Origin of the sequence: Sporomusa sp., from assembly GCF_035561155.1 — a bacterium.
Classification (GTDB): Bacteria; Bacillota; Negativicutes; order Sporomusales; family Sporomusaceae; genus Sporomusa.
This window is the reverse complement of sequence record NZ_DATMYD010000096.1, coordinates 1-92197: the sequence shown is the minus strand read 5'-3', so window position 1 is coordinate 92197 and position 92197 is coordinate 1. Positions and strand designations below refer to the sequence as shown.

General features: G+C 46.6%; 85 protein-coding genes, 8 tRNA genes and 1 riboswitch. Of the genes, 19 read left to right on the top strand and 74 right to left on the bottom strand.

Annotation, left to right across the window (positions count from 1 at the left end):
• Positions 1 to 167: 167 nt before the first annotated feature.
• From VN447_RS13480 to VN447_RS13460, 5 genes are all read right to left on the bottom strand, one after another.
• Positions 168 to 253, bottom strand: a tRNA-Leu gene (locus VN447_RS13480).
• 9 nt (positions 254 to 262) lie between these two features.
• A tRNA-Cys gene (locus tag VN447_RS13475) sits at positions 263 to 337 on the bottom strand.
• Positions 338 to 346: 9 nt separating this feature from the next.
• Positions 347 to 421 (bottom strand) — tRNA-Gly (locus tag VN447_RS13470).
• Between the two features lie 5 nt (positions 422 to 426).
• Positions 427 to 502, bottom strand: a tRNA-Phe gene (locus VN447_RS13465).
• A gap of 106 nt (positions 503 to 608) precedes the next feature.
• A tRNA-Asp gene (locus VN447_RS13460) sits at positions 609 to 685 on the bottom strand.
• Positions 686 to 961: 276 nt separating this feature from the next.
• Between VN447_RS13460 and VN447_RS13455 the strand changes: the two genes are divergently transcribed.
• Genes VN447_RS13455 through VN447_RS13445 form a run of 3 tightly spaced genes read left to right on the top strand, consistent with a single transcriptional unit; the run spans position 962 to position 4069 of the window.
• Entirely contained in the window at positions 962 to 2677 is a 1716-nt protein-coding gene (locus VN447_RS13455; protein ID WP_325525856.1) for a histidine kinase, read from the top strand.
• Complete coding sequence (locus VN447_RS13450) at positions 2661 to 3395, top strand: LytTR family DNA-binding domain-containing protein (RefSeq protein WP_325525855.1); 735 nt, start codon at positions 2661 to 2663, stop codon at positions 3393 to 3395. Before VN447_RS13455 ends, VN447_RS13450 begins: the two co-directional genes overlap by 17 nt.
• Before the next feature lie 17 nt (positions 3396 to 3412).
• Positions 3413 to 4069: a cache domain-containing protein gene (locus tag VN447_RS13445; RefSeq protein ID WP_325525854.1), complete on the top strand. Its 657-nt coding sequence runs from the start codon at positions 3413 to 3415 to the stop codon at positions 4067 to 4069.
• 76 nt (positions 4070 to 4145) lie between these two features.
• Here VN447_RS13445 and VN447_RS13440 read toward each other — a convergent pair whose 3' ends face one another.
• From VN447_RS13440 to selA, 43 genes are all read right to left on the bottom strand, one after another.
• Complete coding sequence (locus VN447_RS13440; protein ID WP_325525853.1) at positions 4146 to 5492, bottom strand: L-lactate MFS transporter; 1347 nt, start codon at positions 5490 to 5492, stop codon at positions 4146 to 4148.
• A 474-nt stretch (positions 5493 to 5966) separates the two neighbouring features.
• Positions 5967 to 6042, bottom strand: a tRNA-Val gene (locus VN447_RS13435).
• 177 nt (positions 6043 to 6219) lie between these two features.
• Positions 6220 to 6294, bottom strand: a tRNA-Glu gene (locus tag VN447_RS13430).
• A 6-nt stretch (positions 6295 to 6300) separates the two neighbouring features.
• Positions 6301 to 6376: transfer RNA gene (locus VN447_RS13425), tRNA-Lys, on the bottom strand.
• Positions 6377 to 6606: 230 nt separating this feature from the next.
• Positions 6607 to 7890, bottom strand: a complete 1284-nt coding sequence (locus tag VN447_RS13420) for an adenylosuccinate synthase (RefSeq protein ID WP_325525852.1) — start codon at positions 7888 to 7890, stop codon at positions 6607 to 6609.
• 193 nt (positions 7891 to 8083) lie between these two features.
• Positions 8084 to 9376, bottom strand: coding sequence for an adenylosuccinate lyase (purB, locus tag VN447_RS13415; RefSeq protein ID WP_325525851.1), 1293 nt, complete (start codon positions 9374 to 9376; stop codon positions 8084 to 8086).
• 252 nt (positions 9377 to 9628) lie between these two features.
• The gene (gene ptsP / locus VN447_RS13410) at positions 9629 to 11344 is read right to left on the bottom strand and encodes a phosphoenolpyruvate--protein phosphotransferase (RefSeq protein WP_325525850.1); all 1716 of its coding nucleotides are present in this window, start codon (positions 11342 to 11344) and stop codon (positions 9629 to 9631) included.
• Between the two features lie 3 nt (positions 11345 to 11347).
• Complete coding sequence (locus tag VN447_RS13405; RefSeq protein WP_325525849.1) at positions 11348 to 11614, bottom strand: HPr family phosphocarrier protein; 267 nt, start codon at positions 11612 to 11614, stop codon at positions 11348 to 11350.
• Positions 11615 to 11666: 52 nt separating this feature from the next.
• Positions 11667 to 12059 (bottom strand): dihydroxyacetone kinase phosphoryl donor subunit DhaM, encoded by a 393-nt coding sequence (dhaM, locus tag VN447_RS13400; RefSeq protein WP_325525848.1) that lies wholly within the window; start codon positions 12057 to 12059, stop codon positions 11667 to 11669.
• A 3-nt stretch (positions 12060 to 12062) separates the two neighbouring features.
• Positions 12063 to 12698 (bottom strand): dihydroxyacetone kinase subunit DhaL, encoded by a 636-nt coding sequence (gene dhaL, locus VN447_RS13395; RefSeq protein WP_325525847.1) that lies wholly within the window; start codon positions 12696 to 12698, stop codon positions 12063 to 12065.
• Between the two features lie 17 nt (positions 12699 to 12715).
• Positions 12716 to 13714, bottom strand: coding sequence for a dihydroxyacetone kinase subunit DhaK (gene dhaK / locus VN447_RS13390; RefSeq protein ID WP_325525846.1), 999 nt, complete (start codon positions 13712 to 13714; stop codon positions 12716 to 12718).
• 142 nt (positions 13715 to 13856) lie between these two features.
• Positions 13857 to 15968: a sigma 54-interacting transcriptional regulator gene (locus VN447_RS13385; RefSeq protein WP_325525845.1), complete on the bottom strand. Its 2112-nt coding sequence runs from the start codon at positions 15966 to 15968 to the stop codon at positions 13857 to 13859.
• A gap of 745 nt (positions 15969 to 16713) precedes the next feature.
• Positions 16714 to 17343 carry a PAQR family membrane homeostasis protein TrhA gene (gene trhA, locus VN447_RS13380; RefSeq protein ID WP_325525844.1) on the bottom strand — a complete coding sequence of 210 codons (630 nt, stop codon included), beginning with the start codon at positions 17341 to 17343 and terminating at the stop codon, positions 16714 to 16716.
• Between the two features lie 310 nt (positions 17344 to 17653).
• The gene (gene dnaB / locus VN447_RS13375) at positions 17654 to 18988 is read right to left on the bottom strand and encodes a replicative DNA helicase (protein ID WP_325525843.1); all 1335 of its coding nucleotides are present in this window, start codon (positions 18986 to 18988) and stop codon (positions 17654 to 17656) included.
• A gap of 87 nt (positions 18989 to 19075) precedes the next feature.
• A complete protein-coding gene (gene lonC, locus VN447_RS13370) occupies positions 19076 to 21019 on the bottom strand; it encodes a Lon family ATP-dependent protease (RefSeq protein ID WP_325525842.1) in 1944 nt (647 codons plus the stop codon).
• A gap of 76 nt (positions 21020 to 21095) precedes the next feature.
• The gene (rplI, locus tag VN447_RS13365) at positions 21096 to 21542 is read right to left on the bottom strand and encodes a 50S ribosomal protein L9 (protein WP_325525841.1); all 447 of its coding nucleotides are present in this window, start codon (positions 21540 to 21542) and stop codon (positions 21096 to 21098) included.
• Positions 21502 to 23505 (bottom strand): DHH family phosphoesterase, encoded by a 2004-nt coding sequence (locus tag VN447_RS13360; RefSeq protein ID WP_325525840.1) that lies wholly within the window; start codon positions 23503 to 23505, stop codon positions 21502 to 21504. Before VN447_RS13360 ends, rplI begins: the two co-directional genes overlap by 41 nt.
• A gap of 14 nt (positions 23506 to 23519) precedes the next feature.
• Positions 23520 to 24479, bottom strand: coding sequence for a YybS family protein (locus tag VN447_RS13355; protein ID WP_325525839.1), 960 nt, complete (start codon positions 24477 to 24479; stop codon positions 23520 to 23522).
• 3 nt (positions 24480 to 24482) lie between these two features.
• Positions 24483 to 24791, bottom strand: a complete 309-nt coding sequence (locus VN447_RS13350; protein ID WP_325525838.1) for a MazG-like family protein — start codon at positions 24789 to 24791, stop codon at positions 24483 to 24485.
• A gap of 164 nt (positions 24792 to 24955) precedes the next feature.
• Positions 24956 to 27244, bottom strand: a complete 2289-nt coding sequence (locus tag VN447_RS13345) for a PAS domain S-box protein (protein ID WP_325525837.1) — start codon at positions 27242 to 27244, stop codon at positions 24956 to 24958.
• Positions 27245 to 27435: 191 nt separating this feature from the next.
• On the bottom strand, positions 27436 to 27666 hold the full coding sequence (gene rpsR / locus VN447_RS13340; protein WP_325525862.1) for a 30S ribosomal protein S18: 231 nt from the start codon (positions 27664 to 27666) through the stop codon (positions 27436 to 27438).
• 21 nt (positions 27667 to 27687) lie between these two features.
• The gene (locus tag VN447_RS13335) at positions 27688 to 28086 is read right to left on the bottom strand and encodes a single-stranded DNA-binding protein (protein ID WP_325525836.1); all 399 of its coding nucleotides are present in this window, start codon (positions 28084 to 28086) and stop codon (positions 27688 to 27690) included.
• Between the two features lie 27 nt (positions 28087 to 28113).
• Positions 28114 to 28398, bottom strand: coding sequence for a 30S ribosomal protein S6 (rpsF, locus tag VN447_RS13330; protein ID WP_325525835.1), 285 nt, complete (start codon positions 28396 to 28398; stop codon positions 28114 to 28116).
• 151 nt (positions 28399 to 28549) lie between these two features.
• The gene (locus VN447_RS13325; RefSeq protein WP_325525834.1) at positions 28550 to 29758 is read right to left on the bottom strand and encodes an MFS transporter; all 1209 of its coding nucleotides are present in this window, start codon (positions 29756 to 29758) and stop codon (positions 28550 to 28552) included.
• A gap of 42 nt (positions 29759 to 29800) precedes the next feature.
• Positions 29801 to 30910: a redox-regulated ATPase YchF gene (gene ychF / locus VN447_RS13320; protein ID WP_325525833.1), complete on the bottom strand. Its 1110-nt coding sequence runs from the start codon at positions 30908 to 30910 to the stop codon at positions 29801 to 29803.
• Between the two features lie 123 nt (positions 30911 to 31033).
• Positions 31034 to 31243, bottom strand: coding sequence for a DUF951 domain-containing protein (locus VN447_RS13315; protein ID WP_325525832.1), 210 nt, complete (start codon positions 31241 to 31243; stop codon positions 31034 to 31036).
• Between the two features lies 1 nt (position 31244).
• Positions 31245 to 32096 (bottom strand): mechanosensitive ion channel family protein, encoded by an 852-nt coding sequence (locus tag VN447_RS13310; protein WP_325525831.1) that lies wholly within the window; start codon positions 32094 to 32096, stop codon positions 31245 to 31247.
• Position 32097: 1 nt separating this feature from the next.
• Positions 32098 to 32355, bottom strand: coding sequence for a DUF3343 domain-containing protein (locus VN447_RS13305; protein ID WP_325525861.1), 258 nt, complete (start codon positions 32353 to 32355; stop codon positions 32098 to 32100).
• Between the two features lie 39 nt (positions 32356 to 32394).
• Positions 32395 to 33000, bottom strand: coding sequence for a sulfurtransferase-like selenium metabolism protein YedF (gene yedF / locus VN447_RS13300; protein WP_325525830.1), 606 nt, complete (start codon positions 32998 to 33000; stop codon positions 32395 to 32397).
• Positions 32990 to 34018 carry a selenide, water dikinase SelD gene (selD, locus tag VN447_RS13295; RefSeq protein WP_414714910.1) on the bottom strand — a complete coding sequence of 343 codons (1029 nt, stop codon included), beginning with the start codon at positions 34016 to 34018 and terminating at the stop codon, positions 32990 to 32992. The genes yedF and selD overlap by 11 nt, the downstream gene beginning before the upstream one ends.
• Before the next feature lie 80 nt (positions 34019 to 34098).
• Positions 34099 to 35025, bottom strand: a complete 927-nt coding sequence (locus tag VN447_RS13290) for a cation diffusion facilitator family transporter (protein WP_325525829.1) — start codon at positions 35023 to 35025, stop codon at positions 34099 to 34101.
• Positions 35026 to 35077: 52 nt separating this feature from the next.
• Positions 35078 to 35157: riboswitch (NiCo riboswitch) on the bottom strand.
• A 53-nt stretch (positions 35158 to 35210) separates the two neighbouring features.
• Positions 35211 to 35855 (bottom strand): CBS domain-containing protein, encoded by a 645-nt coding sequence (locus tag VN447_RS13285; protein ID WP_325525828.1) that lies wholly within the window; start codon positions 35853 to 35855, stop codon positions 35211 to 35213.
• Positions 35856 to 35918: 63 nt separating this feature from the next.
• Positions 35919 to 36623 carry an ABC transporter ATP-binding protein gene (locus tag VN447_RS13280; protein ID WP_325525859.1) on the bottom strand — a complete coding sequence of 235 codons (705 nt, stop codon included), beginning with the start codon at positions 36621 to 36623 and terminating at the stop codon, positions 35919 to 35921.
• Between the two features lie 9 nt (positions 36624 to 36632).
• Positions 36633 to 37397 (bottom strand): ABC transporter ATP-binding protein, encoded by a 765-nt coding sequence (locus VN447_RS13275; RefSeq protein WP_325525827.1) that lies wholly within the window; start codon positions 37395 to 37397, stop codon positions 36633 to 36635.
• On the bottom strand, positions 37375 to 38343 hold the full coding sequence (locus VN447_RS13270) for a branched-chain amino acid ABC transporter permease (RefSeq protein ID WP_325525826.1): 969 nt from the start codon (positions 38341 to 38343) through the stop codon (positions 37375 to 37377). Before VN447_RS13270 ends, VN447_RS13275 begins: the two co-directional genes overlap by 23 nt.
• A gap of 10 nt (positions 38344 to 38353) precedes the next feature.
• On the bottom strand, positions 38354 to 39250 hold the full coding sequence (locus VN447_RS13265; RefSeq protein ID WP_325525825.1) for a branched-chain amino acid ABC transporter permease: 897 nt from the start codon (positions 39248 to 39250) through the stop codon (positions 38354 to 38356).
• Between the two features lie 111 nt (positions 39251 to 39361).
• Positions 39362 to 40549, bottom strand: a complete 1188-nt coding sequence (locus VN447_RS13260) for an ABC transporter substrate-binding protein (RefSeq protein ID WP_325525824.1) — start codon at positions 40547 to 40549, stop codon at positions 39362 to 39364.
• 351 nt (positions 40550 to 40900) lie between these two features.
• Complete coding sequence (locus tag VN447_RS13255; protein ID WP_414714912.1) at positions 40901 to 42031, bottom strand: ABC transporter substrate-binding protein; 1131 nt, start codon at positions 42029 to 42031, stop codon at positions 40901 to 40903.
• 395 nt (positions 42032 to 42426) lie between these two features.
• Positions 42427 to 44736, bottom strand: a complete 2310-nt coding sequence (locus VN447_RS13250; RefSeq protein WP_325525822.1) for an FAD-dependent oxidoreductase — start codon at positions 44734 to 44736, stop codon at positions 42427 to 42429.
• Positions 44737 to 44748: 12 nt separating this feature from the next.
• Positions 44749 to 46386 carry a glutamate synthase-related protein gene (locus tag VN447_RS13245; protein ID WP_325525821.1) on the bottom strand — a complete coding sequence of 546 codons (1638 nt, stop codon included), beginning with the start codon at positions 46384 to 46386 and terminating at the stop codon, positions 44749 to 44751.
• A complete protein-coding gene (locus VN447_RS13240; RefSeq protein WP_325525820.1) occupies positions 46374 to 47480 on the bottom strand; it encodes a glutamate synthase in 1107 nt (368 codons plus the stop codon). Before VN447_RS13240 ends, VN447_RS13245 begins: the two co-directional genes overlap by 13 nt.
• 329 nt (positions 47481 to 47809) lie before the next feature.
• Complete coding sequence (gene selB, locus VN447_RS13235) at positions 47810 to 49690, bottom strand: selenocysteine-specific translation elongation factor (RefSeq protein WP_325525819.1); 1881 nt, start codon at positions 49688 to 49690, stop codon at positions 47810 to 47812.
• A 19-nt stretch (positions 49691 to 49709) separates the two neighbouring features.
• Entirely contained in the window at positions 49710 to 51095 is a 1386-nt protein-coding gene (gene selA / locus VN447_RS13230; RefSeq protein WP_325525818.1) for an L-seryl-tRNA(Sec) selenium transferase, read from the bottom strand.
• A 226-nt stretch (positions 51096 to 51321) separates the two neighbouring features.
• Here selA and yyaC point away from each other — a divergent pair, with 226 nt between their 5' ends.
• On the top strand, positions 51322 to 51942 hold the full coding sequence (yyaC, locus tag VN447_RS13225; RefSeq protein ID WP_325525817.1) for a spore protease YyaC: 621 nt from the start codon (positions 51322 to 51324) through the stop codon (positions 51940 to 51942).
• Between the two features lie 69 nt (positions 51943 to 52011).
• Here the strand turns inward: yyaC and VN447_RS13220 are convergent, their stop codons facing one another.
• The 9 genes from VN447_RS13220 to VN447_RS13180 form a co-directional block, all read right to left on the bottom strand.
• A complete protein-coding gene (locus VN447_RS13220; protein ID WP_325525816.1) occupies positions 52012 to 52395 on the bottom strand; it encodes a polymer-forming cytoskeletal protein in 384 nt (127 codons plus the stop codon).
• Positions 52396 to 52412: 17 nt separating this feature from the next.
• Positions 52413 to 53339 carry a peptidoglycan DD-metalloendopeptidase family protein gene (locus VN447_RS13215; RefSeq protein ID WP_414714909.1) on the bottom strand — a complete coding sequence of 309 codons (927 nt, stop codon included), beginning with the start codon at positions 53337 to 53339 and terminating at the stop codon, positions 52413 to 52415.
• 71 nt (positions 53340 to 53410) lie between these two features.
• Entirely contained in the window at positions 53411 to 53929 is a 519-nt protein-coding gene (locus VN447_RS13210) for a DUF4446 family protein (protein WP_325525814.1), read from the bottom strand.
• 43 nt (positions 53930 to 53972) lie between these two features.
• Complete coding sequence (locus tag VN447_RS13205) at positions 53973 to 54668, bottom strand: DUF554 domain-containing protein (protein WP_325525813.1); 696 nt, start codon at positions 54666 to 54668, stop codon at positions 53973 to 53975.
• A gap of 3 nt (positions 54669 to 54671) precedes the next feature.
• A complete protein-coding gene (locus VN447_RS13200) occupies positions 54672 to 55823 on the bottom strand; it encodes an aminotransferase class V-fold PLP-dependent enzyme (RefSeq protein ID WP_325525812.1) in 1152 nt (383 codons plus the stop codon).
• 6 nt (positions 55824 to 55829) lie between these two features.
• Positions 55830 to 57053 (bottom strand): [FeFe] hydrogenase H-cluster maturation GTPase HydF, encoded by a 1224-nt coding sequence (hydF, locus tag VN447_RS13195; RefSeq protein ID WP_325525811.1) that lies wholly within the window; start codon positions 57051 to 57053, stop codon positions 55830 to 55832.
• Positions 57054 to 57074: 21 nt separating this feature from the next.
• A complete protein-coding gene (locus VN447_RS13190) occupies positions 57075 to 58472 on the bottom strand; it encodes an aspartate ammonia-lyase (RefSeq protein WP_325525810.1) in 1398 nt (465 codons plus the stop codon).
• A 74-nt stretch (positions 58473 to 58546) separates the two neighbouring features.
• Positions 58547 to 59470 carry a ParB/RepB/Spo0J family partition protein gene (locus VN447_RS13185; protein ID WP_325525809.1) on the bottom strand — a complete coding sequence of 308 codons (924 nt, stop codon included), beginning with the start codon at positions 59468 to 59470 and terminating at the stop codon, positions 58547 to 58549.
• Positions 59463 to 60224 (bottom strand): AAA family ATPase, encoded by a 762-nt coding sequence (locus tag VN447_RS13180; RefSeq protein WP_325525808.1) that lies wholly within the window; start codon positions 60222 to 60224, stop codon positions 59463 to 59465. The genes VN447_RS13185 and VN447_RS13180 overlap by 8 nt, the downstream gene beginning before the upstream one ends.
• Before the next feature lie 214 nt (positions 60225 to 60438).
• On the opposite strand from VN447_RS13180, the gene VN447_RS13175 reads away from it, so the two are divergent.
• The 3 genes from VN447_RS13175 to VN447_RS13165 are packed head-to-tail and all read left to right on the top strand — an operon-like array spanning position 60439 to position 64461.
• A complete protein-coding gene (locus VN447_RS13175) occupies positions 60439 to 61125 on the top strand; it encodes a methionine synthase (RefSeq protein WP_325525807.1) in 687 nt (228 codons plus the stop codon).
• The gene (locus VN447_RS13170) at positions 61125 to 63497 is read left to right on the top strand and encodes a homocysteine S-methyltransferase family protein (RefSeq protein ID WP_325525806.1); all 2373 of its coding nucleotides are present in this window, start codon (positions 61125 to 61127) and stop codon (positions 63495 to 63497) included. Before VN447_RS13175 ends, VN447_RS13170 begins: the two co-directional genes overlap by 1 nt.
• A gap of 40 nt (positions 63498 to 63537) precedes the next feature.
• Positions 63538 to 64461: an ADP-ribosylglycohydrolase family protein gene (locus VN447_RS13165; RefSeq protein WP_325525805.1), complete on the top strand. Its 924-nt coding sequence runs from the start codon at positions 63538 to 63540 to the stop codon at positions 64459 to 64461.
• Positions 64462 to 64556: 95 nt separating this feature from the next.
• Here VN447_RS13165 and VN447_RS13160 read toward each other — a convergent pair whose 3' ends face one another.
• From VN447_RS13160 to mnmE, 5 genes are all read right to left on the bottom strand, one after another.
• Positions 64557 to 64832 (bottom strand): hypothetical protein, encoded by a 276-nt coding sequence (locus VN447_RS13160; RefSeq protein ID WP_325525804.1) that lies wholly within the window; start codon positions 64830 to 64832, stop codon positions 64557 to 64559.
• A gap of 126 nt (positions 64833 to 64958) precedes the next feature.
• Positions 64959 to 65915 carry a nucleoid occlusion protein gene (noc, locus tag VN447_RS13155; protein ID WP_325525803.1) on the bottom strand — a complete coding sequence of 319 codons (957 nt, stop codon included), beginning with the start codon at positions 65913 to 65915 and terminating at the stop codon, positions 64959 to 64961.
• A gap of 77 nt (positions 65916 to 65992) precedes the next feature.
• Complete coding sequence (rsmG, locus tag VN447_RS13150; protein WP_325525802.1) at positions 65993 to 66712, bottom strand: 16S rRNA (guanine(527)-N(7))-methyltransferase RsmG; 720 nt, start codon at positions 66710 to 66712, stop codon at positions 65993 to 65995.
• A gap of 15 nt (positions 66713 to 66727) precedes the next feature.
• Positions 66728 to 68602 (bottom strand): tRNA uridine-5-carboxymethylaminomethyl(34) synthesis enzyme MnmG, encoded by a 1875-nt coding sequence (gene mnmG, locus VN447_RS13145; RefSeq protein ID WP_325525801.1) that lies wholly within the window; start codon positions 68600 to 68602, stop codon positions 66728 to 66730.
• A gap of 78 nt (positions 68603 to 68680) precedes the next feature.
• Positions 68681 to 70069, bottom strand: coding sequence for a tRNA uridine-5-carboxymethylaminomethyl(34) synthesis GTPase MnmE (mnmE, locus tag VN447_RS13140; RefSeq protein ID WP_325525858.1), 1389 nt, complete (start codon positions 70067 to 70069; stop codon positions 68681 to 68683).
• Between the two features lie 264 nt (positions 70070 to 70333).
• On the opposite strand from mnmE, the gene VN447_RS13135 reads away from it, so the two are divergent.
• A complete protein-coding gene (locus tag VN447_RS13135) occupies positions 70334 to 71236 on the top strand; it encodes a chemotaxis protein (RefSeq protein ID WP_325525800.1) in 903 nt (300 codons plus the stop codon).
• Positions 71237 to 71285: 49 nt separating this feature from the next.
• Here the strand turns inward: VN447_RS13135 and VN447_RS13130 are convergent, their stop codons facing one another.
• Positions 71286 to 72053, bottom strand: a complete 768-nt coding sequence (locus VN447_RS13130; RefSeq protein WP_325525799.1) for a sulfite exporter TauE/SafE family protein — start codon at positions 72051 to 72053, stop codon at positions 71286 to 71288.
• Between the two features lie 143 nt (positions 72054 to 72196).
• Between VN447_RS13130 and VN447_RS13125 the strand changes: the two genes are divergently transcribed.
• Positions 72197 to 72961, top strand: a complete 765-nt coding sequence (locus tag VN447_RS13125) for a hypothetical protein (protein ID WP_325525798.1) — start codon at positions 72197 to 72199, stop codon at positions 72959 to 72961.
• 19 nt (positions 72962 to 72980) lie between these two features.
• On the opposite strand, the gene jag is transcribed toward VN447_RS13125, so the two are convergent.
• From jag to rpmH, 5 genes are all read right to left on the bottom strand, one after another.
• Positions 72981 to 73616 (bottom strand): RNA-binding cell elongation regulator Jag/EloR, encoded by a 636-nt coding sequence (gene jag / locus VN447_RS13120; RefSeq protein WP_325525797.1) that lies wholly within the window; start codon positions 73614 to 73616, stop codon positions 72981 to 72983.
• A gap of 3 nt (positions 73617 to 73619) precedes the next feature.
• On the bottom strand, positions 73620 to 74249 hold the full coding sequence (locus tag VN447_RS13115; protein WP_325525857.1) for a YidC/Oxa1 family membrane protein insertase: 630 nt from the start codon (positions 74247 to 74249) through the stop codon (positions 73620 to 73622).
• Between the two features lie 55 nt (positions 74250 to 74304).
• Complete coding sequence (yidD, locus tag VN447_RS13110) at positions 74305 to 74523, bottom strand: membrane protein insertion efficiency factor YidD (RefSeq protein WP_325525796.1); 219 nt, start codon at positions 74521 to 74523, stop codon at positions 74305 to 74307.
• Positions 74520 to 74882 (bottom strand): ribonuclease P protein component, encoded by a 363-nt coding sequence (gene rnpA / locus VN447_RS13105; RefSeq protein ID WP_325525795.1) that lies wholly within the window; start codon positions 74880 to 74882, stop codon positions 74520 to 74522. Before rnpA ends, yidD begins: the two co-directional genes overlap by 4 nt.
• Positions 74883 to 74990: 108 nt before the next feature.
• Positions 74991 to 75125 (bottom strand): 50S ribosomal protein L34, encoded by a 135-nt coding sequence (gene rpmH, locus VN447_RS13100; RefSeq protein WP_325525794.1) that lies wholly within the window; start codon positions 75123 to 75125, stop codon positions 74991 to 74993.
• A gap of 508 nt (positions 75126 to 75633) precedes the next feature.
• Here rpmH and dnaA point away from each other — a divergent pair.
• The 7 genes from dnaA (at position 75634) to gyrB (ending at position 83022) form a co-directional block, all read left to right on the top strand.
• Positions 75634 to 77223 carry a chromosomal replication initiator protein DnaA gene (gene dnaA, locus VN447_RS13095; RefSeq protein WP_325525793.1) on the top strand — a complete coding sequence of 530 codons (1590 nt, stop codon included), beginning with the start codon at positions 75634 to 75636 and terminating at the stop codon, positions 77221 to 77223.
• A 283-nt stretch (positions 77224 to 77506) separates the two neighbouring features.
• Positions 77507 to 78640, top strand: coding sequence for a DNA polymerase III subunit beta (gene dnaN / locus VN447_RS13090; RefSeq protein ID WP_325525792.1), 1134 nt, complete (start codon positions 77507 to 77509; stop codon positions 78638 to 78640).
• A 35-nt stretch (positions 78641 to 78675) separates the two neighbouring features.
• Positions 78676 to 78897 carry an RNA-binding S4 domain-containing protein gene (locus VN447_RS13085; RefSeq protein ID WP_325525791.1) on the top strand — a complete coding sequence of 74 codons (222 nt, stop codon included), beginning with the start codon at positions 78676 to 78678 and terminating at the stop codon, positions 78895 to 78897.
• Positions 78894 to 79991 carry a DNA replication/repair protein RecF gene (gene recF, locus VN447_RS13080; protein ID WP_325525790.1) on the top strand — a complete coding sequence of 366 codons (1098 nt, stop codon included), beginning with the start codon at positions 78894 to 78896 and terminating at the stop codon, positions 79989 to 79991. Before VN447_RS13085 ends, recF begins: the two co-directional genes overlap by 4 nt.
• Before the next feature lie 4 nt (positions 79992 to 79995).
• Positions 79996 to 80862 (top strand): DUF721 domain-containing protein, encoded by an 867-nt coding sequence (locus VN447_RS13075; protein WP_325525789.1) that lies wholly within the window; start codon positions 79996 to 79998, stop codon positions 80860 to 80862.
• Positions 80840 to 81103, top strand: a complete 264-nt coding sequence (gene remB / locus VN447_RS13070) for an extracellular matrix regulator RemB (RefSeq protein ID WP_325525788.1) — start codon at positions 80840 to 80842, stop codon at positions 81101 to 81103. The genes VN447_RS13075 and remB overlap by 23 nt, the downstream gene beginning before the upstream one ends.
• Positions 81104 to 81108: 5 nt before the next feature.
• The gene (gene gyrB / locus VN447_RS13065) at positions 81109 to 83022 is read left to right on the top strand and encodes a DNA topoisomerase (ATP-hydrolyzing) subunit B (RefSeq protein ID WP_325525787.1); all 1914 of its coding nucleotides are present in this window, start codon (positions 81109 to 81111) and stop codon (positions 83020 to 83022) included.
• Positions 83023 to 83307: 285 nt separating this feature from the next.
• On the opposite strand, the gene VN447_RS13060 is transcribed toward gyrB, so the two are convergent.
• Positions 83308 to 83634, bottom strand: coding sequence for a YnfA family protein (locus VN447_RS13060; RefSeq protein WP_325525786.1), 327 nt, complete (start codon positions 83632 to 83634; stop codon positions 83308 to 83310).
• A gap of 283 nt (positions 83635 to 83917) precedes the next feature.
• Here VN447_RS13060 and VN447_RS13055 point away from each other — a divergent pair, with 283 nt between their 5' ends.
• Complete coding sequence (locus tag VN447_RS13055) at positions 83918 to 84508, top strand: CBO0543 family protein (protein ID WP_325525785.1); 591 nt, start codon at positions 83918 to 83920, stop codon at positions 84506 to 84508.
• Positions 84509 to 84616: 108 nt separating this feature from the next.
• The gene (locus tag VN447_RS13050) at positions 84617 to 84904 is read left to right on the top strand and encodes a hypothetical protein (RefSeq protein ID WP_325525784.1); all 288 of its coding nucleotides are present in this window, start codon (positions 84617 to 84619) and stop codon (positions 84902 to 84904) included.
• Positions 84905 to 85378: 474 nt separating this feature from the next.
• Here VN447_RS13050 and VN447_RS13045 read toward each other — a convergent pair whose 3' ends face one another.
• On the bottom strand, positions 85379 to 86458 hold the full coding sequence (locus VN447_RS13045; protein ID WP_325525783.1) for an FUSC family protein: 1080 nt from the start codon (positions 86456 to 86458) through the stop codon (positions 85379 to 85381).
• Positions 86459 to 86878: 420 nt separating this feature from the next.
• On the opposite strand from VN447_RS13045, the gene VN447_RS13040 reads away from it, so the two are divergent.
• Positions 86879 to 87874 carry a beta-ketoacyl-ACP synthase III gene (locus VN447_RS13040; RefSeq protein ID WP_325525782.1) on the top strand — a complete coding sequence of 332 codons (996 nt, stop codon included), beginning with the start codon at positions 86879 to 86881 and terminating at the stop codon, positions 87872 to 87874.
• Positions 87875 to 87978: 104 nt separating this feature from the next.
• Here VN447_RS13040 and VN447_RS13035 read toward each other — a convergent pair whose 3' ends face one another.
• The 4 genes from VN447_RS13035 to VN447_RS13020 are packed head-to-tail and all read right to left on the bottom strand — an operon-like array spanning position 87979 to position 91908.
• Entirely contained in the window at positions 87979 to 89121 is a 1143-nt protein-coding gene (locus tag VN447_RS13035) for an ABC transporter permease (protein WP_325525781.1), read from the bottom strand.
• Complete coding sequence (locus tag VN447_RS13030) at positions 89118 to 90272, bottom strand: ABC transporter permease (protein ID WP_325525780.1); 1155 nt, start codon at positions 90270 to 90272, stop codon at positions 89118 to 89120. The genes VN447_RS13035 and VN447_RS13030 overlap by 4 nt, the downstream gene beginning before the upstream one ends.
• A complete protein-coding gene (locus VN447_RS13025) occupies positions 90272 to 91294 on the bottom strand; it encodes an HlyD family secretion protein (RefSeq protein ID WP_325525779.1) in 1023 nt (340 codons plus the stop codon). Before VN447_RS13025 ends, VN447_RS13030 begins: the two co-directional genes overlap by 1 nt.
• A gap of 35 nt (positions 91295 to 91329) precedes the next feature.
• Positions 91330 to 91908: a TetR/AcrR family transcriptional regulator gene (locus VN447_RS13020; protein WP_325525778.1), complete on the bottom strand. Its 579-nt coding sequence runs from the start codon at positions 91906 to 91908 to the stop codon at positions 91330 to 91332.
• Between the last annotated feature and the right edge of the window lie 289 nt (positions 91909 to 92197).

The following is a 92197-nucleotide window of genomic DNA, read 5'->3' as shown; positions in this document are numbered from 1 at the left end:
CTTATCCCCTGCCAAAAACCTTAATTAACCCGTTCTGGAGGCTGAAGTTCTCTAGTCTACATCTGACCGCAAATACCTCCTTTCTCAAGACCTTTATCGTAGCGCAAAGAAAAACAACAAAAAAGGACTATGTGATCCAATCACACAATCCTAAATGTCTTACCTGATGGTGCCCGGGGCCGGACTCGAACCGGCACGGAGTTGCCCCCGAGGGATTTTAAGTCCCTTGTGTCTGCCATTCCACCACCCGGGCGGAATAATATGGAGGCGGCACCCAGATTCGAACTGGGGGATAAAGGTTTTGCAGACCTCTGCCTTACCACTTGGCTATGCCGCCATTTGATTATGGAGCGGATGACGAGATTCGAACTCGCGACCCTCGCCTTGGCAAGGCGATGCTCTACCACTGAGCTACATCCGCAAATATGGTGCCTCAGGGCAGAATCGAACTGCCGACACGAGGATTTTCAGTCCTCTGCTCTACCGACTGAGCTACCGAGGCATAAGCAGCGAACCATGTCGTCGCGAGCCGTTAGGCGAAACGAACAACATACGTGAGTCGCTTAGTTCTGAACGTAGTGAAGAACATCCACTACATGTAGGTAAATTGGCGACCCTGAACGGATTTGAACCGTCGATCTCCGCCGTGACAGGGCGGCATGTTAGACCGCTACACCACAGGGCCGCTTTTACTAACAAATGTTATTATATATTACGTCAGATTATTAGTCAAGCAACTATACATAAGTAATTGTCGAATTTCGCGTCCAATCCGCAGCCTTCCACAATACAACTACACCTTATGTTTCATCCACAAATTACCAATTCAAGGCCAAATTATAACACAATGTGCCCACAATAGTGAGCTATATTTATAGTTTTTTCTGATAATCCCGTGGAATATAAAGGAAATATCCGCTCTACGCCGAATACACTCCGATAGACTTAGCCGGAGGATTATATGACTGTTTTTGCGCTATTAGAATTGTTTAGCGATTTAGCCTTCATTGCCATGACAGCCTATTTAACCGGACGCAGCCGGTTTATCATGCGCTGTATCCGCAGACCTTTCAATCCTTTAAGCCAGTTTGTTTTAGTTGTCTTATTCGCCTTTTTGGCAATAACAGATGCCTTTAACACAATTCCCTGGGGCGCAGCACCGCTCATCACCGTTCAGCTCACCGGAGTTTTACTGGCTGGCATTACTGGCGGAACTGCGGCCGGCTGTAGCGTCGGCCTTATCATTAGCCTGTTTATAATCTTGGCTGACAACTCAGCAGCAATGCTTCAAGCAATTTTCACTATAGTGGCTGGAATACTGTCCGGCACAATTAGGTTTCGCCTCGACATTCATCAAATCAGTCCAGCAATCGGGGCCAGTTTGGCTGCGATTGCCGAAATAAGCCAAGTATTGTTCATCATGCTGGTTTCACCGGCGACCGAAGTTAAACTTACAGCAACTGCTCTCAGCATACTAATGAGCGCGTCTAGCGTAGCACTGTTTCTCTGGATTATCAATTGGATAGAGGCAGAGCAGGATATCTACGGTGCTAGAGCCGCACAGTTATCACTAGATATCGCCAGCCGCACGCTTCCGTATCTTAGGCTCGGTTTTAATACTCACTCAGCCACAGTAACCGCGCAGATCATTTTTGAACTCACCAAAGTAGATGCTGTCTCTATCACAGGCCGGTACAAAATCTTAGCCTTTGTCGGACAAGGCGCTGATCATCACAAACCCGGCGATCCAATTATTTCAATAGCCGCAAAACAGACGGTGGCCAGTAAGGTTATGAAGGTCATAAATTGTCCCGAAGACCGAGATTGCCCTGTTCCTCACTGCCCCCTCAGATCAGGAGTGGTTGTGCCCCTCTTTTCCGGCAACAAGGTAATTGGGACTATTGAGCTGGCCAGAGTCAACAACGAAGCACTTTCAGAACTGGACATTCGTATTGCCGATGGATTAGCTAATTTGCTGTCAGTGCAAATCCAACTGGCAGAAATAGACCAGCAGCGGAAAATGCGGGAAAAGGCTGAGTTAAAAGCACTGCGGGCGCAAATTAACCCCCACTTTCTTTTTAATACTATCAGTATTATCATGTCTTTTTGCCGAACCGACCCAGACAAAGCCCGCACACTCCTCGGAAGTCTTGCTACCCTAATGCAACAGGGGTACTCGCATAAAGGCGACTTTATCCCTCTAGAAGATGAACTAGCAGCTGTGGACGCTTATCTGGAAATCGCCAAGTCCCGTTTCGGCGATAGGCTGGAAGTGGCAGTCAACGTAGAGAACAGCGTTATGGACTGCCTTATACCGGTTTTATCGCTCCAACCATTAGTTGAAAATGCACTCCATCACGGTCTTTTTCATAAGCTCGGCAATTGTCTCTTATGTATTGACGCCTACCGCGAAGGTGATACGGCCATTATTAGCGTGACAGACAATGGGGTGGGCATTCCCCCGGATAAATTGGCCCTCATTGAGGCATCAAAATCAGACGGCGTGGGCATCAACAATGTTCGCAACAGGCTGTCCAGCTTCTACGGCTCCAAATATGGGTTGACTATTACCAGCCAACCCTCTGTCGGCACTGAGGCCAGGATTTGTCTACCCATAGATCAGATACTTCCTGAAAAAAGTGGGGAGGTAAGCAATGCTAATGAACACCAAAATTAGAGTGGTAATCATTGATGACGAACAACCTATTTGTGATGAGATTGAGTATCTGATAAGTCAGCACTCCGATATTGATACCGCAGCAAAGTTCACCAACTGCGTTGACGCCTTAGTATACACCCTTGAAAACAAGCCTGATCTAGTATTGCTCGATGTGAAAATGCCTGGTATGACGGGCCTTGACATTGCACATAAATTGGGAAACACCAAGCAACCACCCTTCATTGTCTTTATCACAGCTTTTCCCGAACATGCAGTGGAGGCTTTTGATACCCCAGCTGTTGGTTATATTACCAAACCTGTGACCCAGGAGAAATTATCCAAAGTATTAACAAAAGTCCGCAACCTTTCGGGTAAAACACAGCCGGAAAAACGAACACAGATTTCTAAAGTCTGCGTACTGTCAGGCGGCAAAATTGTCCCATTAAAAAAAGCAGATATTGTTTTTATCTATGTCAAGGAGAAAGACGTCTTTGTACGCACCCGGACAGGTGAGTGTTCAGCCATGCTGACGCTGCAGGAGTTTGATAATTTACTGACTGAAGCGAATTTTCTCCGCGTCCACCGCCAATATATTATTAATCTGGATGAAATACTTGAGGTCACTCCCTGGTTCCATGGCTCATATTATTTACGCATGAATGACCCCCAAAAGCAAGAAGTTCCGGTTAGCCGCAACCGGGTAAGACATCTTAAAACTGCGCTAGGCCTAAAGTAGGTTGAGGGGGAGATGTCATGCAGGTTGGCCTGAAAACTAAAGTTACCGTATGGTTTCTCGGTATGGTTCTCCTAATCTGTCTCGCTGTCGGCATTATGGTCATTAGAGACATGAAGATTCAAATTGACTTAGCGATTGCCGAAAAAGCCAAGTCTGACCTGGCAACAGCTGTCGAGATTGTCGACCATATGTACCCCGGCCACTGGCAGGCTAAAGACGGCGTACTGTACAAAGGTACTACAATAATTAATGACAACACTGCTATGGTTGATAAAATCGGGAATCTGACTGATGATACTGTTACCATATTTCTAGGCAACACCAGGATGGCTACTAACGTTATGCGTGATGGCAGCCGGGCAGTAGGCACGCATGCGGCGCCTTATGTGGTTGACACGGTGCTAACCGAGGGTAAAATCTACCTGGGCGAGGCTGAGGTTGTCGGCATCAAGTATCAAACCTGCTATGCGCCACTCAAAGACGCTTCCGGCCAAATCATTGGTATGTTCTATGTGGGTGTATCTAAAAAATTTGCTGACCAACTGCAGCAGAGCTTTACCGCCGTAGCGGTGCTGTCAGCACGTATTGCTCTTTTGTTCGCCTTAGCCACTACCTGCTTTATCCCGGTCGACACCTGGTCGACCTCATTTACCACCAAGGCATCTTCCCGGTGATCACCCACGCAGCCACCTAAATAAGCAAAAAAGACCGGCATAAAGCCGGTCTTTTTCATAATATTACCCTTCTGTACTACTTTACTGTCTTTCCATGAGTGGAAACCGCAAGGGCTTCCTGGTCAGCTCCATTTGGATCGAATTTCTTATTACTCAGTGCAAATGTAATGAGCAGGCCAAGCAGCAGCAGTACCGAAGCGGACACGAAGGTATACTGGGTAGCCTGACTGGCAAAATTGTCCTTCAGAAAAGCTACGATCTGGGGACCCACGATTCCACCGCAGCCCCATGCGGTGAGGATGGTGCCGTAGACAACCGGCATCAGTTTTTGGCCGAAGACGTCGAGGACGAACGAAGGCATGGAGCCAAAGCCGCCACCGTAGCAAAGCAGGATGTAGCAGACGAGCACGCCGAAAACGAGCGGGCTGCTAACAAACATCAGGGCAATGAAGACCACCAACTGACTGCCGAGAATGAGGCGGAAGGTCTGAACGCGGCCGATTTTGTCGGACAGCCCACCCCAGAAGAAACGACCTACGCCGTTAAAAATAGAGCTGACGGCAATCAGGGTAGCACCCGAAGCCGCTAGACCAGCGACCACTTTCGGATCGGTCAGAGTGGCCGGGTCCATAGTCTTTTTCAAAAGGTCCTGCAGCAGGGGAGATTGGAAGCTGATAAACATGATGCCGGCTATAATGTTGAAGAAAAACACAGTCCACATCATCAGGAATTTACTGGATAGGACACACTGTTTAGCGGTAATGGCATCCTGTGAGGCCTGAGCCGCAGCAGAAGTTGCAGGAGGAGTGTAACCTTTCGGTACGAAGCCAGCGGGTGGGTTAACCAGGAAGTAGCCTGCCGGCAAGGTGATGATAAGCATGCTCACGCCTACATAGGAAAACACCATGACTAGATTACCGCCGGTGATGGACATGAAGATCGGGGCAAGAACCTTGGACATAATGAGTGCGCCGAAACCGAAGCCCATGACGACCATGCCGGTAATGAATCCTTTTTTGTCGGGGAACCACTTGGCAGCGGTTGCTACCGGTGTTACATAACCTAAACCCAGACCAATTCCGCCGACGAGGCCGTAGCCAATATATAGGAGCGGAAGACTTTTGATATCAAGCGCATAGGCAGCGATCAAATAGCCAAGGCTGAAGAGGAAGCCGCCTGTCATGGCAAGCTTACGTGGTCCGTATTTGGGAAGATTAATACCACCCCAGGCTGCAGCCAGCCCGAGGAAAAAAATAGCTAGGCTAAAGGCCCAGGCAGCCTGGGAGTTGGTCCAGTTGTTGGCAGCCATGACCGGATTCTGGAAAAAGCTCCAGGCGTAAACGGTCCCTAGACAAACCTGCAGTAAAGTTCCCATGATGGCTACCAGCCACCGGTTTGGCGTGTTTTGTAGTTCTTTTCCCATAGTCTCGTCTCCTTTTTTTGGCATATTTCGGGAAGGCTTATATAGTTAATAAGACCGGACACGTGAAAAAATTCACCTGAATTCTAATAAGTAATTGATTTGCTAAAAGCTGAAGAAACAAATTGGGATGGCTGTCTTTTTCAACACACTTGTGACCAGCTCTCCTGGCCATAAGACTTTTCACCCTTCTCGGAATGCGAAAATCATGCCGAATATTCGCACTAATCATGCGGCACGCTCCCGGCGCCTCAGAAGCATACCATCCCTGCCAGGGAGGTCTCTTTCACACTACTATTATAAACACCAGCAAAATAATCTTGCTACATTATCCTGCTGAAAGGTAAAAACTAGGTGCCGAAATGCGGTATTTAATGTTTAAAGTGTAAAATAATACCAATCAATACAAAGAATATTTTTACATTTCAGTCATAATAAAAAAAAATAAGCCTCGAAATTTCGGAAGCTTATTTTTTGTGGTGGGCGATGACAGGATCGAACTGCCGACATCCTGCTTGTAAGGCAGGCGCTCTCCCGGCTGAGCTAATCGCCCGAATAATACTGATTTAGGATGTTCCTGTATAGGATGTTCTTCGCTATCGCTCAGAACTAAGCGATTCGCACAAGTTTCCGCGTCACTTTCGCTCCTAAAAACTTGGCTCTCTGCTTAAAGCGACTTACTCAGGTTCTCATTTCGCCTATCGGCTCGTGAGAACCTGGTCGCTGCTTATGGTGACCCGTAAGGGAATCGAACCCTTGATACCGCCGTGAAAGGGCGGTGTCTTAACCGCTTGACCAACGGGCCAAAAGTTGGTGATCCACGATGGACTCGAACCATCGACACCCTGATTAAAAGTCAGGTGCTCTACCGACTGAGCTAGTGGATCATCTTCACAAGATAGAATTATACAAGATATTGGCGGGGTTGTCAATCACATTCTACTTAGTTTCACACCATTCGACAAGGCAAGCGGGTATAAAGAAAACACGGCTTGCGCCGAGCCTTTGGCGAAAGCGGAAGCCGATGTTGCCCTTATCCAGCAGAAAGTTATACTTTCTGTCAGGACAATAAAAGCAACCTGCGACCATGGTCGCAGGTTGCTTTTATTGTATAGTTTTAAAACATATTTTCAAGAATAATGGTCTGCTCGCGGCCAGGTCCAACCGAAACAATGCCAATGCCAATACCGCTAGTCTCACTTAACCGCTCAATATAGCGGCGAGCATTAACCGGAAGGTCTTCATATTTGCGGATATCAGGTGTAGGCTCATCCCAACCTGGCAGCTCTTCATAGATCGGTTCTACCTGAGCCAGTACCTTGAGACTGGCAGGGAATTCATTTAAGATCTCACCTTTATACTTATAGCCGGTACAAATTTTGAGGGTTTTCAAGCCGTCAAGAATGTCCAGACGGGTAATTGCCATATAATCAATACCGCTGACATAACCCGCATAACGTACCACACAAGCGTCCAGCCAGCCGCAGCGGCGCGGTCGGCCAGTTGTTGTACCATATTCATGGCCCCGCTCACGGATGGTCTGACCGATCTCATCATGAAGCTCAGTTGGGAACGGCCCCTCACCCACTCGAGTTGTATAGGCCTTAACAACACCGATAACTTTATTGATTTGCGTTGGTCCTACCCCGGCACCGATACACGCCCCACCAGCGATAGGGTGTGAAGAGGTTACATAGGGGTAAGTTCCATGGTCTAAATCAAGCAGTGTCGCCTGCGCACCTTCAAATAGTACTTTTTCACCATTCTTGATAGCAGCATGCAGCACTGCCGCAGTATCTGTTACATAGGGTTTAAGCTGACGGGCATACTCGAGATACTCTTGTTTCACTTGCTCATAATCAAAGCCCTCAACACCATATACAGCCTTGAGTAAATGATTTTTAGCCTCTAAATTATATTCAAGCCTTGAGCAGAATTCTTCTTCATCCATCAAGTCAACCATCCGGATGCCTGCACGGGAGTTTTTATCCATATAGCAAGGGCCAATGCCCCGTTTGGTTGTGCCAATTTTACGGTCGCCACGGGATTCTTCTTCCACTTCATCAAGCAACCGGTGATAAGGCATAATTACATGTGCACGGTTGGAAACTTTAAGTCCTGAAGTGTCAATGCCTTTATCCTTCATGCCTTGAAGCTCTTTAAGCATAACGGCCGGATCAACGACTACGCCATTGCCAACTACGCAGGTTTTACCGGAATACAGTATCCCAGACGGTAAAAGATGCAGTTTAAATTCAGTGCCGTTAACAACAACCGTGTGCCCGGCATTATTACCACCCTGATAGCGGACAACAACATCGGCTTGTTCAGCCAAGAAATCAACAATCTTGCCTTTACCTTCGTCACCCCATTGAGTGCCGATAACAACTACAGAAGACATATAATCAATCCTTTCATACGCAATTGTATATAAACGGCCATCTGCTTCGTTGCTCCTCAAAACGTTTGCTTGCGTACAAATAGTACGCGGCGCTGCACATCTTTCCGGTGCGCCTCGCAACGACCATTTCTATCCAGTTGCGGCGGTGTTCACTTATATAATTACATACTACATTGGCTGGATGAATTCTCTTCTACAACCCGAAGCGGGCCATGATGGTATCTACATGCCGGAGATAATAGGTATACTCAAAGCATTCTTCGATATCTTCGGCTGTAAGATATTTTTTAATATCAGGATCAGCGATAACATTGGTCTTAAAGTCTGCGCCTTCCAACCATCTGGCCATGGCGTTTCGCTGTACCCAGCGGTAAGCGTCCTCCCGCACGGCCCCTTTATCAACAAGCTTTAATAACACGCGCTGACTGAAAATCAGGCCACCGGTTTTTTCAATATTGGACTTCATGGCTTCAGAGTAAACCAGCAGACGGTCAACAACGTCAGTAAAAATTCTTAGCATGTAATCAACCAGGATGGTACTATCAGGTAAAATAACACGCTCAACTGAAGAGTGGGAAATGTCCCGTTCATGCCACAGTGGCATATCTTCGAGGGCAGCCAGCGCATGACCGCGCACTACCCGGGCCAAGCCAGTGACGCGTTCGCACGTAATTGGGTTGCGTTTATGCGGCATAGCCGAGGAACCTTTTTGACCTGGATGGAAGTATTCTTCAGCTTCCCGGATATCGGTACGCTGCAAATTTCTGATCTCTGTAGCAAATTTGTCCAGCGAACCGGCGACAATGGCCAGCGTGGTCAGAAACTCCGCATGACGGTCGCGCTGAATAACCTGGGTGGCCAGCTTAGCAGCTTTAATGCCCATTTGCTGGCATACATGGGTTTCTATGTATGGATCAATATTGGCATAGGTGCCTACAGCCCCGGACAGTTTGCCAATGGCTACAGCGTCCTTAGCCCGTTTTACACGCTCAATATTGCGTTCGGTTTCGTCCATCCACAAAGCAAACTTCAGACCTAAAGTAAGCGGTTCGGCATGAATGCCATGCGTACGGCCAATCATGGCCGTGTACTTGTGCTCTGCCGCCCGGCGTTTTAGTATATCGCGAAACTTAATAAGATCGTCAATGATAATATCGGCAGCCTGTTTCATCATCACGCCTAAGGCTGTGTCTTTTACATCACTTGAGGTCAAGCCCATGTGAATGTATTTAGCAGGCTCACCCACATTTTCAGCCACAGCGGTCAGAAATGCTAAAATATCGTGGCGGGTTTCCTTTTCAATCTCACGTATGCGTTCTACCGAAAACTTAGCCTTTTCCTTAATAACCGGTACGGCTTCAGCCGGAATTTGCCCCAGCTTGGCCATAGCCTCACACGCCGCGATTTCAATGTCAAGCATTGTTTGGAATTCATTTTCGTCAGTCCAGATACGTCCCATCTCGGGATACGTATAACGTTCAATCATGATACCACTTCGCTTTCCGAACTGTTCTGAGTGTTAGCAGCCAGTCCTATATTTTTCACATAATCAAAATAAACACTTCTGATTATTGCAAGAGTAACCCTATCTAGTTTTTCCCCTTTTTTCCCTTGTTTATCATAGCATTAGCATATAATGACTGTCAATAAAAATCGAATGATTATATTAATAACAAAATTAATGTTCGGAAAATCAGCCAAGCCTGCAGTATCCATTACTGCAGGCTTGGGTTACTGATTATTGCCGGGAAATATATTCTGCCATTAGGCTGCGAATCGCTTTGGCGTCTTTCATAATAAGCGCTTGATTGAGCATTTCCCGCGCTTGGCCGTTTTTTAGCTTACGGATTACCCCTTTCACCCGGGGAATTGAGGGAGCGCTCATACTAAGCTCGTCAATCCCCATCGCGGAAAGCAGCGGGGCAGCCAATGGATCGCCGGCCATTTCTCCACACATACCGACCCAGATGCCATACTCATGACCGGCTTTGATCACATTTTCAATCAGTTTGAGCACTGCCGGGTGAAAATGACTGTAAAGTGAACTGACTGCCGGATTTCCCCGGTCAACAGCCAGCGTATACTGCACCAAATCGTTGGTGCCAATACTGAAAAAGTCACATTCAACAGCCAGTTGCTGCGCCATAACGGCAGCCGCCGGTGTTTCAACCATAATACCCACCGGCACATTGGACGCAAATGTTTTACCCTCTCTCGCCAGCTCGGCTGCCGCTTGCTCTACACACTTTCGCGCTGCTGTTATTTCCGTTGCGCTGATAATCATCGGCAACATAATAGCAACCTTGCCAAAAGAACCTGCTCTCAGAATGGCCTTAAGCTGAGTAATAAACAAATCAGGCCGCTCCAGGCTAATGCGGATGGCCCGCCAACCCAGAAAGGGGTTTTCTTCTTTTTGTATATTCAGGTAGTGCAGCGGCTTGTCACCGCCAATGTCCATCGTCCGGATCACGCACAGATGTCTGCCACATTGCTCCACCACTGCTTTATAGGCAGTAAACTGTTCCTCCTCACTCGGCGGAACCTCCCGCCCCAGAAATAGGAACTCGCTTCTGAACAACCCTACACCCTCTGCGCCCTGCCTGACGGCCATCGGCATATCTGACGGAGAGCCAACATTTGCTGCCAGTTGAATTTTGCTGCCGTCTAACGTGACAGCAGCAAGGGCAGCCAGCTCACTGTCAAGCCGTCGCTCAACCGCTTCAGCGTCAGCCTTACGCTGATACTCTGCCACTTGCTCAGCAGTAGGCTCCACCAGCACCTGCCCTGCGCTGCCATCTACAATAAGAGTAGTGCCGTCGGTGATGCTGCTTAAGGCATTGCCCAGACCAGCAACAACCGGTATCCCGCGCGCTTTAGCAATAATAACAGTATGGGATGTTATGCTGCCCTGTCCCAATATAATGCCGAATACTTGGCCTTCAGGCATACTGGCGGCCACTGACGGCTCTATCTCCTCTGCACACAACACAATTGGCTCAGCACCGTAATCTATGTGTCCCGTCCCCAGTAGAAGCCTGGCAAGCCGGCGGCCTACGTCCCTCACATCTGCAGCCCGTTCTTTTAAATAGGGATCAGGCATTGAGTCAAACAGGGAGGCAAACTCTTCTGCGGCAGCTAAGGCTGCCTGAGGTGCAGCTGTCTCTTGCTCAATTTTTCCGTGCATATTGGCGATAAGCCCTGGATCATTAACCATAGCATAATGGGCATCCATAATATCGGCCTGACTTTCTTGACCGGCCTCTTTAGCAGCTTTCTTTAAGTGAGCAAGTTCTGCTGACGCTGCTTTAATCGCCTCTTCAATTTTCCCTGACTCGATATCCGGCGTACCGGCGTTATATTTAGCTAAGTGTCCTGTCAGGTCATTTGATAATACCATTGCTTTGGCGATGCCAATGCCTGATACTGCTCCGATTCCGCGCAAGATTTCTCCCATTTTTTATCCCTCGCCAAAATTGCGTTCAACCAGCGCTTTTAATGCTGCTACACATTCGGCTTCATCCGGGCCGTCAGCGTTCAGTAAAAACGTAGCACCCTGCCCCAGGCCCAGGCCCATTACTGCCAGAATGCTTTTAGCATCAGCGGACTTGCTGCCAGCCTGAATAGCTACCTTGCTTTTAAAGGCTGCTGCTGTTTGGATAAACTGCGCAGCCGGCCTGGCATGCAGCCCGGCCGCATTGGTTAACACCAGTTCAAGTTCTATCATATATGATCCTCTTCTCCGAAACCGCTTCAAGCTCCAGATGCTAGGCGGTCTCTTAGCGTTTTCTTAGATCGCGGGCACCTTCGGCAGTCGCCAGCACCGCCACAAGCGGTTGACCGACAGAGGCTTCCACAGTAGCAGCAATCGCCCCTTCGAGAATGGGTGCATCGGCAATTCTCACTTGCTCTTTTAGCTCTTCGTTCAGCAGATCCAGTGCCAGTTCGGCGCTGAGAACAGCACTGCCCAAATCCACTATGACAAGGACCCCATCCCCGGTATTGGCCGCTTCGATAGCTGCCTGAATCCGGATGGCATCTGTGCCGATACTTCCGTCAGTCATGCCGCCTGCGGCAATCAGTTTTTGTCCGGGGGCCGCCATCTGACCGGCCAATTCGCATATTCCCTCGGCGACTTTGGCACTGTGCGAAACCACAACAATTCCTACCATGGCTTACTCCCCCTGACTATGTTGCTTGGCTAACGCCGTTAGTGCCGAAAGCATAAGATAGCACGAAGTTGCCCCTGCATCCTGGTGTCCGATACTACGTTCTCCCAGATAGCTGGCCCGCCCTTTAGTGGCAATGATTGTCTTGGTATATTCGATACCGGCGGCGGCGGCTTGCGTTGCAAGCTCCAAGCACTCCGGCAACGCTTCACCTTCAGCTATCCCTTGAGTAAAGGCTTCATAGGCAGGCTCTAAGGCGTCAAGCATAGTTTTCTCGCCGCGAACGGCCTTACCCCGGTCTTTAATACCGCCAATAGCGGCCTTAAGCATTTCAGCGGCTGTATTAGTATCGACAACTGCTTGACCTTGCGCAACAGCCGCCGCCCGCATAAACGCAGTTCCGTACAGTGGGCCTGAGGCCCCCCCAACCGTCGATATCAGCGTCATACCCACCAATTTCAGTACAGCGCCGATATCCTCCGGATTAGCTGCAGCCAGCTTACCGCGCACAGCTTCAAAGCCCCTTGCCATATTGATCCCGTGGTCGCCATCACCGATAGCGGCGTCAAGATCAGTCAGTGTTTCCTTGTTGGCTATTATTACATCTGCCAGTGCTTCTATTGCCGCAATTACATTTACCATCTTTTACTTCCCTCCGCTTAGAATTGCACCAACGCCGGGGTATCTGCCGGGGCGAAGAGCAGTTCCTTCAGCTCGCCGTCTAGTTTCAGAACAGACACTGAAAAACCAGCCATTTCGAGCGAAGTCATATAGTTGCCGACAAACGTTTTGGCGATTTTGATATTTTTCTCAGCAAGCATGGCTGCTACTTTGCGGTTAACAACATACAGTTCCATAAGCGGCGTACCGCCCAAACCATTCACCATGACAGCCACTTCATCGCCAGCAGCCAGCGCAATATCGGCAAAAATCTTGTTCAATAAATGCTCAGCTGTTTCGTCGGCAGTACGGAGGGTCTCACGATGAGTACCGGGTTCACCATGGATGCCCATACCGATTTCCACCTCGTCCTCAGCCAGGGTAAAGCTCGGTTTACCAGCTGCCGGTACAGTACAAGGTGATAATGCCATACCCATTGATCGCACGTGGGCAATTACTTTTTCGGCAGTTTTTTGCACTTCATCCAAATCAGCGCCGGTCTCGGCCTTGGCACCGGCGATCTTATGCACAAACACAGTACCGGCAATACCGCGACGGCCGGTAGTCCACGTACTGTTTTCTACTGCTACATCGTCATTAACAACGACTTTGGCCACCTTGATACCATCAGCATCTGCCATTTCCGCAGCCATTTCAAAGTTCATTATATCGCCGGTATAATTTTTGATAACCAAAAGAACACCTTTGCCGCCATCTACAGCCTTAACAGCCTCATACACCTGATCAGGTGTCGGCGAAGTAAACACAGCCCCGGCAACTGCACCGTCTAGCATCCCGCGTCCAACATAACCGCCGTGCGAAGGTTCATGACCACTGCCGCCGCCTGATACTAACGCAACTTTACCTTGTACCGGCGAATTCGCCCGCACCAGCACATCAAAACCTTGCACCCTCTTAACATATTGGGGATGAGCTAGTACAACCCCTTGCAGCATTTCCTCAACAACTTGCTCGGCATTGTTAATTACCTTTTTCATTCAATTACAGCCTCCTCACTATCAATTGGTGTATCGGTATTCGGTTGATACCTTATGTATAAAGCAAGAAACGTGCCAGCAAAGAAAGAGGCAAGGGTACGCTTCCCTTGCCTCTTTCTTTCGCGCTCTTTGTACAAAAGTATCAACAAGGCTCAACATCATTGATACTTTTTACCATATTGTCACCATTTTCCCAAGAGACTGCTTTTACTATACCGTATTTCTGCGCCTTTGCCGCCACTGTTTTATGTGTTAGACCCAGCGCTTTGCCCGCTGCATTGAAACTGCCGTATTTAGCCAGAGCCACGGCTATGATTTTCTTTTCATATTCTACCCAGGGCAGGATGGCCGCTGGGCTTACGTTTGATAGCAACACCACATCTTGCTGTGCTGGGGCTTGCGTAGCTCCCTTGCCACCTTCCCGGAGATACAGCGGCAAATCTGCAACGGTTAACAAAGCACTCTCCGCCAATGTGACCATCCGTTCAATGACGTTTTCCAGTTCGCGTACATTGCCAGGCCAGCCATATCCCATCAGTCCGGCAAGCGCCGCCTCGGTAATGCCGGTAATGTCTTTTCCCTGCTCGGTAATGACCTTATGTAAAAAATGATCAACAAGCAGTGGTATATCTTCTGCCCGTTCCCTTAAAGGCGGCAGCAAAATAGGTATGACATTGAGGCGATAATACAGGTCTTCACGAAACTGTCCTTCGGCCACCATCTGTGCCAAGCTGCGGTTAGTGGCGGCAATAATCCGGACATCGACCTTAATAACGGCCTCACCGCCCACGCGGGTAAATTCTTTCTGTTGCAGTACCCGGAGCAGCTTGGCCTGCATGCTTTTATTTAGTTCACCAATTTCATCAAGAAATAGAGTACCCTTGTCAGCCAGACTAAACTTGCCGGGTTTTTGCCGTACAGCCCCGGTAAAAGCCCCTTTTTCGTGACCGAAGAGCTCGCTCTCCAGCAGGCCTTCCGGAAGTGCGGCGCAGTTAACCCGGATAAAAGGTCCAGCCGCACGGTGGCTGGTATAATGAATGCCTTCAGCCACAAGTTCTTTGCCTGTACCGCTTTCCCCGGTAATGAGTACGGTTGCCCCACTACCAGCAGCCTTAGCGGCAATAGCCAGCGATTCGCGCACCTTGCCACTCTGACCAATAAACCGCTTAAACGCCGGACCCGGTTTCTGCGTCCGCCGAAGTTCTTGTTCCAGGTATTCAGCCTTAGCTGAGACCTGGCTCAGCTTATCTGTTAACTTATGTACTTCGCTGAGATTTTTTACAACAGATACTGCGCCGGTTAATTCGCCGTCAACCACAATAGGACTGACATTAGCCACCAGCGTTACCCCGCCTGGCTTGGCGGCGATACTACCGACCACAGGCCTTCCGGTTGTTAGCACCTGGCTGCGAGCACCCTCGGGCGACAAATTGCGTACATTCTGCCCGATCAGCTCGCTGCGCGACTGGTTGACAAGCTCTACATAAGCCGGATTAACATAAGTAATTAAACCGTCTTTATCGACAACACAAATACCATCCTGCACTGACTCGAGTACCAGTTGCAGGCGCTCTTTAAGTTCTTTTACCTCCTTAAGCTCGCCTGTTACTGTTTCCAGCACTGATATATCTTCAAAAATGGCCATTGCGCCACATACTTGCCCATCAGCAATAATCGGGGTACGGTTGGTTAGGATAGTCAGCTGGCCGATGGTCTGACGGAAACCTAGTTCAGGCTGTCTGGTTTTGGCAACAATATGCAGTCGCGAACCCGGAATAATATCCTGGGCCATCCAGCCGATGGCTTGGTTTGCCGGAATGCCCAAAATCCGCTCAGCCGCCGGATTTAATACTGTGATTACATCGTTTGCATCAGTCACCATTAAGCCGTTAGCCATGCTGGTAAATATCTGTCCGGCAGTAAGGGCGTTATCCTGCAGCAAATTGTCAATTTGACTAATAGTAGCAGCATCAGCCAGCAGAAAGTCACTCTCCAGGAAAGCTGCCATCTCGGCAGCTGCCGTCTCGGCCGACCGGCCTACAGCCTCCACCCAAACTGTATCACCCTGCTTAACCCTAAGGGACACCAGCGGCATAAGGCTGACTGCCGGAACGGCCGACCCGCTCTGATGCCGGAAATATAGTTTACTCTGCCATTTGCGTTCAAGCTCATAGGCCTTTTGCACAATCATCGCCGCCACCCGGGCATGTAACCCCTTGTCGTGATTTATAACAGCTTGCTTTCCGGTTTCCACTCTGTCACCCCATCTTGACCTGAGTTCTATCTTAGCTATATTCTTCGAATAAAACTCCGTTACCTCTAATGAGCACATTCATTTCTTCAAGCATACAATAGAATAACTATACCTTTAAAAAGGGGGAGTTTTTATGGATTTACGGCAAATCTTTACCGATGAAGAAGACAACTTTTGCGATAACTTGATTTGGATTATTATTATCGTTCTCAGCTTTATTTTCTTATTCCGTGGAGACCGCTCAGCTCTCTAGTGTCTACCATTGGTGTGCCTGCTACCACTTCCCCGCAACCAGAGTAAACTTATACCTCCTTTAAAATAAGCTTAGCGACTCTGTAGTTTGCTGAACTCTTGTTTTTCTTGCCAACGTTACTTACATTTTAGGTAATCACTTCTTTCTTTTTTCGAGTAAAAAAGTGGGTTCCTATTCTGTGGTGTTATGCGGGGTAGTTACCGATTGTAACATGAGTATCAGATGTCGAATAGTATAGAGTAGAATTATTTAAGTTGAGGAAATAAGGAGGAGTTAGTATGTTTTTTGGGAATACTAATAGAGAGTTATGGTTTATCGTTCTTGTTATCGCCCTATTCATCTTATTATTCCCTGGATTCTTTGATACTGATATTGACTGTTCTACCACCTAATCTTTCATTAATAAACGTTCTGAATAAGGAAGCTGTTTACCGTCCCTCCAGAGGATCGCTACATAAAAGAGGCCGCGCTGGAACTTCAGCGCGGCCTCTTTTATGAACCGATTGTGATAGGGAGTATATAGCAATAGACAGTTATAAAATGACAAACACTCCCAGACAAAACAAATAAATGCCAAACTGCATGATTATAGGGCAACCTGCGCCAAAGGTAGAAACCAGCACCTACCGTGTAGAAAAGCCCACCGGCAACTAACCACCCAATCCCCATAGTTGGCAGAACAAGCACGAGCGGTTTTATGCAGATTATCATAAGCCATCCCATAACAAGGTAGCATATAGTAGATAGAATCTTAAACCTCTGAGCATAAAAGATTTTATAAAGGACTCCGATTAAGGCGAGTCCCCAAACCACACCAAAAATGGTCCATCCCAGTACACCGTGAAGTACCACTAGTGTAAATGGCGTATACGTACCGGCAATTAGCAAATAAATTGCAGCATGATCGATAATCTTAAAGATATACTTGAGTTTTTCGTCGGTGAAGCTATGATAAAGCGTTGACGCAAGATATAGCAATACCAGCGAAACGCCATAAATGCTAAAGCTTACCAGGTGCCATATACTACCATACAACTGAGCTGCGGCAACTAGTACTACAAGTCCGCCAACAGCCATTGCTGCTCCTACACCATGCGTTACAGCATTCAATTTCTCTTCCATTCAACCCTCTCCATTTCCCAGATTTCTAGATATAGGCTTCTTCGGCCTTTACGCTTAACAAATGCTTTCTCCATCCATTATACACCCCTCCGATGTATTTGAAATACTTTAATTTATCCCACCATTAATTATCAACCTATCCTTAGTGTTCCATCATGTTGCTTAATTCTATGCCATGATCATCTCTTGGTTCTGGGCCAAGTGATGGAACATTAGTATTAGCCAAACATTAGGGGTTATCCATCAAAAAAAACACTATCCACCGATAGTGTTTTTTTATTTGAAATTATGTCTCTGATTCAATTCACCCTTAACCAGGCATCTTAGATAAATCACTAAACTTAGTAAATTGCTTATGGAAAAAGAGCTGGACACTATCAACAGGCCCGTTACGGTGTTTGGCCACAATAATATCTGTAATGTTCTTACGCTCGGTCTCAGGTTCATAGTAGTCTTCGCGATATATGAAGGCAACAATGTCGGCGTCCTGCTCGAGTGAGCCTGATTCCCGGAGGTCACTCAGCATTGGTTTCTTTACCTGGCGGGATTCTACGCCCCGGCTGAGCTGGGATAAAGCGATGACAGGCACTTTGAGTTCACGGGCCAAGGCCTTTAAGGAACGCGAGATTTCGGAGATTTCCTGTTGGCGGTTTTCACTGCGGGAACTGCCTGCACTGCCCTGCATGAGCTGCAGGTAGTCGATGATAATGAGCTTTAAATCGTGCTCAATCTTAAGTCGCCTGGCCTTAGAGCGCATCTCCATGACTGTGATACCGGCAGTATCATCAATAAAAATCGGGGCCGCTGCCAAACGGTCGGCAGCTCGTACCAGCTTGTCCCAATCGTTGTTTTCCAACTCGCCGATCCGGAGACGCTGGGCGTCAATTGGGGCTTCAGCGCATAGCATCCGCTGTACCAATTGTTCCTTAGACATTTCCAGGCTGAAAAAGGCGACTGACTGCTTTTCCTTAATGGCGATATTCTGCGCAATGTTGAGTACAAATGCCGTTTTACCCATACTGGGGCGGGCAGCAATCAGAATCAGGTCTGATGGCTGCAGGCCTGAGGTCAGCTTATCTAAATCTTTAAAGCCTGTCGACAGCCCGGTAATCCCGCCTTTTGAGGAATACAGCTCAGACACTTTGTCAAAAACATCAAAAATGATATTTTTAATCGAAGCAAACTCCTGCCCAGCCTTGCGGCTGGATACTTCCAAGATCATTTTTTCAGCCTTGTCCATAATGACAGCCACTTCTTCGTTGGCTTCATACCCCATACCGGCTACATGGGTGGCTGTATTGATTAGATTGCGCAGTAGCGCTTTTTCTTCAACAATCCTGGCATGGTACATCACATTGGCAGCGGTCGGTACACTATTGGCCAAAGCGGAGACATAGGCTATGCCACCGGCCGGTTCCAGCTTTTCGTCACGACGCAATACTTCTACTACAGTTACCAGGTCGACGGCATCGTTTTTATTGAACAGCTCCAGCATGGCTTTATAAATGAGGCGGTGGGCTTCCCGATAAAAGTCTTCCGGTCTTATGATTTCAGAAACTTTAGAGATAGCCTCGCGTTCAATCATCATGGCGCCCAGCACCGATTGCTCGGCTTCTACGTTTTGGGGGGGAACGCGGTCGATCATGTAATTTTCTCCCTCACTTAAATACCGCGCTCGCCCAGGAAAGTTAAATCAATCCTTACGGGCGAAGCGCGGCAATATATCTTACTTTTACGCGCTGGCGGCCTGGTTTTCATCAAAAAGTATGGCCAACGCTTCTTCTACTGTTGTAACCGGACGGATGTCCAGACCTAAGTGGCCTTCTGGGATATCTGCCTTATTTTCGTGGGGAATAATCATGGTAACAATACCGGCCTGTTTGGCTCCATATGCTTTTTCGAATACACCGCCGACAGCCTTAACCCGGCCTTGGATGGAGATTTCACCGGTAATAGCAACATCCTGACGGATAGGTTTGCCAGTAATAGCTGAAACAATGGCCGATACTATTGCTGTACCAGCTGACGGACCATCAATGCGTCCGCCGCCAATAATGTTGACATGCAAATCATAGCTGGCTAAATCCTGACCTGTCAGCTTCCTGACAACAGCGGCAGCGTTAAATACAGAGTCTTTCGCCATGCTTCCGGCCGTGTCGTTAAACCGGATGCTGCCTTTGCCCTTTTCAGCAGGGAAGGCGACTGCCTCAATCTCCAGTACCGAACCAAGATAGCCGCTTACACCAAGGCCAAATACCTTGCCGGCTTCGAGCGTTGCCGACGCCTTGCGATTAACATAGGGCGACAGGCGGCTGACTTGCGCCACCCGGTACACATCCTCACTGGTAATTATGACAGCTTCCTGGGCATTACCACCACGCAGAAGTGCCATACTGTACGCGTCAGATAAGATATTCACCGCTTTCCGGCCTTCAATGGTGTAATCACTGATGAGGTGCGGTACTTCTGGTTCAATGACTACATCCAGCTTGATAGCTGCGTTATAGACTATTTCTTCGATATGCTTGGGGGTCAGCGGTTCGAAATAAATCTCAGCGCAGCGCGAGCGTACCGCAGGCGTAATATCGCCCGCCTCGCGGGTAGTCGCGCCAATTAAGACAAAGTCAGCCGGCGCGCCCTCTTCAAACAATTTTTTAATATATTTCGGCACACTGGTGTCTGAAGGATCATAATAGGCGGAGTCAAAAAAGACCCGCTTATCTTCAAGTACTTTTAATAGCTTGTTTTGCAGCATGGGATCCATCTCGCCAATTTCGTCAATAAACAAAATGCCGCCAGTGGCATCTGTCGCTAAACCAGGCTTAGGTTCAGGTACACCGCTTTCGGCCAAATCGCGGCGTGCGCCCTGGTAAATTGGGTCATGCACTGAGCCTAAGAGCGGGTTGGTAACATCACGCGGATCCCAACGGAGGGTTGTGCCGTCAACCTCGATAAACGGAGCATCTTGGGAAAACGGTGTATTTCTTAGCTTCTTGGCTTCTTCTAGCACAAGGCGGGCGGCAGTTGTTTTGCCGACCCCAGGCGGTCCGTACAGGATGAGGTGCTGCGGATAGGGTGAAGCTAGTTTGGCTCTGAGTGCTTCAACTGCCCGTTCCTGGCCGACAATCTCATCAAGGGTAGCCGGGCGCAAGAGCTCCATGGCTGAGCGGGTTAATTTGCGAGTCTCCAGTTTTTCCAGGAGCGCATATTTCTTGAGTGTCTGCGGATTCTCAGCATTGGCATCGCTTTCTTCCTTGATGACCTGCATGCGGATTTCCTGCACATATTCCTGATGGCGTTCTTCCATCTTCTCGGCAATTTTCTTTTCAATCCGTTCTTCCAAAGTGCGCCGGGCGCACAAGTCAGCCAGTTCTTCCTCAATATCTCCTAAAATTCCAGGAATGTCTTGAGCAGATGGCAACGTATCGATGGTAGGATCTTCAAACACCAGCTTCTGTAACGCCAGTACTCGTTCAGGCAACTCATTGGAGCGCATAAGTTCCAGTGCTCCCAGTTTGCCGGCTTTGAGTACAACTTTTTCTGCGCCCATGACACCGGTGTACAAACCGTACAGCGCGGCTACTTGGCGTTTGAGCTGATCTTCTTGCGTGCCGAGACCGCTAGCAGCGCGTTCCCGGCTGCCACTACGTACAAGTTTGTTAAAAAAGTCTTTCATTTTATAATACCTTTCTAATTTTAAGGTTTGAACAGCCGCAGGAGTAACAACGCAGATGAGCGTTCTAATACAGCAGTTACTCAGGCTTAACTGTTACTTGGATCTGGGTACCAACTTCCTGATGCAGTTTAATGGGTACAGTAAAGGTTCCCAGTGACTTGAGCGCATCTTTAAGCTCAATTTTACGTTTATCAATCTCAAGTTTGTGCTGGGTGGCCAAGGCATCGGCAATGTCCTTGGCCGTTACTGAGCCGAAGAGTCGGCCGCCTTCCCCCATTTTTACAGGGATGGCAACAGTAATTTTGGCCATTTGAGAAGCCAGCAGTTTGGCCTCATCCAGGATGCGCTCTTTTTTGCGCTCCTCTGACGCCTTTTGCTGGGTGGCAGTATTGACATTATTAGCAGTGGCCGGAATAGCCAGTTTTTGCGGCAATAGATAATTACGGGCATAGCCCTCAGACACTTCAAGGATCTCACCTTTTTTACCGAGTTTTTTCACTTCTTGCTGCAGAATTACTTTCATGTATTACACTCTCCTTTATGTAGCTATCGACTATTTCAATAAGTTTAGCTTTAACTTCATCAGCATTGACGTTTTTGACTTTGGCCCCGGCAACTGACTGATGTCCGCCGCCACCCAACTGTTCCATAATGACCTGGACGTTAATATCACCATGTGACCGCGCACTGACACCAATGCCGTCTTCAGTTTTAAATAACACAAAGCTTACGCGCACACCTTCGATATTAAGCAGCATATCAGCTGTCTGAGCAGCAGCCACCTGAGCGTTTTTAACTTCGACCGGACATACGGCGATGACTACGCCTTCGTGTGGCATATCGGTATTCTCAATAATGGCTGCCCGGCTTTTGATTGTTTCAAAATCTACCCGGAACAAATGCCGGACCAGAGTGGGGTCTGCGCCTGCCCGGCGCAAATAGGAAGCAGCCTCAAACGTGCGTACGCCTGTCTGCACAGCAAAGTTCTTGGTGTCTACAACAATACCGGCATACAGTGCTGATGCCTCTAAACGATTCAATTCCAGTTTATCATCAAAGTAGCCCAACAGTTCGGTAACCAGTTCACTGGCTGACGAGGCTGACGGTTCAAGGTATACAAGCAGGGTGTTAGCGATAATGGTCTCGGCCCGGCGATGATGGTCAATAATAACCGTACGCTCGGCTCTGGCTAAAACATCAGGAGCCGCTGCCAGTTCTGGGCGATGAGTATCCACAACAAAAACCATAGTTTTGGCATTAACTAACAGTGCCGCCTGCATCGGGGATATAAATAAGTTGCGATATTCTTCGTAGTCGAGTAAGAGCTCTGATAATTTATCAATAGCCACTCCCGGCTGACTAACAACAATATGCACTTGTTTCTTCATATGGCGGACCATTTTGGCAACACCCAGTGCTGCTCCCAAACTATCAAAATCTTCGCCGGTATGACCCATAACAACAATACTGTCCGCCTGCTCAATGAGTTCCCGGATAGCCTGAGCCACAATCCGTGCCTTGACTCTGGTATTCTTCTCGACTGCCTTGGCTTTGCCGCCAAAAAACTGCACCTTGCCGCTGATATTGACTGCAGCCTGATCGCCGCCGCGGCTTAATGCCAAGTCCAGACCTGCCTGGGCCCGCTGGCCAAGCTCAGCTACCGAGTTTTCTCCTGTAGCTGCACCAAGGCTTAACGTCACAGGGATCTTATTACCGGCCTGGATACTACGGATGCGGTCCAGAATATCAAATTTGTCGCCTGTCATTAATCGTTCAAGGGCACAGCGGTTTAATACCGCTATATAGGTGTCCTCGCTGTATTTCTTGAGGTACCCGTCAAGCTCGGTGATCCAGTCTGCCAGCAACCGGTTGACTTCACCTAGAATCGCCGTTCGCTGACTTTCACTCAGCCCTGTCAAAGCATCATCATAATTATCAATCTGGATGTATGCCAGCACTGTCTGGACGCGGCAGCTTGCCGCCCTGTCAGATTCATGTCCGGTAACATCGGAAAGGTAAAGGACTGTCCGCGCTTTATCAACAGCGCGATAGATGATATCAAAGTGACGGTTCCCAGCCTCAAACCTGATCTGACCATCTTTATCGACCATTTTCTCGATAGGCAGTGCCGGCCAAATTTTGGCAAGCGACTGGCCCGGTTCAGTCGAATCAGCAACCCATTCTGTGAGTAACTGATTGCGCCACTGTATAATGCCCTGCTGATCAATGATCACGATGGCCAGCGGCAGGTTATTGAACGCCTGGGCCGCCGCGGTATCAACGCAGCGTCCGATTGTGTCCAGGTAGTCGTTAACCGCTCTTTGGCGTGCGGTGGAACGCTCCCGCCCATATAAATAGAGTGCATACAATAAGACCGCCCCCAGTGCGGCGGCATAGAAATTATAGTAACTGATAATAAGCAAAAAAGTTGCTGTTACTGCCAGGTAAATACGGGTGTCAAACCAAAATGATGGACCTTGAGGCATTGCAATTCCTCCTGTTACTCCAAACGTGGCGCACGCAGTTGACGATAGTCGAAAATCAGATCGAAGGCGCCGCCGATAATAATGGCCTGCATGAAGATCCCGTTAGAAAAGATCAAGAATAGTATAATCCCTCGAACCAATCTTGACAAATTGTATTTATCGGCAAGAAAGTAAAAGACAGCCATTCCCTGGACGGCCAGCAGCATGGTAGTAATTACCTGAAGGTTCATGCCGGCATTATATAAGAGTTCAAGCTCGCGGGATTTCCCCCAATAGAGGGCGACTAGTGCTACCGCCAGAGCGTATAATGTAATGCGGGGCACTGACCAATGACGAAACGGCGGGAATGGCTCGATGCGCTGCCCGAGTCTTCCTAATACAGCCTTTGCCACCTGGAAGTTTAGAAAAGTATCGACAACAGCTGCCAGTACAAAACCAGCAGGTAAAATGATCTTCATAAGATCAATCATCGGTCGCATAGTTGCTTCCAGCTGGGCCAAGTCTTCGGCCTTCATTCCCATGCTCCGGTAAAATTCCATTGCTTGCTCAAGTCCTTTGACCATGGCCTCAGTCTGCAGATTGAGCGGATTAAAGCCCATAACCGCCGCACTGATCGCAATAACGGCAGCTTTTGACACAAGTGACGCCGCCGATCCCAAAGCAAGCGCCTTAGCGGGGGAAAAACCCTGCCTGAGCGCATATCCCAGCGCAATACCGATTAAGCCAAAGCCAACGACGACTGAGATGGCGGTAAGCGGGTGCATAAGGAGTGCAATAATAATACCTGACGCCACTACAGCCAAAATACTCCATTTATAGCCATGCCGTACCCCGAGGAGTACGATAGGAACAGGCCAGATTAGGTTGACAAAGGCCCCAATAACAGGCACGTAGGTGCTGATAAGAGCAAATAGTATAGCAACAGCGGTAAGTACCCCGCCTTCAACGATCGGTCTGACTGGAGCTTTTTGCATAGTTCACCTCTTCTGGCGGAGATGGCGGCGGTATTCGCTCATATCTCCAAACCAACGTTCTACTTCAGGTTCCTGGTTTATATTGTGTCCAAGCCTGGTATTTACAATCTCATCCATTTCAGGATAATCAATGCCCAGCCTGCGCCCTAAAACGTAAGCTGAAATAACTACTTGGGCCAGCGCATCGCCGATAGCCTCCCGCTTGTTGCGGGCCATCGCCTGATATAGTTTACCCACTTCGGCCAAAAGATCAGCTTTTAGCCCTTCAATTAACCTCAGCTTTCGCAAGATATCCGATTCCTGGGAGAACACTAAACCCCCTCCTTAGTCCATCTTATTATATTCGAAGGAGGCGGCGTTATTTCCTTCTTTACAACTAGGGAAAATCAGTTAAAGCCCCGGCGTAAGCACCGGGGCGTAATATAAATAGATGAATTATACTATAATTGCCAAATACATAATTAATGCTTATAAAATTAAACCAGTTCTTTATTAAACCTTACATATACCGTAGTGCCTTTCGCACTTGTTGTTACGTCAATTTTGGCATTGTGCCTGCCGGCAATTGCATAACATACGGCCAAGCCCAGGCCGGTCCCATTGACCTTACTGGTTAGAAACGGTGTACCTAATCGGGTTATAATATGGGTGGGAATCCCCTCCCCCTCATCTTGTACAACCAATACTACTTGCTCTTTTTCCTCATATGTCTTAATCGTGATACTGCCTGTTCTCGGCATAGCCTCCAGGCCATTTCGCACTAAATTAAGCAGCAGCTGACGAATTTCCTTTTCATCTAAGCGCAGATTGTGAACAGCGCCCAGTTCTAACACTACATATTTACTTGAAGCCAAGGCATCGGTTGTTAGCAGTGGTTCAATCGCCCGGATAATGTTGTTTATATTTGTCTCTATGCAATCTGACTTCCTGGTCCTAGCCACCGACAAAAACTCGGAAATGATCGAGTTGGCGCGATCTAGCTCGCTAATCATGAGTTCAAAATATTCTTGATATTGTAGGCAGCCGTCTTTCTTCATCAGCATTTGTAAAAATCCCCGAACAGTAGTCATCGGATTTCGGACTTCGTGGCTGATACCTGCTGCCATCTGCCCGACCAAATTTAACCGGTCAAGGTGTTGCATCTCTTTTTCCATAAGTTTTATTTCAGTAACATCGTTAATAAGCGTAAGAATATGGGCTTTTCCATCCAATACTATGCCTTCGGCTGAAAACAAGCCAGTCCTCGCTTGCCCATCTTTTGTACAGAATTGCATCTCTCTATTTTTTAAACGGCCTTCCTGGCGGAAGCCTTTTCGGACCTCATAGACAAACTCTGGTGAACAAAGGTTAATTTCCGACATGGTCCGCCCGATGACTGCTGCTTTACTCCACCCGGTTCCCTTCTCAAAACCGGCATTGATATCGACAATTTTTCCTTCCCTATCATGAATCGCCATCAAGCTGGGACTGGCATTAAATGCAGTATAAAAACGTTCATTGGCACGCAGGAATTCACTGGTGCGCGCCTGCACAAGCTGCTCTAGTTTTCTGCGGTATTCTTCCAACTCGCTTTGCAACTGGACATGTTTAGAGACATCAATGCCTGTCAACAATAAGCCAATGGGCACACCATCTACCTCGATTCTCTTTAACACCCAGTCGCTATAATAATTAGAAGTCAGCGACAAATACGCATTAACCGCATAGGTCTCGCCTGTTTTAAGTATTTGCTTGTAGATGCCAGTTATTTGCTCAGCGGGGGCGTACCCCAGTTTCTCTGTGGCCACTTCCCTGACTGTACGGCCAATAAGCTCATCCGGGGTTGTTTTCAGCCTGTCGGCAATCCACTGGTTCACCTGAGTATATCTCATGCTGGTGTCAAACAGAGCTATCCCCATAGGAGCTTGGTCAAGAATCGCCCGGAAAGTAGCCAAGTGTCTTCTATCTTGAATCTCGAGAACAACATTAGTTAAGAGTGGTTCAACAAACTCAATCGCCCGTTTGGCAAACTCAATTTGGGCTTCACTAAAGCCTACGGTTAAGTTATTAAAAAATAAGCAGCCTAGCGAGCACTCTCCTTGCACAAATAACGGCATAACCAGAGTAGAGCCTGTAGCACGGCCATGTGTAACAAAACTATCAGCCGACTCAAATATATCTCCACGCTTAAACACTACCGGCGTCCGCCTAAAAATTGATTCCATTAGATGTGGCATAATACTCTTAGGTAGGTTTCCTCCAATGATGCCCGGTGGCTTGTTGCAAACATACTTTATTTGCCAACTGTTTTGCTCATATTTGCAACCCACTGCTGAATGACAGTCAAGCCCTTCCATTAAGGCAGCAATAATTACCTGGATAAAATGATCCATATCGGTTATCAGGTCTGAGGATTTCCTGATACTATTTAAGGTTTCATGTAGCTTGCGCAAATATTTCTCGGTAGTAATATCATGACAAAATACTAATAGTCCCTCTGGGCAGGGTACAGCCCTAACTTTTACCCATGAATTGTCGGACCTGACAAAAGCCTCAAACTCAACCGGCCGTCCTGTTGCCACAGCCTCCTGATATTTGGGCAGAAAAGGGGATTCCTTACCTTCTCCCAACACAACGAAGATATCCTGTCCAATAAGCTCATCCCAGGTTTTTCTCAACAGTTTTTGCGCTTTTTCATTGATGTACGTAAACCGCCAATTAGTATCTAGGGCAAAATATCCATCGCTTATGTTTTCAAGAAATTTAGCCGGATTGACATACTGCACAGACTTTCCTCCCCTGGTACTGAGCCTGCCAGACATTCTTGCTGAGCTATGCCTAGCCTAGCATCAACTTTTGCCATGGATATATATTCCATATTACTTAACATATTCCTTTTTTTTTGCTCAATAAAAAAAGAGCAAGAAGCCTTATCGAAAGGCGTTCTTGCTCTTTTATGACACTATTATCGTTCTGTTTATTCTGCAGTAAACGGCAGAAGAGCGATATTACGAGCCCTTTTAACAGCTAATGTCATTTGACGCTGATGTTTGGCGCAGTTACCAGAAATGCGGCGTGGCAGAATTTTGCCCCGCTCGGTGGTGTACCGGCGCAGTTTCGGAAGATCTTTATAGTCGATAGAGCTTACTTTATCAACACAAAAGCTGCAAACTTTTTTCTTCGGTTTACGGCCTCTTTCACGTTTCATAGCCATTTGTTTACCCCCCTTTTAAAATGGGATTTCCTCGTCAGGGAAGACATCTTTGCCGAAAGAATTTACATCTATATTCCCAGCGTCACCACTTGACGCCTGTTTACGTTCCAGGAATTCGATGGACTGCGCCACCACTTCGGCGATGCGACGTTTCTGCCCATCATTGGCTTCGTACGAGCGAATCTGCAGACGGCCCTCGACTAATACCCTCTGACCTTTAGTGAGGTTGTTGCCACACGTCTCGGCCAGTTTCTCCCAAGCTACAACCGGGATAAAATCGGCATTATTTTGCCCCTGAGCGCCACCGCCAAATCGATTGACGGCCAGCGAAAAGGAAGCAACAGCTTTGCCGCTCTGGGTATATCTCACTTCTGGATCTTGCGCCAAGCGGCCGACAAGGATGACTTTATTCATATATCCTCACACCTCCTGGCTACAAAATTAGTCTTCCAATCTAATAACCATGTGCTTAAGAATTTCATCGGTAATCTTCAGCACGCGCTCCAGTTCGAATACAGTAGCTGGCTCAGCAGTGAAGTTAATCAGGGTATAATACCCTTCCATGAAATCTTTTACTTCATAAGCCAGACGCTTTTTGCCCCAACGGTCAACCTTGTCGATTGTGCCGCCAGTGTTCTTAATAATATTCTCGAACTTGGCAAGGGTTGCATTAGTAACCTCTTCGTCACTAGGCTTAACGATAATCACGACTTCGTATTTTCTCACGAAATCACCTCCTCCTTTGGACTATTGGCTCCCATTATGGGAGCAGGGAAGGTTTTGAATAACAAAACCAATGTCACACTATGTATCGTTGCGACTAAATTATTATATCACTAGTTGTCTCGCAAATGCAAGAAAAATACCGGTTAAATTGTTAAATGTTCAAGATTTGATTACTAACAGGCTTCTTTTCTGGCTGTGGGATGGCAAATGCCAAAATAAGGGCCAAACCAAGGGAAAAGAGCGACCACATCAACGCGCCTTCAATTCCAATACGATCTCCCATTGCCCCCGTTATCGCCGCACCGACACCACCCAATCCAAAAGACAGTCCTAGCATCATACCTGATGCCATAGCGGCATTACCGGGAATAAGCTCCTGAGCCCAAACAACCGAGGTTGGCGCGGTGCTTTGGAGCAACGCACCGCTAAGGGCAAGCAGGCTGTAGCTTAGAAGCGACGGGCTCAAATCAGATAAGAACAAGTAGGTAACAGGTATACACAGTATCAAGGACCCAATAAAACCGGCCTTACGGCCGATTTTGTCGCCTAGCCAGCCGCCAAACAGCGCACCGCATGCGCCACTTAACAAAAATACGGTAAGCATACTGGCGGCTACAGCAGGAGGCTGTCCGGCTCCAGCCAGAGCTACAGGCAAAAAGGTAGGCAAAGCAACTTGCATCCAAGACCGCAGAGCATTCGCAACGTTCAGGAGAATAAGGCCACGTGACTTATACCACGGCTCTGCCTGCTCATTAACAGCCTCTTGCTCGCGCGCCGCTGCCGGACTTATATCAACTTTGTGCAGACCCGCCAAGTAAGAAGCCCCTGTCACAAGGAGACCAGGGAAGATTAGCCAGATCAGGCTGGCTGTACCGGCAGCGTTCAATAAATACATGATAACAGCCGGTGCCACGGCATAACCGACATTGCCGCCAAATACAAAAATGGACATGGCCGTCCCCTTCGTCTCTGCCGTTACCACTCTGCCCATTAGGCTGGCAGCCAGCGGATGGAAGACAGAGGCCCCCAGCCCTGCCAAACCTACCAGGAGAAACAAGGTAAACTTGCTGTCAGCTAAACCTGCCAAACAGATAAAAACTGCACTTACAGGAATAGTAACAAGAATAAGCCAGGCATAGCCGCGCTTATCAATGATATAGCCGCTGATAGGCTGCAATACACTTGAAATTATCGAATAGGCCATGACCAGCATTCCGCTCATGGTCAGTGATAGCCCCAGCTTAACCATAACAATCGGTAGTAGGGCCGGTAAAAAATTAGCATAAAAATCACTAAAAAAATGCCCGGCCCCCAATAAAGATACGTTAAAGAAAATTGAGTTGTTCATTCTTTTACTCACGCCGATACCTCCAAAAAAGGAAAAGAGCGGTAGGCAACCGCTCTATACGTTAAATCTAAAGTAGGTTACATCGCCGTCCTGCATGACATACTCTTTGCCCTCAAGACGCACCCATCCTTTTTCCTTAGCGGCGCCGTGTGAACCGGCTGTCATCAAATCAGTATATGATACAATCTCGGCCCTGATGAAGCCGCGCTCAATGTCGCTGTGAATTTTCCCGGCAGCTTGCGGCGCTTTAGTACCTCGCACAATAGTCCAGGCCCGTACTTCCTGCTCGCCTGCTGTAAAGAACGTCATAAGCCCTAACAGTTTGAAACTAGCCCGAATCAGCTTATCAAGACCAGATTCCTCCAATCCCAGATCAGCTAAAAATTCGCTGGCTTCCTCGACAGGCAGCTCGGCGATTTCCGACTCGACTTTAGCTGAAACAACAATCACTTCAGCCCCTTCGCGAGCGGCATATTCTTGCACTTTAGCCACATGCGGGTTGGCGCTGGCGTCAGCCGCTTCCTGCTCACTCACGTTTGCAACAAACAGAGTAGGCTTTAAGGTCAGCAAAAACAGATCGCTGAGCAGTTCTGCCATATCCCCATCGTTTACAACACTGCGCGCAGGCTGGCCATCTGCTAAAGCATGGTGCACGGTTTTCAAAGCTTCAAGCTCGGCCTGGGCTTTTTTATCGCCGCCTTTAAGCATTTTTTGGACACGGTCAATGCGTTTCTCGACAGTTTCCAAGTCAGCCAGACACAGCTCGGTATTGATAATCTCAATATCTCTTAGCGGGTCCAGACTGCCTGCCACATGGGTAATGTTATCGTCAGAAAAACATCTGACTACCTGGGCTACGGCATCGACCTGACGGATATGTGATAAAAATTTATTGCCAAGCCCCTCACCCTGGGCTGCGCCCTGTACCAGACCGGCAATGTCCACAAACCGCATGGCTGCAGGCAATGTCCGCTGCCTAGGTTTATACATCTCGGTCAGCTTTATCAGTCGATCATCGGGAACGTCAACCACGCCGACATTAGGTTCAATAGTGCAGAAGGGATAGTTTGCCGCCTCGGCCCCGGCTTTGGTAATAGCATTAAACAGGGTACTTTTGCCAACATTAGGCAAGCCGACAATACCCACTTCAAGATTAGTGCTCATGAATGTTACTCCACCTTTAAGGCTGGTTAAAACTTCAGCCAGAATGTTTAAATAAGAACAGTTAACTTATATATTGTAAGATATTGCCGGATGAAATACAAGTATAGCCACACGTATCTTACGTTATTTGCCTGCTGGTTGACCTGCCGGAACAACGGCCTTGACACCCTTTTCAAACTTAGGCCGCGGAATCATGACCTGCCGGCCGCATTGCAGGCATTTAAGGCCAAAATCGATCCCGGTACGGGTAATCTCCCAGCGATCACCGCCGCAGGGATGCGGTTTTTTCATTTTGACAATCTCGCCGATTTTATAGTTGTACCTCTCGTTCATGTCATCCTCCTGTCTTGGCCGCTGTTATTGGGGGCAGAGAACTTAGGTTCAATGGCTGCGGCGGGGGAATCTTAGCTTCGGTAAACCGCTCTTTGATCAAGCGGCGCAACGTCGTTTCCACTTTTACCTGCTCTAACGGCACCGTTTGGGCAGTTATACGGATAACCACCTCTCCCGGTCTGAGATCAACCACACCTACGACATTCGGCCCCACTATCACTTCCGGCATACTTTTGCCGACTGTAATGCAGGCCTCCTCCAGAATGTTAAAGATCTCGCCAATATCAGCCTCATAGGGTACAGGCACATTGACGACAGCCTGCATATGCCCTCTAGTGTGATTGCTCACCTTGATAATGGAGCCGTTAGGTACTATGTGGAGTATGCCATTCCCATCCCGCAGTTTGGTAACACGAAAGCCTAGCTCCTCGACGGTACCGGCCATATCGCCAATAACTACATAGTCCCCTACACCATACTGGTCTTCCAGAATGATAAAAAAACCTGTAATAAAATCTTTTATCAGGCTCTGGGCGCCAACGCCTACGGCCAAACCGATAATGCCGGCGCCTGCCACAATCGAGGTTGTATCAATTTTGAACTCCTGGAGTATCATTACCGCGACAACAAAATAAATGGTGTACCTGATAATACTATGCAGAAGACTGCTTAGCGTCCTGGCCCGCTTTTCTTCCAGGTATATTGTCTTAGCCCCTGGCTTAGGGATAAAAAATTGTTCGACAACCATATTGGTAAACCTGAGCAAAAGGAGGCCACCTATACCAATGGTCACCAGTCGGATGATTTTCACAGCCATCCCCAGCCAAAATTCAGGTGTCAGCAGTTGTTCCACACTAACCTCCATACTCAGTTATTTTTTCAAAAATATACACGCTGTCGCCCGCCGAAGTCCGGCTAAACAGTTTAGACCAGCGAACCTTGGTGGCGGCAAACAGGCTAAGCAGCGTGTCTTGCTGCTTAGCCGCAAATAGCAGGCACTGGCCGCAGCTAATATCGATCTCACGGGGTGTCGGCAAAGCATAGCTCGGGATACCGTTTTGTGCTAATATCTTTTCGGCCTTGATTGCCTGATGTATTGACGCAAAAGAAATCAGCCGGTCATAACTCTGATATGTAATAAAATCACCTGCTTACAAAGTCACCGTTTTAGAGTTTGAGATTGTCTCAACAATGGTATACATATTAGTTACTTCGCCTACTGCCAGATTGGCTTTGACCTGATAATAGTCAAGGCAGGTGCCGCACGATAGGACGGTGACACCCCGCTCAGCCAGCGTTTGCAGTTGCTCCAGCACCGGTGAACCTTGCACAGTCAGCCTAACGCCGCTGTTGATAAAGAGCAGCGCCTCGGGCTGAGGCTTGGTCTCAAGCACGGTAGTCATAAAAGCCTTCATCAATACGGCTCCCAACTCCGGCGCTCCATGGCCTAAGGTATCCTGAGTAATCAGGTACACCTGACGGCATGGACCCGGACCAACGCCTGCTGCCGGTTCCGCAGTGGGCGCTAGCTGCTGGCTTGTACCTTTAATGATCGTAATGTAGTAGTGCCCGCTCTTTTCCTCTACGGCCGCGCCCAGACCATTGGCAGCAGAAAACTTAACGACATTGGTCTTAGCCACATCATTGTCAACAATGATGGTAATCCGGCCTGCATCGGCTGCTTCAATTGCCTTTTTAGTCTGAATCACCGGCTGAGGACAAACCAGGCCTCTGCAATCAACAATTTTATCTGACATAAATCTCTCCCCTTTCGTCTGCCGTAACTTGTCCAATCAGGCTGGCTTCCACCAGGCCTGCGGCCTGTAGGGCAGCAGTTAACGCTTCCGCTTGATTTCCCGGTACGGCAAACAATAAACCCCCCGAGGTTTGCGGGTCAAAACAGATGTCTCTGATATTCTCCGGAACATTCTCAGCAAAGGTCACTGTCTTTAGATAGTTCCGGTTAGCGTAAGCGCCGCCCGGGACCAGCCCCATATTAGCCGCTTCGGCTGCTTCAGGCAAAAGCGGTAATGCAGCGCTATCAATGGTTATTGTCACGTTACTGCCTGTTGCCACTTCGTAAACATGTCCCAATAGTCCAAAGCCAGTAATATCTGTGCAGGCATGAACACTAAAGCCTGCCGCAATTTTCGCTGCCACAGCATTAAGTGCCGCCATACTGGCCGTTGCGGCTGCTACACCGCGCGGGAATAATGAGGCTCGTGCTGCTGACGCCAAAATACCGGTGCCTAGCGCTTTTGTTAATACCAGACTGTCCCCTGGCTGCGCCCCGGCATTTGTCCAAATCTTGTCCGGGTGAGTAAGGCCGGTGACAGACAATCCATATTTAGGTTCATTGTCATCAATGGTATGCCCGCCGATAATAACGGCCCCAGCCTCAGCTACCTTGTCCTGGCCACCTTGTAAAATAGCCAATAGTACTTCTCCCGGAAGCTTGCAATTGGGGAAAGCCACTAGATTGAGCGCTGTTAAGGGCGTTGCCCCCATCGCATAGATATCACTCAAACTATTCGCAGCGGCAATTTGCCCAAACATATACGGATCATCCACAATGGGTGTAAAAAAATCCACAGTCTGCACCAGGGCTGTTGTTGCATTTAGTTTATATACCCCAGCATCATCTGACGTAGTAATTCCAACAAGCACATTGGGATTATGCATTACCGGCAACTGATTCAAAATTCCGGCCAGGTCCCCTGGCCCCACTTTGGCAGCTCAGCCGCCGCGCTGAGTGTACTCTGTAAGTTTTACCACAGGTAATGCACCTCCTTTTGTTAATATCTTACTATATTATATCCTAGATATATTATAACCTGCCTAGACAAAATCCTTCTTCACTCATGCTTACAGTTTTCTCCGCATTCTGGCGGGCAGAAGCCAAAGCCGTCGTTGTAGTCACATGGTTCCAAATGGATAATAACATCACAGGGAGCAAACTGCGTTTTTATTGTTACTTCAATCTCATCACAAACGTCATGCGCTTTGTCGAGATGCATATCCTTTTTTAGCACGATATGCATGTCAATCAGCCGGAAGCTGCCTGACCGCCTGGTTCTAAGCTTGTGAAAAGCAATGACTTCCGGATGCTGGTGAACAATCGCTCTAATTTCTTCTTCTTCTGTTTCAGGCAAAGTGACGTCAGTCAGTTCATAGATACTTTTCATGGTCATAGTAAAGCCAGCCTTAAAAACGATAACGGCCACAGCAATGGCAATCATCGGGTCAAGCCAGTATAGACCTGTCAGCTTGATAATCGCCAACCCGACAAAGACGCCTGCACTTGACCAGATATCAGCCCTCAGGTGGAGCGCATCCGCCTCTAAGGCATGGGAACCGGTAAGGCGTGCCACATAATAGAGTTTATTCGACACCCAATAGTTAACAGCCACCGACAGGGCCATTACGATTAGGCCATACTCCAAATACTCCGGAGCATGCGGATGATTTATCTTGTCTACTGACTCGTAAACGATCCATAGCGCTGCCAATACAATAAGTACAGCTTCTAATGCCGCTGACAGGTTTTCGATTTTGCCGTGACCGTACGCATGCTGACTATCAGGCGGCTTGCTAGATTTTTTAACAGCGAAATAGGCCACTAATGCTGCAATTAAATCAACGGCAGAATGAGCAGCTTCAGAAACAATACTGACCGCCCCTGTAAATAAGCCGACAACTAGTTTAAGAACCACTAAAAGCGTATTCGATATAACCGATAACCGCGCCGTTTGCTGCTTTAGTTGGTTATAATTAGTTTCCAAGGCTTTCCCCCCAAAAAATAAAATAAACATAATAAAAAAACCTGCAGGCCTGATAGGTCCCGCAGGTTTAACCTGCTGCTTGCGCTGCCCGGCTGCACCGACGTGGTCGGCCGCCTGTTCCTACGCTTATTATATTAGCACAGCAAACAAAATGTGTAAAATTCAGGGGCAGGTTTAGACAAAATTTAGCCGATCTGAGCGACGTGCTGCACAGGATAGCCCAGAGCCGCTAAGCGATCGGTCAATATTTTGACATCGTTAATCTCGGCACGAATAACCACTTCATATTGACCATCCTCAGTTGGGAAGCTGACAAAACTGCCAATACTGACGCCTTGCTCCTTAAACACACCGGAAATATCATTGATAACACCTAGCCGGTCCGGAACAATCAGGCTCAGGCGAGTTTTACCCTGAGGCAGTCCCATAGCGTCAACAAAGGCCTTAAATATATCGGTCTCTGTCAGGATGCCGACAACGGCCTGATTGGCGTCAACAACGATTAAGCCCCCGATTTTATTGTTGTACATTAAGAGCGCCGCTTCTTCCACAGTAGCGTCTGCGCTTATTGTCAGTACCTTCCTGGTCATGATGTCTTTTACCTGCATTTTGGCCAAGAGGTAATTTAGTTCAAAGACGGAAAGCGACGTCGCCGGCGAAGCCGATACTTCCCTGAGATCTCGATCAGTAACAATACCAACCAGCTTGCCATTATCCACCACCGGCAAGCGGCGGAACTTGTTGCTGCGCATAATCTGCAGCGCATCCACAATGGTCATGGCTGACGTAATGGTAGTGGGGTTGGCTGTCATTCGTTTGGATACGATCATGCATAACACTCCCCTACATATAGATTTCTGATGTTGGATTTTAGATATGTATTGGGGCGGTTGTTAGCCGCCCAGATATGCTTTTCTAATCTCTTCACTCTCAGCCAGTTCCTTAGCATCACCTGATAAGATAATGCGTCCGGTCTCCAGTACATAGGCTTTATTAGCAATAGACAGCGCCATATGAGCGTTTTGCTCAACTAAAAGAATAGTGGTACCTGTCTGATTGATGTCTTTAATAATCGAAAATATTTCCTTTACCAAGAGCGGTGCCAAGCCCATAGAGGGTTCATCCAAGAGCAAAATACGCGGACGGCTCATGAGCGCCCGTCCCATAGCCAGCATCTGCTGCTCGCCACCTGACAGTGTACCCGAAAGCTGGCTGCGCCGTTCGCCCAGACGTGGGAAGCGGGTAAATACTTTATCCATATCCTCTTTTATTTCTTTAGTATCAGAGCGAAGATATGCACCTAATTCAAGGTTCTCAAGTACCGACATATGTGCAAATACGCGGCGCCCTTCAGGAACCTGCGAAATACCAAGTTTAACAATATTCTGTGCAGGCACACCGGCAATATTTTGCCCCTCAAAAGTGATTTGACCTGTTTTAGGCTTTAGGAGACCGGAGATAGTCCGAAGCGTAGTACTCTTACCAGCACCGTTAGCGCCAATGAGCGTAACTATTTCGCCCTGATTTACCTCAACACTGATCCCTTTAAGTGCATGAATGGCACCATAATATACATTGATGTTATCAACTTTTAACATAACCATGATCTAAACCTCCTCACCGAGGTAGGCCTCGATAACCCGTGGATTATTTTTAATCTCCTGTGGCGTTCCTTGAGCGATAATACTGCCATAATCGAGTACATAGATCCGCTCACATACACCCATTACCAGGCTCATATCATGTTCAATCAGCAGGATCGTCAGGTTAAATTCCTTCTTTATCCAACGAATCATTTCCATGAGCTGCTGAGTCTCCTGCGGATTCATCCCTGCTGCCGGTTCATCTAAAAGCAGTAGTTTGGGTTGAGCTGCCAGGGCCCGGGCGATTTCCAGACGGCGTTGTTCACCATAGGGCAGGTTTTTAGCAATCTCATCTTTCTTGTCTGCTAGTTGGAAGATTTCCAGAAATCGAATAGCCTTCTCTTCAATCTCAGCTTCTTCAGAATGATAGCCGCCAATACGGAAGAAAGATTCAAGCAAGCCGTACTTTACGTGAAAGTGATACGCAATCTTAACATTGTCAAGGACAGTAAGGTCGGCAAACAGCCTGATATTTTGGAAAGTACGTGCAATACCGCGCTGCGTAATTTGGTAGGGTTTAAGACCGACAACACTTTTGTCGTCAAACTCAATTTGCCCTTCCGTAGGCTCATACACACCGGTTAAAAGGTTAAATGCTGTTGTCTTACCGGCACCGTTAGGACCGATTAGACCAACTAGCTCGCCAGGAGCAATTTCAATGTCGAAATTTGAGACCGCCCTAAGGCCGCCAAAGACTTTCGATAGTTTAGTTGCTTTGAGTAGAGCCATGTTTCTTACCTCCTGTCAAGCGGCCTAACATCTTCAGGCTTAACTCTTTATTGCCAAACAAGCCCTGAGGCCGGTACAGCATCAAAACGATAAGCATTAGCGAGTATATAATCATCCGCCACTCGGGATAGCTAGCCAGTGCCGCTGACACAAAGGTCAGTAAAACAGCTGCCGTGATGCTGCCAGAGATACTGCCGAGGCCCCCTAATACCACCATTGTCAAGATATCAAATGATTTCATGAAAGTAAAGGACGCTGGATGGGCAATATAAAAGTAGTGTGAAAACAGAGAACCGGCCACACCGGCGAAAGCCGCCCCGATAGTGAAGGCCAATACCTTGTATTTTGTTGTATCAACCCCCATGGCTTCGGCAGCTATTTCATTTTCACGAATGGAAATACACGCCCGGCCATGCGTTGAGTCAATAAAGTTTTTAATGACAAACACAGTAAACACCGTAATCGCAAACACCCAAGTAAAGTCTGTAAAGCGGGGAATACCCATAAACCCGGACGCGCCGCCGACATATTGAATGTTTAGAATACAAATCCTGATGATTTCGCCAAGCCCCAAAGTCGCAATGGCCAGATAATCGCCATTTAACCGCAAAGTCGGAAGTCCTATCGCAAAACCCAAAGCACCAGCGGCAAGCGCGCCGCCAAGAATAGCAGCAATAAATGGTAACTGCAGCTTTACTGTAAGCACGGCGCTTACATACGCGCCGACAGCCATAAAACCGGCATGGCCAATAGAGAACTGGCCGGTAAAACCGTTAATAAGATTAAGGCTGACTGCCAGAATAATATTGATACCAATTAAGATAATGTTAAGTTGCCAGAAGGGGCCGATCACATCGGCTAATATCAGGCCTTGAATAGTGGCGTAAGCTACTATACAGGCCACTAACCCCATAATATCTGTTTTAGTTTTTCCTCGTAAACTCATGGCCTGTCACCTACACTTTCTCCCGGATATTTTTACCCAAGAGACCAGTCGGTCTCCACAGCAAGATAATAATCAGTATCCCAAACGCTACTGCATCCCGGAAGGTTGAAGACCAGAAACCGCTGACTAACGCTTCAATGACTCCCAAAATTGTGCCGCCAAGCATGGCGCCGGGAATGCTGCCGATACCGCCTAGTACTGCAGCAACGAAGGCTTTGAGTCCTGGCATAATCCCCATCAGTGGGTCAATCGAGTTGTAGTATACGCCAACAAGCACGCCGGCTGCGGCAGCCAGTGCTGATCCAATACCAAAGGTAAAAGAGATTACCCGGTCAACGTCAATACCCATAAGCCGGGCAGCATCTGTGTCAAAAGACACGGCACGCATTGCTTTACCGATTTTGGTTTGGTGTACGACATAGGTCAGAATGACCATTAATAGCAGGGATACCACTAAAATAACAACTTGCTGACTGTTAATCACCAGACCCCAGACATTATATACCTCGGCGTTAAAAACCGCCGGGAAGGTACGCGGCTGAGGTGACACCAGCAGCATTCCGCCGTATTCTAAGAACAACGATACACCAATAGCCGTAATTAAGATGGCAATTTTTGGTGCGTTTCTCAGAGGACGGTAAGCCGCTTTTTCAATAGCCATACCGATCGCAGCAGCAGCAGCCATGGAAAAAATCAGCGCCGGAACAAATGAAAACTTAAATACAGATGTGGCAAAAAAACCTGCATAGGCGCCCACCATGTAAATGTCTCCATGGGCGAAATTGATCAGCCTGATTATACCGTAAACCATGGTATAACCCAGCGCAATGAGCGCATAAATGCTGCCCAGGGAAATACCATTAATTAATTGCTGTCCTAATTGTACGATTAAGCTTGAGGAATCCAATGCGCTCTCCCCTCTCCATTTCAAAAAATATTATTATATGTTGAAGGGCCGGTTGGTCCGGATGGCCGGGATATGATTACCCCGGCCACAGGGGACGCAACTCACCCTTAATTAGGGATTTACCTTCTCTTTAAAGGTTTGCTTGCCGTCTTTCATTTCAATGATTACGGCACTCTTAACCGGATCATGGGTAGCATTAAAGGTAATTAAACCAGATACTGCCTGATAATCCTTGGTTTTAGCCAATTCGTCTTTAATCTTTACAGGATCTGCACTGTTTGCGCGCTTCATGGCTTCGATCACCATCATGGTGGCGTCATAGGATAATGCGGCAAAAGCGTCAGGAGTCTGATTGTATTCTTTCTTATAGGCTTCAACAAAAGTTTTCACTGCCGGGCTGTTATCGTCAGGCGAGTAGTGATTGCTAAAAAAGCTGTTGTTTAAAGCCTGTGCGCCGCCGATTTCAGGCAATTTAGCCGAATCCCAGCCGTCGCCGCCCAGGAAAGGAACTGTAAGACCAAGCTCACGGGCTTGTTTAATAATCATACCAACTTCCTGATAGTAACCAGGTACAAACACTACATCAGGATTTTGAGCTTTTATTTTGGTCAGTGTGGATTTGAAATCAGTGTCTTTTGCTAAATATGCTTCGTTGGACACAATTTTGCCGCCATTTTTCTCAAAGGTTTCTTTGAAAAACTGGCCTAAGCCTTTAGCATAGTCACTGGAGTTATCAATATATATAGCAGCCGTTTGGGCTTTAAGTGACTTTTGGGCAAACGAGGCCATTACCGAGCCCTGGAACGGATCAATAAAGGCAGCCCGGAAATTAAAGTCACGCACCTTGCCACTGTTAGGATCAACAGTCACTTTAGGGTTCGAAGCAGTCGGGCTGATTGCCAGCACTTTGTTGTCGGCGTTAACCTGAGCCGATGCAATAACACTGGACGAAGCAATCGGGGCAATAACAGCCACTACTTTATCTTGAGTTACAAGTTTTTGCATAGCATTGGCCGCTTCAGCCGCTTCACTCTTATTGTCAGCTACAACCAAGGTAAGCTGTTTGCCAAGCACGCCGCCTTTGGCATTCACTTCTTTAATAGCTAATTTGGCAGCATTGGTCGCCGATTGGCCAAAAGTGGCGTTGCCGCCTGTCATTTCCAGGTTAGCGCCAAGCTTGATTACATCTGCCTGCTGGCCACTACTACCGCCGCTGCCGCCACAGCCTGCAACAAGACCTGCCACCATAAGCACACTCACCATTACACTTACCAACTTAGTAAATCTTGCTTTTGACATGGTTTTCCCTCCCCAAATATCAAAACTGGATACCGTGGTACAGAAATTGTATGTACAGTATCGCCCCCCTACGCCTTGAGGTCCAACCAGCCGAAAAGGCTCCAGACCTCAACTGTTGTTAGTACTTTCGTGTCCACTAACAACAAATACTTGTGTGTCATACAGTGTAATTATAGGGGCCTTGTCCATCGCTGTCAATACTTCCTGCACAGTACATCTTACTTTTTGTCCACGGTGGGGAGACTTTGATTGTATTGTTCTTAGTAAAAAGGGATAAGGCCTTAGCCTTACCCCTTGCACTACATTGTACACTGGTAGAGTTAATTACCACTCTATTCAATTATTTAGGGGTTAGGGATTAATCTTTTCTTTAAAGGATTGCTTACCATCTTTCATCTCGATTACTACAGCACTCTTAACCGGATTATGGTCGGCGTCAAGAGTCAGGATACCGGTACTAACTTGAAGATTTTTGGTTTGTTCCAGAGCATCGCGGATTTTAGCCGGATCAGCGCTGCCTGCGCGTTTGATCGCATCGATAATAACTAAACCGGAGTCATAACCGAGAGCTGCCAAAGCGCTAGGCTCTTGGCCATATTCTTTTTTGTAGGCTTCAACAAATTTTACAATGTTAGGATCTTTATCCTGTGAGGAGTAGTGATTGCTGAAGAAGCCATTGTTGAGCGGAGCAGCGCCGGCAATGTCTACCAGCTTGCTGTCATCCCAGCCGTCAGTACCTAACAGAGGAATATTGATCCCAAGTTCGCGGGCCTGTTTAACGATTTTGCCCACTTCTTCGTAATAAGCCGGAATAAAGATTACTTCAGGATTAGTGGCCTTAATCTTAGTCAGTGTAGCTTTAAAGTCGGTGTCTTTCTGCAGGAAGCCTTCTTTAGCTACAATCTTGCCGCCGCCTTGAGTAAAGGCAGCTTCAAAAACGTCAGCCAGACCTTTGGAGTAATCAGAGCTGTTATCAATATAAATGGCGGCAGTTTTTGCTTTTATCGACTTGCTGGCAAAGTCAGACATTACTTTGCCTTGGAAGGGATCGATAAAGCAGGCGCGGAATGCATAAGGCCGTACTTTGCCATTATCAACAGTTACTTTAGGGTTGGTCGCGGTAGCAGTGAGTACCGGAATTTTGTTGTCTTGAGCGATTTGAAGGGTAGCCAGTACGTTAGAGCTGGATACAGGGCCAAGCACAGCGACGACTTTATCTTGGGTAATCAGTTTGGTAATCGCATTAGCAGCCTCTGCTGGTTCTGATTTGTTGTCAGCTACTACAAACGTAAGCTGTTTGCCGAGTACACCGCCAGCTGCATTAGCTTCTTTAAACGCCAGCTTAATACCATTGGCTGTCTGGTTGCCAAAATTGGCAATGCCGCCAGTCATTTCAAAGTTACCACCGATTTTAATATCTTTGGCATCAGCAGGTTTGGATGCCGTTGAACCGCCACAGCCTGCCACCAAACCAGCCAGCATGGTGAGCGCTACTGCTAAACTGATAAACGTTAACCACTTTTTACTCACTGTAAATTCCCTCTTTTCTCCTCAATATTCGTCTGTGTCATGCACCAAAAGCACTGGGTCTAAAAGCTGCCTGGGTTACTGTTAAAGAAAAGTACATACTATTATCTAACGTCCCTAATCAGCCTCCTCCGGTTTACAGTCGTTTTGTAAACTCTGCAAACCACATGTTCCCCAGTCACAGATATTTGTGTGCATTTGTCTATGAATATTATTATATTGGCAAGTCATCCGACCTGTCAATACGATTTTTTTGGTACGTGTAATTTTTCTGTTTTCACACAATGGATCTAAGTCTTCAAAACGAAAACATCTCTGCCGACTGTCCTGCCAGCAGAGATGTTTTTACGCTATCGGTAAAACTTGATCGGTTCGGCGTTAGTATCCATGTTCCAGACACCGCAAGGACAAATACCAGCGCAGATGCCACAACCGATACATTTATTCGAGTCTGACGTATATTCAGCGCCGGTTGCGCCGACTGTGCGTGTAATGGCATTCTCCGGACAAGACTTGAGACACATATGACAATCACGGCAGGTACCACAGCTGATACAACGGCTGTAATCACTAGTAGCCTCAGGTACATCACAGCTATGGCATTTTTTGAAATAGGCTGTGCTCATCCGGTCTGAGGGAATTTTTGTCTTCTGGGTTACGGCATAGCTACTGCTGCTTAAATAGGCATTGGCAGCGAGTGCTGCTTCGCGACCAGCCCCGATGGCATCTACCAATCTTCCTGGACGAATGGTGTCACCGGCAGTAAAGATACCAGGTGCCACACTATAATCGGCAGCCGGCTTCAGGCAGCCACGGTCAAATTCAAGGCTATCTGGCATAAAGCCAAGATCTGGCGACTCGCCAATAGAGATGATGACCGTATCCCCTTTAATTAGCTGACCGTCTTGGGTGACAACTCCTTCAGCCGTAACCTCTTTTGTAAACACTGGCCAGAGAATTTCACCGCCCAGTGCTTTTACATGCACCATTTCCTGTTCAAACGCTGCCGGGCGTTGAACATCGATACAGGTTACCTGTTCAGCTCCCAGGCCATAGGCGCCGACAGCCACATCCATGCCGGAGTTGCCACAGCCAATAACAATGACCTTCTTGCCAATGCTAGGACGCTCGCCCCGGTTAATGGCTTTGAGGAAGTCTAACCCTTTGACAACACGTTCATAGCCGGGCCAGGTAATCACCTTTGTTATATGGGCACCTGTAGTAACTACAACAGCATCATGGCTATCTTTTATGGAGGAAAATTTTTCTTTATCAACAGTAACGCCTGTTTTAATGGCGACACCCATTTCTTCGATTCGGGCGATTTCCCGCGTTAGTGTCTCCTGAGGCAGACGGGAACGGGGAATAACCTGCTCCATTTTGCCGCCAACCTTGGCATCAGCTTCAAATACCGTTACATCATGCCCCAGCCGCGCTAACTGCCAAGCCGCGGTAAGACCGGCCGCGCCACCGCCGATAACAGCTACATGTTTGCCTGTTTTAGCTTCGGCTTTCGGCAGCTCAGCCTCTGTCGAATATCTGCCCAGTTTGCCGATTTGCGCAGAGATGTCAACGGTTTTCCGGGTACAATCATCCATACAGAGGTTCGGACATACGGCGCCGCACACTGAACCCGGGAACGGCGTATACTCAAGCACCAACCGGTAGGCTTCATCAATCTTGCCGTCCCGCAGCAGGTTAAAACGTTGCTGGGAGGGTATTGAGGCCGTACAGTTAAATTCGCACGGGGCACTATATTTGGCATTTTCCCAGACAGGTACACGACGACGGTATGCACCGGTGGCAATAGCACCGATAACCGCAAAATCATCGTCACATACATCGCCGAAGATGCTGCCCGGCACCCAGGTGCCGGTACGGTAAGAATTAAGATTCGTGTTAGCTTTTTTGGGGCGCTCATCATAAGAAAGCGGCACTACTTTCTGCCACTCGCTCCATGAAGTTAACTGACTGCGTATTTCCGGCCGCCCGATCGCAGTCAGGAAGTCATCCATTTTGCCGTCAAGATACGCAATATCGTCGGCATTTAACGCAAGTATCTTAGTGTCTTTAGCTGATATACCGTTGGCCCTGCCCCGGAAATAGACAATACCGCCAACCATACCGGTACAGGCGCGGTCACCCAAGACGGATTCGAACTGTTCGCTGTCATAGCCGCACACTACAGCAATACCGCCACCCATGAATTCGAAGGCAAAGCTGCCGACATTCTTCAGCACCCAAAACTCCGGCGCTTCATATAGTGGGTCATGCTTCATGAGCGACCCCGAGCGGGTTCCTGCCCGGCCGCCAACATAGATGCTGCCTGCAGCCGCACAATGAGCGGTGGTATCACCACCATCGCCCTTAACAATAATCCGGCCGCCGGCATTAAGCCAGCCGACATCGGCAGAAGCCGAGCCTTCAACAACAATTTCAGTTCCTGGCAGGCACATGGAACCCACGCGCTGACCAGCATTTTTTACATAGAATTTGAGAGGCTTGCCTTCAGGATGCCATAGCGGACCGCCAATATCATGCTGGCCTGAGGCTTCAATATAAAACTCCGTCTCACCTTGCGCCAACGCCGCATTTACACTCTCTAAGAGGTCTTGCGTTGACATCCGGTTGTTGCCGTCAATCGTATTTATTTTAAACATGCGCATTCCCTCCTAGCATACATATTGGATAGCCAGCTTGTCAGCAATGGCTTTATCGGTAGTTACCAGAGCGTCAGAACGTCCGACAGGCAGTGAGCTGTTACCGACAGGCGCCATGAGCTTTTTAAGTTCGCTGTCTAAAGCCAGCATGTAGTCAACAATGTTTTGCGCTGCTTTATCAATATCCAGACGCTTTACCAGACGCGGGTTTTGCGTACAGATTCCCGCGGGACAATTACCGGTATTACATGCGTTGCAGCGTCCAAGTTCGTTACCCACACAGCCACACAGCTGAATGAGTATCTTGCCTAAGAATATGCCGTTGGCACCAAGACAGATCATTTTAAATGCATCAGCCGCCGCGTTACCAGTCAAGCCGACACCGCCGCCTGCCCACAGTGGGATTTGCCCCTGGCGCCCTTGTTTAACGGCAGCTAGATAGCATTCACGGGTTTTAGATACCACCGGGTGTCCGGTATGATCAAGTGAAACTTCATTTGCTGCGCCGGTACCGCCCTGAATACCGTCGATGAAGAAGCCGCCGCAGATTTTGTAAGGATCTCTTAAGAGGTTGTTATACACAGATACCGACGTGGCTGACGCCGCACATTTAATGGCAACAGGAACGCGGAATTTAAAGGCTGCGTTCATTGACATGAACATTTTTTGTACTGATTCTTCAATAGAATACAACCCCTGATGGTTAGGCGGTGATAAGAGGTCGGCCTTAGGAACGCCCCGAATGGCCTGAACCGGCTTGGATACTTTGGCTGCAGGCAACAAGCCGCCATCACCGGGCTTGGCTCCTTGGCCGATTTTGATCAGAATACCGGCTGGATCAACCTTCATATGCGGCATGGCTTGAACAATACGGTTCCAGCCAAAATGCCCTGAGGCAATTTGCAAAATCATGTATTTTAGGTACTCGGACCGCAAAAGCTTTATCGGCATACCGCCCTCACCGGAAGACATCCGGACAGGCATCTTATGCTTTTCATTCAGATAGGCGGTAGCTAAGGCTACAGCTTCCCAAGCCCGGGTAGAAAGAGCACCGATTGACATATCACTGAATATGACCGGATAAATCCAGTTTACAGGCGGTGTGTGGCCAGTTAGCTTAAGCTCGTTTCCGTCAGAGGTAAGTGGCAGTTCATGGGGCAGCAATACGCGGCCAAACGGCGCTAAAATGTCAAAAGTATGGCGTTCTGAGTCTAACGCCGGGTCAGTCATCTGCGAAATACGGCCAACAACAATTTTATCCAGTGTTCGCTCGCTGCCGCTGAGGTTATTACGCCCACCGCGTTTTACCGGGGAGCCGCCGCTTCGATTTAGATAGTTTATCCGTGAATCGGGGTTGCGCACTGGTTTGATCGCGTTATTAGGGCAGACCTTTTCACACATGCCGCAGCCAACACAAGCATTGGCAACGACTGCCTTTTGTTTAATTACAGGTATCGCCAGGTGGCGCTGGCTGGGTTCGGGCTGATGTCCTGTTGAGACAGTCACCGACCGCCTTTCCATCGCTGCCTCAATGGCATTAAAGGTACACGCGGCCACACAGCTGCCACACATAGTACATCGCTCACTGCTGTACTGCAATTTCCACGGCAGGTCATTGACACTGACGTCTTGTACTCTTACTGCTTCCATCGTTCTACCTCCAATTCCGGGGTAATAACCACAACTTCCCGTTCATTCGGATAAATATCATGCTCCTGATTGCGGTTCGGCATAATCTGATTAAGACCGCAGACTTCCGACGATATGGCAATCGTAGTGCCATCACTGCCCACCACGACCGGCCGCAGTTTTTTGGAGTCACAGCAGGTCACCATACGCCCGTCAGGCAGCATGGCGATAATAGTATTAGGCCCATTGATTTCAAGATGCCCTAACGACTGGCGGATGGCTGTCAATTCACGGTTATCAGGACGTCTGGCTATTTCATCAAACGGCAGTGGTGTAATGACATGCTTATAATATTTTATCGGCCACTTGAGCACGTTAAGAACATAGTGCAATGTATAAAGGAAGTTTTGGGAATCTGATTCAAAACCAATATACCCGCGATGGAGTGGCTTTTGGTATTCCTTATTTTTTGTATAGAAGGTATTTTCGCCATTCGCACACAGCGTATAGCCCTGCAGAAAAAACGGATGGGCCGCATAGCGCACGATTTCATAGTTGGTATTCTGGCGGCACTGAACAACAACATTCTTGGCCATTAGTTCTCCGGTATTGTCCCACAGTTTAAAGTAGACAGCAATATCGCGGGGATCGCCAATTTCTTTCAGTGTCAAAACGTCAGGCCAGAAAGAATAAACATAGCCCTGATCTTCATTCTCCAGTAACACCCGCAAGGCCAGGCGCGTGTCTAGCAGCAATTCTTCTTTGGCTTGCTGGGTAGCGGTACGGTAGTATTCAGGATAGTCATACGCCCGGAAAATATAGTATGGCATGGCTTTAATATCTAATCCCGGTTGCCGGACGCCACGGGGAATCCATTCATATACCGGCGTAAAGTTGTTGGTTTCCATGAAGTGCTCCACCATCGCCGCACCTTTCTGCGTACAGGCCATGGACAATAGTGGTTTATCCTTATATTTGGCAAAGACCCCATCGAGATCTTGCATGACCATTGCGAACCCGGAGTTGTCGTGCCCCTCCTGCTGAGGCAGCATCAAATGGAGCGCCAGCGACGGATGAAATGCTACTTTGCTTTTTATAGCCCCTATTCTACACATTCTACTCTCCCACCCTCTTCTATCGGCTGCTGCTAACGCCCATCTGAACATTCTAGCCAGCCTTATATTTAATAAGGAAACAAAAAAAGGCCCAGCGCGAAGATACCCTTCCCTTGGGACCTTCCGCCGGGTCTTTTATACCCACGGTGTAGTGCGTGCCACGCTGCACCTGTGCCGCTTGGTCCAGACCGCTAAAATAGCGCGGAACCCTAGACACACTCCCTCAAAACATATGTACACCTCCAAAATACCGAAATGTACATTATCTGTTTTGAGTTTAATTATAGAAACGAATCGTTTTGCTGTCAATATGCAAAATTAAAGTAAGTTTATTCTGATAAATCAAGGGTTTTCCGGCTAGGACGGCGTACATCACCGTCTCTAACTGTATATTTATGCATATCAAGGTATTCCATAATAGGCAGGGCAATCTTTCGAGAAGTGTTCAATATATCCCGTAACTCTGCCACTGTGAGCGTCTCATTGTCCTTAAAATAACGATGAATAAGCTGTACAATGTACTGAATTGTTTTGCTGTATACAAACATATCACTGACCTTCACCAGCACTCCTGACCGCACAAGCGCGTCATGCGCTGCTTTGGCTTTGTCTGCTGGCAGTGCAAATTTTTGCGCTAGCAATGCCGGATCGACGTTTTCTAGCCCAATATTTTCCAGTACGATAGAGGCTTTATCAACAAGATCCTGCTTCCAGCCGCCATGCTTGTCAGCATGGTTTTTTAGCGCAAGATCGCCGTTGTTAATGACCAGCATGCCGCTGCTCAGCCATTCTGAAAGAAACGTGTCAAAACTCTTTTCATCAAGCACCAACTTTTGCCTGATTACTTCTTTAGATAAGCCGCTCCGTTCAGGCTGCGCTTTATGATACTCTTTCAAGATACCGGTGACGGCTCGGGTAAGCTGATCAAACATCACGGCTGATACATATACCCCGTCCAGGCAGTGCAATCTTTTTTCTAAAGTCAGCCTATCGACCGTTTTATCTACTGTTTTATCGGGAAGATACCCGCTATGCCTTCGGATTTCTTCCCGCGTCAGCACCAGGCGGCTCTCGGCTACGCGGTGATAGATAGCGGCTGGTTGATCTGCCTTACCCAGTGCCTCAGCAAGCGCAGCCCGGCCGCTTGTCAGCCGTCTGGTAGCCCGTCCCGGGGCTAATAAAGTAACACCACCCAGCAGGTGCTGCGGCGAATACAGCCTTATAATGCCCCGGTCACCAGTACCGGCTGCTAGCGGCTGTTCTAAGATAAGCCTCATCGTGCGATGTGAGGACTCTTTAAAGGCATACATCCTGCCCAAGAGCTCGCCTGTGCCCAGATGCAACCTGACGCGTATACCGCTCTCCACTTCCTGCTGCCAATCGGCCACCACATCCCAAATCTGGCTGACTTCACCCCGGCTAATTGCGCTAAGTGCCATACCCCGGGAGATTTGCTCCATTTCCAGCCCAGCCAAATTAATGGCCGCCCGCTGCCCGGCAATAATCTCGTTTACTTTTTCACCATGCCACTCCAGGCCACGCACACGCACAATATTTCCCGACGGATACAATCTTACATTGTCTCCAACCTTAGCCTGTCCACTTAACACCGAACCTGTCACTACAACGCCATGACCTTTAATAGTAAATATCCGGTCAATCCAAAGCCGAAAAGGCGCGTTACGATCCCGGACAGGTAGTCTGCCAGCCAGATTTGCCAGCGTTTCTCTAAGTTCCTCGATACCTGCACCAGTGAGCGCAGATACCCGGCAAAATGGAGCATCTTTTAAAAAAGTATGGTTAACAAACTCTCGTATTTCGCTCTCCACAAGCTCCAGCCATTCATCATCTGCTTTGTCTATTTTATTAACAACAACTACTCCGTGCCTGATTCCATATAGTTCAAGCATGGCCAAGTGCTCTCTGGTTTGGGGCATCACACCTTCATCGGCGGCTATAACCAGCATAACCAGATCAATCCCGCCTGTTCCGGCCAGCATATTTTTTAAAAACCGCTCATGCCCCGGCACATCGACAACCCCGGCAACAAGGTCAGTGCCAAGCGGCAGGGAGGCAAATCCCAAATCAATCGATATACCCCGTAATTTTTCCTCTTTCAGCCGATCGGTATCTGTCCCTGTCAGTGCTTTGATAATGGCTGACTTGCCATGGTCAACATGACCGGCCGTACCAATGATAACATACTTCAATATGCCCTTTCCTCCCTGACTAAGACATTGTATGCAGAGCCGCAGCAATCTCAGTTAGATCCTGCTCAGATAAGCAACGCACATCAAAAATCACCTTTTCTTCTTGTATCCGGACAACAATCGGAATATCCCTTTGCCTGAGCCGGCTTTCCAAGCTCCCGGCACTCACACCGGGCAGGCTTACCGCTACACCATAGCCAGGTAACGCTGCTGCTGGCAAAGCCCCTCCTCCCGCCGGGGAGTTTAGAGGTACTACATCGCTGGCAAAACCTCGCTCGTTATGTTGATTAATTAAATTATGTAGCCTATCAGCCCGCTCTTTTAACTCCGCTTCCGGTATTGTCAGCATTGCAAGCACCGGAACATCCCTGTAAGGCTCGCCTAACACATACTCTTGCAGAGTTCCCTCAAGTGCGGCTAATGACAGCTTATCGATACGAATGGCCCTGAGCAGCGGATGTTTTTTCATTACATCAATATACTCTGCTTTGCCGGCAATGATGCCACCTTGTCCTGCCCCCAGCAGCTTATCACCGCTAAAGGTAACAATATCGAAACCCAAGGCCAGCCGCTCAGTAACTGCCGGCTCTGTTTGTCCCCCTACCGCTAGCGGCATAAGCGTGCCGCTGCCCAAGTCTTCGATAACCGGCAGATTGTGCTTATGTGCTAGCGCTGCAAGCTCTGCTCCGTCTGGCTGTGACGTAAACCCGATAATGCAATAGTTGCTGGTGTGAACTTTTAAAATAGCTGCAGTATTAGGGCCGATTGCCTGTTCATAATCACGCAGGTGTGTTTTGTTGGTTGCACCAACCTCAACAAGGGTAGCGCCACTTTGCTTTAGAACATCCGGGATGCGAAAAGATCCGCCGATTTCCACAAGCTCACCGCGGCTAACAATAACCTCCCGTCCCTTTGCTAATGCGGATAAAACTAACAGCACCGCGGCCGCATTATTGTTAACAACAAGTGCGTCTTCGGCCCCGGTCAGTTGGCGTAACTGTTTGGAGACATGGGCGTACCGGCTGCCTCTTTCGCCTGAGTCCACATTATATTCAAGGGTACTGTACCCTTCCATGATTTGGGAAACATTAGCTATAGCCCGCCTGCTGAGCGGTGCCCGTCCCAGGTTAGTGTGCAATACTACGCCGGTAGCATTAATCACCCGCTGCAAGCTAGAGCGGGTCTGTTTATCAAGCAGGTTCCTGGCAATCATAACAAGCGCCTCAGGGCTGGCATCTACGGCAGCCCCCTTGAGTAGCGCCTCCCGCACATGATCTGCAGCCTTACGCAAGCACGCAATAACCAAATTACGAGGATATCCATTCATCTCTGGCTCAACTGCGGCAACAGCCAGCAGCCGGTCAATAGCGGGTATTGACCGTAGCTTATTATTATCGGCACCCATCTATTTAGTTCCTCCCAACCGATATATTCTGCATAAAAGAAGTTGCGCAGGTTTAACGATTCTTAGAATATGGAATGTGGAATATGGAATATAGCCGCTACTATAATCATTGTTAAATATTTCATATATTATTCCTGTTAATCCATGAAAATTCCTTCTGCCCGCGTATAGATTGCCCTCAATTTACACATAATGGTAATAACAAATATCTAACAGGAGCTATGGCATGCTAAATAACATCTTAAGTTTCCCGGGACTAAGTAAATTGTCCCCTCTTAAACCACCACCGACCCCTGAACCTACGCGAGAGTCGAGATTTAATATTAACCAGCCAAGTGCTGTCTACGACTTGGCGATGTCGGTTCGCAACCTTGTTCAAAGCGCCAAGACCGATGGACATGAAATTGTCGTATTATGCATCGGTACTGACCGTTCGACCGGCGATTCCCTTGGCCCGTTAACTGGTACTAAGCTTAAAACTATCAATTTATTCCCGCATATCTATGGCACCCTCGACGACCCGGTTCATGCGACTAACCTTGAGACCATGCTTAAGTCTATTAATGCCACATTCACCGCTCCCTTTGTTATTGCCGTAGATGCCTGTTTGGGCAAACTGGAAAATGTGGGCTACGTCACTTTAGGACAGGGCTCAGTCAAACCTGGCGCTGCCGTCAATAAAGACCTGCCGCCTGTCGGCAATGCATATATCACCGGCATCGTTAATGTCGGCGGTTTTATGGAACATTTAGTACTCCAGAGCACACGGCTTAATTTGGTCATGAAAATGGCAGACACAATTGCCCATGGTTTATCATTCGGCCTAGGCCGCCCTCAAAACCATTGACAATATAACTAGGAATACTGGAAAACCCAGGATACGTAAAAGTATCCTGGGTTTTATTTTCCGGGTTAGTTATTCATTATCTTCGCTGCCTGACAGCTCCTTGAGCATATGGCAGGCACCGCGGAATACCGCTCCCTCATTAATAGTCAATGTACCTACCGTGATATCGCCGCACACCTTGGCAGTAGGCAGAAGTTCCAATTTGTCTGAGACTTCAATATTGCCGTTTATCGTGCCAGCTACAATTGCATTACAGGCTTTCAAGTGAGCCTGCATCCGGCCGCTTTCTCCAACAACAACATCCCCGGCAGTGACAAGTTCTCCTTCGTGCTGGCCGTCAATGCGAATAGTGCCCTGGGAAGTGATATTGCCCTTGAAAGAGGTATCACGTCCAATAATGGTTCCCACTTGATCACTCATGCTGATTGTTTGCTTTTTACTACTGCCAAACATGGCTGCGGTTTCCCCCTCTATAAGAAACTTGACGGATTAACCGCCGTACCGTTAACGCGGATTTCGTAATGACAATGCGACCCGGTGCTTATACCGGTGTTTCCCATATAAGCAATGATCTCACCTTTTTTGACGTGTTGACCTGGCGTTACCAGCAGCTGAGAATTATGACCATAAATAGTAACAATCCCGTTACCGTGGTCAATCTCAACCATTTTTCCATAACCGCCATACCAGCTGCTACTGGCAACAACGCCATCAGCAGTAGCGACAATCGGCGTACCGGTGTCGTTTGCAATATCAATACCAGGATGCCAGTCGCTGCCCCAGCCCCAGGGCGAACTACGCCAGCCAAAGCGGGATGTTACATCACCACTTGTCGGCCAAATAGACGGAGTGGCCGCAAGGCGCTCATTTTTCTCTGTTAGAGCATTTTTTAAGTTTATAAGGCTTTGTTCTCTTTCTTTGGCAGAGGCTCCAAGCTCTTTGACCAGATTGCTCAGATCATTAATACTAGGCTTACTTTCAGGACCGCCCTGGCCGCTATGATTTCCAACCCTAACAGGAGCCGAACGGGAGGTTGCTGCTGATTCTTCACTATTTACCATGCGGCGCAGATCAGCATCCAGTTGGTTCAACCGGGCCATATCTTCCTGCAGTTGCGCCGTTGTTTTAGCCAGCTCCTCAAGCTGTGAATATTGTTTGTTGTTTACTTCCCTTAGCTGAGCTAACTCCATCTTTTCTTTGGTGGCGACATTAGCCTGATAACGATAACTAAGCATTGTGCCTGTAAGTATTGTAAGGCAAATACCCAGCGTTACGGCTGCATATTTGACTGCTTTGATAGGTATGCGGATACTAAAAACAGATTTGGCGTGATGGGGCACAATCATCAAAGTATATTCGCGCCTGTCAGGCTTTGGCGTTTTTTGATTCAACAACATCACCTTCTTTGTTTCGACTTTTACGCCTAACTATGATGCTATTCGCCAAAACCCGCAAAATTCCTGCCAATTTATGAACTTTTTTCCAACGCTTTTTTTAGCGCACCCTTTTCTTCGTCAGTCAGATAATAGGTAGATTCTCCTCCAACCACAGGTTTAGCGTAGACCCGTGACTCACTCCGGCCATAAATACTTGACAGTACAACCCCATTCTTTTTGCCATCAAGTAAGGCAAGAGCAAAACTAAGGTCGCTGCCGGTATCCTCAAAAGCGTTAAAACGGACTACACCTAAATATTGAATAGACGCTGACGCAATTGTATCCAGGCGCCGATACTCTCCTTCAAGCTGATTCACTTTGTCCACAGCTTGGCGGACTTCTCCAACATGGTGGACGAGAAGTCGTTCGATGTTAACACCGTCCATACCTGACATCATTTTTTTATAGCGTCTATTCAGCCTGCTCATTTTAATATTAATGTTGATAAAAACGATAAGTGCCACGAAAATCAATGCAGTCAACCCAAGCAATATGTATGGGAGGTTTGTTGTAATGAATACTGTATACTGAGACAAATCCATGGTGGTCATTGTATCACCTTTCCTCTAATCTGCGAAAACTAGTAAACTTTTACTACATTACGGGCCAAAAATAGGCGATGGCGGCGGCGGCAGGTATTGCTGGTAATAAGTTTGCCAATCTTATCTTTTTTAGTTCCAGCATTAGTATGCTCACCCCGACGATAAGAATGCCGCCGGTTGCTGTCATTTCCTTAATTACATTCTCAGACAGCACCGCACTGAAAAATCCGGCAAGCAGGGTAATCAACCCTTGATAAATTAGAATCGAAACACTGGAGAACATTACCCCGATACCCATGCTGGAAGTAAATACAATTGAAGTAATACCGTCTAACAGCGATTTAGCATATAACGTACTGGTGTCACCGGTAAGACCGTCTTGAATTGAACCAACAACAGCCATTGCCCCAATACAGTATACCAGGCTGGCAGTAACGAAACCGTGACCAATGCTGCTTTGCCCGGCTTTTTCCTGACTGCCGAGTTTTGACGACAGCCACTCGCCAATTTTATTGAGCAAGCCGTCAATATTAAGCGCTTCGCCAATTACTGCACCGACCGCCAATCCTAATATAACGACAAGCATGTTCTCTGTCTTAAATGCCATCTGTAAGCCAATAACACCAACAGCCAGCGCCATGCCGTGCATAACCGTGTTTTGATATTTCTCCGGAATACCGCGTTTTAACGCCAACCCCACACCTGAGCCGATAAGAACGGCAGCAGAATTAACTATGGTCCCCTTCATTCCTTACCCTCCTTGAGCAGCAATCTTCCGTACAGCAGCAATCGCCTGCCCAATCTCTTCTTGTGTATTGAAATATCCTGGACTAAACCGCACTGTCCCTGTCTTAATAGTACCTAGTGTCTGATGGGCCCATGGGGCGCAATGCAGCCCTGACCGGCAGGCAATACCATACTCTCTGTCTAGGGCATGGGCAACCAGACCACTATCTTTGCCGTTCAGAGTAAACGATACAACGGCAGTGCGTCCGGTTATATCTGCAGAACCGTGAATTTTTATTGTCTCAATATCCTTTAGGCCTGTAAGCAGTAATCTGGTCAGTTCCAGTTCTTTAGCCTGAATGTTTTTCCGACCTGTATTCAAGATATACTGAACACCGGCTTTCAGTCCGGCAATGCCTGGCGTATTGGGCGTACCACTTTCCAGCCGGTCAGGCATAAACTCAGGCTGGCTGTCTGATTCGGACAGACTGCCGGTCCCGCCGACCCTGAGCGGTGATACAATGACTGTTTCACTTACATATAAACCACCGGTTCCCTGTGGCCCCAATAAGCCTTTATGCCCGCTAAACGCCAGCACATCAATCCCCATGGCGGTGACATCAATTGCCTCCACCCCTGCCGTCTGGGCTGCATCAACAATCAAGGTCACGCCACTCTGCTTTGTCAGCTCGCCCACCTCAGCTACTGGCATAATCGTACCGGTAACATTGGAAGCATGGCTCATAATTACGGCTTTAGGCTTTTGCCCGAGAGCTGCTCTCATAGCCTGCATATCAAGCTGTCCGTCACAGGAACAGGGGATAACAGTGACATGCACTCCTTTGGCCTCAACAAAACGAACAGCCCTGGCTACAGCATTGTGCTCCATGGCTGTTGTTACAACCGTATCACCGGGGCATAGCAGCCCAAATACAGCCATACTGATGGCATCTGTGGCATTGTGGGTAAATACAATCTGGTTGGCGTCAATAATGCCGAATAGTTCAGCCAGCGCTTCTCGTGTTTCATATAGCAGCAAGCTCGCTTCCCGCGCCATACTATGGCCACCGCGCCCAGGATTGGCCCCCATTGTTCTTAAGCAACTATCAACTGCCTGATAGACACTCTCCGGCTTAGGCCAGGTTGTAGCCGCATTATCAAGATAGATCAAGCTCATTCGCTCCTAATCTTCCAGTATCATCTGGGCCAGCGGAAACGGTTCAAGTGCCCGGTGCAAAATACCATGAACGTGAGCAATTAAAAGTCCGTAATTAACGATTGGTACTCCCGCCTCTCTGGCCATCGCCAGGCGGTATAGCATTTCCCGCCGATTAAGCATACATGCGCCGCAGTGTACAATAAGCTTATATTTTGTCAAATCAGGTGGAAATGTGCTCCCGGAAAACCATTCGAAATCCAGTTCGCCCCCCACTGCCTGTCTGAGCCAGCGGGGAATTTTCACCCTTCCAATATCATCAGCCTGCCGGTGATGGGTACAGCCTTCCGAAACAAGCACCTTGTCTCCAGGCTGTAGCGTTTCGATCGCTTTTGCCCCAGTCACTAAGGTCTCAAGATCGCCTTTGTGACGAGCCATTAAGATCGAAAACGAGGTAAGCATAACACCTGGCGGGGTATCTGCTCCCACCTTCATAAATTCCTGCGAGTCAGTGACCACCAGACGCGGCGGGTTTTTTAGACCTTCCAAAGCTTCTTTTAATTCGCGTTCCTTGACCACAACAGCGCAGGCGTCATTATCTAAAAGATCTCGGATGGTCTGAACCTGGGGTAGAATTAGACGGCCTTTCGGCGCAGCTAAATCAATGGGTACAACCAATACCACCGTATCTCCCGGCGATACCAGATCTCCAATGACAGGTGGTCCTTCCCAATTATCTGGAGCCAGTTTAATAATCAGGCGTTTCAACTCTTCGATGCCCTGACCGGTTTTCGCACTAATGCTAATCAGCGGCAAATCCAAAAGGGTGCTCCATTCGGTCAGCGTATTGGCTGTAGTTGGCATAAAATCACTTTTATTGACAACACCAGCAATGGGTAAGCTACGTTTGCGTATTTCTTTAATAAGTGTCTGCTCAAAATCAGTCAGACCTTGTTCAGGTTCAATGACGACTACAGCTAAATCGGCTTTATTAAGCACCTGCATTGTCCGTTCTACCCGCAGCGCGCCCAAATCACCGACATCATCAATGCCGGCTGTATCAATAATCATGACCGGCCCAATTGGCAATATCTCCATTGCTTTATACACCGGGTCGGTCGTTGTGCCAGGCACATCAGAAACCAGCGCAATATCCTGGCTGGTAAGGGCGTTTATTAAACTGGATTTACCGGCATTGCGCCGTCCGAAGATCGCGATATGCAGACGTGAGCCCTTTGGTGTTTCTTGCATATTGTTTTTCCCTCCCCTGTTTCATCTTTGTGCCCCGGCAATTCCCGGCCTAGTCATAGCCCGGGGTTCCAAAATAGCATCAATCCTTGCTTCAGGCAGTACCGCTAATTCAAGCGCGGCCTGGCGCACCGTCACACCTGTCTCCAAAGCCCGCCGTGCAACCTTTGACGCTAGATCATACCCGATATGAGGAACCAAAGCCGTAACACTGACCTGACTGCCGGCCAGCAGTGCCTGACAACGATCAGCATCTGCTGTTATTCCCTGTATACAAAATTCATTAAGAATCTTTACGGCATTTGTTAGCACCGTCAGGCTTTCCAACAAATGATGCGCAATCAATGGCATAAACGCATTAAGTTCAAGCTGGCCTGACTGCGCTGCCATGGCAATCGCTATATCTGAGGCCATGACATGAAAAGCAACTTGGTTAATGGCTTCAGGAATAATTGGATTTACTTTACCGGGCATAATCGAAGAACCAGCCTGCCGCTCCGGCAGCCTTATCTCACCCAATCCCGCCCGTGGTCCTGAAGAAAGCAGCCTAAGGTCATGGGCAAGCTTACCTAGGTTAACGGCCAATGCTTTGAGCAAACCGGATACCTCAACAAAAACATCTGCATTCTGAATAACGTCAATCATGTTTTCGGCTCTGGCCAAGCCAATGCCGGCATATTGTCGCACCCGGTCATTAACCATAAATATGTACTTCTTGTCAGCGTTAAGCCCGGTCCCAATAGCTGTACCACCCAAGGCTGCCTGACGCAGCCGTTCTTCGACCTTATAGAGCCGCCAGCGGTCGCGGGAAATAGCGCCTGCATAGGCGCTAAACTCCTGACCCAGCATGACAGGTACCGCGTCCTGCATTTCGGTACGGCCAACCTTTATAACCCCGGCAAATTCGGCTTCCTTCGCCTGTAATGCTTCCTGCAGTGCGGCGCAGCCCTCACTTAGAGGTTTAAGCAGCCAAATTGCTGCAATTCTAAGAGCAGTTGGATAAACATCATTGGTAGATTGATGCATATTGATGTGATTAAGTGGGTGCACTACGTCATAGTCGCCGCGCTGCCCTCCTAAAAGTTCGATAGCCCGGTTAGCAAGCACTTCATTCACATTCATGTTGGTGGAAGTCCCGGCCCCACCCTGTAAGGCATCAACAACAAACTGTTCGCGCCACTTACCGCTTAATACTTCGTCTGCTGCAGCTGCTACCGCTTGCGCCTTGTCTTTTGGTAAGTGGCCTAATTCAGCATTGACTTCCGCTGCCGCTTTTTTAATTAAGGTTATCGCCTTGATTAGAATGTAAGATACTTTATAGTCTGATAGCGGAAAATTTTCCATTGCCCGCAATGTATGAATTCCATAGTATACATGCGCAGGAACTTCCCGTTCTCCTAGCAAATCCTTCTCTAGCCGCATATTACGTACCCCCACCACATCAACTCTGGCTCAGAGACCAAAATATTATTGTTCCACGTGAAACATTTTTTATTTTAGACTACAAGCTGACCACGAAATTTTGCAGTAACCGCTTCTTGGCGACTTGACAGCATCTCCATAATTCTCTCCAAGTCTTCAGGAGAATAGTATTCGATTTCGATTTTACTTTTTAATTTTCCTGGCTTGATCCTTACTTGAGTACCAAGCATCACCTTAAGTCGATCCTCAAATTCATTCATAAAAAATTGATTATCATCATTAAGCTGTTCCTGGTCTGGCTTAGCTTCAGCTTTTTTGGCCGGTCGCCGGGCAGCCAGGCGGCGTACTAATTCTTCTGCATCCCGGGCCGATAAGTCTTCCTCTACAATTTGTTTGGCCGCATCAAGTTGCAAATCGGCCGCTTCCAAGGCTAACAGCGGTCGGGCCTGTCCCATAGATAATGTTCCACGTGAAACAAAACCCCGGACTTCCGGCTGCAGATTAAGCAAGCGTACAATGTTAGCAATCATTGACCGGCTGCGTCCAATCTTTTGGGCAACTTCTTCCTGAGTTAAGCCAAACTCCTCCATAAGCCGCCGGAAAGCCATTGCTTCTTCAATTGGATTAAGATTTTGCCGCTGTAGGTTTTCAATTAAAGCAATCTCCATCATCTCAGCATCGGTGTAGTCACGTACCACTGCCGGAATTTGTTTTAATCCTGCTAACTGCGAGGCACGCCACCGCCGCTCACCTGCTACAAGCTCATAGCCACTAAGAGTCTTCCGTACAATAACCGGTTGAATAACACCATGTTGTTTGATCGATTGTGCCAACTCGGCTAAAGCCTCTTCATCGAAGTCCCGACGGGGTTGATGTGGGTTAGGAACAATATCTTTAATGGTAATTACATTTGCATGTTCATTATCTTCGGTATTTTCAGCGGTAGCAGGGGCGCCAAATAAAGCATCTAAGCCTCTTCCCAATCCACGTTTACTCATCACCAATCACCTCACGCGCTAAATCAAAGTATACTTCGGTACCTTTAGACTTAGGGTCATATTTTATCACAGGTTGCCCGTGGCTGGGTGCCTCGCTTAAACGGACATTTCGCGGGATAATGGTTTGATACACTTTATGCCGAAAATGATTCTTCACTTCATCTACAACCTGGATGGATAAATTAGTACGAGCATCAAACATAGTAAGTACTACCCCTTCAAGGGTCAAAATCGGATTAAGATTTTTTTGTACTAAGCTAACCGTACTCATCAACTGAGTCAATCCCTCCAATGCATAAAACTCGCATTGAATAGGCACAAGCACGGAGTTAGCAGCCGTTAATGAATTAATAGTCAATAAGCCTAATGAAGGCGGGCAATCAATCAGCACATATTCATAACTGAATTTGGCCTTATCCAGGGCCCGCTTTAGTTTTCCCTCGCGCGACATCATCGACACAAGTTCAATCTCAGCCCCTGCCAGCTGAATTGTGGCTGGCAACAGCTTAAGGTTAGGGATTTCGGTCTGCAATACAATGGACTCAAGTGGCACATCATTCACCAGCGCGTCATAGACACAGCGTTTAATTGAGCCTTTATTGAATCCCAATCCGCTGGTGGAGTTCCCCTGCGGGTCAATATCAATAAGCAACACCTTTTTACCCAGCTCAGCCAGGCAAGCCGACAGATTAACCGCAGTCGTCGTCTTGCCTACTCCACCTTTTTGATTGGCGATAGCAATCACTTTTACCAAACTAGTTCACCTCAAATACAATTGTTCCATCCTTTCATTCTCCCACGTATGCGTGATTTCCTGCCAAAAATTTTTTTGATAAGAAAAACTTGGTGTATTGCGAGCAGGACTACCCAGAATAATTTTGTAAATCTGTAACTATCACAGCTTTAACTAATTGGCAAAATATAATATAATGCTAATAATACCGCACTTCATTAAGGAGGTCTTCCCAATGCCAATATATCATCCCCGTTTGACGACTATTGACCTTGATGAAACCAAACGCTATGCAGGGTTAGGCGGTAAAGCAGATTTTTCCGCTACACTCCTTACTGAAGCATGCACTCAGGCCCAGCTATTGGCTACCCCAAAAGGAGTTTGGCAGACTTATACCTATGACCAGGATTCACATACCATTATGTCGCCGACTCCACTAAGCCTAACTGCGGAGGGTATTATCAAGCATCTCGCCGGTGCAACCGAAGTAGCAGTCATGGCTGTAACCATTGGGATACCGCTTGAACAGGAAGTATCTAACCTGTTTTCCCAAAACCACTATACGTTAGGCCTGTTATTAGATGCTGCCGGAACAACAGCAGTAGAAATGGCCTGTGATGCCGTCTGTTATGTAATATCTGGGCAAGCGGCCCGCGCAGGGCTTACAGCAGGACGACGCTTCAGTCCTGGTTACGGCGGCTGGCCCATCGATGTACAACCAGAAATATTAGCCTTAGCCACAGGCGCTGACATTGATCTTAGCGTCACAGATACCAAAATGCTGGTGCCTCGTAAATCTGTTACTGCTGTAATTGGTCTATATCCTTACCACCAAACACTGGGTTTAAATCATGAGCAAGCACTATCCTGTGATAAATGCGGACAGCCGGGTTGTCATGCACGAAAGGAGACAAATACCTAATGATACATATTTTTGACGGTGCCATGGGGACAATGTTGCACCAAGCAGGTCTTGAACCAGGTGAATGCCCCGAATTATGGAATATTGAACAGCCGGAAAAGGTAACCTTAATCCATCGCCAATATGTTGAGGCAGGCGCTACAATAATAGAAACCAATACCTTTGGTGCCAATCGCATCAAATTAGCACATTACGGCCTGGAAAACAAAGCAGTAGCCATAAATGCTGCTGCCGTAGCTGCAGCCCGCCAGGCTGCAGGCAGTCATGCCAAAGTAGCCGGCTCTGTAGGTCCGACAGGGAAGTTTATCGCGCCGCTTGGCGATCTGACCTTCGATGCCGCCTATGACGTATTTTACGAACAGATATGTTCACTCGACCAAGCCGGAATTGACTACATAATTATAGAAACGATTATTGATATTCAGGAGATGCGAGCAGCGCTCCTGGCAGCCAAAGCGGCAACCCGCAAACCGATTATCTGCCAGTTATCTTTTGATGCTGACGGCCGCACAGTAACCGGCACAGATCCACGCACGGCTGCCATTACCTTGGAGGCCATGGGGGCAAGCATAATCGGCGCCAATTGCTCTTTAGGCCCTGCACAACTCTTACCGGTTATTGAAACCTTAGCCCAGTCGTGCTCCCTACCGATCAGTGTCCAGCCTAACGCAGGCATGCCTGAGTTGATTAACGGACAGACTGTTTTTCCTATGCAACCTGACGAAATGGCTGCCTGGATTCCCAAACTGGCAGCCGCAGGCGCCTCTTTTATCGGTGGTTGCTGTGGCACTACACCTGCCCATATCAAAGCGATCAGACAAACGGTAGACAACCTGACCACCCAAGTTGACCACCGGCAGCACACTGCCACCGCCTTGACCAGCCGTACCCGTGCCGTATACCTTGGCCCCCGGTTTGCACCAGTCATTATCGGCGAACGCATTAACCCAACCGGACGCAAAGCCTTAGCTAACGATATTAAGGAAGGCAACTTTGTCGCAGTAAAAAAAGAAGCAATTGCCCAAATAAAAGCCGGTGCCGGTATCTTGGATGTTAATATGGGTGTGCCTGGTATTGACCAAACGGCGATCATGAAACAGGCAATTGAAGAATTGTCTGTCTTGGTTGATGTACCACTGGCTATCGACACAACTGATCCGGCCGCGCTTGAAGCCGGACTCAAGGCCTATCCGGGCCGCGCCCTGATTAATTCGGTTACGGCCGAGTCGGAAAGGCTGGAAAGTTTTCTGCCTCTTGCAAAAAAATATGGCGCGGCAGTATTATGCCTGCCGCTGTCTGACAGCGGTGTCCCCACAACAGCAGTAGAGCGCGTAAAGGTTGCCAAAGAAATCATTAACATCGCAATGGAGCATGGCCTAAACCGCCATGACCTGCTGCTCGACGCCCTGGTTATGACAGTAGCAACAGATGCCCGGGCGGCAGCAGAAACACTGCTAACCCTCAAGTTGTACCGCGAGCAGCTTGGCTGCCCGGCCGTTATGGGTCTTAGCAACGTATCCTTCGGCCTGCCCCGGCGCGATTTAATGAATGCCTCTTTCTGCGCGATGGCGCTGGCGTCAGGTCTTGATGCCCCTATCCTCAACCCCTTTGACCCACTCATGCAGGATATCTGGTCAGCCACCACCGCCTTAAGCGGACATGACAGCCATGGACTTGCTTACAGCAAAAAATATGTTGATATGCCGTCTCAGGCAGTTGCGGTCAGCAGCGCTGCTCCTGATATATTAACGCAAATTCGCCAAACAGTAATCAATGGTGAAACAACAGGTGTAGCCCCACTCATCCGTCAAGCGCTTGCCGAAAACTACACGCCGCTTACCATTACCGATCAGGCATTGACAGCGGCTATGAATGAAGTCGGACAGGCCTTCGGCCAGGGCCGCTGCTTCTTGCCGCAAGTACTGTTATCGGCCGAAACCATGCGTACCGCCTTTAATACGATTAAAGAGGTTCTGCCGGCCCATACTACAGAGAGTTTGGGCACAGTACTGTTAGCCACTGTAAAAGGCGATATTCACGACCTCGGAAAAAATATTGTCGCTGCCCTTATGGAGAATAACGGCTTTACTGTCATTGACTTAGGCAAAGATGTTGCCCCTGAAACCATTGTAGCCGCTACAAAAGAGCATCGTCCGCACATCGTAGGCCTATGCGCGCTAATGACAACCACCCTGCCACAAGTAGACATAACTATTAACGCTCTCAAAACTGCCGGTTTTGCCGTTAAAACAATTGTCGGTGGTGCCGTGCTTACCGAGAGTTATGCCCAGAAGGCTGGCGCTGATGCCTATGCCGCCAACGGCGTAGCCGCTGTCAATATTGCCAAGCAATTACTCAGCAATAACAATTAAGCACAATTGTCACTCTCCCGCTGCGCAGAAGGAGGCTAGCATGAATCAAGACCGTTACCGTGGTGCACTATTGGGCTTGGCCGTGGGTGATGCATTAGGAGTGCCGCTTGAGTTTAAAGCGCCAGGCAGTTTTTCACCAGTAACCGGGCTAATCGGTGGCGGTCAACATAACCTCAAACCAGGGGTGTGGACTGACGATACCTCCATGGCCCTATGCCTGGCAGAAAGTTTAATCAGCTGCCAGGGGTTTGATCCTACCGATCAAATGGAACGCTATGTCCGCTGGTATAAAGACGGTTACTTAAGCAGTACCGGCCACAGCTTTGATATCGGCAATACAGTCCGGACGGCACTTGATACCTATAGCCGCACCAGACAGCCCTATGCCGGCTCTGACAATCCCCACACCGCCGGAAACGGCTCTATCATGCGGCTGGCGCCTATCCCGTTAGCCTTTGGCACCAATCCCTGTCTAGCGATCACTTTGGCTGCTGACAGCTCCCGCACCACCCATGCTGCTGCCGAAGCAGTTGACGGTTGCCGCTACTTAGCTGCTCTTATAATCGGTGCACTCCTCGGCCTGGACAAAACCGCCTTACTAGCTGACGCTTATACCCCTCTATCTGACGCCTGGATTCACCCCTTAAGCGGTAAAATTGCTGACATTTCGAGCGGATCATTTAAAGTTAAAAATCCGCTCGAAATCCGAGGCACAGGCTATGTAGCAGATTCACTAGAAGCTGCGCTCTGGGCCTTTTATCACAGTAATACCTTTGCCCAAGGTGCGCTCCTGGCAGTAAACCTAGGTGACGATGCCGACACCGGTGCCGTTTACGGCCAAGTAGCCGGCGCATATTACGGCGCAAACGCAATACCGGCTGAGTGGCTCACCACGCTGTACCAGCGGGAGTACATTGAGAAAGTGGCTGATCAATTACTGGAGCTTAGTCATCGGATAAACTAATAAAAGTCCTGACACCACAGTTTTGAACTGGTGTCAGGACTTTTTTGATTAATTCATAAATTTTCACTCAATGAAATAATTATATTAGTGCGAATTTAGTTTTTAACAGGCGGCTGTGCTCCGTGACAGGAATCACCCATGCTGCCCATCATATTATTCATCATGCCAGTCATATTATTCATATACTGAGACATCATTTCAGTCATTCTATTTTGCATCGCTTTGGCTTGCTCTGCAGAGATAATACCATCCTTAACCATCTGGTCCATCATAACCTGGTTGCCCATCTGTGTATTACAGGTATCTGCCGGCGCTGCGGCCATAGCTACCGCTCCGGCAATTACAACAGCAATAACGGTCACGCCTAACATCAGCCAAATCTTTTTTATTCATACTCTCGCCTCCTGATTAATATCCGGGATTGCTCCGGTGTATCTATATCATACCGCGACATTATGAATATCTTATGAAGACAAGCTGAATTAATTATCCAAGTTTTACTTTACAGACTGCTTCTGGCGATTATTTTTTACTTGAATACTGATGTTGACATAATCCCCTTCAATATCCTGCTTAACTTTGATATCCATGCCGCTTTTCTTCATTTGACTGATTACGCTGTTGATGGTATTGATAAAGATGCGCACATCTTTAATAATTTTTACAACCGTCTGTTTAGGAGTTGCCTGTTTTTCCTTTTCCCGGGAAATATTTCCTGTATAGGTTTCAATTAAATCCTCGGTTTCTCGTACATTTAAGCCTTTTTCCTTGACATCGCCAAGCACTTCCATCTGTACCTGGGTATCCTCAATTTTTAACAATGCCCGCGCATGGCGTTCAGTTAAATTTTGTCCAACAACAACTTGGCGTACTTCAGAAGCAAGTTTTAATAACCGTAGTTTATTGGCAATGGTTGACTGATTTTTTCCTACCCGCCGGGCTAGTTCCTCTTGAGTAAAGTTAAAGCTCGCGATCAGATGCTGATAACCTTCCGCCTCTTCCAAAAAGTGCAAGTCTTCCCGCTGCAGGTTTTCAATCATGGCCAATTCAGCCATTTCTTTATCCTCAAGCTCCCGCACTATAACCGGAACCTCAGGAAGACCAGCCAATCGCGAAGCTCTCAGCCGCCGTTCACCAGCGATCAACTCATAAACTGAACCTTGACGGCGTACTAAGAGCGGCTGAATAACACCAAACTCACGAATGGACGCAGCCAATTCCTGCAGAGAATCATCATTAAAGGTTTTGCGCGGCTGGAAGGGGTTAGGAACAATGTTATCAGGCGAAACTCTTTGGACTGATTGTGATTCAATAACAGAGCCGGTATCTGTATTAGGAGCAGTATTAGCTGCATCTATTTCTTCAATAACAACGGCAGGACTTATTTCGGGAACAAGTTCAGGAACAGTTGGCGAAGCATCTCCAATACCAAACAGCTTGGCCAAGTTTCTCATGTCTCCACCACCTACAAAACAACGTTCGGGACTTTCGTTACGTATATATTCGGCAGCCACTGGAATTTTCCTCTAAATTAGAGTGGCTTTTTTTCAGGAGTTCCTGGCCGCCGAGGATAATCCGGCGGTGTTGCAGCAATTTTTTTGATATAGATGACAGCCCGTTTATCAGCAAGTCCTGGTAGATTAACAGGCTCAATCCGCTCAATTCTACCACCTAGGATAGCAATCGCCTTGGCTGCTTCTGTCGCTTCGTCCTCATATTGGGCTCCTTTAAGTGCAATGAACCAGCCACCGGTCTTGACAAACGGCAGACAGAGCTCACATAAAACATTCAGTCTGGCGACCGCCCGCGACACCGCTATCTGATACTTTGCCCGGTACAGCTTGTTTTTTCCACCTTCTTCAGCCCGCGCATGAACAAGTTCAACGCCCCGGAGTTCAAGCGTGTCAGTAACCTCCCGCAAAAACAGCAGTCGTTTATTGAGTGAATCCATGAGTGTAAGTTTTAGATTAGGCTGATAAATTTTAAGAGGAATTCCAGGAAAGCCGGCGCCTGTGCCAACATCAATCACGCTGGTGTCAGCGCTAAAGATATCCTCCCGGTAGCAAGATAGTGAGTCAATCATATGTTTAACAGCCACATCATGTGGCTGAGTAATGGCTGTCAGGTTCATTTTTTCATTCCATTCAATGAGTAGCCGATAGTAAGTATCCATAGCTATAATCTGGCTTTCTGACAATACCAGGCCATACTCAGCAGCCACTTGGGCCAATAAGACTTTAAAGCTTTCCATAAACAGCTCCCCCTTTTACTCTGGTCTACCCCGCCGCTGTTCCAGATACACCATGAGTATGGAGATATCGGCTGGTGAAACTCCAGATATGCGTGCTGCCTGGCCGACTGACAGCGGCCGGATTTTATTGAGTTTCTGGCGGGCTTCTAGTGCCAAACCACTGATTTGATTGTAATCAATATCCTCTGGCAGCCGTTTTGCTTCTAGTTTGGCCGAGCGTTCGACCTGCTCAATTTGTTTTAGAATATAACCTTCATACTTAACTGCAATCTCAATCTGCTCCCGTACCAATGGCGGTAACTCAGGTAAGTCAAACTGGGTACGCATTGCGTCATAGGTTACTTCGGTGCGTTTAAGTAAATCATACAGAGTGATGCCTGTCCGTAGTTCGGCAGTACCGAGCGCAGCTAATTTACTTTGCACTTCCGATACTGGCGTAATCTGCATGCTTTTTAATAGCGAAAGCGTACTTTGAATGGCATCTCGTTTAGCAGCAAACCGCTCATACCGCTCATCGCTAACAAGACCGATTTCACGGCCCTTTTCAGTCAATCTAAGGTCGGCGTTGTCTTGACGAAGAATTAACCGGTATTCTGCCCGCGATGTCATAATCCGGTATGGCTCACTGGTGCCTTTAGTCACCAAATCGTCAATTAATACGCCAATATAGGCATCTGATCGCGACAAAATAAATGGTGGCTTAGCTTGTGACCGCAGGGCAGCATTAATGCCGGCAATCAACCCCTGGGCTGCTGCTTCTTCGTAGCCTGAAGTGCCATTGGCCTGTCCTGAGGAAAACAAACCACCAATCTTTTTAGTCTCAAGAGTGGGCTTAAGTTCTGTCGGGTCAACACAGTCATATTCAATCGCATAACCGACACGCATGACTTCTGCCTTCTCCAGCCCGGGAATGGTTCGCAGGAAAGCTAACTGAACATCGACAGGCAGGCTTGTAGACATACCCTGAACATACATCTCAGTGGTGCTTGCTCCTTCTGGTTCAACAAAGACCTGATGAGACAATTTATCGGCAAACCGGACAACCTTATCCTCAATTGACGGGCAATAGCGCGGCCCAGTGCCTTCAATCATCCCCATATATAAAGGCGACCGATGCATATTGGATCTGATAATGGCGTGAGTCTCCTCATTGGTGTAAGTAAGCCAACAAGGCGTCTGATCCCGCGTTATAATATCGCTCATAAAGGAAAAATTGTGCGTTACATCGTCCCCAGGCTGAATAGTCATTTTACTGGTATCTACGGTACGGGCATCTACCCTGGCCGGTGTGCCGGTTTTAAACCGCATAAGAGTAATACCTAAATCGCGGAGCGTCTCTGACAGCTTTACAGCAGGCCGCTGCCCGGCCGGTCCTCCGGGGTAGTTAATATCACCGATAATAATCTTGCCGCGAAGATACGTACCTGTAGCTATAACAACACACGTAGCGCCGTATACTTCCCCTAACTCAGTAACTACACCTGCCACCTGGCCATTTTCAACAAGAATATCTTCAATCAGCGCTTGTTTTACGTCCAAATTCGGCTGCTTTTCCAGCGTATGCTTCATAGCTAACTGATACAGCTGCTTATCGGCCTGAGCTCTCAAGGCGTGAACAGCAGGGCCTTTGCCGGTATTGAGCATACGCACTTGAATACAAGTCTTGTCAGTATTAATACCCATTTGACCACCTAGCGCATCTATCTCCCGCACCAGATGACCTTTTGCCGGTCCGCCAACCGCCGGATTACACGGCATCATTGCAATATTATCCATATTAAGTGTAGTAATCAACGTCCGACAGCCCAACCGTGCTGCAGCCAGCGCAGCCTCACAGCCGGCATGTCCCGCGCCGATAACTACTACATCATAATTTCCTGCTTGAAACAAAATCTCACCTCATTAATTTACAAGACTGCTTAGAAATGCCCACGCGCACCAATCCAGATCAGCGTTATTTCCTCATTCCTACTTGCCTATACAAAACTGGGTAAATATCTGGTCAATAATATCCTCGCCTACGGTGTCGCCAGTAATCTCACCAAGCTTCTCCCATGCGGACCGGAGGTCAACAACAATGCAGTCTGGCGGCATGCCGGCCTCAATCGTCGCCAAAGCATCTTCGAGCCGTTGATTAGTATGCCTTAACGCATCAGCATGACGGACATTATTCACAAAAGCAGCTTCACCCTGACTGACTTGACCGCTATAAACCATATCAACGATTGTCTGCTCCAGTTCAGACAACCCCTCCCCTTGCGTTACTGAGATCCTCACTACCAGCCGGCTACCTATAATCTCATCAAGTTCCTCAAAATCAAGCAAGGGTGGCAAGTCACTCTTATTAACAAGAATAATAGCCTGTCTGCCAGAGAGCAGCTCTAATACTCCCCGGTCTTCCGGAGACAGCGGCATTGAGGCATCTAAGAGCAGCAGAATAAGGTCAGCCTGACTGACTAATTCTTTAGCCCGTTCAACACCAATTTTCTCCACAACATCGGCAGTCTCACGAATACCTGCAGTATCTATTATTTTCAGCGGTATACCGCGGATATTGACATACTCTTCAATAATATCCCTGGTCGTACCGGGAATATCAGTAACAATAGCCCGTTTCTCCCTTAGCAAGGCATTGAGCAGACTAGACTTACCCACATTGGGTTTACCGATAATTACAGTTGCCAGGCCCTCCCGTAAAATCCGGCCAGTCTGAGCTGTAGCTAACAGTTTATCGATTTCAGCTTTAGCCTTGATAATTAGCTCTGCCACGTCGGTAGCTGCCGCTTCTTCAATATCTTCTTCAGGAAAATCAATAGCGGCTTCCAATTGGGCAATCATCCTGAGGATGTCGTGGCGCAAATGTTTAATCTCTGCGGATAACCGTCCGGATAGATTACCCACCGCCGTCTTAAGTGAAGCATCGGTCTTTGACCTGATTATATCAATAACAGCCTCAGCTTGAGCCAAATCAAGCCGCCCATTCAAAAATGCCCGTTTCGTAAACTCACCTGGCTCGGCCAGCCTGGCTCCCAGCATAAGTGTCAAATCTAAAATTTTTTTTAACGGCACGGGCCCCCCGTGACAATGGATTTCGACAACGTCTTCCCTTGTATAAGACCGGGGAGCACGCATAATTATTAAGATGGCCTCATCGACCGTCTCGTCACTAGCAGGGTCAACAATATCACCAAACACAACCTGATGCGACATAATATCGGCTACCCGTTTGCCTGTTCTACCGATAAAAAGCTTGTCCGCAATAGCTACAGCTTTACTGCCGCTTACTCTGACAATGCCAATGCCGCCCTCGCCTATTGCCGTAGCTATAGCGCTAATAGTATCATCGCCGGTCAGCATATTCAAAAACTCCACTCCTTGAACCATATTAAACACTGATTCGTATATAAATTAATACTGTAAATGTATTATTATTCCCTATACTTTCCAATGTTCCTGCAAGCACGCATAATTAATATAGTATTCTCTGAGCAGATCAAAAATACACATAAAATTATTATTATGGATAAGCTGCTAGCAGGTAAAACATCCCTAACATAGAAATAGTAGTTATCTGTAATTGTCTGTTTTTGTCCGTTATTGAAAGAGAAAGAAGGGATGGCAATGTCTGATAAAAAGGGTATTTTACTGGAAACTGGCACTAACGAATTTGAGATAGTTGAATTTTCAATTGGCCCGGTCAGCTATGGCATTAATGTGGCGAAAGTAAGGGAAGTCATTAACCCCATACCTGTCACCAAAATGCCTAACGTCCATCCGTGGGTCGATGGTATCTTTACCCTGCGCGGACGGGTTATGCCTCTGATCAATCTCCCGCGCTGCCTGGGCAGTCAATCGACAACAACTGCGCCCAAGATTATTGTAAGCGAGCTTAACAACTACTATGTTGCTTTCCTTGTTGACGAAGTGTCCCGGATTCACCGAATTTCCTGGACAGCCATGGAACCGCCGCCCCACATCGCAAACTCGGATATGGTTGTCGGCATTATAAAAATGACTGACAAGATGGTCGTCCTGCTTGATTTCGAAAAGATTGTGGCTGATATCAATCCTGAAATGAACCAGAAATTTAATGAGGTTACGGAAAAACCATCCGATATAATCGATATCCGCAAGAGTAAGACTATTTTGGTAGCTGAAGATTCCAAGATGCTCCGCGATTTATTATTAGGCACCCTGCACAAAGCCGGCTATGCCAATGTTATCCTTACAGAGAACGGTCAGGATGCCTGGCAAAAAATTGAGCAATTAGCCGCTGGCGGTGAACCGATTGAGAGCAAAATCCAGCTTGTGATAACTGATATTGAAATGCCACAAATGGATGGTCATCATCTCACAAAACGCATCAAAGAGAACGATAAGTTAAAACATTTACCAGTTGTCATCTTTTCTTCGCTCATCAATGAGGAAATGCGTCTTAAAGGCCAATCCATCGGTGCAAACGGACAAGTCTCAAAACCTGAGATCACCCAGCTAATTGAACTTGTTGACAAATTTATTCTATAAAAAAACGACTACCCTCTGCCGGGGGTAGCCGTCTTTTTTTGACCAGCAATTATTTCATCATCAAATCCCATAATTGCTTGCCAATTAATAGGCTAGTCATACCGATAAATAACGGACGCACATAGGCGGTTCCGCTCTTAATGGCCACGCGCGAGCCCGCAATTGCCCCGGCAATCATCGCGCCCCCCATGATAAGACCATACTGAAAGTTCACTGAATCAAGATAAATAAACGTAATCACGGCTGCAATATTACTGGCAAAATTCATCACTTTCGCATTACCTGCTGCTACAACAAAATCAAAGCCCAGCATCAAAAATGAAAAAATAAAAAATGAACCTGCCCCAGGACCAAAGAAGCCATCATAAAAACCTATGCTAAACACAGCCAGCGCTATTAGTGACTTAGTTTTAGGGGTTAGTCCCTGAAAAGTTGACTCTGAGCCCCAGTCTTTTTTAAAAACAGTATAAATAGCCACAACCACTAATAGCACAATAACAAGCGGCTTTAGAAACTCCGGTGGAATATGGCGAACAGTGTATGCCCCCAGGACTGAACCGCCAAATGACAACGGAAACAGCCAAGTCACCAGCTGGCAGTCAACTTTCCCTGATCGCAAAAATGAAATTGTACTTGTCATTGAGCACAGCGAACTAGCCAATTTATTCGTACCCAGCACCACACTAGGAGGTAAACCGGTAAACATAAGTGCAGGCAAAGAGATCAACCCGCCACCACCTACTACCGAGTCAATAAATGAGGCAATAAATCCGGCTGTAAGTAAAAATAGAATGACTTCAGGACTAATGGAATCCAAAATAACATCTCCTATTGTGTTAAACATGCGACGATATTATCATAAACCTTACACTATTTAGAAATCAAGGATTTTTTCACTTTTCTCTTATTGTCAATAATTTACCAGCAGTGTACAATATTTAGTGAAGGTGAGGTGCCTGTATGGTCTATGAACACAAATATTATAGCATTATCCTAAAAGGATGCCCCCGCCGGGAAAGCTTGCGGCGGCGTCTGGAAACCGTATTATTACGTGGAAGACTAGCCATAAAAATGGCTATTGACCAGATGCCGTCTGTTATTATATATAAGGGTAAAGTTAACAATATTCTTGATATCCTTCAGGCATTTACAACCGAGAAAGCAACAATAACAATTGTCACTGACGGCATACCTCCCTCGCTTCCTTTAGATAAAATTTATCCTCATTATTCGAACTTAAGCCCTAAATTACAATTACTATTAGCTGATGTCCCCAGTAATCTCTGGTTAGGCGAAACAATATCTACCATTGTTCCGGCAAATTTTTTAGACGAAGACGGCGCATTAGTTATTTCCAGCCACGCCATATATTTTATTGACAAGCCAGAAGACGATAAAAACTGCCGCTGGCTTATCATTCCCTACACCCAAATGACCAACTCCCCTGCCGCTCCCCAGGAAAACAGCCTGTCCATAAACTACTTTGATCCGGACGGCTGTCAAACCAAAATCTTCACAATGCCGGCAGAATCCGTATTGATAAGTGAAACTGCCATACATAAAGCCAAAGCAGCAAAACGGTACTTAATAAAACTAAAGACAACATGTAATGGCTGCGGTTACATATCAGAGGATTTTTCTGATAGCGCACCTCACGAAGACCTTTGCCTCTGTGGCCAACCATATGAGCGCACAATCATAGCAAACGCAAAGCCGGGGAGTTAATCCCCGGCTTTGCGTTTTTTTATTTCTTTAAAGCAATAACTACTTTGCGATAAGGCTCATCGCCTTCACTGTATGTCATAATTCGATTGTCACCTTGGAGCGCCATATGAATGATCTTACGCTCCTGGGGACTCATGGGTTCAAGGACCACCCGCTCTCCCCGGCGCTTAACCTTGTCTGCCAGTCTCATTGCCAAGCGCGAGAGCGTTTCTGCCCTGCGTTTGCGATAGTCTTCTACATCAAGAACAATGCGACTGCGCTCATCAGCATCACGATTAGCGGCAAGATTGGTAAGGTATTGCAAAGCATCAAGTGTTTGACCATGTTTTCCGATAAGTATGCCTAAATCTTCGCCCCGTAAATTAATGACCACATGATCTTCATGTGTCATTTTTTCCATAACCACATTAACTTTCATAGAACTAAATACTGAGTTTAAGAACTGTTTTGCGACTTCTACCGGATCAATGGGCCGAATAGCCACTCTTACTTTGGCAAGCTTAGAACCGATAAACCCAAACAATCCTTTGCTGGGTACTTCCAGTACCTCATGGTCAACCCGGTCGCGGCTTACCCCTAGCTCGGCCAGTGCCAATTCAATGGCTTCCTCAATTGTTTTACCAGTCTTTTCCGTAACTGTAAGCTTACCATTCATAAGTTAGCGTGCCTCCTCGCGAGTAACCGACGCATTATTACGATACATAAACCACTGCTGAGCAATCTGGAAGGTATTGCTCACTACCCAGTACAATACTAAACCGCCTGGGAAAGTTAAGCTAATATAACCAATAAATAGAGGCATAAATATCAGCATCATCTTGTTTTGCTGAGTCATCTCTGTAGTTGTCTGCTTTTGCTGAATATATGTAGTGAGTGCCGACAATACAGGTAATATATAGGTAGGATCAGGCTGAGCCAAATCTGGCAGCCATAAGAAACTTGGCGGCAGCTGGGCATATTGATAATCACGAATTGCAAAAAATATGGAGATTAAAAACGGCATCTGAACTAACAGCGGCAAACAACCTGCCAAAGGATTTACCCCAGCCTCTTTATATAAGTTGGCCAGCTCTTTATTAAGCTTTTCCGGGTTTCCTTTATATTTTTCCTGCAATTCCTTCATTTTGGGTTGAATGTCCTGCATCGCTTTCATTGACTTTACCTGTTTGACAGTCAGCGGATACATCAGCGCTTTAATGGCGATGGTTAGAAGTATAATAGCTATACCATAATTGGCAAAGCCTATACTGGCTGTCATATTATAAAAGAAAGTCAATGCACTCTGCATAATATTGCTTAAAAAATCCAAAAAATTTCCCTCCTGCAAATAATAGGCTGTTTATTTAAACAGGATCATACCCGCCAGGGTTAAAAGGATGACAGCGCAAAATACGCCGGATAGCCATCACCAAACCGCGGGTAACCCCATACCTTTCGATAGCTGTAAGCGCATACTCAGAGCATGTAGGCACAAACCGGCAGCTAGGCGGTTTTAGCGGCGAAATAAACAGCCGATAAAACTTAATAGCGCCGACAATAAAGAGTGTAATTATTTTCTTCATGATTTGTCCGCCATTATTTTGGCTTTGGAACATAGCTCCAGAAAAGCCTTGGTCACTTGAGCCAGTCCCGCTTTAACTAACGGCTGACGGCCAACAAGTACTAAATCGACACCATTGATAATCTCGCTCTGATGGAATCGATATGCTTCCCTTAGCAAGCGCTTCAGACGGTTGCGCACAACAGCTGAACCTAGCCGCTTGCCAGCGGCAAAACCAACACGGCGTTTAGCAGAACGATTAGGCAATACATATAGTACCAAATTTTTGTTGGCATATGACTTGCCTGACCGATATACTGCCTGGAAACTCTTATTTTTACAAAGCCTGCCACATTTAGACAGGGTAAACCTTTTGACCATCGTAATCATCCGGTTTCTTTAATTATTTTTTGGGGATGCCTATAATGAAGATATATCTTTACAAGCATCCCCATCTGATGGAAAAAATAGGCCACGAAAGCGGCCTACTTATGCTGACAATTTTTTTCTGCCTCTGGCGCGTCTTCTTTTAAGCACGATTCGGCCACCTTGTGACGACATACGCTCACGGAAACCATGGGTTCTTTTCTTCCATAACGTATTAGGTTGATAAGTACGTTTCATCTCTAAACACCTCCTTATATAAAGCGGAGAAAAAAATACGCTGAAATCCACAAAATTTCACTAGCTTACATTATAGACTAGCGCAAGGTTGCATGTCAAGAATATTGACGGCGACAAATTAGATGCTCTGTGGATAAAATTCACCGTTTTTAGTCACAGATGAAAATATCTTGTTGATAACTGTCACATGATTTGTTAATATAAATTATGCAGTTATCAACAACCTCTTGGGATAACATTGATTTATATACATTTTTTATGACTTATCCACAAAAAACCATACTTATTCACAGACTTGTCCACAAAGGTTTATAACTTGATAATACACGGTTGCGGGATTATTATGTCCCGCCGTTGTATTTTTTTTTCGCCCTAAACGCTGTCTGAATAAAACTTATACACAGTTGTTGATATCTTTGTGGATAACTTATGTTAATTGTCAGCACATTTTGTGGAAAACATAGTAGGGAAAGGACTGATAGCTGAAATGAGCGCGGATACCGCTTATATGGCAACCATTTGGCAACAGGCCCTGGTACATATGAAAAAAGCGTTTATCAAACCGCTTTTTGAAACATGGATCAAATCGACAATGCCACTATCAATTAACGATAATGTTATTGAGATTGGCACTCCCAAACAATTTGTCAAGGAGTGGCTTGAAAGCCGCTACGTGCCTGTTATTAAGGCTGCCTTAAAAGCTGCCGCTAATAAAGATTTTGAAGTTGTCCTAATTAATATGGACATCGAAATGGAGGGCGTCGAAGAAAGTCCCTTGCTTGCAGCAGAAGTGGCTGTCGAGGATGACGTGAGCTTGGAGGCTACTATTACGCCTGATACTCCTGATAAATACAAGCCGTCTACTGAACAAACTCCTGCTCCTCATGGAACTGAAACTGATATTAATCACGGTGATTTTCTGAAATACCTTGACGATATCAGCGATATACCCGAAGCGGCAGCAACACTTTCACCGGCACCGGTAGTACCGCCGGTTACCTCTCCCCAACCCAATATCCAACAGGAAAAACGGCCTTCCAGAAACCAGCAGCTTTATAATTTACCACCTGCAGATGAATTTATCTTGAATCCAAAATATGTGTTTTCCACATTTGTTATCGGTAATTCTAACAGGTTAGCCCATGCCGCCTCATTAGCCGTCTCAGAAGCACCTGCTCAAGTTTATAACCCATTCTTTATTTATGGCGGCGTAGGACTTGGTAAAACACATCTCATGCATGCGATTGGTCACCGCATTAAAGAAAACAACCCCAACATGAAGGTTGTCTATATATCAAGCGAAAAATTCACCAACGAACTTATTAACTCAATTATCAGCGGCAACCCGGAAAGCTTTCGTCAACGGTATCGTAACATTGATGTTCTCCTGGTTGACGACATTCAGTTTTTATCCAAAAAAGAACATACTCAGGAAGAATTCTTCCACACCTTCAATAGTTTGCATGAGGCAAATAAACAGATCATTATCTCCAGTGACCGGCCGCCGCGGGAAATTCAAACCCTTGAAGACCGGCTGCGTTCTCGCTTTGAATGGGGACTGATCACAGATATTCAGACCCCTGACTTAGAGACAAGGATTGCCGTACTACGCAAAAAAGCTATGATGGAAAGCCTTAATGTTCCTAACGAAGTAGTCGTCTATATTGCCAGCCGAATCGAAAACAATATCCGTGAGCTTGAAGGGGCACTGATCAGGGTCATTGCCTATGCTTCGCTCAATAATCAGCCGATTGATATAGATTTGGCCACCGAAGCCCTCAAAGATATTTTTCCTAATGGCCGTCCAAAACAGGTCACCACAGACCTTATTCAGGATATTGTGGCAAGCCACTTTAAACTTAAACTAGAAGATATGTCTGCCAAGAAACGTACCCGTAATGTGGCTTATCCCCGGCAAATCGCCATGTATCTATGCCGCGAATTAACCGAAACATCATTACCTAAGATCGGTGAAATATTTGGCGGTCGCGATCATACAACCGTCATACACGCTCATGATAAAATCAGCCGCGAAAAAAATATGGATGCTAAGCTCAATAATACACTCAAGGATTTGATTAAGCGTATTGAATCATAAGTGTATAAACCTGTGTATAACCACAAGTTTAAGATGTACACAAGATGTTAATAACTTTATACAGAGATTTTAGTGTGAATATGTTGATAACCCCTATAACACTTATCGACATATTATAAACACTAAAACTTCATATACCATCAGCGATCGACATATTTATCAACATATCAACAGCACCTACTACTATTACGGCTATTCTATTACTATATGTATTAAATAATAATAATATTACAGCCTTTTTAAAAATTTTTACTGTATCCGATAAATGCAAGGAGGCTTTCCTATGAAAATTACCTGTGCCAAAGACCAGCTGAATCATGCAGTACAAACAGTTCAAAAAGCAGTAGCTGCCAAAGCAACGCTTCCCATCCTGTCAGGCATATATATATCAGCGCAAAATAATAAGCTAGAACTGCAAGCAACTGATTATGAGATTGGTATCAGCTGTGCTATTGACGCCCAAATAGATATTCCGGGGCAAATTGTGTTATCAGGTCGCTATTTTCAAGAACTGGTAAAGAGACTACCAGGCGATTCGGTTGAAATTGCCTCATCTACCGAAGACCGTACAATAAAGATTACAGCAGGTACCTCGCAATTTAATCTTTTGAGTCTGCCTGCAGAAGAGTTTCCTATTTTAAAACCATTATTCGATAAATCAAATAATGAAAATACTTTAGTCATTAAAGATAACCTCCTGCGCGATTTGATTAAAAGAACAGTATTTGCCTGCGCTACCGAAGAAAGCAGACCCATTTTTACGGGTGCATTATTAGAATCAACTGAGACTGATGTGCGAATGATTGCGACTAATACCCACCGGCTGGCATTAAAAAAGAGTATTCTGGAAACAACTAATAGTAGTAGTAACAATCCTTTAAAAATAGTTATCCCTTCCAAAGTTCTTAATGAATTAGCCCGTTTATTATCATCAGAACTCCCTGTAGATGTTAATATATGCTGGGAAAAAAACAGGGTAGCTTTTCGCTTTGAGGATGTCTATTTAGAGTCAAGAATTATTGAGGGACAATACCCTGACTATAACCGCGTAATACCACCACAGTTTGGTACAGTCGCATCTATCAATACAGCACTATTTATGGATGCTGTTGAACGCGTTTCGCTTATGGCAAAAGACGGCGAATATAATGTCATCAAGTTCCAATTTAACCAGGATGAAGTCATTATCACATCGAATAATCCTGATATTGGTAAGGCCTACGAAACAGTGCCTGTTACTACTGAAGGTACAGAAATAACAATTGCTTTTAATGCAAAATATGTAACCGATATTCTTAAAAATATTGGTTCTACCGAATTGCATTTTTCGTTAAATACTCCGCTTAGTCCAGCAAGCATTAAGCCAGTCAATGATGATAACTATACCTATATCATTACTCCGGTACGCACAAGTTAATTGCATAAAGATTGCTTTTGTATGGAGGAAAATTCATGGAAGAAATCGAAATACACACCCCGGAAATTAATATGGATCAACTGCTGAAATGGATGGGGATTATCGATAATGGCGCTCATATTAAGATTTTCATCGAAGACCAGATGATTAAACTTAACGGGGCTATTGTTACCGAACGCCGCAAGAAAGTTCGTCCTGGTGACGTAATTGATATTAAAGGTATTGGCAGTTGGAGAGTTGTTACAGGTGAGGTATGAGAGTAAATAGGCTTATCTTGCGTAATTTCCGTAATTATATAAATATAAAGATTGACTTTACGGCTAATGTTAATATCTTTGTTGGCCAAAACGCTCAAGGTAAAACTAATCTCTTAGAGGCTTTATATTTTTCAGCGATGGGGCGCTCTCATCGCACTAACACTGACCAGGAATTAATCCGATGGGAACAGTCTGCAGCCAGTGTTGAAGTTATTTTTCACCGGCAGGATATGGAAAACTCTTTAAAAATAAAGCTTATAACCAGCCAAAATAAGGAGATACTGTATAATGGTCATCCTCTGCCGGCACGGGAAATTGTAGGTTCATTGAACGCCATACTTTTTTCGCCAGAAGACTTACTGCTAATAAAAGGAGCGCCGGCTTTACGTCGGCGCTTTTTGGATAATGAGATATCTCAGGCTAACCCAACGTACTACCGGCAGCTTCTAAACTACAACCGGATGCTGGGTCAGCGTAACAACCTGCTTAAGAAAATTCGCGAAGGCAAGGCCAGTAGCGATTTATTATTTCCCTGGGACGAGCAGCTAGCCGGAGCATCTGCGACTATTACCCAAAAGCGCCTTGAATCAGTAAAAAAGCTGACAATGCTGGCTAATCTTCATCATCGCAAAATTACCGGCAGCCGTGAGAATTTGACTGTGTCCTATTTTTTGAATGGATCAAACCAGGATAAAATTGAGGATTTAAGCGGGTGGTATCATGAACAGCTAAACCGCCAGCGTAAACAAGATATTATGAGTGGGAGTACTGGGATTGGTCCACACCGTGATGATTTGATTTTTTCAGTAAATGGCAAAAATATGCGTAATTTTGGCTCTCAGGGTCAGCAGCGCACTGGTGTATTGGCCTTAAAACTGGCAGAATTAGAGTTTATTAAGTCAGAAACCGGAGAATATCCTATTTTACTGTTAGATGATGTTATGAGTGAGCTTGACGCCGGACGCCGTTCTGAGTTACTCTTATTTATTAGGGAACGTGTTCAGACATTTATCACCGCTGCTGATGAACAATACTTTTCTGAAGCCAAACTAGGGAAATTTTACCGGGTACAAAGCGGTACAGTAACGGAGTGATACGATGTTTAGGCTTAAGGATGTATTGCCAGTCACGCTAAAATCGATGGGGCTGACTAAAAAATATAATGCTCAATCTGTTATTATTCATTGGCAGGAGATTGTCGGCGATGAAATCTCCAGCCACTCCTGGCCGGTTTCAGTTGAGCGGGGTATCTTGTTTTTAGCTGTAAATAATCCTGTATGGAGTCACCATTTGATGATGCTCAAACCAGGGATTATGGATAAAATTAATAAATTTTTAAATGAAAAACTCATACATGATATTAGATTTCAAGCAGGAGATTTACGAAAATACCAGAATCATCAAGAAGATGGGGAAAATATTGCTATTTTACAGCCAACTAAGCTTAATGCTGATGAATTAGCTACTATTTGGGAAAAAACCGAAGCTATCCAGGAACCTAATCTGCGAAAAAAATGCTATTATATGTTAATAAAGCAGACAGCTATCACCAAAACAAAACAAAAAGAAGGCTGGCAGTCCTGTAAGCGCTGCAGCGTATTACTTCCTCCAGGGCAAGATTACTGCACAGCCTGCAGTATTGAACATAAACAGGATAAAATCCAGTCACTCACCAGGCTGCTGAAAGAGGCTCCCTGGCTTAGTTATCAAGATACTTGCCAGTTTGTCCCCTGCAGCCCGCGCGAATTTCACACGACGAAAAAAAGCTTAGTCCATAAGCTGATCCGTGGTCTGTTTGAACCAGACTGGGACAGGCTTAATGAAGCTGTATTAGTCATGTTAATGACAGGAATCACACCAGACAGGATAAACCAAGTCACGATTGATACTGTAATTGGCAAAATTAAAGTGCGACTTGCGGAAAAAGTCAGGAGGAAAAAATATGTTTCTGCACCTGGGCGCTGATACTGCTATTCCTTTACGCAATGTAATCGCTATTTTTGATTTAAAGATATCCGGTTCAGCAGCGACTGAACAATACATAAAAAAAGTTAAGTCTATGAATAAAGTTATTGATATATCCGATAACAGTGCAAAAAGTTTTATTATAACCGACCAAACTGTTTATCTGTCAGCTATATCATCGCAAACACTGAAAAAAAGAGCTGGCCATATACCGGTCGGAGATGAGGAATACGGGGGTTAGGCATTATGGCAGATATGAATGATACAACAGTAAACGGCAGTTATGGCGCCCAGCAAATTCAGGTTCTAGAAGGCTTGGAAGCTGTCCGCAAACGCCCTGGCATGTATATTGGCAGTACTTCGGCCAAGGGACTGCATCATTTGGTATACGAGGTAGTCGATAATAGTATTGACGAGGCGTTGGCTGGTTTTTGTACCAGGGTTGAAGTTAAAATACATAAAGACAATAGTATAACAGTCATTGACAATGGACGTGGTATCCCTGTAGATATGCACGAAACAGGCCGGCCAGCCGTTGAAGTGGTGCTTACAATCTTGCATGCTGGTGGTAAATTTGGTGGCGAAGGCTATAAAGTTTCCGGTGGTCTTCATGGTGTTGGCGTATCGGTAGTAAATGCGTTATCAGAATGGATGGAAGTAGAAGTAAAAAGAAACGGCAAGATCCACCTGATTCGTTTTGAACGCGGCAATACGATACAAAGCCTTAAAGTTATCGGTGAAACCGAGGTAACCGGCACTAAAGTTTCTTTTAAGCCTGATCCGGAGATTTTTGAAGAAATTGAATATAGCTTTGATACATTAAAAAATCGCTTGCGCGAATTGGCTTTTCTAAACAGGACGCTGACCATCACCCTTGAGGATGAGCGGAGTGAAGAAAAGAAAGAGTTTTACTATGAGGGTGGTATCACTTCTTTTGTTGAGCATTTAAATAAAAGTAGAGATGTCGTTCACAAGCCCATCTACTTAAACGGCTCTAAAGACACTACCCTTGCTGAGATTGCCATTCAGTACAATGATGGCTATGTTGAAAACATATTTTCCTTTGTTAACAATATTAATACACAAGAAGGCGGAACCCATTTAAGCGGTTTTAAAATTGCTTTAACCCGAACCATTAATGAGTATGCCCGTAAGTTTAACGCACTTAAAGAAAATGACGAAAATTTAAGTGGTGAAGATGTTCGCGAAGGACTTACAGCAATCATTAGTGTTAAAATTCAAGAGCCTCAATTTGAAGGCCAAACCAAGACAAAACTGGGCAACAGTGAAGTCAGAGGTGTTATTGACAGCATTGTCTCTGAAGGCCTTAATGAGTTCTTTGAGGAAAACCCTGCTATTACTAAGAAAATCATTGAAAAATCGGTTACAGCTTCGCGCGCACGGGAGGCTGCCCGTAAAGCGCGTGAATTAACCAGGCGTAAAAGTGCTCTTGAATCCAGCTCATTACCAGGAAAACTGGCTGATTGTTCAATAAAAGATCCTGATCAAACCGAGATATATCTTGTAGAAGGAGATAGCGCTGGTGGCTCGGCGAAACAAGGCCGTGATCGTCGCTTCCAGGCTATTCTGCCGCTGCGTGGTAAAATCCTTAATGTAGAAAAAGCACGGATGGATAAAATTCTTAACAATGAAGAAATCAGGGCCATGATTACTGCCTTTGGTAACGGGATTGGCGAAGAATTCGACATTGAAAAACGCCGCTATGGCAAAATCATTATTATGACAGATGCCGATGTTGACGGCTCGCATATACGTACGTTGTTGTTAACCTTCTTCTACCGGCACATGCAGCCGTTAATCCAAAGCGGTCATGTGTATATTGCCCAACCGCCGTTGTATCTTGTCAAAAAAGGCAGAGAGAGTTGGTATCTCTACAGTGATGCCGAGATGGATAATCTACTGAGCAAAATTGGGCGTGAGGGCATTAATGTTCAGCGTTACAAAGGCTTAGGTGAGATGAATCCTGAACAATTGTGGGAAACTACTATGAATCCCGAGACGAGAACAATCCTTCAAGTCGAACTTGAGGATGCTATGTCTGCTGATGAGATTTTTTCGATACTCATGGGCGATAAAGTAGAGCCAAGACGTAAGTTCATTGAGGATAATGCAAGTAAAGTTAGGAATTTGGATATATAAGCTTAAACTCCTTAAGAATTTGAGTTTTCCTAAAGGATAAAAAAAATTCACTGATTTGAAATTACAATTTCACTGAAATGAAATATTCTTTCAAAGAAGCACCAGTATTGGTATCGGGATTCATTTTGGAGTGAAATAAAATACCGCTGAGCCTTGTAAATCAAGGTTTAGCGGTATCTTTCTGTCTATATAGGTTTATTACTTTTATTAGAGCCTACGAAGGCAGAAGGAATTGTTGAGGCGCAAAAAACATCGTAAATTCTTATCCGGCAAATATATAACTTATCACCTAGGGTAGTACATTATAACCAGGACTCCAATTAGCGATATAACGCCGCCAATAATATCGAATTTATCGGGCATAACCTTGTCTACGCCCCATCCCCATATAATAGATAATGCTATGAATACCCCTCCATATGCGGCGTAAACTCGTCCAAAATTAGCGGGTTGTAGCGTCGGGATTACACCGTACAAGGTAAGTATAATTGCACCTAGAATCGCATAGGTAATCCCTTTACCCTCTCGCAGCCAAAGCCATATTAGGTATCCTCCGCCAATTTCAAATAGACCTGCAAGAATAAAATAACCCATTGATTTAAAAAACTCCATTATATCCTCCAGTAATTGAAAATTGTTTTCAATTAATTGTACCATAAATGTTTTATTACATCCATTACGATGATCGCATTAGAGATACTGTGATAAAATAATCATTATCGACTTTTTTAAATAGATATCTGAATAACAAAAATGACGCCATAGCAGATATATGCTACAGTTGCTTGGTGTAAATGTTTTTTCGTATAAATGTATTGCTTCTGCTTCTCTTGGGTAAAATAGCCAGCACGATGATTGGCATACCTTCGACGAAAGCAAGGAGTAGTTTGAATCTATGTTAGAGAAAGTCCGCACCTTTCCTACATCTCCCTCAGATGAGCAAATCGCTTATGCCTTGAAGCATTTGACTTACGCTCGAATAGACAATTGGCTCGACACCGACTTCAACACGTTTAACTGGTGGTTACAAATCGCGCTGGCTGTTTTTTGTTTGGTTGTTTGGTGGAGACTGGTAGATAAAAAGCGGTTGCTAGAACTGACCTTTTACGGATTTACCATCATGACAGTCAGTATTTGGCTCGACCAGGTAGGCTATGAACTCGGGCTGTGGTACTACCCGGTGGACCTGATACCCGTCTTTCCCCCTTCCACCGCCATAGATTATGTTATGCTGCCGGTCACATATGCCCTGATATATCAATACTGCCAGAACTGGAAGAGTTTCATCCCGGCTATCTGCCTGATGGCCGGTGTATTCAGCTTCGTCTTAGAACCACTGCTGGACAAGTTTGGCTTCTACGTTATCATAAAATGGAAGTTCTATTATGGTTTCCCCATATATATTGCCATAGGGCTAGTATTGAAAAGCGTGGTTGATAAGATGAAGGCCATCATAGCCTGCCACCAGGGGCAAGCTACAAAATAGCCATACAAAATGTGAACAGAGCTTTTTTATTTTATGGGTATCCGTATCCGAATTAATTCAATTACCCAGCCTAGGGCATCCTAAGGGCGATGGAAAGGAGTGGCTTCCATGGATATTATTGACATGATTCATCAATCTAGATTTGAACTGTGGGGTTACCAGCTCACAGAGTGGCGTATGAATCTTTTTACTATACGCTGGTGGTTCGTAATTACCATCATAGCTATCGCATATGCGATCTGGTGGAAGTATGTAGATAAGAGTCGGTTAACTCAAATACTCTTGTTTGGATCATTTATAGCGGTTTTCATGGCAATTATGGATGATGCTGGAGCTTCCGCTGCTTTTTGGGTTTACAGTGTAAAACCGTTACACTCGGCCACGCTTTGTTTTTGAACGATTTAACTATTGTGCCATTAGGATTTATGTTGGTCTACCAATACTGTCAGACATGGAAAAGATTCTTCCTCTGGACCGTTATAGCTGAAGTGGGTTACTCCTTTGTCCGTCTTCCTGTGCTGGTAAAATTGGATATTCTCCGGTTGTACAATTGGCAGTATCACTATACTTTCTTTATTATGCTGGTCGTCGTACCAGTAATGCGGGCTATCCTTCTCAAGGTTCTAGAAATAGAACAAAAGCATGAGTTCGGATATTCTAGCAATACCTCCTCGCTTAGAATGCAACCAGCAATGAAACCACTGGATAAAGAGAACGATAATCGGAAGGATTAAAGACGATTGACCCAGACAAGTTAATAATCATGCGAGCAGCTAAATTCCTCAAAAAAAAGGAAGCTGTACTTTAAAGTACGAGCTTCCCCTTTTCTACAAAAAAGCACAAAATTATCCGATGATCAAGGCTCACTTATCAGAGATTGTTGGCTGTGCTCTCATATAACAATTTTTTGCCTTGACGGGAGGCCCATTTAATTTCGTTTGCTGTTACGGCGACATCAAGTAAGGGGTGAAGATAATAGCTACCTGTTAGTTTTGACTGCCATTGCTCAATTGCCTGCGTCAGTTTCTCCCAGTAATCTTCACTGATCTCTTCAGTTTCTGCTGGTCTCCCGTCAATAATGACAGACCTTAGCTTACTGTTAACTCTGATTATGGTAGTACAGCCACTTGCCAGTATTTCCAAGATTATTTTAAATTCTGGTTTAATAGGAGGTAATCCTGATTGTAATCTGCGGTCAAATCTTGCAGGCAGGAGTTCATAGATTCGGTCAGCTTTTCCTATAAGGGATTGGTTATAGTCAATAAACTTTTCTGCAATGGCAAACCAATTTAGTTGTTCTGGTGCACCAGGATTTAATAAATCTCCTTCACGGCTCAGAAATTCTAAGAGTTTGCGCGATTCCTTATTTAGTTTATGAACTTTTTTCTTTTGCTCCAGATGTAGTGGCGGTTTACTATTGCCAAGTTCGACATAGTCCTGAATGGCCTGACAAAAGTAAAGGACAGCTTGTTTGTTACTTTCTTCCAGTTTTTCTTTGAATTGCTGCTGGTAGCGTGGGGGCCAAAGAATGATGTTAATGAGCATGGCTACACTCAGACCAATAAATATTACCGACGATCGGGTAAGTGCATGGGGGATAAATTGTTCGGCGCTGGAGCTCAGGACGAATAACGCTGCAATTATCCCCATTGTAATACTGCTCTGAAAGTTAAATCTAATATGCAATGATATGAGCAGGATGGTTATGAGACCCATGACAATAGGATTACCTCCGAACAGGTAGCCAAAAGCGAGGCCGGTGGTTACTCCTAAGATATGTACCAGAATTTGATCTTTTGCTGTTTTTACCGACAAGAAGATGGAGGGCTGCATATTAATAACAGCTGACACAGCACCAAAAAAAGCAGGCTCCAGGTTGAGCATTTTACAAATGAACATGGTAATTGTTACAGCAATACCTGTTTTAATAATGCGAGCACCGATTTTCATTTTATTTATCAACCCCTTTTTTTATTATTTTCAGTGAGAGATTGTAAGGGTTATTAGTTGCTTCAGGCAATATATGTAACTAAAACTATATAATATTTCATTATTGCTTGCAACAAATTCAGAAACTAAGAATTTTGTGGTTACTTGTAGCGAAATTAAAAGTCTATTTGAAGGAAAAGGCTTTTCACTAGTCGAACTACTTCAAGGAATATGAATTTCTTTTATGAGTATCGGGCAAAGATGCCGAAGTCCTGAAGAGGCAGTGAAAGCCGTAAAATCAGGAGAAAGGCAAAGGACTTTTTCAATATAGTTAGACATTAGGTAAGTATGGTATTTTATGTAACTTAATTGTGGTATAATAATGGCACTACTCATAAAGAGGATATGCTGTAAGGAAACATTAATGAGGAGGCCCGTTTAGTGAAAGAAAGATCCGTAGGAATTTTAGGGATAGGTTCATATGTTCCAGAAAAAATTATTACGAATTTCGATCTGGAAAAAACAATTGATACTACAGACAAATGGATTGTTGAACGTACTGGTATTCGCGAGAGACATGTTGTAGCAGAAGGGGAAGCAACCTCAGATTTGGCCACAAGAGCGGCTGAGCGGGCGCTGTTAGATGCAGGCATTAGCGCTGAGGAGATTGACCTGATCATTGTTGGGACAGTTACTCCAGATATGCAGTTTCCATCTGTTGCTTGCCTGGTACAGAACAATATTAAGGCTGTCAATGCTGCCGCTTTTGATCTCACGGCAGTATGTTCCGGTTTTGTCTACGGACTTGCTACTGGTAGCTCTTTTATCAAAGCAGGTACTTATAAAAAAGTCTTAGTAATTGGTGCAGAGTCTTTATCGAAAATTACGGACTGGTCAGATCGAAATACCGCAATCTTATTTGGCGATGGAGCAGGAGCTGCTATTTTAGGCGAGACAGATGCAGGATATGGAATTCTGGGTATTGATATGGGCGCAGACGGTAATGGGGGTGATCTCCTACGAGTGCCTGCAGGTGGCTCTCGGTTGCCTACCACAGAAGAAACAATCTCTCAAAGACTCCATTACACCCAAATGGATGGTAACGAGGTCTTTAAGTTTGCCGTTAAGGTAATGGGAGAAACAGTAAACAAAGCGCTTGAAAACGCAAAGCTTACTGCCAAAGATGTTACATATCTAGTGCCGCATCAGGCCAATATGAGAATTATCCAGTCGGCTGCTAAGCGATTGGGCCTGCCTATGGACAGAGTCGTCGTTAATGTCGACAAGTATGGTAATACATCGGCCGCATCGATCCCTATTGCTCTTGACGAAGGTATAAAAAGCGGTAGGATAAAGAACGGGGATGTAATTGCATTAGTGGGTTTTGGTGGAGGCTTGACTTGGGGAGCCACGATAATTAAATGGTCTAAACCCTAATTGAGGATACGAAGAATCCCGCTGGTTTTAATCAGCGGGATTTCTTATATTATCAGAAAGTATAACCCCTTTCTGATAATAAGTAAGAACGACTAAGGCTTCTCTTATGCCTGTGTGTTTTGCATTTTTCGGGAACAAATCACAGCCGATACTACAAACAGAACAGTACTAAGCCCTAGTAGGACACCTAGATTACGGTATAATAACGGGTCCTTACCTGCCAGCATAATTGTACGGACTGAATCGGCAAAATAGGTGAATGGAAAGAACAGTGCCAATCCCTGGCTAAAGGTATTCATGGCGGCAAGCGGCCAAATGTGGCCTGATAGGATAAAGGCAGGTATTGTGTAGCTCAGGGACAGCTGTGTATAGCTGACAAGGGTGCTGCAAAAGGCAGCGGCGACACTGGCCAGTAGTGTGGCTGTCAGAGAAAACGCGGCTGACAGAAAGAATAGATGGGCGATCGCACCCTTGACAGGCAGTCCAAATAGCACGCAGGCAGCCAGTAATGTAGTGGCAAAAGCCGCCAGACTGCACAGCCAGTATGGGGTAAGTTTGGCAGCCAGCAGTGGGATTGGCCGGAGCTTGGAGTACCGGCTGGCATTCTGATACATATCAACGATACCGGCGCCAACTGATAAGAAGATTCCCTGCTGAAAGGCAGCCAGTGCCAAACCGATGACAAAGTAATCCTGGTAGCTTAATGTGGCATTGTTTAATACTTGCAGTCTGACATCGACAGGCGCTGCTTTATTTTGGGCAAGGGCAGGGAGTTGACCAGATAATTCTACCAGACCCGCGCCTGTCTCTTTGCTAAAATAGGCAATAATCTCTTGGGCAGAGGTTAAGACAGTGTTGGCAATAAGAATATTTGTCCCGTTAGCCTCTACTAAAACCTGGGATGACAGCCCTGTTTTAATGTCTCGTGCAAACTTGACCGGAATAGTAACAGCTGCTTGAGCTGTTTTGCTTTGAAGGTAGCTTTGTGTTTCTTCCGGAGTAGTGGTATAGGCAATGATCTTGAAGCGCTCTGAGTCATCAAAGTACTGGATAAGCTTGCGGCTTAACTGGGTTTGATCCTGATCCTCGATAACGATGGGAATATATTTGACCACCTGGCTTTGGTATAGTGTGGCAAACAGCACCAGATAAATAAGTGATGCTCCAAAAAGAAAGGATGCCCGGCGGCGGCGGTCTGTAACGAAGATCTCTTTAAATTCGCTCAGCATGATTTCCCGCCAATTCATGCGCACACCCCCTTGTCAGACCTATGGCTGCGTTGATTGCGCCGTACAAGCGCCAGAGCAGAAACTAGGTTTACCGCCAGTCCGGCAGTAAACAGGATAAGCACATTGCGAGCGAGAACCGGAGACGACCCAGCCAGCATAATGTCCCGCATCGTGTCGGCAGCATAGGTTATCGGCAGAATAGCCGAAAAAGCGCGGCTGAAACCGTCCATAGCCAAGTGCGGCCAGCTATAGCCGCTGAATAAGAAGGCAGGCATAATATACAGCATCGGTGTCTGAATCGCATCAATGCTGTTTTTAGTAACGGCTGAAAACAAGCCGCCAATACTGACAACAACAAAAGTGAAGGCGCTGATCATCAGGAGAAGCTCAAGCATGCTGCCCTTGAAGGCAAGGGAGAAAAGGGGCACAGTAATGCTTGTATACAAAAGAAAAGATAATATAGAACACAGCCAGTAGGGTAGTAGTTTGCCTGCCAAAAGGACTGCTGGGGAGGTGCTTAGCTGTGATTGTGAAAGTTTTTCAGCAGATAATACTGTACATACTGCCATAATGATCGCAAGCTGCAGACCATTGGCGCTAATCCCGGCCATAATAAAGTTACTGTAGGACAAAGTGGGATTATTGGTTATCCTCAGGCTTAGACGGACTGGAACCGCTGTTTTTAAAGCTTCGGACGGCATTTGATTAAGAGATTCAATAAGTTTTTGGCCACTGCCGGCAGAGAAACTCTGTACGATTTCCTGGCATGTTCCCAAAACCGAGTTAGCAAACATAACATTGGTGGCGCTTGCGACCACGATGACCTCAGTGCCTTTTCCCAGCTTAATATCACGCGAAAAATCGGGCGGGATAACGATGGCTGCCAGCGCTCTGTTATCGTGCAGGGCCTCTTCCATAACCTCCTGGGATGATGCCTGAGTCACAATATTATAACGTTCGGAGTCGGCAAAAGCCTGCACCAGTGTACGGCTGGCGGTGGTTTGATCCTGATCAAGGATTACTGTTGGGATATTTTTTATTACATCAGCGCCATAGACAGCGCCAAACAGCAGGCTGTAGCAGAGGGGAAGGCCAAACAAAATAAGCGCGGTTTTAGGGCTGGTGAAGATATAACGCAGTTCATCCCTAAATAGAGTAATAAAACGCATTACTTTCCACCATTTAGGAGTTTAAACCGCATACCAGGGCGGATTTTTTCTGAGTTGACCTGGATCTTGACGTTAAAAGTAATGATGTCACTGTCACCGCGCTCGTTAGTAGCCCGATAGGTGGCAAACTCTGGTTTTTTGCTAATCTCAACAATAGTTCCCGGCAGTTTGAGCTTGGCATCACGGCCCTCCAGTTCAACTGGTTGTTGCAGTGAATATTTATCAAGTTCGGTTTCTTTTACCTTGATATTAACCCAGTTATTAACAGGGTCCTGAATGGCAACAAGCGGCATACCTGTGGAGACCATAGCTCCTTCTTCAACATATTTAGCAGTAACAATACCGGCAAAAGGGGCGCGGATTTCGGTTTCGTCTAGGTATACTTCCACCTCTTGCAAAGAAGCCTGGGCTTGGCTTACTTTACCCTTAACCGCAGCCTCATTATCGCGGCTCAACTGGGACTGTAGGAGGCCGGCCTCGGCAGCGGCAACAGCAGCCTGTGCTTGGGTATAAGAGGCCTGAGCAACCTGATATTTTGTACTGTAATTATCAAAGACTTGTTTAGAGACAGCCCCTGACTCCAGGAGGCCGTTGAACCGCTGGTAGTCATTTTCAGCCAGCGATAAATCGGCTTGCGCTTTGACCAGTTGGGCTTTGGCGTTATTGAGCGTCGCCTGGGCTGTTTGGTCTTGCAGGGAAGTTGCGGTAGCAGCCTGAGACAACTGAGCTTCAAGTGCTTCAATACCGGCTTTGGCCTGATTGGCTTTGGCGGCTAAGTCACGGTTGTCGATTTTAGCTAATAGCTGGCCTTTTTCAACCGTATCCCCGTCTTTTACCAGTAGGCTAATTACGCGGCCGGCAATTTTGGAGTTGACGTCCACCTCTTTGGCTTCAGCCCGGCCCCACACTTCCTGGACGGGATTAGTTTTAGCACAGCCTCCCAGCACGGCAGCTGATAATAGCGTAATCACAACACCGCTCATAATAAAAACAGTATAGCGATTGTTTATATGGCGTAACATAAGCTCCCTCCACGTATTAAGTAATGTAAAACAGTTTATAATTTAATGCCAAGCAAAAATGTTGACCAAATATGCGGCAGCGATTGTTTGTAGTCAAACCCCTGATAGCAAATAGCCCGCATCAGATAGCCATCTAACAGACAGAAAAAAGCATGGGCTACTTCCAGCGGCGGACAGGGACGAAAAATTTTTTGCTCGATTCCCTGGCTGATGATCGCCGCTAGCTGATTGATATATGGAGCGTTCATTTTTTTTAAGGACTGGAGAATTGATTCAGCCTCTTCCTGGGGCGGAAACATCCAGAGCCTGACCCAAAAGGCCATTTTTACCCTGTCACCCGCAAAATAACCGCTGACGATAGAAAATAGCGCCGACAGGCGTTGATCTGTAGGCAGGGATTCACTAGATATCAGGGCCTCCTCCCACAATGAACAGTAGCAAACTTTTTCATCTTCGGTTATGGCTGCGAATAATTCCATCTTACTGGCATAATGTGCGTATATAGAGGGCTTCTTAATACCGATTTCATTAGCGATATCGGCCAGCGAAGCGCCTTCATAGCCATTTTCAGCAAAATGCCTTAAGGCAATTTCTTTTAGTTTAATTGCTGTCAAAGTGTTCACCTCATTGTCAAACTACCTAACGTTAGTTAGTTTAACACGGCGAAGTTTAGCTGTCAAATGATATAAAGAAAACACGGCTTGCGCCGAGCCTTTGGCGTAAGCGGAAGCTGATGTTGCCCTTATCCAGGAAAAAGTTATGCTTTCTATCAGGGAGTCTGCTTAAAAAATGAATAAAAATGAGCTATTCCCGTTCATATGGCAGAGAAAATCGGCATAAAGTCTTTGTTTCAAACAAATGGTGGCATATTGCTCGTCCCAAAACCTACATTGTAGCTCTTAA

Coding starts and splice junctions, on each gene's coding strand:
- VN447_RS13455 (WP_325525856.1), top strand. CDS start 962: ATGACTGTTTTTGCGCTATTAGAATTGTTTAGCGATTTAGCCTTCATT.
- VN447_RS13450 (WP_325525855.1), top strand. CDS start 2,661: ATGAACACCAAAATTAGAGTGGTAATCATTGATGACGAACAACCTATT.
- VN447_RS13445 (WP_325525854.1), top strand. CDS start 3,413: ATGCAGGTTGGCCTGAAAACTAAAGTTACCGTATGGTTTCTCGGTATG.
- VN447_RS13440 (WP_325525853.1), bottom strand. CDS start 5,492: ATGGGAAAAGAACTACAAAACACGCCAAACCGGTGGCTGGTAGCCATC.
- VN447_RS13420 (WP_325525852.1), bottom strand. CDS start 7,890: ATGTCTTCTGTAGTTGTTATCGGCACTCAATGGGGTGACGAAGGTAAA.
- purB (WP_325525851.1), bottom strand. CDS start 9,376: ATGATTGAACGTTATACGTATCCCGAGATGGGACGTATCTGGACTGAC.
- ptsP (WP_325525850.1), bottom strand. CDS start 11,344: ATGGGAGAAATCTTGCGCGGAATCGGAGCAGTATCAGGCATTGGCATC.
- VN447_RS13405 (WP_325525849.1), bottom strand. CDS start 11,614: ATGATAGAACTTGAACTGGTGTTAACCAATGCGGCCGGGCTGCATGCC.
- dhaM (WP_325525848.1), bottom strand. CDS start 12,059: ATGGTAGGAATTGTTGTGGTTTCGCACAGTGCCAAAGTCGCCGAGGGA.
- dhaL (WP_325525847.1), bottom strand. CDS start 12,698: ATGGTAAATGTAATTGCGGCAATAGAAGCACTGGCAGATGTAATAATA.
- dhaK (WP_325525846.1), bottom strand. CDS start 13,714: ATGAAAAAGGTAATTAACAATGCCGAGCAAGTTGTTGAGGAAATGCTG.
- trhA (WP_325525844.1), bottom strand. CDS start 17,343: ATGGAAGAGAAATTGAATGCTGTAACGCATGGTGTAGGAGCAGCAATG.
- dnaB (WP_325525843.1), bottom strand. CDS start 18,988: ATGATCGACCGCGTTCCCCCCCAAAACGTAGAAGCCGAGCAATCGGTG.
- lonC (WP_325525842.1), bottom strand. CDS start 21,019: ATGAAAGACTTTTTTAACAAACTTGTACGTAGTGGCAGCCGGGAACGC.
- rplI (WP_325525841.1), bottom strand. CDS start 21,542: ATGAAAGTAATTCTGCAGCAAGAAGTGAAAAAACTCGGTAAAAAAGGT.
- VN447_RS13360 (WP_325525840.1), bottom strand. CDS start 23,505: ATGCCTCAAGGTCCATCATTTTGGTTTGACACCCGTATTTACCTGGCA.
- VN447_RS13355 (WP_325525839.1), bottom strand. CDS start 24,479: ATGCAAAAAGCTCCAGTCAGACCGATCGTTGAAGGCGGGGTACTTACC.
- rpsR (WP_325525862.1), bottom strand. CDS start 27,666: ATGAAACGTGAAAGAGGCCGTAAACCGAAGAAAAAAGTTTGCAGCTTT.
- VN447_RS13335 (WP_325525836.1), bottom strand. CDS start 28,086: ATGAATAAAGTCATCCTTGTCGGCCGCTTGGCGCAAGATCCAGAAGTG.
- ychF (WP_325525833.1), bottom strand. CDS start 30,910: ATGAGCACTAATCTTGAAGTGGGTATTGTCGGCTTGCCTAATGTTGGC.
- VN447_RS13315 (WP_325525832.1), bottom strand. CDS start 31,243: ATGAACGAGAGGTACAACTATAAAATCGGCGAGATTGTCAAAATGAAA.
- yedF (WP_325525830.1), bottom strand. CDS start 33,000: ATGTCAGATAAAATTGTTGATTGCAGAGGCCTGGTTTGTCCTCAGCCG.
- VN447_RS13285 (WP_325525828.1), bottom strand. CDS start 35,855: ATGATCGTATCCAAACGAATGACAGCCAACCCCACTACCATTACGTCA.
- VN447_RS13280 (WP_325525859.1), bottom strand. CDS start 36,623: ATGTTAAAAGTTGATAACATCAATGTATATTATGGTGCCATTCATGCA.
- VN447_RS13275 (WP_325525827.1), bottom strand. CDS start 37,397: ATGGCTCTACTCAAAGCAACTAAACTATCGAAAGTCTTTGGCGGCCTT.
- VN447_RS13270 (WP_325525826.1), bottom strand. CDS start 38,343: ATGAGTTTACGAGGAAAAACTAAAACAGATATTATGGGGTTAGTGGCC.
- VN447_RS13260 (WP_325525824.1), bottom strand. CDS start 40,549: ATGTCAAAAGCAAGATTTACTAAGTTGGTAAGTGTAATGGTGAGTGTG.
- VN447_RS13255 (WP_414714912.1), bottom strand. CDS start 42,031: ATGCTGGCTGGTTTGGTGGCAGGCTGTGGCGGTTCAACGGCATCCAAA.
- VN447_RS13250 (WP_325525822.1), bottom strand. CDS start 44,736: ATGTTTAAAATAAATACGATTGACGGCAACAACCGGATGTCAACGCAA.
- VN447_RS13245 (WP_325525821.1), bottom strand. CDS start 46,386: ATGGAAGCAGTAAGAGTACAAGACGTCAGTGTCAATGACCTGCCGTGG.
- VN447_RS13240 (WP_325525820.1), bottom strand. CDS start 47,480: ATGTGTAGAATAGGGGCTATAAAAAGCAAAGTAGCATTTCATCCGTCG.
- selA (WP_325525818.1), bottom strand. CDS start 51,095: ATGGGTGCCGATAATAATAAGCTACGGTCAATACCCGCTATTGACCGG.
- yyaC (WP_325525817.1), top strand. CDS start 51,322: ATGCTAAATAACATCTTAAGTTTCCCGGGACTAAGTAAATTGTCCCCT.
- VN447_RS13220 (WP_325525816.1), bottom strand. CDS start 52,395: ATGTTTGGCAGTAGTAAAAAGCAAACAATCAGCATGAGTGATCAAGTG.
- VN447_RS13215 (WP_414714909.1), bottom strand. CDS start 53,339: ATGTTGTTGAATCAAAAAACGCCAAAGCCTGACAGGCGCGAATATACT.
- VN447_RS13210 (WP_325525814.1), bottom strand. CDS start 53,929: ATGACCACCATGGATTTGTCTCAGTATACAGTATTCATTACAACAAAC.
- VN447_RS13205 (WP_325525813.1), bottom strand. CDS start 54,668: ATGAAGGGGACCATAGTTAATTCTGCTGCCGTTCTTATCGGCTCAGGT.
- VN447_RS13200 (WP_325525812.1), bottom strand. CDS start 55,823: ATGAGCTTGATCTATCTTGATAATGCGGCTACAACCTGGCCTAAGCCG.
- hydF (WP_325525811.1), bottom strand. CDS start 57,053: ATGCAAGAAACACCAAAGGGCTCACGTCTGCATATCGCGATCTTCGGA.
- VN447_RS13190 (WP_325525810.1), bottom strand. CDS start 58,472: ATGCGGCTAGAGAAGGATTTGCTAGGAGAACGGGAAGTTCCTGCGCAT.
- VN447_RS13185 (WP_325525809.1), bottom strand. CDS start 59,470: ATGAGTAAACGTGGATTGGGAAGAGGCTTAGATGCTTTATTTGGCGCC.
- VN447_RS13175 (WP_325525807.1), top strand. CDS start 60,439: ATGCCAATATATCATCCCCGTTTGACGACTATTGACCTTGATGAAACC.
- VN447_RS13170 (WP_325525806.1), top strand. CDS start 61,125: ATGATACATATTTTTGACGGTGCCATGGGGACAATGTTGCACCAAGCA.
- VN447_RS13165 (WP_325525805.1), top strand. CDS start 63,538: ATGAATCAAGACCGTTACCGTGGTGCACTATTGGGCTTGGCCGTGGGT.
- VN447_RS13160 (WP_325525804.1), bottom strand. CDS start 64,832: ATGTTAGGCGTGACCGTTATTGCTGTTGTAATTGCCGGAGCGGTAGCT.
- noc (WP_325525803.1), bottom strand. CDS start 65,915: ATGAGAAACTTGGCCAAGCTGTTTGGTATTGGAGATGCTTCGCCAACT.
- rsmG (WP_325525802.1), bottom strand. CDS start 66,712: ATGGAAAGCTTTAAAGTCTTATTGGCCCAAGTGGCTGCTGAGTATGGC.
- mnmE (WP_325525858.1), bottom strand. CDS start 70,069: ATGCTGACCGGCGATGATACTATTAGCGCTATAGCTACGGCAATAGGC.
- VN447_RS13135 (WP_325525800.1), top strand. CDS start 70,334: ATGTCTGATAAAAAGGGTATTTTACTGGAAACTGGCACTAACGAATTT.
- VN447_RS13125 (WP_325525798.1), top strand. CDS start 72,197: ATGGTCTATGAACACAAATATTATAGCATTATCCTAAAAGGATGCCCC.
- jag (WP_325525797.1), bottom strand. CDS start 73,616: ATGAATGGTAAGCTTACAGTTACGGAAAAGACTGGTAAAACAATTGAG.
- VN447_RS13115 (WP_325525857.1), bottom strand. CDS start 74,249: ATGCAGAGTGCATTGACTTTCTTTTATAATATGACAGCCAGTATAGGC.
- yidD (WP_325525796.1), bottom strand. CDS start 74,523: ATGAAGAAAATAATTACACTCTTTATTGTCGGCGCTATTAAGTTTTAT.
- rnpA (WP_325525795.1), bottom strand. CDS start 74,882: ATGGTCAAAAGGTTTACCCTGTCTAAATGTGGCAGGCTTTGTAAAAAT.
- rpmH (WP_325525794.1), bottom strand. CDS start 75,125: ATGAAACGTACTTATCAACCTAATACGTTATGGAAGAAAAGAACCCAT.
- dnaA (WP_325525793.1), top strand. CDS start 75,634: ATGGCAACCATTTGGCAACAGGCCCTGGTACATATGAAAAAAGCGTTT.
- dnaN (WP_325525792.1), top strand. CDS start 77,507: ATGAAAATTACCTGTGCCAAAGACCAGCTGAATCATGCAGTACAAACA.
- VN447_RS13085 (WP_325525791.1), top strand. CDS start 78,676: ATGGAAGAAATCGAAATACACACCCCGGAAATTAATATGGATCAACTG.
- recF (WP_325525790.1), top strand. CDS start 78,894: ATGAGAGTAAATAGGCTTATCTTGCGTAATTTCCGTAATTATATAAAT.
- VN447_RS13075 (WP_325525789.1), top strand. CDS start 79,996: ATGTTTAGGCTTAAGGATGTATTGCCAGTCACGCTAAAATCGATGGGG.
- remB (WP_325525788.1), top strand. CDS start 80,840: ATGTTTCTGCACCTGGGCGCTGATACTGCTATTCCTTTACGCAATGTA.
- gyrB (WP_325525787.1), top strand. CDS start 81,109: ATGGCAGATATGAATGATACAACAGTAAACGGCAGTTATGGCGCCCAG.
- VN447_RS13060 (WP_325525786.1), bottom strand. CDS start 83,634: ATGGAGTTTTTTAAATCAATGGGTTATTTTATTCTTGCAGGTCTATTT.
- VN447_RS13055 (WP_325525785.1), top strand. CDS start 83,918: ATGTTAGAGAAAGTCCGCACCTTTCCTACATCTCCCTCAGATGAGCAA.
- VN447_RS13050 (WP_325525784.1), top strand. CDS start 84,617: ATGGATATTATTGACATGATTCATCAATCTAGATTTGAACTGTGGGGT.
- VN447_RS13045 (WP_325525783.1), bottom strand. CDS start 86,458: ATGAAAATCGGTGCTCGCATTATTAAAACAGGTATTGCTGTAACAATT.
- VN447_RS13035 (WP_325525781.1), bottom strand. CDS start 89,121: ATGAATTGGCGGGAAATCATGCTGAGCGAATTTAAAGAGATCTTCGTT.
- VN447_RS13030 (WP_325525780.1), bottom strand. CDS start 90,272: ATGCGTTTTATTACTCTATTTAGGGATGAACTGCGTTATATCTTCACC.
- VN447_RS13025 (WP_325525779.1), bottom strand. CDS start 91,294: ATGTTACGCCATATAAACAATCGCTATACTGTTTTTATTATGAGCGGT.